The organism is Pseudoalteromonas sp. SG43-7, from assembly GCF_014164295.1.
In the GTDB taxonomy this organism is placed as follows: domain Bacteria; phylum Pseudomonadota; class Gammaproteobacteria; order Enterobacterales; family Alteromonadaceae; genus Pseudoalteromonas; species Pseudoalteromonas rhizosphaerae.
The window spans coordinates 57,672-173,014 of the sequence record NZ_JACJEY010000002.1 but is presented as its reverse complement, the minus strand read 5'-3'; the positions used below and the strand labels follow the sequence as shown (position 1 = coordinate 173,014).

At 40.9% G+C, this 115,343-nt stretch carries 91 protein-coding genes and 2 pseudogenes (2 of these 93 cut by a window edge); 47 read left to right on the top strand and 46 right to left on the bottom strand.

Translation table 11 applies throughout. From position 1 onward, the window contains the following. From H5200_RS01570 to H5200_RS01560, 3 genes are all read left to right on the top strand, one after another. A protein-coding gene (locus tag H5200_RS01570; protein WP_182717637.1) for a sugar MFS transporter crosses the window boundary here: on the top strand, positions 1 to 337 show its end. Its footprint begins 914 nt before the window's first position; 337 of the gene's 1,251 nt are visible here — the last part of the coding sequence; its start codon lies off the left edge, out of view; the stop codon is at positions 335 to 337. Then, a complete protein-coding gene (locus H5200_RS01565) occupies positions 334 to 1,830 on the top strand; it encodes a trehalase family glycosidase (protein WP_182717636.1) in 1,497 nt (498 codons plus the stop codon). The genes H5200_RS01570 and H5200_RS01565 overlap by 4 nt, the downstream gene beginning before the upstream one ends. Before the next feature lie 193 nt (positions 1,831 to 2,023). After that, positions 2,024 to 2,716 (top strand): response regulator transcription factor, encoded by a 693-nt coding sequence (locus H5200_RS01560; protein WP_182717650.1) that lies wholly within the window; start codon positions 2,024 to 2,026, stop codon positions 2,714 to 2,716. 310 nt (positions 2,717 to 3,026) lie between these two features. Here H5200_RS01560 and H5200_RS01555 read toward each other — a convergent pair whose 3' ends face one another. From H5200_RS01555 to H5200_RS01535, 5 genes are all read right to left on the bottom strand, one after another. After that, on the bottom strand, positions 3,027 to 3,404 hold the full coding sequence (locus H5200_RS01555) for a DoxX-like family protein (RefSeq protein WP_182717635.1): 378 nt from the start codon (positions 3,402 to 3,404) through the stop codon (positions 3,027 to 3,029). A 97-nt stretch (positions 3,405 to 3,501) separates the two neighbouring features. Then, complete coding sequence (locus tag H5200_RS01550) at positions 3,502 to 4,275, bottom strand: CsgG/HfaB family protein (protein ID WP_145234530.1); 774 nt, start codon at positions 4,273 to 4,275, stop codon at positions 3,502 to 3,504. Further along, on the bottom strand, positions 4,276 to 4,716 hold the full coding sequence (locus H5200_RS01545) for a curli assembly protein CsgF (protein ID WP_149981821.1): 441 nt from the start codon (positions 4,714 to 4,716) through the stop codon (positions 4,276 to 4,278). Continuing rightward, on the bottom strand, positions 4,706 to 5,107 hold the full coding sequence (locus tag H5200_RS01540) for a curli production assembly/transport protein CsgE (protein ID WP_145234525.1): 402 nt from the start codon (positions 5,105 to 5,107) through the stop codon (positions 4,706 to 4,708). Before H5200_RS01540 ends, H5200_RS01545 begins: the two co-directional genes overlap by 11 nt. Before the next feature lie 33 nt (positions 5,108 to 5,140). Continuing rightward, positions 5,141 to 6,655, bottom strand: coding sequence for a curlin (locus tag H5200_RS01535; RefSeq protein ID WP_182760785.1), 1,515 nt, complete (start codon positions 6,653 to 6,655; stop codon positions 5,141 to 5,143). 591 nt (positions 6,656 to 7,246) lie between these two features. Here H5200_RS01535 and H5200_RS01530 point away from each other — a divergent pair. Both H5200_RS01530 and H5200_RS01525 read left to right on the top strand, forming a co-directional pair. Beyond that, entirely contained in the window at positions 7,247 to 9,748 is a 2,502-nt protein-coding gene (locus H5200_RS01530) for a S8 family serine peptidase (RefSeq protein ID WP_182760784.1), read from the top strand. A 244-nt stretch (positions 9,749 to 9,992) separates the two neighbouring features. After that, positions 9,993 to 11,456, top strand: a complete 1,464-nt coding sequence (locus H5200_RS01525; RefSeq protein ID WP_149981813.1) for a carbon starvation protein A — start codon at positions 9,993 to 9,995, stop codon at positions 11,454 to 11,456. Positions 11,457 to 11,537: 81 nt separating this feature from the next. On the opposite strand, the gene H5200_RS01520 is transcribed toward H5200_RS01525, so the two are convergent. Continuing rightward, positions 11,538 to 12,056, bottom strand: coding sequence for a TetR/AcrR family transcriptional regulator (locus tag H5200_RS01520; RefSeq protein WP_182717632.1), 519 nt, complete (start codon positions 12,054 to 12,056; stop codon positions 11,538 to 11,540). A gap of 180 nt (positions 12,057 to 12,236) precedes the next feature. On the opposite strand from H5200_RS01520, the gene H5200_RS01515 reads away from it, so the two are divergent. The 3 genes and pseudogenes from H5200_RS01515 (at position 12,237) to H5200_RS01505 (ending at position 14,083) form a co-directional block, all read left to right on the top strand. Next, positions 12,237 to 12,857, top strand: a complete 621-nt coding sequence (locus tag H5200_RS01515) for a glutathione S-transferase family protein (RefSeq protein ID WP_182760783.1) — start codon at positions 12,237 to 12,239, stop codon at positions 12,855 to 12,857. A 27-nt stretch (positions 12,858 to 12,884) separates the two neighbouring features. After that, a pseudogene (locus H5200_RS01510) lies at positions 12,885 to 13,578 on the top strand (cupin domain-containing protein). 124 nt (positions 13,579 to 13,702) lie between these two features. Beyond that, positions 13,703 to 14,083, top strand: a complete 381-nt coding sequence (locus H5200_RS01505) for an STAS/SEC14 domain-containing protein (protein ID WP_182739483.1) — start codon at positions 13,703 to 13,705, stop codon at positions 14,081 to 14,083. A gap of 91 nt (positions 14,084 to 14,174) precedes the next feature. Here the strand turns inward: H5200_RS01505 and H5200_RS01500 are convergent, their stop codons facing one another. The 3 genes from H5200_RS01500 to H5200_RS01490 all read right to left on the bottom strand — a co-directional run bounded on the left by H5200_RS01500 (position 14,175) and on the right by H5200_RS01490 (position 19,042). Then, complete coding sequence (locus H5200_RS01500) at positions 14,175 to 15,122, bottom strand: carbohydrate kinase (protein ID WP_182717628.1); 948 nt, start codon at positions 15,120 to 15,122, stop codon at positions 14,175 to 14,177. A 129-nt stretch (positions 15,123 to 15,251) separates the two neighbouring features. Continuing rightward, positions 15,252 to 17,645, bottom strand: a complete 2,394-nt coding sequence (locus H5200_RS01495) for a TonB-dependent receptor domain-containing protein (RefSeq protein WP_145234506.1) — start codon at positions 17,643 to 17,645, stop codon at positions 15,252 to 15,254. 167 nt (positions 17,646 to 17,812) lie between these two features. Then, positions 17,813 to 19,042 (bottom strand): sugar MFS transporter, encoded by a 1,230-nt coding sequence (locus H5200_RS01490; RefSeq protein WP_149981806.1) that lies wholly within the window; start codon positions 19,040 to 19,042, stop codon positions 17,813 to 17,815. Positions 19,043 to 19,219: 177 nt separating this feature from the next. Here H5200_RS01490 and gtfA point away from each other — a divergent pair, with 177 nt between their 5' ends. Then, positions 19,220 to 20,692 carry a sucrose phosphorylase gene (gene gtfA, locus H5200_RS01485; protein WP_182760782.1) on the top strand — a complete coding sequence of 491 codons (1,473 nt, stop codon included), beginning with the start codon at positions 19,220 to 19,222 and terminating at the stop codon, positions 20,690 to 20,692. A 24-nt stretch (positions 20,693 to 20,716) separates the two neighbouring features. On the opposite strand, the gene H5200_RS01480 is transcribed toward gtfA, so the two are convergent. Then, the gene (locus H5200_RS01480) at positions 20,717 to 21,748 is read right to left on the bottom strand and encodes a LacI family DNA-binding transcriptional regulator (RefSeq protein ID WP_149981804.1); all 1,032 of its coding nucleotides are present in this window, start codon (positions 21,746 to 21,748) and stop codon (positions 20,717 to 20,719) included. A 422-nt stretch (positions 21,749 to 22,170) separates the two neighbouring features. Between H5200_RS01480 and H5200_RS01475 the strand changes: the two genes are divergently transcribed. After that, positions 22,171 to 24,945 carry a collagenase gene (locus H5200_RS01475; protein WP_182717625.1) on the top strand — a complete coding sequence of 925 codons (2,775 nt, stop codon included), beginning with the start codon at positions 22,171 to 22,173 and terminating at the stop codon, positions 24,943 to 24,945. An 88-nt stretch (positions 24,946 to 25,033) separates the two neighbouring features. Here H5200_RS01475 and H5200_RS01470 read toward each other — a convergent pair whose 3' ends face one another. From H5200_RS01470 to H5200_RS01450, 5 genes are all read right to left on the bottom strand, one after another. Continuing rightward, entirely contained in the window at positions 25,034 to 26,050 is a 1,017-nt protein-coding gene (locus H5200_RS01470) for an ABC transporter ATP-binding protein (RefSeq protein ID WP_182760781.1), read from the bottom strand. Positions 26,051 to 26,064: 14 nt separating this feature from the next. Continuing rightward, positions 26,065 to 27,564 carry an iron ABC transporter permease gene (locus tag H5200_RS01465; protein WP_149981801.1) on the bottom strand — a complete coding sequence of 500 codons (1,500 nt, stop codon included), beginning with the start codon at positions 27,562 to 27,564 and terminating at the stop codon, positions 26,065 to 26,067. Then, positions 27,564 to 28,604 (bottom strand): extracellular solute-binding protein, encoded by a 1,041-nt coding sequence (locus tag H5200_RS01460; RefSeq protein ID WP_145234493.1) that lies wholly within the window; start codon positions 28,602 to 28,604, stop codon positions 27,564 to 27,566. The genes H5200_RS01465 and H5200_RS01460 overlap by 1 nt, the downstream gene beginning before the upstream one ends. Beyond that, positions 28,605 to 29,417 carry a hypothetical protein gene (locus H5200_RS01455; protein WP_182717622.1) on the bottom strand — a complete coding sequence of 271 codons (813 nt, stop codon included), beginning with the start codon at positions 29,415 to 29,417 and terminating at the stop codon, positions 28,605 to 28,607. A gap of 207 nt (positions 29,418 to 29,624) precedes the next feature. Then, entirely contained in the window at positions 29,625 to 32,126 is a 2,502-nt protein-coding gene (locus H5200_RS01450) for a hypothetical protein (protein WP_182717621.1), read from the bottom strand. Positions 32,127 to 32,194: 68 nt separating this feature from the next. On the opposite strand from H5200_RS01450, the gene H5200_RS01445 reads away from it, so the two are divergent. The 5 genes from H5200_RS01445 to ppiC all read left to right on the top strand — a co-directional run bounded on the left by H5200_RS01445 (position 32,195) and on the right by ppiC (position 38,068). Then, on the top strand, positions 32,195 to 33,964 hold the full coding sequence (locus tag H5200_RS01445; RefSeq protein WP_182760780.1) for an MFS transporter: 1,770 nt from the start codon (positions 32,195 to 32,197) through the stop codon (positions 33,962 to 33,964). Further along, positions 33,954 to 36,326: an alpha-glucosidase gene (ygjK, locus tag H5200_RS01440; protein WP_182717619.1), complete on the top strand. Its 2,373-nt coding sequence runs from the start codon at positions 33,954 to 33,956 to the stop codon at positions 36,324 to 36,326. The genes H5200_RS01445 and ygjK overlap by 11 nt, the downstream gene beginning before the upstream one ends. 43 nt (positions 36,327 to 36,369) lie before the next feature. Beyond that, entirely contained in the window at positions 36,370 to 36,795 is a 426-nt protein-coding gene (locus tag H5200_RS01435; protein ID WP_145234484.1) for a thiol-disulfide oxidoreductase DCC family protein, read from the top strand. A 20-nt stretch (positions 36,796 to 36,815) separates the two neighbouring features. Continuing rightward, the gene (locus H5200_RS01430; RefSeq protein ID WP_182717618.1) at positions 36,816 to 37,727 is read left to right on the top strand and encodes a hypothetical protein; all 912 of its coding nucleotides are present in this window, start codon (positions 36,816 to 36,818) and stop codon (positions 37,725 to 37,727) included. 62 nt (positions 37,728 to 37,789) lie between these two features. Continuing rightward, positions 37,790 to 38,068, top strand: coding sequence for a peptidylprolyl isomerase PpiC (ppiC, locus tag H5200_RS01425; RefSeq protein ID WP_145234480.1), 279 nt, complete (start codon positions 37,790 to 37,792; stop codon positions 38,066 to 38,068). An 89-nt stretch (positions 38,069 to 38,157) separates the two neighbouring features. Here the strand turns inward: ppiC and H5200_RS01420 are convergent, their stop codons facing one another. The 4 genes from H5200_RS01420 to H5200_RS01405 all read right to left on the bottom strand — a co-directional run bounded on the left by H5200_RS01420 (position 38,158) and on the right by H5200_RS01405 (position 43,089). Then, positions 38,158 to 39,570, bottom strand: a complete 1,413-nt coding sequence (locus H5200_RS01420) for a YfcC family protein (RefSeq protein WP_145234478.1) — start codon at positions 39,568 to 39,570, stop codon at positions 38,158 to 38,160. 191 nt (positions 39,571 to 39,761) lie between these two features. Next, positions 39,762 to 40,409, bottom strand: a complete 648-nt coding sequence (locus tag H5200_RS01415) for a DsbA family oxidoreductase (protein WP_138554903.1) — start codon at positions 40,407 to 40,409, stop codon at positions 39,762 to 39,764. Positions 40,410 to 40,553: 144 nt separating this feature from the next. After that, on the bottom strand, positions 40,554 to 41,774 hold the full coding sequence (locus H5200_RS01410) for a Xaa-Pro peptidase family protein (RefSeq protein ID WP_182717617.1): 1,221 nt from the start codon (positions 41,772 to 41,774) through the stop codon (positions 40,554 to 40,556). Between the two features lie 25 nt (positions 41,775 to 41,799). Continuing rightward, positions 41,800 to 43,089 (bottom strand): FAD-binding oxidoreductase, encoded by a 1,290-nt coding sequence (locus H5200_RS01405; protein ID WP_145234472.1) that lies wholly within the window; start codon positions 43,087 to 43,089, stop codon positions 41,800 to 41,802. A gap of 269 nt (positions 43,090 to 43,358) precedes the next feature. Between H5200_RS01405 and H5200_RS01400 the strand changes: the two genes are divergently transcribed. The 6 genes from H5200_RS01400 (at position 43,359) to H5200_RS01375 (ending at position 48,271) form a co-directional block, all read left to right on the top strand. After that, positions 43,359 to 43,541, top strand: coding sequence for a hypothetical protein (locus tag H5200_RS01400; protein ID WP_145234469.1), 183 nt, complete (start codon positions 43,359 to 43,361; stop codon positions 43,539 to 43,541). Next, complete coding sequence (locus H5200_RS01395; RefSeq protein ID WP_182739491.1) at positions 43,541 to 44,542, top strand: 4-hydroxyproline epimerase; 1,002 nt, start codon at positions 43,541 to 43,543, stop codon at positions 44,540 to 44,542. The genes H5200_RS01400 and H5200_RS01395 overlap by 1 nt, the downstream gene beginning before the upstream one ends. 13 nt (positions 44,543 to 44,555) lie before the next feature. Beyond that, on the top strand, positions 44,556 to 46,052 hold the full coding sequence (locus tag H5200_RS01390; RefSeq protein WP_182717615.1) for an aldehyde dehydrogenase (NADP(+)): 1,497 nt from the start codon (positions 44,556 to 44,558) through the stop codon (positions 46,050 to 46,052). A 135-nt stretch (positions 46,053 to 46,187) separates the two neighbouring features. Further along, positions 46,188 to 46,856 carry a GntR family transcriptional regulator gene (locus H5200_RS01385; protein WP_145234461.1) on the top strand — a complete coding sequence of 223 codons (669 nt, stop codon included), beginning with the start codon at positions 46,188 to 46,190 and terminating at the stop codon, positions 46,854 to 46,856. A 124-nt stretch (positions 46,857 to 46,980) separates the two neighbouring features. Continuing rightward, entirely contained in the window at positions 46,981 to 47,772 is a 792-nt protein-coding gene (locus tag H5200_RS01380) for a Cthe_2314 family HEPN domain-containing protein (protein ID WP_182760779.1), read from the top strand. Between the two features lie 277 nt (positions 47,773 to 48,049). After that, the gene (locus tag H5200_RS01375; protein WP_182717613.1) at positions 48,050 to 48,271 is read left to right on the top strand and encodes a hypothetical protein; all 222 of its coding nucleotides are present in this window, start codon (positions 48,050 to 48,052) and stop codon (positions 48,269 to 48,271) included. Positions 48,272 to 48,736: 465 nt separating this feature from the next. On the opposite strand, the gene H5200_RS01370 is transcribed toward H5200_RS01375, so the two are convergent. Then, the gene (locus H5200_RS01370) at positions 48,737 to 49,705 is read right to left on the bottom strand and encodes a dihydrodipicolinate synthase family protein (RefSeq protein ID WP_145234584.1); all 969 of its coding nucleotides are present in this window, start codon (positions 49,703 to 49,705) and stop codon (positions 48,737 to 48,739) included. Positions 49,706 to 50,035: 330 nt separating this feature from the next. Between H5200_RS01370 and H5200_RS01365 the strand changes: the two genes are divergently transcribed. The 5 genes from H5200_RS01365 to H5200_RS01345 all read left to right on the top strand — a co-directional run bounded on the left by H5200_RS01365 (position 50,036) and on the right by H5200_RS01345 (position 56,781). After that, positions 50,036 to 53,029 carry a TonB-dependent receptor domain-containing protein gene (locus H5200_RS01365; RefSeq protein WP_145234451.1) on the top strand — a complete coding sequence of 998 codons (2,994 nt, stop codon included), beginning with the start codon at positions 50,036 to 50,038 and terminating at the stop codon, positions 53,027 to 53,029. 205 nt (positions 53,030 to 53,234) lie between these two features. Then, positions 53,235 to 54,284: a proline racemase family protein gene (locus H5200_RS01360; RefSeq protein ID WP_145234449.1), complete on the top strand. Its 1,050-nt coding sequence runs from the start codon at positions 53,235 to 53,237 to the stop codon at positions 54,282 to 54,284. Further along, on the top strand, positions 54,281 to 55,366 hold the full coding sequence (locus tag H5200_RS01355) for a Xaa-Pro peptidase family protein (RefSeq protein ID WP_182760778.1): 1,086 nt from the start codon (positions 54,281 to 54,283) through the stop codon (positions 55,364 to 55,366). Before H5200_RS01360 ends, H5200_RS01355 begins: the two co-directional genes overlap by 4 nt. Position 55,367: 1 nt before the next feature. Continuing rightward, positions 55,368 to 56,312 carry an ornithine cyclodeaminase family protein gene (locus H5200_RS01350; RefSeq protein ID WP_182717610.1) on the top strand — a complete coding sequence of 315 codons (945 nt, stop codon included), beginning with the start codon at positions 55,368 to 55,370 and terminating at the stop codon, positions 56,310 to 56,312. 70 nt (positions 56,313 to 56,382) lie between these two features. Next, positions 56,383 to 56,781, top strand: a complete 399-nt coding sequence (locus tag H5200_RS01345; protein ID WP_145234441.1) for a hypothetical protein — start codon at positions 56,383 to 56,385, stop codon at positions 56,779 to 56,781. 90 nt (positions 56,782 to 56,871) lie between these two features. Here the strand turns inward: H5200_RS01345 and ycaC are convergent. Beyond that, a pseudogene (gene ycaC / locus H5200_RS01340) lies at positions 56,872 to 57,381 on the bottom strand (isochorismate family cysteine hydrolase YcaC); the annotation flags it as partial. Positions 57,382 to 57,578: 197 nt separating this feature from the next. Then, positions 57,579 to 58,553 carry a transposase gene (locus tag H5200_RS01335; protein ID WP_182760777.1) on the bottom strand — a complete coding sequence of 325 codons (975 nt, stop codon included), beginning with the start codon at positions 58,551 to 58,553 and terminating at the stop codon, positions 57,579 to 57,581. A gap of 230 nt (positions 58,554 to 58,783) precedes the next feature. Between H5200_RS01335 and H5200_RS01330 the strand changes: the two genes are divergently transcribed. Continuing rightward, the gene (locus tag H5200_RS01330; protein WP_182739494.1) at positions 58,784 to 59,593 is read left to right on the top strand and encodes a peptidase S8; all 810 of its coding nucleotides are present in this window, start codon (positions 58,784 to 58,786) and stop codon (positions 59,591 to 59,593) included. A 186-nt stretch (positions 59,594 to 59,779) separates the two neighbouring features. On the opposite strand, the gene H5200_RS01325 is transcribed toward H5200_RS01330, so the two are convergent. The 3 genes from H5200_RS01325 to H5200_RS01315 are packed head-to-tail and all read right to left on the bottom strand — an operon-like array spanning position 59,780 to position 61,503. Beyond that, positions 59,780 to 60,394 (bottom strand): flavin reductase family protein, encoded by a 615-nt coding sequence (locus H5200_RS01325; protein WP_145234432.1) that lies wholly within the window; start codon positions 60,392 to 60,394, stop codon positions 59,780 to 59,782. Between the two features lie 9 nt (positions 60,395 to 60,403). Continuing rightward, positions 60,404 to 61,138 carry an SDR family NAD(P)-dependent oxidoreductase gene (locus H5200_RS01320; protein ID WP_182760776.1) on the bottom strand — a complete coding sequence of 245 codons (735 nt, stop codon included), beginning with the start codon at positions 61,136 to 61,138 and terminating at the stop codon, positions 60,404 to 60,406. Further along, complete coding sequence (locus tag H5200_RS01315; protein ID WP_182717607.1) at positions 61,138 to 61,503, bottom strand: thiol-disulfide oxidoreductase DCC family protein; 366 nt, start codon at positions 61,501 to 61,503, stop codon at positions 61,138 to 61,140. Before H5200_RS01315 ends, H5200_RS01320 begins: the two co-directional genes overlap by 1 nt. Positions 61,504 to 61,723: 220 nt before the next feature. Between H5200_RS01315 and ppc the strand changes: the two genes are divergently transcribed. The 3 genes from ppc to cdd all read left to right on the top strand — a co-directional run bounded on the left by ppc (position 61,724) and on the right by cdd (position 66,127). Then, complete coding sequence (gene ppc, locus H5200_RS01310; RefSeq protein WP_182717606.1) at positions 61,724 to 64,369, top strand: phosphoenolpyruvate carboxylase; 2,646 nt, start codon at positions 61,724 to 61,726, stop codon at positions 64,367 to 64,369. A 399-nt stretch (positions 64,370 to 64,768) separates the two neighbouring features. After that, positions 64,769 to 65,146, top strand: coding sequence for a hypothetical protein (locus H5200_RS01305; RefSeq protein WP_145234423.1), 378 nt, complete (start codon positions 64,769 to 64,771; stop codon positions 65,144 to 65,146). A gap of 48 nt (positions 65,147 to 65,194) precedes the next feature. Next, positions 65,195 to 66,127, top strand: coding sequence for a cytidine deaminase (gene cdd / locus H5200_RS01300; RefSeq protein WP_145234421.1), 933 nt, complete (start codon positions 65,195 to 65,197; stop codon positions 66,125 to 66,127). On the opposite strand, the gene udp is transcribed toward cdd, so the two are convergent. Beyond that, positions 66,108 to 66,863 (bottom strand): uridine phosphorylase, encoded by a 756-nt coding sequence (udp, locus tag H5200_RS01295; RefSeq protein ID WP_149979966.1) that lies wholly within the window; start codon positions 66,861 to 66,863, stop codon positions 66,108 to 66,110. The genes cdd and udp overlap by 20 nt on opposite strands. Before the next feature lie 429 nt (positions 66,864 to 67,292). On the opposite strand from udp, the gene H5200_RS01290 reads away from it, so the two are divergent. The 3 genes from H5200_RS01290 (at position 67,293) to H5200_RS01280 (ending at position 70,652) form a co-directional block, all read left to right on the top strand. After that, a complete protein-coding gene (locus H5200_RS01290) occupies positions 67,293 to 68,405 on the top strand; it encodes an arginase family protein (RefSeq protein ID WP_182760775.1) in 1,113 nt (370 codons plus the stop codon). A 34-nt stretch (positions 68,406 to 68,439) separates the two neighbouring features. After that, positions 68,440 to 69,222, top strand: coding sequence for an ABC transporter substrate-binding protein (locus H5200_RS01285; protein WP_259399157.1), 783 nt, complete (start codon positions 68,440 to 68,442; stop codon positions 69,220 to 69,222). Positions 69,223 to 69,353: 131 nt separating this feature from the next. Beyond that, complete coding sequence (locus tag H5200_RS01280; protein WP_182717602.1) at positions 69,354 to 70,652, top strand: hemolysin family protein; 1,299 nt, start codon at positions 69,354 to 69,356, stop codon at positions 70,650 to 70,652. Positions 70,653 to 70,679: 27 nt separating this feature from the next. Here H5200_RS01280 and iadA read toward each other — a convergent pair whose 3' ends face one another. From iadA to H5200_RS01265, 3 genes are all read right to left on the bottom strand, one after another. Next, the gene (iadA, locus tag H5200_RS01275; protein WP_182717601.1) at positions 70,680 to 71,846 is read right to left on the bottom strand and encodes a beta-aspartyl-peptidase; all 1,167 of its coding nucleotides are present in this window, start codon (positions 71,844 to 71,846) and stop codon (positions 70,680 to 70,682) included. Between the two features lie 12 nt (positions 71,847 to 71,858). Continuing rightward, positions 71,859 to 73,265 (bottom strand): putative basic amino acid antiporter YfcC, encoded by a 1,407-nt coding sequence (yfcC, locus tag H5200_RS01270; RefSeq protein ID WP_182760774.1) that lies wholly within the window; start codon positions 73,263 to 73,265, stop codon positions 71,859 to 71,861. A gap of 163 nt (positions 73,266 to 73,428) precedes the next feature. After that, positions 73,429 to 76,359 carry a TonB-dependent receptor domain-containing protein gene (locus H5200_RS01265; protein WP_182760773.1) on the bottom strand — a complete coding sequence of 977 codons (2,931 nt, stop codon included), beginning with the start codon at positions 76,357 to 76,359 and terminating at the stop codon, positions 73,429 to 73,431. A gap of 339 nt (positions 76,360 to 76,698) precedes the next feature. On the opposite strand from H5200_RS01265, the gene H5200_RS01260 reads away from it, so the two are divergent. From H5200_RS01260 to H5200_RS01240, 5 genes are all read left to right on the top strand, one after another. Beyond that, complete coding sequence (locus H5200_RS01260; protein WP_182760772.1) at positions 76,699 to 78,399, top strand: cyanophycinase; 1,701 nt, start codon at positions 76,699 to 76,701, stop codon at positions 78,397 to 78,399. Positions 78,400 to 78,807: 408 nt separating this feature from the next. Beyond that, positions 78,808 to 79,965: an efflux RND transporter periplasmic adaptor subunit gene (locus H5200_RS01255; RefSeq protein ID WP_182739500.1), complete on the top strand. Its 1,158-nt coding sequence runs from the start codon at positions 78,808 to 78,810 to the stop codon at positions 79,963 to 79,965. Between the two features lie 12 nt (positions 79,966 to 79,977). After that, positions 79,978 to 83,109, top strand: a complete 3,132-nt coding sequence (locus H5200_RS01250; protein WP_182739501.1) for an efflux RND transporter permease subunit — start codon at positions 79,978 to 79,980, stop codon at positions 83,107 to 83,109. Beyond that, a complete protein-coding gene (locus H5200_RS01245) occupies positions 83,109 to 84,518 on the top strand; it encodes an efflux transporter outer membrane subunit (protein ID WP_182739502.1) in 1,410 nt (469 codons plus the stop codon). Before H5200_RS01250 ends, H5200_RS01245 begins: the two co-directional genes overlap by 1 nt. A 137-nt stretch (positions 84,519 to 84,655) precedes the next feature. Further along, positions 84,656 to 85,270 carry a TetR/AcrR family transcriptional regulator gene (locus H5200_RS01240; RefSeq protein WP_182739503.1) on the top strand — a complete coding sequence of 205 codons (615 nt, stop codon included), beginning with the start codon at positions 84,656 to 84,658 and terminating at the stop codon, positions 85,268 to 85,270. Positions 85,271 to 85,362: 92 nt separating this feature from the next. On the opposite strand, the gene H5200_RS01235 is transcribed toward H5200_RS01240, so the two are convergent. From H5200_RS01235 to H5200_RS01205, 7 genes are all read right to left on the bottom strand, one after another. Further along, positions 85,363 to 85,950, bottom strand: coding sequence for a GNAT family N-acetyltransferase (locus tag H5200_RS01235; protein WP_182739504.1), 588 nt, complete (start codon positions 85,948 to 85,950; stop codon positions 85,363 to 85,365). 140 nt (positions 85,951 to 86,090) lie between these two features. Then, complete coding sequence (locus tag H5200_RS01230) at positions 86,091 to 87,209, bottom strand: HupE/UreJ family protein (protein WP_182739505.1); 1,119 nt, start codon at positions 87,207 to 87,209, stop codon at positions 86,091 to 86,093. Then, entirely contained in the window at positions 87,206 to 88,213 is a 1,008-nt protein-coding gene (locus tag H5200_RS01225) for a hypothetical protein (RefSeq protein WP_182739506.1), read from the bottom strand. Before H5200_RS01225 ends, H5200_RS01230 begins: the two co-directional genes overlap by 4 nt. 51 nt (positions 88,214 to 88,264) lie before the next feature. Then, on the bottom strand, positions 88,265 to 88,780 hold the full coding sequence (locus H5200_RS01220) for an Ig-like domain-containing protein (protein ID WP_149979975.1): 516 nt from the start codon (positions 88,778 to 88,780) through the stop codon (positions 88,265 to 88,267). A gap of 11 nt (positions 88,781 to 88,791) precedes the next feature. Continuing rightward, positions 88,792 to 90,384, bottom strand: a complete 1,593-nt coding sequence (locus H5200_RS01215) for a DUF4331 domain-containing protein (protein WP_149979976.1) — start codon at positions 90,382 to 90,384, stop codon at positions 88,792 to 88,794. Between the two features lie 174 nt (positions 90,385 to 90,558). Then, positions 90,559 to 91,248: an anti-sigma factor domain-containing protein gene (locus H5200_RS01210; RefSeq protein ID WP_149979977.1), complete on the bottom strand. Its 690-nt coding sequence runs from the start codon at positions 91,246 to 91,248 to the stop codon at positions 90,559 to 90,561. Then, a complete protein-coding gene (locus tag H5200_RS01205) occupies positions 91,245 to 91,784 on the bottom strand; it encodes a sigma-70 family RNA polymerase sigma factor (protein ID WP_149980373.1) in 540 nt (179 codons plus the stop codon). Before H5200_RS01205 ends, H5200_RS01210 begins: the two co-directional genes overlap by 4 nt. A gap of 363 nt (positions 91,785 to 92,147) precedes the next feature. Here H5200_RS01205 and H5200_RS01200 point away from each other — a divergent pair, with 363 nt between their 5' ends. Both H5200_RS01200 and H5200_RS01195 read left to right on the top strand, forming a co-directional pair. Beyond that, a complete protein-coding gene (locus H5200_RS01200) occupies positions 92,148 to 93,149 on the top strand; it encodes a branched-chain amino acid aminotransferase (protein ID WP_182717589.1) in 1,002 nt (333 codons plus the stop codon). A 275-nt stretch (positions 93,150 to 93,424) separates the two neighbouring features. Continuing rightward, a complete protein-coding gene (locus H5200_RS01195; RefSeq protein WP_182760771.1) occupies positions 93,425 to 95,050 on the top strand; it encodes a diacylglycerol kinase family protein in 1,626 nt (541 codons plus the stop codon). A 42-nt stretch (positions 95,051 to 95,092) separates the two neighbouring features. On the opposite strand, the gene H5200_RS01190 is transcribed toward H5200_RS01195, so the two are convergent. Continuing rightward, positions 95,093 to 95,359: a VF530 family DNA-binding protein gene (locus H5200_RS01190; protein WP_145234376.1), complete on the bottom strand. Its 267-nt coding sequence runs from the start codon at positions 95,357 to 95,359 to the stop codon at positions 95,093 to 95,095. A gap of 65 nt (positions 95,360 to 95,424) precedes the next feature. Further along, entirely contained in the window at positions 95,425 to 95,727 is a 303-nt protein-coding gene (locus tag H5200_RS01185; protein ID WP_182717587.1) for a DUF1496 domain-containing protein, read from the bottom strand. Between the two features lie 181 nt (positions 95,728 to 95,908). Here H5200_RS01185 and H5200_RS01180 point away from each other — a divergent pair, with 181 nt between their 5' ends. Further along, positions 95,909 to 96,142 (top strand): TIGR02647 family protein, encoded by a 234-nt coding sequence (locus H5200_RS01180; protein ID WP_145234371.1) that lies wholly within the window; start codon positions 95,909 to 95,911, stop codon positions 96,140 to 96,142. 6 nt (positions 96,143 to 96,148) lie between these two features. Here H5200_RS01180 and maiA read toward each other — a convergent pair whose 3' ends face one another. Together maiA and hmgA are read right to left on the bottom strand one after the other, a co-directional pair. After that, positions 96,149 to 96,778, bottom strand: coding sequence for a maleylacetoacetate isomerase (gene maiA, locus H5200_RS01175; protein WP_182739507.1), 630 nt, complete (start codon positions 96,776 to 96,778; stop codon positions 96,149 to 96,151). Positions 96,779 to 96,785: 7 nt separating this feature from the next. Further along, positions 96,786 to 98,087, bottom strand: a complete 1,302-nt coding sequence (gene hmgA / locus H5200_RS01170) for a homogentisate 1,2-dioxygenase (protein WP_182760770.1) — start codon at positions 98,085 to 98,087, stop codon at positions 96,786 to 96,788. A gap of 129 nt (positions 98,088 to 98,216) precedes the next feature. On the opposite strand from hmgA, the gene H5200_RS01165 reads away from it, so the two are divergent. Next, positions 98,217 to 98,648: a MarR family winged helix-turn-helix transcriptional regulator gene (locus H5200_RS01165; RefSeq protein ID WP_182760769.1), complete on the top strand. Its 432-nt coding sequence runs from the start codon at positions 98,217 to 98,219 to the stop codon at positions 98,646 to 98,648. A gap of 63 nt (positions 98,649 to 98,711) precedes the next feature. On the opposite strand, the gene H5200_RS01160 is transcribed toward H5200_RS01165, so the two are convergent. From H5200_RS01160 to H5200_RS01150, 3 genes are all read right to left on the bottom strand, one after another. Beyond that, complete coding sequence (locus H5200_RS01160) at positions 98,712 to 101,900, bottom strand: TonB-dependent receptor (RefSeq protein ID WP_182760768.1); 3,189 nt, start codon at positions 101,898 to 101,900, stop codon at positions 98,712 to 98,714. A gap of 275 nt (positions 101,901 to 102,175) precedes the next feature. Beyond that, entirely contained in the window at positions 102,176 to 105,352 is a 3,177-nt protein-coding gene (locus tag H5200_RS01155) for a TonB-dependent receptor (protein WP_182717582.1), read from the bottom strand. A 31-nt stretch (positions 105,353 to 105,383) separates the two neighbouring features. Continuing rightward, positions 105,384 to 106,247 (bottom strand): S1/P1 nuclease, encoded by an 864-nt coding sequence (locus H5200_RS01150; protein WP_182717581.1) that lies wholly within the window; start codon positions 106,245 to 106,247, stop codon positions 105,384 to 105,386. 221 nt (positions 106,248 to 106,468) lie between these two features. Between H5200_RS01150 and H5200_RS01145 the strand changes: the two genes are divergently transcribed. Beyond that, a complete protein-coding gene (locus H5200_RS01145; protein WP_182717580.1) occupies positions 106,469 to 107,365 on the top strand; it encodes a PhnD/SsuA/transferrin family substrate-binding protein in 897 nt (298 codons plus the stop codon). Then, the gene (locus H5200_RS01140; protein WP_182757559.1) at positions 107,358 to 108,305 is read left to right on the top strand and encodes a hypothetical protein; all 948 of its coding nucleotides are present in this window, start codon (positions 107,358 to 107,360) and stop codon (positions 108,303 to 108,305) included. The genes H5200_RS01145 and H5200_RS01140 overlap by 8 nt, the downstream gene beginning before the upstream one ends. A gap of 78 nt (positions 108,306 to 108,383) precedes the next feature. Here H5200_RS01140 and ushA read toward each other — a convergent pair whose 3' ends face one another. Continuing rightward, a complete protein-coding gene (gene ushA / locus H5200_RS01135) occupies positions 108,384 to 110,018 on the bottom strand; it encodes a bifunctional UDP-sugar hydrolase/5'-nucleotidase UshA (protein ID WP_182760767.1) in 1,635 nt (544 codons plus the stop codon). Positions 110,019 to 110,095: 77 nt separating this feature from the next. Next, positions 110,096 to 110,293, bottom strand: a complete 198-nt coding sequence (locus H5200_RS01130) for a hypothetical protein (protein ID WP_145234351.1) — start codon at positions 110,291 to 110,293, stop codon at positions 110,096 to 110,098. 263 nt (positions 110,294 to 110,556) lie between these two features. Here H5200_RS01130 and H5200_RS01125 point away from each other — a divergent pair, with 263 nt between their 5' ends. Continuing rightward, positions 110,557 to 111,300, top strand: a complete 744-nt coding sequence (locus tag H5200_RS01125; protein ID WP_182760766.1) for a peptidylprolyl isomerase — start codon at positions 110,557 to 110,559, stop codon at positions 111,298 to 111,300. A gap of 50 nt (positions 111,301 to 111,350) precedes the next feature. Here the strand turns inward: H5200_RS01125 and H5200_RS01120 are convergent, their stop codons facing one another. Continuing rightward, a complete protein-coding gene (locus tag H5200_RS01120; RefSeq protein ID WP_145234347.1) occupies positions 111,351 to 111,770 on the bottom strand; it encodes an MAPEG family protein in 420 nt (139 codons plus the stop codon). 154 nt (positions 111,771 to 111,924) lie between these two features. Here H5200_RS01120 and H5200_RS01115 point away from each other — a divergent pair, with 154 nt between their 5' ends. Further along, positions 111,925 to 114,804 carry an insulinase family protein gene (locus tag H5200_RS01115; protein WP_182760765.1) on the top strand — a complete coding sequence of 960 codons (2,880 nt, stop codon included), beginning with the start codon at positions 111,925 to 111,927 and terminating at the stop codon, positions 114,802 to 114,804. A 148-nt stretch (positions 114,805 to 114,952) separates the two neighbouring features. Beyond that, positions 114,953 to 115,343 carry the 5' portion of a DUF1287 domain-containing protein gene (locus H5200_RS01110; protein ID WP_182760764.1) on the top strand. Its footprint extends 200 nt past the window's final position, so the window shows 391 of its 591 coding nt (coding positions 1-391); the start codon lies at positions 114,953 to 114,955; its stop codon lies off the right edge, out of view.

The following is a 115,343-nucleotide window of genomic DNA, read 5'->3' as shown; positions in this document are numbered from 1 at the left end:
CAGCCAAGTAACGAGTGTATTTGATGTGCCTTTTGCAGCATACATGCTGCCGCTCATTGGCTTTTTTATGGCTCCTCTTTACCCATTACTTAACTCTGTGATGCTCAGTGCGTTAGCCGCTCACCAGCAGGCAGCTATGACCGGACTTATCGTGGTTTTTTCAGCATTAGGCGGCACCACTGGTTCAGTAATTACCGGCTTCATCTTTGATAAATTTAGTGGCCAACATGCCTTTTATCTTACCTTGATCCCAATTAGCTTGTTGTTGATCAGTGTAACTTTATTTAAAAAAATGACAGTAAACTTAGGCGCAGTGCCAGAAAAAGGAACGATATGAACTTTGTAAATAGCCAATTATTTTTAGATGTGCAACTGGCGGCTATATTTAGTGACAGTAAAACTTTTGCTGATGCGATTGCTAATGATAGTTGGCAGTTAGCATGCGACCTTTACTTACGCGTTAAACCACTTACTACACCACAGTTAACAGAATTTGTAGCACAGCATTTTACGTTTGAATCAACACAGCTCCCAACTCAGCAAAGCAGCAGCGATAGTGTGCAAAGCTATATTGCTAATTTATGGCCGTATTTGCATCGCAATGCAGACACAGCTAAAGCCAGCTCTTTATTACCACTTAAACACAGCTACATAGTACCGGGTGGGCGCTTTCAAGAAATATATTATTGGGATAGTTATTTTACTGCGTTAGGTTTGCAAGATATTGGCGATATAGACAGTATCGAAGCCATGCTTGCTAATTTTATTGATCTGCAAAATCGTAATGGTTGTATTCCCAATGGCAACCGCAGTTACTATAGTTCTCGCTCGCAGCCTCCTATTCTAGCGCTGATGGTTGATTTAATTTGGCAAGCAAAATACTGTAAAAATAGTGACTTTGCATGGTTAACTGATTGCGTTGTTGCCCTTGAGCAAGAATATACATTTTGGATGCAGGGGGCAGAGCTACTGAGTGAGCAAATATCAAGCCATAAGCGTGTAGTAAAAATGGCAAATGGTGCATTACTTAACCGTTATTGGGATGATCAAGCAACACCACGGCCAGAATCACTGCGTGAAGATTTGCATGATGCCTCATTACTTCCTGAACAGCAAAGAGCTAATTACTATAGAAATATTAGAGCTGCGTGCGAGTCTGGTTGGGATTTTAGTAGTCGCTGGCTGGGTAATAATAAGCTTACCAGTATTCAAACCACAGATATCATTCCTGTGGACCTTAATAGTTTACTTTATTACCTTGAAAAACAGCTGGGTCATTATTTTGCGGTATTAAACAATACAAATAAGCAACAGTATTTTGAGCAACAAGCAGCTCAAAGACGTGCGGCAATTAATCAGTATTTATTCAGTACTGATATGGGGTTTTTTGTTGATTTTAATTATCAAAGCCAGCAACAATCTACAGTGCTGTCGCTTGCCGCCACCGTCCCATTATTTGTCAATTGTGCCAGCGAAGAGCAGGCGGTGTTGGTTAAAAATAAGCTTATGAGTGACTTTTTAAAACCAGGCGGATTAGTAACAACCCTCAATGAGACTTCCCAGCAATGGGATAGCCCTAATGGTTGGGCACCACTGCAGTGGTTTGCTGTACACGGATTTCACCAGTATGGCTTTGTTGCAGATGCAAACATCATAATGAGCAATTGGTTACAGATGATAGAAAACAGTTTTAAAACCGACCACTGTCTACTCGAAAAATACAATGTTTATGAGCCTGAAAATAGAGCTGGAGGTGGCGAGTACAAAGTGCAGCAAGGCTTTGGTTGGACCAATGGAGTTACTTCTCGATTTTATCATTTAATAAAGTAACAAGTTAGTAACAAAGGGTTGATTTAAATAGATTTTATAATTAAAAGGGTTGACTTTTAAACTGCTTGGTAGTCAAGTATCTAGACGTCTAGAATTTTTATTCTCTTTATAAATCAATAGATTTGAGTGAAATAGGTTGAACATTGGAGTTGTTTTAGGTATTGTGAACGAAATGTTTCAAGGACGAGATGCAATGATTCAACCAACCTCCGTATTTATCAAAACCGTATTTAAAATGCCAGTTCGTTCACAGTGTTATCCATACTTAATTAAAACGCTAGATGCATTTTTTAGTAAAGTAAAAATGGACGACAGTCTCCCCCATAATGACAACCGTAATGAGTTTGATCTTTTCTTAATTGATAGCAGCGGCTGCAATTGGCAAAATTTAATACCAGCAGACTTATTAGCCTTAGCCAAAGTGAAACCTGTAATTGTGTTTAATGCGCATTCTGACGCTATTTGTGAAAAAAACTTATTACTTAATAACTTTAAGGGAGTTTTTTATAACAATGATCTTCCTGAAGACGTATTTACCGGATTAATGCGGATCATTAATGATGAACTCTGGTTCAGTCGCAAGATTATTTCTTCTACATTTAATGAAGTGCTCGCCATGGTAAGTCGTTTTGAGCCACATTCTAACTACGATGCTGATAGTGAACATGAAGCACTAGCAAATCTAACCAAACGTGAAAAGTCAGTGATCCATTTACTCGCACAAGGGGCGAATAATCATAGTATCGCAGAGCGGTTAAATATCAGTGATCACACCGTAAAAACACACCTTTATAGCGCATTTAAAAAAACCAATTCACGAAATCGTATTGAGTTATCTAATTGGGCACAGCGCTATATGGCGGTACGGTTGCCGTTGCATGACTAACAGATCAACCATTATATACGCCCAATTATAATCAGTAGGCTGGACCATTAGTAACTGCATATTTTGTGATATTGTTTCAGGTAAAGCACCTTATCATCCTGTTTGGGAAGATGATGAGCCTTGGCACTTTTGACTCTGCGCTAGAGGGAGTGGGGCGAACAGGTATGTTTTTGAAATTTATCATCTCACGATTGTGAAAGAGCCGACGACAGTGAGTTTGCAGCTTTAGCCAAACAGATCTCAGAGCACGTATAACCTTTGTTTTATATAGCACTCAATCGGTAATTACCATTGAGATTATTTTCCCAACTTAGTTATTGGGCTGAGCTTTTAGGCTATTTAATAGTACTAAGCTTAGGCCAATAATTGGCAAGTTTGTAGTCACGGGGTTAAATGCTTCAACTAAAAGTTGTGGTTGTAGCGCAGCAACAAAGAATAGTAACCCAACTAATGCAATGATATTTAAAACAATGATTATTTTAGATTGATAATATATAAATAGCAGTATAGCGAAGGCGACCTCGCCCACCCCCGCCGATTTAGTGACTAAATAAGACATCGATTCTGAAAAGCCAAGGCTTGCAGTTATTAGTTTTTCAAGCGGGGCAATATGCACAAGTTTTGGAAATATGCCGTGGTATAACCAGCTAAAACTAATGATATATCGGGCAATTTGGACTGATGACATACAGCTTCCTTTTCAAGCAAGATTAATTTTAGAGATTAGCATGTGGCCTTAGTAAATGAATTAACTATTTACCAAAGCAATCATGTTAAGTGTTTAATTAACTACGCTTTGTTGCCCATATGCCTTTATCTATGCCTTTGATGACTAGATCACTGAGGGCTTTTTCAATTGCTTGGGTTACGCAAATGCTCATCGGTTCGTTATCACTAAAACCCGCTTCGGCTTCGGCTAAACGTTTATAACTAACATAACGGAAAAACCCTGCGCGCATTTCTTGGCTGAGCACTTTTTTGCTGGTGGCTACGGACAATAATACTTGCCCAGTACGCACGTCTACGGCACGTAAGTAAATCGAGATTGCATCTTCGCGGTAGAGTTCTGACGCGCCGATGCCAAAATATTCCATGCCAAAACCACCGGTTTTTACATTGGTGTCGTAGCTAATTATACCGCCTTCTAAAATGATTTTAGCGGTGGTCAGTGGTGGTAATTCAACAGCATTTGGCTGTTCGGCTTGGGCGGCACGAATAATTTTTCTTTCAGTCAGAATATTTTGCAAACCTTCACGTTCAACCGGAATAAACCAATCAGATTCGTGCAGCGCTTGTATTAAGATGGAATTAGCCCCTTGAGTGACGGCGGTTGAAAATGAACTAACATTGCCTTGCGGTTTATATTGCCCCGTTTGATCACGAAAAGAATATACCGATACGGCGATACTGCCAGCAGGTGTTGGTAACTGTTGAAGTGCTTTAAAGGTTTCAGTGGGGGTTAAACTTGCGGCCAACTGTTGCGAAGGTGGGATCAAATTGCCCATGCTACTGCATGCGGATAATGCCAGGGTAAGTACTGCAATAAATAGCGCTTTCATTTAGCTAAACCTCGGTACTTCAATGACCACGACACTGTTGTCAGTGGTGTTGGTTATTCGCACTGTAATTGAATCTACGGTACTGGTGATCACTTGAATTTCGTAATCACCACTTAAAAAAATTGAATCTTGGTTAAAAATACTTTCATCTATATCTTCACCAAAGGCAATATCAGTGATCTCTCTTACCATGCGGTTTAAGTAGGTACGTTCTAGAGAATCTTGAAATTTCTCAGCGTAGCTTTGTTCAATTATTGGTGCTTTATGTTTATTTTGCGCTTGCGCTTTATTTAATAGCATACTGGCATTGAGTGGACTACCTCCGAAACTTGGATTAATGGGGGTATACACAAGCTCTGTTGCAGATACAGATAAGGGGAGTAATATCATTATAATTGTTGTTATATATTTTCTTGAGTAGGGGGCCATTTTACCATCCATTTTTTGCCATATCGGGCGAAGCTTTATGTAAATTAGAGCGCGCCATCGCATCCATAACACTGTATAAAGCGTGTTCTACACGCTCATCAATAGGCTCCAAGCGACGCCCTAAATAGGTTACATATACAATTTGATTATTCATTACTAAGGTCAGTTTTGTGCCAGCCCGAGGAAGTACGGTCTCTTTTATTTCTATATTAAAACCAGCGGTTGAGGGTAGGTCGCGCCAAAGGTTTGAAAATTCAAAATAAAACTGGTGACCAAAGCGACTAATGCTGCGATCGAGCACTAGGCCATCTATTTCTAATTCGTCAGCGCCTTGAGATAAGTGGCTAAAGGTAGTTAAAAAAAGCAGGCTTAGCGCGGTAATAAGCGTTCTAACTAATGTCATGTTTAATATGGGGGGACGTGCCCCCCAATATCCTTATTCTTGGCTCACAGTTGCTGTGTTGTAATCGCCCACTTGGGTGATCACGACTGAAGTGTTAGAAGCGGTAATAGCACCTTCAACTAAGTTGCCATTGCCTACTTGTGTGACTGTGAAGTTGATGTTGTCACCACCAACGATAAATGCACCCGTATCGATACCTGCTACCATATTCATATCGCCTTGCTGCGAAATATCAATAGAATGGTTGCTGCCTTCCATAACTAAATCAATCGCATTCAGATCGCCACTTTGGCTAAAATCAACGCTATTGTTATTACTATTTAGCACACTTGCAAAGGTTAATGTTGCTTCATTTGTGCTGCCTAATTGACTGATATTAATGTTATTATCGTTTGAAGTAAGCGATGTGTCAGGGTACGAAGATTGAATTAAAGCGGTATTCATGTCACCGGCTTGAGCTAAATCAACGTCGTTGCCTTGACCATTAAAATTAGCGATGTGAGCGCTGTTTTCGTTACCAATTTGAACGCTTGAGAATTCATTGTCAGCGCCAATTGTGCCCAAGTAGGTCTCGTTCATTGAGCCATTTTGCATAACAGTGAGTTCATTGTTATCACCTAATACATCAGCCCCAACTTGATTATTATCTTGTTGTTGATCAACCGAAACTTGATTGTCATTACCGGCAAATAACTCAGATGTGAAGGTATTGGTATTACCTTCTTGGTCGATTGATAGGGTGTTTTCGTTTCCTTCAACACTTGCAAAAGTCGCAGTATTTGAATCACCCGCTTGTTCGATTTCTAAGCTGTTTTCATCGCCGCGAACAGAAGTAACCGTAACGCCGTTGAAATTACCTTCTTGTGCTATTACTACTTCATTCGTATTACCAACGAGTTCAGTAAGTGTAAAAGCGTTAAACAAGCCGTTTTGAGTAACTTCAATGGTGTTTTCGTCACCACTAATAGTTGCCAGCGTTGCTTCATTTAAAAGGCCTGCTTGAGATGCGCTAATTTTGTTGCTATTACCTTGCAAATCCAAATTATAAAACCAATGGCCGCCATCTTGCTGAGTAACTGCAATGTCGTTAGCATCACCTTGAACTACGTTAATCGCTTCGTTATTAATACCAAAAAAGCCCGTGCCAAACTGCGCAACATTGACTGAGTTATCATCGCCTGTTATGTCTGATAGAGCGCCATTAACTTCACCATCTTGGCTGTGACTTAGGGTGTTGTTATCGCCTATTACGTACGTTAAAGACAAGTTTTGAATTTGTTTTTGATCAACATTAATGCTGTTGTTATCGCCTAAACTTGTTACGTTTGCTTCAAGGCCATCACCTTGTTGCGTGACCATTACATCGTTACCCATACCTTGCAATGATGTTTGTTCAATAGTGAGGACATTGCCTACCGCAGTAGTTGACACTTGACTTGCTAATACAGAGGTTGATTGGTTTTTATCGTCGATATTTGCGTGTGCAACAAAGCTTGAACTTAATGCAACTGCGATTGCACATGTCAATAAAGATTTATTTAACTTCATGATTTTTCCTTAACTTATAATTATTAGAGCAGTCATTAATGGGTTGTGGATACCTTAATGTTCTGCATAGTTTGTTCGGCATGCCTTGCCGATTTAAGTTTTGTGATATCAAGAGCAAAAAGCTCACTCATACAAAAGTGAGTGAAGAATTATATTGATATGCAGTGTTGTGTTTTATGCAATTAATGCTTTTTTACTTACGCACTGCTACCAATTGACGGTTAACTTTATTGTGTAAACGTAATATTCGAAATCATCTCTTTTTATGATTTTTAATCTACTTTCTTTTCAATTGCTTACTTGTTTTCCACCGTAATCAGCTTGGAATGTTGAATAATCTGGTAATAAAAGATGAGGCGAGTAAGGCATCTACTGAGCGCTAATTACTCATAAAAACGATTGTGTTGTTAATAAATTGACCGTTAAAAACAGTGTTAAAGACTGGTTTTTTAGTAATTTATTGAATTTTTCTTGTCTGGTTTAGGTTTTCTCTGTCATTTATGGTGCTTGCCAGTGATATTTCAAAAGTAGTGAAGTTAGCGAAACTTAGTAACAAAGCTAAGTTAATATTTCTAACTATGGATACAAAATATGAAAACTAAATTATCTATTTTAAGCTTGGCTATTTTGCCATGTTTAGCTGCAGCACAAGTAACAACCATTGCTGCAGAGCCTTCAGCACGAGCTTCTCAAGACTCATTGCTTGTTATGTATAAAAAAGGCACTTCTGTGGCAATGCGAAGTCAAGCCCGCAGTTTAGTAAAAGCTAAAGTAAGTGATTTAAATAAAGATGGTGTTGATGATAACTATTCGTCGATTTTATCTGGTCGTCTAGCTAAGTTTGAAGTAATTGGCATGAGCACCAAGCAAGCAATTAAATTACTGCAAACACATGCAGCGGTTGAATATGTTGAGCCAGATTATCGCGTGAGCATTGCTACGGCTCCTAATGACCCTGATTTTTCAAAGTTGTGGGGATTACACAATGAAGGCCAATCTGGTGGAACGGCCGATGCGGATATAGATGCACTCGAAGCATGGTCAATTACAACAGGTGGTAAAGATGTCGTTGTGGGCGTTATCGATACTGGTGTAGATCACAGTCATAGTGATTTAACGGCAAATATGTGGATAAATCCGAATGAAATCGCAGGCGATGGCATCGATAATGATGGTAATGGCTACATTGATGACGTGCATGGTATTAATGCCATTACAAATGTTGGCGACCCAATGGATGACCAAGGTCACGGTACGCATGTCTCAGGGACAATCGGCGCTGCAGGTAATAACAATAATGGTGTTGTGGGTGTTAATCATGAAGCGGCGATTGTTGGTTGTAAGTTCTTAGATGCATCAGGCAGTGGCTCTACATCCGACGCTATTAAGTGTATTGACTATATGGTGAGTCTGAAAAATGCGGGTGTAAATGTTCGCGTACTAAATAATAGTTGGGGCGGTGGTGGCTTTAGCCAAGCGCTTGCTGATGCGATAACCGCCAGCGAACAAGCTGACATTTTATTTGTTGCCGCTGCAGGTAATGACGCCGTTGATAATGATCAAAATCCACATTATCCATCCAATTATGAGCATGAAAGCGTGTTGTCAGTGGCCAGCACTGATCGTAACGATAATATGTCAGACTTTTCACAGTGGGGGTTAACCAGTGTTGATTTAGGTGCTCCAGGGAGTGCTATTTTATCAACTGTACCGGGCAATGGTTATGCAACTTACTCTGGTACATCAATGGCCACACCGCATGTTGCGGGTGTCGCTGCTTTGGTACTATCACTCAATCCTGACTTATCAACAAGTGAGCTTAAACAGCTGCTTATGGATAGTGGCGATGATAATGCACAACTGGCAGGGAAGACCGTATCGGGCAAACGCTTAAACGCTAATCAAGCTCTTGAGCAGGCAGACCCTACACCAAGCTTTAAACTATCTGTTACACCAACAGCTCAGCAGATCACTGCCGGTGAAACGGCAACATATACATTTGAAATTGGCTCAATTGCCCAGTGGCAAGGGGTTGTAGATCTTGAATTAATTGGCGATTTAGCTGGTGCTAGTTTATCAGCAAACACTGCAACGCCTGGTGATGTGGTGATACTTAGTGTGCCAACTCAAGAGTCAACACAATGGGGGCGCTATGACTTTAGCGTAAATGCATCTTCTGGCGAGTTGGCTAAGCAGAAGTCAGTAAGCTTATTAGTTGATCCTGTTGGCTTAAATGATTTTACCTATACGAATGATACCGCAGTAGCAATCCCCGATAACAATGTTGACGGTGTTGATTCTGTGATCACCGTAAATGATCCACTGACTGTTTTTGCAACTCAAGCGAGTATTGATATTTCACATACTTACATTGGTGATTTAATCGTTACGTTAACTTCGCCTAGCGGAACAAGCTCTACATTACATAGTCAATCAGGCGGTAGCGCAGATGATATAGTTCAAAGCTACTCTTTAGCTGATTTTAATGGTGAAGTGGCAACGGGTGATTGGGTATTACATATTGAAGATACCTATGCAGCAGATACAGGTACGCTGAATAATTGGTCACTTACATTTAGTGCCATTGGTGAAGTCAGCCCGCAGCCACCAGAGGCCGGTTTTGAGTTTGATGCACAAGGTCTTTCTGTGAGCTTTACAGACAGCAGCCGTGATGCAAATGATGATATCACGCAGTGGAGCTGGGACTTTGGTGATGGTGCAACGTCAACCGATGCAAGCCCCGCTCATACCTATGCACAAGCAGGTAATTATGACGTTAGTCTTACGGTTACTGATAGCGAAGGCAATACTGATACAACAACGCAAACCGTGGTTGTGAGTGATGTTGAGATAGAGTTGAGTTTGGTACGTGCCAATAAAACACGCCTTAATACTATGCGTGTTGATCTTAGCTGGGAACAAGTGGGTGCTCAGTCACTTAATGTATATCGTAATGGTGAGTTTGTAGGAACAACGACTGATAACGGCCGTCACCGTGACTTCTTACGTAATGCAACTTTGCCAGCCTATGATTACCAAGTTTGTGTTACAGCAGATGTATGTTCAAATATCGTAACAGTGACATTTGAATAAGTGCACTTAACATTTAAATAATTCCCCGTGAAGTCCCAAGCCTTGCTGTTCCCCTGCAAGGCTTTTTTATTGCCTACTATATTGTTCCTGATAGTTAAACTCGGCACTTCAAACATCTAATAATATTATCAGATAGTCGTATTGTGGATTTTAACAGGCTCTGCTAACGTTCAACGATTACCCATAGTTTGAAATTCGGGGCGACTGACAACGCGCTCTATAATACAAAAAGAGAAACGTGCTTATGATCATCTTTTTTATCTGCCTGACTATTTTAATATTAGGTTACAAGTTCTACAGTCCCTTTGTAGAAAAACAAGCTGGTATGGACGCCACCATTGATACACCACAAAAACGCTTTAGCGAAGGTGTTGACTATGTTGCAATTCATCCTGTTCGTGCGTTTTTAATTCAGTTTTTAAATATTGCAGGGGTAGGCCCAATATTTGGCCCTATTCTAGGTGCTCTATATGGACCAATTGCTTTGGTCTGGATCGTACTCGGTAATGTATTAGGTGGAGCTGTACACGACTTTTACTCAGGTGTTATGAGTATCAAAGAGGATGGCAAAAGCTTACCAGAAATTGCAGGTAAATATTATAACGTTGTATTTAAAGGCTTTATGTTAATATTTACGGCGATGTTACTGTTTTTTGTCGGCGTGGTATTCATAATGAGCCCCGCTGGATTATTAAGTAACTTAGACGTATTTAAAGATACTATATTTGCCAATAATACCTTTTGGGTTTTGGCAATTTTGGCCTATTATTTTTTAGCTACTTTACTGCCAATTGATAAAATCATTACTAAATTTTACCCTGTTTTTGGTTTATTAATGATTGTGATGACAGTTGCAATTGCTGTATCACTGTTAATTAATGCGCCGCATTTACCAGTAGCAGGTGATTTTTTAGCGTATTTTGAAGCTGATCATGCCCACGACTTTTTAACTCCAAATCCAGATGGATTACCTACTTGGCCATTATTGTTTATTACCATAACCTGTGGTGCGATTAGTGGTTTTCACTCTACGCAAGCACCAATTATTGCACGTTGCTTAACTAACGAAAAATACGTTCGTCCAGTTTATTATGGCGCAATGATGTGTGAAGGTATTGTTGGTTGTGTATGGGCACTGGCTGGTATTGCTGCGTTCCCAGAAGGCTATGCAGGTTTAAAAGCAATGCTTGATTTAGGCGGCCCAGGTTTAGTGGTTAATCATATAGCAAACAGTTATTTAGGTGTGTTTGGTGGAATTATGGCGATTATTGCAGTAGCAGTATTCCCAATTACCTCAGGTGATACGGCGTTTCGTTCACTGCGCTTAACCGTGGTTGATGCGTTTAATATTCCGCAAAGTTTGCGTAATCGTTTATTGCTTGCGGTGCCAATTTTAGCAATCGCATACTTTATGACAAAACTCGATTTCTCTGTTATTTGGCGCTACTTCGCATTTTCAAACATGCTGCTTTCTACGAGTGTGTTATGGCTTGCGACTAAGTACTTATTTGACCGTGGAACATTCCATTGGATTGCGAGTATTCCTGCAGTAATAGCTACAGCCGTTACGTTATCGTACATCATGACCGCTGCAATTGGCCTTAACTTATCAAGTGATATGGGCAAACCAATTGGTGTTGTGGTTGCTGTGGTAGGATTTATTGCACTAGCTATAGTACATTCAAAACATAAAGTGCGTGTAAATTAATACACTGCAGTGTATTAATGACGTAACAAGCGAGCTGTAAAGCTCGCTTTTTTTTATAGTTCTAAAGTGACGTAATGCCTGTTAGAAAATGGCTTGTTCAAAGTAACTAATATCGTCAAGGGTGTTACTGATCATCATCGCGCCCTCTAATAAACTCACTGTTTTAATCGCGGCACGTTCAGGATTAAGCTCTCCATTTATTTTATGTGCTTGAGTTAACCAGGCTAAGTTTTTAATGAAAAAGCGTTTTACTTCATCGCGCACTTTATCAGGAAGACTGTCACTTTGTGCGCCAAGTAAGCCACATAAACACATCTTTTTATCTATAACTAACGCGTTTGTAAATAATTGCGTGTAAATATCAATAGGGTTTTTACCGTTTGCTTTGTGTGCCTCCGGTTCGCCAAGCACAGCGATAAAGGCATCCGTATATTGATGCGCGAGTTCAGCACCTAAATCAGCTTTGGTTGGAAAATGATAATGCACACTCGCACTTTTAATACCAATTTCATTCGCCAACTCTCTAAAGCTAAAATTGCTATAGCCACCAAGTCTAACCTTATTTTCTGCTGCTTTTAACAGGGCTGCTTTTTTTGTCATTTTAAAACTTCCTTCATATCGCTGCAAAAAATTATCAACCAGTAGGTAGTTATTTTCAAGCTCTTTTATTTTTAGTTTGCAAAGATCGAGATCTTAATATAAGTTACCTATCAGTAGGTAGGTTGGCTTGATCTTACCAATATTAGTTCAAACTGTGGTTAAAAATATAAAGAGATAATTATGAAAATTTATGACGTAGAAAACTTTCCTAATCCATTACGTGTACGTATTGCTCTTGCTGAAAAAAATGCGACTGACAAAGTTGAATTTGTTGCTGTTGATTTATTAAATGGTGAGCATCGTACTGAAGCCTTTTTAGCTAAAAACCCCTTAGCAGGCGTGCCTGTTTTAGAGCTAGATGACGGGACATATATAGCGGAATGCACCGCGATTACTGAATATATTGATACCACTTTTGCTGGCCCTTCATTAACGGGTATTGAGGCAAAAGAACGCGCGGTGATTAATATGATGCAAAAGCGTGCGGAGTCAATGGTCCTTGATGCGGTAGCCAGTTACTTTCATCATGCAACGGATGGTTTAGGCCCAGCACTTGAAACCTATCAAAATGTTGCTTGGGGAGCAAAGCAAGGTGAAAAAGCGCACCAAGGTTTTGTTTATTTTAATACAGTGTTAGCCAATTCTGCTTATGTTGCCGGTGAGCAATTTACTGTTGCAGATATTACTTTGTACGCCGGTCTGGTGTTTGCAGGCTTTGCACAAATTGTTATTCCAAGTGAGCTATCACATTTAATTGCATGGCAACAAAAGGTCTCTCAACGTCCAAGCATTGCCGCTTAGTTATCAATTTATAATGTGGAGCTACTTATGAAAATTGCAGCAGACTTTAGCGAACGTGTTGTTGTGCATAGCGAATCGTTAGAATGGATAGCCTCACCGATGGCGGGTGTTGATAGGGCGTCCACTTGATAGAGTGGGCGATGAGGTTGCACGCGCAACCAGCATTGTAGGTTATGCGCCAAATAGCCATTTTTCTGCCCATACACATACCGGCGGTGAAGAATTTATTGTGCTTGAAGGTGTTTTTCAAGATGAACATGGTGATTTCCCCAAGGGTTCTTATATTCGTAATCCGCCCGAATCAAAGCATACTCCAGGCTCCGAAAGCGGCTGCGTTATATTTGTAAAATTATGGCAGTTTCAGCCAGAGGACAGAGAGCATGTACGTTTACAAACTAATACCATGCAAGGTGTTCCTCACGCTGAGTTTAGTGATGTAAATGTAGCTCCTCTTTATAAAGACGCCTTTGAAGAGGTGAGTTTAATGCATTTTAAAGCGAACGCCGAGATAGCGATAAATGCACCCGGTGGGGCTGAGCTTTTAGTACTTGAAGGTTCACTTGAAGAGCAGGGCGATACACTTGTAAAAAACAGTTGGTTAAGAGTTCCCATAAACAGCATGGTTAATGCTAAAGCAGGCAGTGAAGGCGCAAAAGTTTGGCTTAAAACAGGTCATTTAACGGATGCAGATAAGCAAATTCATCGCTTGGAAAACCCTTAAAGCTTATATAAAAAGTGAGCAAATGCTCACTTTTTACTTTTCCAGCTGTATTTTGATTTGCTTCATAATTTATTAATCTAACTTAACGTATTCTCAAACCTTAACGTATAAATGAGACTAAGTTATGACACATTTAAACCATGGTTTATCTATTGATATTGAAGGCGCAGGCCGTGAGTTTTTCTTAACCTTAAAAGCGGTTGGCAAGCTTACTCACGAAGATTATAAAACCATCCCCCCGATGATTGATTCAGCCTTATCGCAAGTAAAACAGCCAATAATAAATGTACTCATTGATAGTATCGAGTTTCAGGGCGGTGGCTTTAGAGCCGCATGGGATGATTTAAAGTTAGGTATAAAACACAATAAAGAGCTGAAAAAAGTTGCTATTTATGGCAATAAAAAATGGCAGTCCAATATTGCTAAAATAGGAAACCGCGTTGTATCAGGTGAAATGGCCTATTTTGAAAATGCGACAGCTGCAATTGAGTGGCTAGAAGAGTAGGGTATTTATAAAATACTGTAAATACCAAGCGCTGTTATTGTTTCATGCCAGTCAATACTAATTAACTGGCATTAACATGGGCTTTAATCTTTTAAACTACATCAACTAACATTGGTAATGCGGGAAATGCTCCCTTGGCTAAACAGGCTTTTGAACCACAGCGAAGGCCGAAATTTAAAGCGCGTTTTACTATTTGCTGATTGTTGAGTTTATCCGTGAGCAATATATTTTCATCATTATGATTTAAATAATACAAAACCCCGGCAATAAACGCATCGCCCGCACTGGTGGTATCAACCGCCGTAATAATTGGTGCAGCTTCAGTAAATGCAAATGCGTTATGGTAAACGGTTGCAGGCGCGGGACCATCGGTTAAAAACACTAAGCTAACATCCGTATCTAGAATCGATTGCAAGTAATCATCAGGTGTTTGCTGTGTTTGCTCAGCTAAAAAATTTAGCTCATCCCGCGATAGCTTAACTATATCGCAATAGGCGTAACACGCGTGTACATTTTGCTCAATGTCATTGCTATTTTGCCACAAGCTATAGCGTAAATTCACATCAAAGCTGACTAGCTTATGGTTCTTTTTAGCCAGCTTTAAAGCATTGATCGTGGTGCGCGCAATGGCTAAATTAGTTAACGTGTTGGAACAAAAGTGTAGGGTACTCAATTCATCCCATTTGATATGGTTTAAATGCTCACTCGTTAACAGTAAATCGGCGGTATTGTGGCGATAAAAATTAAAGCTGCGTTCACCGGTTTCATCCAAACTGACAATAACCACGGCCGTTTGAGAGTCTTTAATTGTAAATAAGTACTCTGTACTTACCTTATATTGCGCAAGCGATTTACTTAATTGTTTAGCAAAATAGTCATCGCCCATACCGCCACAAAAAGCCGCTTTGCCGCCCAGTTTGGCATAACCTACCGCTACATTGGCAGGAGCGCCGCCAGCAATGGGCAAATAAGCACTGTTTTGAGAATCTTGCGGCAGCATATCAATAAGCAGCTCGCCAAGGCTAAGTAATTTGGTCATATTGTAAATCCTAAAAAACCTAGCAAGGGCTAGGTCAAAAGTAGTGGGAGAGTCTTTCAAGGTAAATAGATGTTAGGAGATCAAGCGCTGAAAATACATTATTCAGCGCTTAAAAATACTAAAGCTCGGTTAATTAAATAGGTATTTAAGTGTTAGTGACGTTGTACGGCCGTTAATAGTGCGGGCACGAATAATATTATTATCTGGGATAGAACCTTCTTCGGCTTCAGTAATACCGACTGTATCAAATAGGTTATTTACATTAAGCGCGATGCTAAGGTTTTCAGATAAATCGTAGCTTACAAAGCCATTTACTTGGGTGTAACCATCAAATTTAAGGTCGTTGTTGTCTTGAGCGTATGCATCGGTAGTACCAATAAAGCTTACACCAGCTGCACCTTTCTCGTAGCTATAACGCGCCATTAGTGAGTAAATTAAATCTGCTTGGCGTCGAGGCGTATTACCTTCTACTTCCGGTGTTAGTGCATCTTTAACGATTTCAGCATCGGTCCAGGTTAAGTTACCGCGAAAATCCCACGCATCGATGAAGTAAGTTGATTCAATCTCAATCCCTTTGGCTTCGTATTCACGGTCGAAAAAGGTTTGTGATGTAGCTTCAAAATTTTGCTCTTCAGTTTCTGCATAAAAAGCAGTTGCAAATACAGAGAAGGAATCAAAACGTTTTTTAACCCCAAACTCATATTGATTAACTTCATCTACAGCATCTTCTTTCGCAACAGAGCCATCTGCACGTACTTTACCAAATAAAAGTCGGTCAGCATTCGCTCGTCCGCCTTTACTGATACGAGCAAATGTTGCCAGACTTGGGTCAATTTGATAGTTAGCACCAATTGAATAAGATGTGTAGTTCCAGTCGTAGTTAACTGGGCTGGCATTAGTAATATCAATGCCTGCAACATTTTGTTCAGGAACGGATATTTCACCATCACGATTCATATCAACTGTAGAGGTTACTGCACCTGCGTAATTACCGCGAGCTTCGCCACTATCGTAACGGGCACTTGCATCAATACTTACATCGCCAAGTTTTGTAGAAAATGCAACGTACGGGGCGCGAGTGTCGTATTCTGTGTCGTAATCACGCTGACAACAGTTACCCCAAAAAGGTGTTCCGTATGCGTATAAACCATTTTCAGAAAACTCAGTACCATCGGCAGCTGTGACATTTAATAAGGCCGCGTTATCGCCCTTAAGCTCCATTAGATAAGAGTTCCATAACCACGACATGGCAATGTTTTGCGTTGATGCGTAGTAACCAAACGTAATGCTGGTGTCGTCATCGAGCGATTTAGTCAATTTAAAGTCGTTCACAATAGAGTCAAAGTCGTTCATTGTGACGTCAAACGTATGAATACGCATTGCTAAATTGTCTTTAAATGCAGCCCCAGTATTTGCATTGCTGAGTGTTGCACCTGCGCCGCCAATACTTTCTGCAATCGACGTTGCACTGCCTACTTCAGCAGGAATAAGTGAATTAAAGTTACCGCTTACAGATGATTTACGAAAACGGTTTTCGATACGCCAATCATTATCTAAGTCAAATACTGCTTCAAAGCCAATTGAGTCAACGTTAGGGTTCATACCGTCGCGAATATCGCCACTGCTAATTTGGTTTTCGCCGTTTAGACGCACTGTTTTTGTAAATAATGCCGAGTGTGGTGTATCCGATTGTGCGTCAAACCCAGGGATAGAATCGCCATTTGCATACATTGGCATCGGTAAGTAACCTACGCTTTTATCATCTAAATGCTTGTAATAAATTCGAACATAGCCGTTTTCAAAATCTTTGGTTAGGTTGGCTTTAATTTGCCCGCCTTTATTTGATGTGTAACCTGTTTCGCGTGGACCTTCACCTTGGCGAACAAAGCCACCGACATGAAAACGTACACTATCGCTTAGGTAAGTACCGTATTCAAAGTCTGTACGAACGCTATCGTAATCGAGGCCCAGAGTAGTTGATACGCTGCCTGATTCGTTTTCACCATTTTTAGAAATAAAGTTAATAATGCCACCAGGTGCATTACTTGCAGCCGTCGATGCTGAGCCGCCACGAATTGATTCGATTGTTTGTACGGTATTATCTAAGCGCATAAAAATATCAGCGTTACCAAAAGCGATATCACCGTATTGCAGTACAGGTAAACCGTCTTCTTGTAATTGTAAAAATTTCGCACCGCCAGATGCCACAGGTAAACCACGCACAGCAATGTTTGCGTTACCTTCACCACCGGTCGATTCTGCGCGAATACCCGGAATGATTCTAAACGCCTCAGCGGTTGAGCGAGGTGTAGACACTTCAACCTGTTCAAGCGACAAGCTACTGACTGATACGCTTGATGCCATAATCGTTGTACGACGTGGTACACCAGTTACAACGATTGTTTCAAGACCTTTGTTAGCTTGTACTTGAGAATTTTGATCTTGTTGTTGCGCATGTACGCCTTGGCTTACGGCAAGTGCTAATGCACTGATTAAATATAAAGGTGTGTTGTGTGTTGTCATGGTTACGCCTCGTTGTGTTGAACCCAATTGGATTTGTATTTTTACTTAATCGATTAAGTAAAAATAACAAATATTTTACAAGAAGCAAATTATTTTGTGCTTAATTTGCTCTTTTTTTATTCATTCATTGATTTATAAAGTATTTTTTATTGTCTTAGAATATAGGTTTACTCAGTTACAGGGTTATCTTGCTGTAAAGCCGTTGCTGATGGATCTTTAAAATAATTAAACAGCATAGCTAAAAATAAAATGACAGCAAAGCCCGTAGCTAAATAAAAACCGTAACGCACATGGCCAAAGTAATCGCTGATCATACCCATGAACAAGGGTGCTAAAGCCGCCGAAAGTGCGGTAAAAAATAATATCACGCCCGCCACAGCACCGTGCTGTTGCACTGCAAAGCAGGATATACCTTTAGAGTTTAAAGTCGGATAAACCATCGACATAAATAACCCCGAAAGCGGCAATAAACCCACAGCCCAATCAACGCCACCGAATAATGTACCGACATAACACAGCGCAATGCCTAAGCTTAAATAGGCCATAACACCTTGCCAGCTATAGCGGTTTAGTAACCATACGGCAATAAATCGCCCTGCGGCACGCAGTACAAAAAATATTGTCAATGCATAGGTTGCAAGTAGTGGCCAAGAGCCAGTGTAATCTTTTAACAGCGTAGGCATCCATACATAAATAGCAACCTCCGTGGCCACATAAAGGGCAATTGCCAGAGAAAAACCTAGCGCATACGGATTTTTGATCATTTTCATGGTGGTGGCAAGCGAAGTGGGCTTTGCTGTGGTTTTTACAACGGCTGGGTAGTCTGCACGCCACGCTAGTAAAGCGAGAATTAAACACATTACACCTGCAATAATGTACAGGTAAGTCCAGCTTACATTTTGCACCAGTAAGACGCCTACTAGAGCTGGCCCTACAATGGCGCCTATGCCAAAAAAGCCTTCTACCTTATTCATCGTTTTAGTGTGATCTTCGTTACTATGTGAAATATCACCAAGTAACGCAAGCGCACCCGTTTTAAATAAACCAATGGCTAAGCCTATGCAGCAAAGTAGCAATAAAAAGAAGGTAAAGCTGGTGCTAAACGCAAACAAGAAACAGCTCGCCGAAAATATTAAAAGGCCTAGCATGATGGTTGTTTTACGCCCTAAACTGTCTGCTAAAAAACCTAAAAACAATCCACTAAAAGCAATTAGCGCCATAGGTGCATAATGGAACGCGCTTGCTTGGGTCATGCTTAAACCAAACTCTTTAATAAGTTCAGGTATGATCATGCCCACCGCATCAGAAGTCATGGCAAACATAAAAAACATCATATATGTAAGCCAGCGTATTTGTTGCAACGGATCGCTGCTTACGTGTGTGTGTGATTTTGTCATGTACTTTTTTCCTCGTTAAATGCTCAGTTAACACTCAGTAAGTCAGTTAGTTACTTATTGTAGTATTACGTAAGCCACGATTTTTGTATGTAAAATTATTAAAAATTACTTGTAAATTCTCACTCGCTAGTTAAAGATATATCTTAATCGATTAAGTTTCAACATGGTAATCACACAATGATGAAGAATAAAGTTCAATTGATCACATACGCTGATCGGATCACTGGTCAAGATATCAACGCATTGACCACACTTTTAAATGGCCCATTACACGGCGTATTTGGAGGTGTGCACCTATTGCCCTTCTATAATCCAATTGATGGTAGTGATGCAGGCTTTGACCCTATTGATCATAGTGCCGTGGATGAACGGATCGGTACTTGGCAAGACATTCAAGTGTTAGGCGCAGACTATGATCTGATGGCCGATTTGATTGTAAACCACGTATCGGCGCAATCTTTTCAGTTTCAGGACGTACTGGCAAAAGGCAAAGCATCTTCGTTTTGGGATTTATTTTTAACTAAAGAAGATGTCTTTCCAAATGGCATGAGCGACGCCGAGCAAAAAGCGATTTATCGCCCGCGCCCTGGCAGTTGTTTTACTCCAATGCCATGTGGCGATGGTCAAACGTATGATTTTTGGACCACGTTTACCGATAATCAAATCGACATTAATGTTAAAGTTGCTGCGGGCATTGCGTATTTAAATAATGTATTAACGAAGTTCTCTGCTAATAACGTTAATATTATTCGTTTAGATGCGGCGGGTTACGCGATTAAGCAAGCCGGCACAAACTGCTTTATGCTAGATGAAACGTTTGATTATTTAGATAAGTTATCGGCGCAAGCTAATGCATTGGGTATGGAAACAATTGCTGAAATCCACAGCCATTATCAAACTCAAGTTGACGTCGCAAAGCGGGTCAATATGGTTTATGACTTCGCATTACCACCATTGATTTTGCACAGCTTATTTACCAATAACAGTGATGCACTTGTAAAGTGGTTAAATATTTCACCACGTAATTGCTTAACAGTACTCGATACCCATGATGGCATTGGTATTATTGATGCGGGTCCAATGGGTGATAAGCCAGGATTATTAAATGCAGCGCAAATTGATAATCTAGTTGAAACTATTCATGCAAATAGCAATAACCAAAGCCGCCAAGCAACTGGGGCTGCTGCCAGTAATGTCGACTTGTACCAAGTAAATTGCACTTATTACAATGCGTTAGGCGCAAATGATTTTGACTATTTAGTTGCGCGCGCGATTCAATTTTTTGCACCCGGCGTACCACAAGTTTACTACGGTGGCTTATTCGCAGCTGAAAATGATATGGCGTTACTAGCAAAATCAAATGTAGGTCGTGATATTAATCGTCCATATTTAGATGCTGATATCATTGCGCAGTCTCTTGCAAAGCCTGTTGTACAGGGATTACTAAAATTAATTGAGATACGTAATACTCACAGTGCCTTTACAGGTGAGTTTAGTGTTGAAGGTGATGACAATAGTTGTGCTTTAAAGTGGCTATTAAACGACAGTGAAATTGTCCTAAAAGTTAATTTTGCACGTCGCGAAGCGTTAATAATTGAACGCACTGGGAATGAGCAAATACTCACCTCACTAAATGATTTGTTAAACTAAGTTAACCTTACAATCAGTCACTTATCAGCCACTATGACCTAACTGTAATTGGTAGTTGATAAGTGCTTTTTGCTCTTTTTTGCTAATAAATAAATTAGCTGCTAATGCTCCTTTTTCTTCACTATTTTGATGAATAGTTGTTAATGTTGGCATAGAGCGCTGCGCTTCATCAATGCCATCAAATCCAACAATTCGCAATTCTTGGGGTATTTTTATACCTATTTTAACTGCTTCGCGAATTGCCGCGAGGGCAATAAGATCACTCATACAAAGTAATACATTGGGTCTAGGTATGCAGTTGAGCGCTTCTTTTGCTGCGATGCTTGCATAACGTTCGCTACTTTCTGGAATATTCCAAGTTCTATCGTCACCTAAGGTAATGTTAACTTCGCTTAATGCTTTTTGATAACCTCGTAATCTTTGATGTGCAATTGATTGACCGGCTTCGCATTCATGGTGCTCATATACACGACACAATACATTTTCATCTAATAACCGCAGTCCCAATATAGCGACCTGATCAGCACTGCTTTTTAATACGTGTTTGGCCACTTCATAACTAGCTTGTTCGTTATCTATGTTTACTGAGGCATTACGATCAATATCAAAATCAACGGTAACCACATGTTTGGGTACAATTTTTAATTGATCTACAAGTGATTGATTGCGCGGACGGCCATAACAAATAAAGCCATCAACAAAATCTAATACGCTGTTAAGGTTTTGACTATTTCCCGAAAATAATAATAAGTTAATATTGTTTTTTTCAAGGATAGAAGCCACACCACGCATAAAACTACTGGCCACAGGATCCGACACCATATACTCAATACTGTCAGGTAATACCAGCGCAACAATATTAAATTTACCACGGCGTAATGACTGCGCTGCTTTATTGGGGCCAAAATAGCCAAGCTCTTTACACGCCAATAAAATAGACTCGCGACGACTTTTTGATAGTTGATCTGGACGATTAAATGCATTTGAAACGGTGGCGTTAGAAACGCCTAATTCTTTGGCGATGCTTTTTAATGTCCAATGTTTTTTTTGGGTCATACGACTTCTCATGATAGTGAACGCGATTCACTAATAAATTACCATATTTCACGCTAAATCAAAGTGTTAATTATATTGTAGCGTGTATAGCAAGTTACGTAATTAGGTATTAGGAACAAGAATGAACTAGAAAGTGGTTGTTATTAATAATAAAGTACTGGCTTTTTTATATCTGCTAGCTTACTAACTCACACGTTATTGTTTGGGTGATTTTTCACAAAGTCGCCTTATCATTTATATCTTTACATATGTACCCTTTTTGATGGTAAAGTGCTGGTGTTTTCTATTTTGCTACAACTAATGAATTAAGTTTTTTTAGTTTTAGGCAAAGTATATTGTATGTAATGGCGATTATATGTTGCAAATTGCGTCCTCGATAACCCGTTCTGGATTGAAATAATAAAATTTATCAAAGGTAAATTATGAAAATGAATAGATTGATTTTGGCGTTACCGTTACTAGGGGCAAGCTCTATGGCGCTTGCTAATACGACCCATCAGCGCGTATTCAAGCCACAAGCTGCGATTGTTGAACGTGTGCATCATCATGGCGTTGAACACGGCCATAATGAAAAAGCACCAATAGCACAGCTGCAATCACAACCCCAAAAATTTAGTATGTTAATGATGCGTAGCCAAGCGGCCACAGTCAGCTGCGATTTAAATGCACTGGCTAATGCTAGTTCAACGAGCATTATTACTGAGCTTAAAAATCAAGGTAGTGGCTGTGTTAATGAACTATTTAGTGCATCAGCATCAACTCAGAGCCTAGTATTTAGTTCTGATAATATGTATGCGGTTGCTAATCATGCAAAGTCACTCTCACAGACTTATGCTGGCGGTGGTGACATTGAACTCGAGGCATTGTTCCTATATTTACGAGCTGGTTTTTATGCGGAATTTTACAACGACAACGTGAGCTTTAGCTCTTGGGTTACGCCTGCCGTAATTGATGCGATAGATGCTTTTGTAAACAACAGCCATTTTTATGACGATAATGACGGCCACGGTAAAACGCTTTCTGAAGTGATCATTACGATGGACAGCGCTGAACAGCAACATCGTTACTTGTATGTGGTGAAACAGTGGCTAACGCGTTTTAACGAAAGCTATGCTGCAAAATGGAATATACGCAGTGCGGTGAATGGTATTTTTACTTTGCTTTATCGCGGCCAGTGGAATGATGCATTTGTTACAGCTGTAGCTAGCGATACTGATTTAGTTACTAAGCTGAATGCATTTACCCAAAAGCAGTGGATGATTGACTCTGACGCACAATATTTAATTGTTAATGCAGCCAGTGAGCTTGCGCGCCTTAAGCAATATTCCGACACTGCTATTCAAGCTACTGTTGATACTGGCTTAAAAGCGGTTTTTAGTACTTATAACAGCTTTGGCTATGGTGATGCAGTATGGCTTGCGGCGGCAGATTCTGTCAGTTATTACGCTGATTGTAATGACTATGGTATTTGTGGCTTTGTTGATGAACTTACTCAGCAAGCGCTTTCGCAAAATTATAGCTGTAGTAGCACTATTAAAATTCGCTCACAAAATATGACTGCAGCACAACATACAGCTGCATGTGCTGCAATGGGCGCAGAAGAAGGTTTATTTCACACTAAACTTGCCACCAATAACGCCCCAGTTGCCGATGATAACAATAGTTTTTTACAAGTAAATATATTTGATAGCAGCGATGATTATAGTAAATACGCAGGTGCGATTTTTGGCATTAACACCAATAATGGCGGCATGTATTTAGAAGGTGACCCCGCAGTTGTGGGTAATCAAGCAAATTTTATTGCTTATGAGGCGAGCTACGCCAATGCTGAGCATTACGTGTGGAATCTAGAGCATGAATATGTGCATTACTTAGATGGTCGTTTTGACTTATATGGAAACTTTAATTCACCAACTGAAGATATTGTGTGGTGGTCAGAAGGCGTTGCAGAATATGTTGCTAATCTTGATAATAATGACGCCGCTAAAAATACCATCAGTGATGGTTCGCGTTATACCTTAGCGCAAGTATTTGCCACTAACTATGACGGTTTTGATCAAGACCGTATTTATCGCTGGGGTTACTTAGCTGTGCGCTTTATGTTCGAACGCCATTACAGTGAAATTAATGCCATGCTTGCAGATACACGCATTGGTAATTGGAGTGCTTATAAAGCGAAAACTGTGCAGTGGGCAAATAATTATGAAAACGAGTTTGTACAATGGTGTGATGACTTAGTTGCAGGTACAACCACTAATACGCCACCAATCGCATACATCAATGGACCTTATGCCGGTATGCAAAACAATGAGATCAATTTTACGAGCAATGGCAGTATTGACAGTGACGGCTCAATTGTTAGTTATCAGTGGAGCTTTGGTGATGGCAGTAGTTCTAATCAAGCAAACCCGGTGCATACTTATACAACATCAGGACAATATAGCGTATCGTTAACGGTTGTTGATAACCAAGGTGCCAGCCAAACCGCATCAACATTGGCTAGTATTGAAGAGGATAGCAGCGTTGGTAACGGCGAGTTGATAAACGCTCAACCAATGACTATTGCTGGCGAGCAAGATGAGCTGTTGTATTTCAGCTTTGATGTACCGCAAGGTGCCAGCGACTTAGTGTTTAGCTTAAGTGGTGGCACGGGCGATGCTGATTTATATGTGAGTTATGCTGCTACACCAACAATGGATAGTTATGATTGTCGTCCTTATGTCGGTGGTAATAGTGAACAATGTGTAATAAATCCTGCGCAAGCAGGTGTTTATCAAGTAATGATTCGTGGCTATAACATGTTTGATAATGTGAAATTAACCGCTTCATACACAGGAGTAAGTAGTAGTGTACCTGATGCATGTGCTACCCAAGGTAGTCGTAGCAATGGCCGTTTAAATGACGGTGAAGTGATTTGTTTGGGTAACAGCGATCCTATGTGGTTTAGTATTGCTGACGTACAAAGTCAAAGTGGTGTGGCGATAACTACCGCTAATGGCAGTGGCGACATCAGCCTAAGTTATTCAAACAGCAGCTGGCCAAATGGCAGTAATGAACAGGCTCAGTCCAGTAATAGCGGCAATAGCGAATGTATTTATATTAGTGATCAAAGCCAATATTGGGGTTATTTAAAGGTGTCGGGCAATAGTACTGGTGCAAGTCTAGTGGTTGATTTTAATAGCCAAGGGTGTCGTTAAAATTATCATATTAAAAAAGTAAAGCACCTACAGCAAAGCCCATCTATATGGGCTTTTTTAGTGTTGTAACTTAAGCGTTAAAGTGAGTTTAGATTGCTCGTTTATACACCGCGAGTGGATGCGAAGTACTTAACGATACGTGCACGCTATCGCCAGGGTATACAACGACTTCGTGGCTTACGCGGCTAGTAACCACTGTTTTACAGGCAAGCTCTACTGCACATAAACGACTCCCTCCTTCAAAGCGTACCCATACGACCACACCGTTGTTGCCGATCTCACCTTGTACTAGCATTACATCGTCGGGGCGAAGTAGGACATCCACCTCACCTTGTTGGCAATCTACGCCCTGAGCGGGCACATTGCCGATGGCTGTAGTTGCTTGATTATTCTCAAAAAAACCGTTAATGAAACTTGCTTCACCTAAAAAACGTGCAACAAAGCGATTGTTGGGCACACTAAAACAACGCTCAGGAGTATCAAGTTGCTGGATTTTTCCGGCCTTGAGCACACCCACACGATCGCCTATTGATAAAGCTTCTTCTTGATCATGAGTCACCCAAATTGCAGGCACGCCAGCTTTTTTCAGGGCATTTCGGATATCCCAGCGCAGCATATCTTTTAGTGCCGCATCAAGGTTTGAAAGCGGCTCATCAAGTAACACAAAGTCAGGTTGGTGGGCAAGGGTACGTGCTAGTGCAACTCGTTGTTTTTGACCGCCTGAAAGGGTGGCTGGCTTTTTATGACGAAAGTCATCAAGACCCAGTAGGGCTATCCAATGATCAGCAACGGCGGTATCTTTTAAACGAAAGCCAATGTTTTGCTCAACGGTTAAATGAGGGAATAACGCAAAGTCTTGAAATACCATACCTACGCTGCGTTTCTCAGGTGGCACAGTCAATTTAGGGGTAGCCTGCCATTTACCTAAGTTAATTTCACCTTCGCTAATAGGAATTAGTCCGGCGAGCGCTTGTAAAATTGTGCTTTTACCACAGCCCGTAGGGCCTACTAGCATGAGAATTTCACTTTCACCAAGCAACAAATTTAGGTCGCTTACTACACGGTTACTGCCATAATCTATAGACAACTGGCTTACAGATAGCATTTGTATTTAAATCCTCAATGTTCGAGTTGGTTACGTTTTTCGCCAGACATCATAATAGCTAAACCGCACGCAGAAATCAGTACTAACAATAACCCAGGAATAGCAGCACGACCAAAATAGCCCGCCTCATAAACACGCCATAAATAAGTCGATAGTGTTTCAAAGCCAGTTGGGCCAAGTAATAAGGTTGCTTCTAATTCACGCATGGATTCTAAAAATACTAAAGCGGCACCGGCTATGATCCCACGCATTGTTAGTGGTAAAGTTATGCGGGTAAATGCTTCGCGCGGACTGGCGCCTAAGACCCGCGCAGATTTAACTAAACTTGGATCAAGGTGCTCAGTGCTAGTGCGCACAGAGCCTACCGCTAAGGGTAAAAAACGCAGCATATAGGCAATGATCAACAGCCCTAATGTTTGATATAAAAACGGCAATTGCAAACCACCGTAAACTAGCGCGGTGCCCATTACAATACCTGGAATACCAAAACCAAAGTAAGTAACACGCTCCATGATACGACCCGCTTTACCGCTAAGTGCAGCATGGGCAACAGGGATAGCTACAATCACCGCAACCACTGCAGCAATGGCTGAGGCATACGCTGAATTCCACGCGATGCTAAAATCAAATGAGCTAAAGCCATCACGTGCTAACCACAGCGAAAATATCGCCAGAGGTAAGCCAATGGCTAATAATAAAATAGGCGCAAAAGTGGCAAACATAGCCGCTAGTTGCAACTTACTAGGAAACAAAATTAATGGCCGGCCATGGCGTTCGCTAGCCGTTTTAATTTGTGACTCAATCAACAGTAAAAAGCCCACAATCACCAACAACTGTAACGATAACATTGCTGCACGACTTAACTCAAACGCATTGTACTCGACATAAATAACCCGGGTAAAGGTATCAAGGCGCATCATTGCAGGTGTGCCAAAGTCAGACAAAGTATACAGTGCAACCAATAACGAACCTGCGGCAATGCCATTTACTACACGGGGTAAAATGACTTTAAATACACTTTCGGTCATCGACATACCTAAGGTGCGGGCCGCATTAACCATGCTTGCATCAAGACTAAGTAAAGATGAGCGGGTAGTCATCATTACAAATGGAAATGTGTAAAGAGTCATGACAATAGCTGCGCCGCTGAGTCCATCCATCGATGGCAGTTCAATACCAAGTAGATTATGTATCTCTCCGCCGGAGCCAAAAGCCGCATAAAGCGTAAATGCACCAATGTAACTGGGAATGGCTAGAGGCGCGGCAAAAAACACCAACCATACTTTTTTAAACGGTAAGCGCACATAAGCGCTGATAAATGCTAACGGTACTCCGATTAAAATAGAACCAATGACCGTTAATACCATCAAGGACAAAGTATTGCCGAGAATACTTAAATTATGATTATCAAACAAAGAGCTGGCATCAGTGGCCAGCGTTATTAAAATAAAGATAGGAGATAAAACAATAAGCGCTGCAAGCAGCGCCATTGGGTAAGAAGCTGGTAGTCGCATTACAGTACGCCGCTATTTCGCATCAAAGCTATGGTTGGCCGAAGATCAGCTAACTGTGTTAAGTCCACTTTGGGTGGTGAAATATTGGCTAAAGATGGTAACCCTTCAGGTAGAGGGACACCATTTACCAGCGGAATTTCATAGGCTTCACGAGCCAAGTAACCTTGCACTTCGATGCTTAATAAATAGCGCATAAAGTGAGTGGCAAGAGGGTCGTCGTTCAATGCCAAAATACCTGATGCATTGACTAAACAGCCAGCATCTTGTTGGGTAAATGCTAAATCAAGTTTGGCATCTGGTTTGCCTGATTTTAAACGTAAGGTGTAATAGTGATTAGCAAAACCAATATCCACTTCACCACGTTCAACGGCCATTACTACACCCAACTCACCGGCATAGGTTTTAGCACGCTTCTTAATCTTTTTCAGCCATTTCGCTGTTTTATCGTCACCTTCGAGAATACGCATTGCCGTTACAAATGATTGAAACGATGCATACGCAGGTGCCCAGCCAATGCTTAAGTCACTATCAGCAATGTCCATAATACTGGTTGGAATTTGCTCTTTGGTCAAACGCGAAGTGTTATAGGGTATGGTGCGCACACGACCGGTGACAGGGGCCCAATCTTTATAGCGAAACTGTGGTTGCAACTGCGCTGATAAATCACTCGGAATAGGTTGTGCAAGGCCGGCATCTGAAACCAAGCCAATAGCGCCAGAATCAACAGCCCAAAACAAATCGGCTCTACGCACCCCTGCTTTTGCTTCAGCAACAATGGTATTGGCTAAAGCTGCTGTAGGACCACGACGAATGCCTAGTTTAAAGTTGGGGTTTCTGTCTTGAATTGCTTGTAGCACATTTTCATACAAACCACCTTCACCACGACCTAGGTATAAGGTCAGCTCACCTTCAAGTTTAGGTAAGTCATCAACAGAAACTGGGTTTGCTATGTTGGCAGCTAGTGCGCGAGAAAGAGGCAATGGTAATGCACCGATTGCCCCAAACGCAGCTAGGCCTTGTATAAAGGTCCTACGCTTCACTTAAAATACATCCTTACGTGCTTTTTCGGCTTTTTCGAGTAATACCTTGGCGCGGTCTAATTTAGTGTGCATGCTACTTACCACATCGCGTACTTCATCAACACTTTTGTTATCTGAAATTGCTTTTGGCAGTGTCACGTTAAAATCTTTTTCTAATATTTCAACAAGTTTGGCATCTTGTTCGATAAGTGTGCCTTCAACACCTTCAAATAGGTGAAGGTAAGTATCGTGCACAATGCTGGTTGCTTCATCACTTAAACGCTCTGCATATTTGGCAATGACACGATCAAGTTTATGTTTAATTTCATCGATTGTAGCACTTTGAGTCATGCTTGTGGTTGCAGTTGCTTTAACGTTTGCAAGCAAACCTTTTTGTTGAAATTGCGCCGCTAGTTTAACTGCGCCAAGACCTTGCCACAAGGCAGCATTCATCGCTTGTTGTTCTTTACGAGCTTCAGTCGCCGGCTTGTTATTATCAATGGCCATTTTTACGCCATAAATACCTTGCCAGATTGACGCATATACCGGCACAAAATTTGTTTCAATCGCGCTGTGAAACTTCACTGATTCCCAATACTCGATTAGGTCATCGCTTTTTACTGCTTTTACGCCTTTGCTTTCATAGTCGCTTACCATGGTATCGACTTTGCCGATCATCCATTCAACTTCTTCTGAGTAATCTTTGATATTTGCTTGTAAGTGATTTACATGTTCGCCAATAGGGCCATTAGCAAATGCAGGTTGCGCAACAAATGCTGATACTAAAAGAAGGCTCACACCTAAGGTTGTTGCTGATTTAAATAATGCTTTCATGAAAGTGGATCCTAAAAGATGATTGTAAATGATAGGCATTATCATATATGTAACCATGACTAAAATCAAGGATACTAATTTTACGGACTAAATTCTATTTTGTCTTTATTTATAAAGCATTTGGCGATATTAGGGACGTGCCAACGGGTCGTTGAGTTGTGGCTAAAGCAAAGCAGCTAAGAGGTTATTTCTTAGCTGCTAACTAAATTATAAGTTTATCCGTTTGATAAGTCGGATCTCCTCCCCATCGACATCTAATAACGCAGTGACGGTGATCAACATCGGTTCGCTACTCGCTGTGAATTTAAATTGATAGTTTTGTACTGCATAAGGCGCAATCTCCACAGGGTGTTTTTGTGTCATTACACTTTCAAGCTGTATAAAGGGCGTAGCTGTCAGTGTTATTTGCCCCGTTGTCGCACCTGAATAAGGGCCTGATAGGGTCGCGGTAAATAGCCAATCACCCGCGTTATTTTTAGTCTGAGTGAGTGTCATCCCAACTCCGTTGAAAGGGACATTAGCAGCACTAATTTCACGGGTTTTATTTAATCCTTGCCAATTAAGATCTTGTTCGACAACAATTGTTTGAGCTTGTGTTGACGCTGGTAAGTGAATGTTGTGGATACCGGGTTTTAAGAGCTGACGGAGATGGTGCTTGTTAAGCACCTTACCTGCAGTTGCAAAGCTAACTTGGGCGGCCAATTGCAGCTCAAAATCGGTAGGGTTTTCGACGCGTAAAAAGGCTTTGTTGTGGTGATAGTAAACACCAGAATTAATACCACTGAGTGCGCTAAAACCACTATTACCTAATAGGGTTTTATAGCGGTTAAATATAACTGCAAGTTCAGCATTTATGGCTGTATGGTTGCTCGGCTGAGGTAATTTTGCCATTAACTTACTCAGCTCGACATCGCAATTAACCAGTTTGCGCTGATGTTGTTGGCAGGTTCTAAACACTCGATTTAATAATTTATAACCTGTAAATAGCCACGGATCAGTAAGCTGTGTTTGGTTTTGTGCTGCTAAATTTAAATATTTAGCATCGCCAGCTGGCGTTGCAAATAAGTAAGGTGTGATCTGGTGATTGTTATTTTTACTTAATAAGCTGATTTTTTGTGTATCGAGTGCGGCTGTTATTTTAGTCGATAAAGCAAGGGTAAATGTTTGCCCAATGATATTCGTCCCGTTATCCGCTTTTAAGCCCACCGTTAGTTGGCTGCTCTCTAATGTAAGGTTTAAACCAAGTGTTGCGTGTTGAGCTAAAGCGGCTTTTAACTCAGGACTAAGTGCGATTTGCACAGGCTGAAAATCCTTGAAATTACGTGCGGTTATTATTAACCGCTCAGCATCTTCTATTAATAGTTTTAGTAATTGGTCGTCATTCGCTTGCTCATTACCAATAAACGTAGTGCGGTATTGTTGGTTTTGCTCGCTGCGCTTGCCTTGCATGGCAATGCCTATTTCACCGCGCTGTAATTGTGCCGGTTCAAATTCAATTAAAGCAGCCACTTGGTGCTTATTTGTCAGATCGATTAACGCATTTACTTGTGGTGCGGGAAAGTCCATCACTGGGTGCGATACATCAGTAGTGAGAGCGGGGTTTATATCCAATCGAGATAAGGTATTTGAATCTGTATTTCGTAGCCAATAAGCATTACCATTTTGCTCCCACGGGCCTGATACAATATGAAAACTGGGTTTTATATTTTGCACAAAGTCAGCAAAGCCTTGCTCTATTGCCTGCCAATCTTTAAAAGTGTGTTTAAGGAGTGAATTGGCTGTGCTGAGCGTGGCGTCACTGTGTGGGTTGGCAAGCCTAAGTTGCTGCACAAAATATGCAAAATATTGTGCGCGTTCTGGAGAGCTTAAAAGGTAATGAATGATAAAAAAATTAAGGCCGCGTTTAAGTGCAGGATCATCGTTTATTTGCTCAAGAGTGGGTTTATCAGCACTGTAATATTGCTTTAAACCGGTCTCAATATAATTCATAGGGGCACGATCAAACACCATCACAGTCAGTTGTTTTTGCTTGGCATCGTAAACATGGTGAGCGACCGAGTCGGCTAAGCCTTCGGTGATCCAATTAGGCGCCCAGGTTGAATGACCGTTTAAAGCCATGTGAAAAGCATGCATGGTTTCGTGAATGACAATATAGCGTTGGTGATGCTCACGATGGCTTGGGAAGTTATATCCTGCGCGGTTATAAAACATAGTTTCGCCGCCTGCGGTTTTATGTACGCCTCTTAAAAAACCGTCATCAAGCATGGCCTCGCGCACTCTATCGCGGCTGCTACCATACACTACAGCGATACGCTGGCGTTCAATATTAGGTGGCTCCATACCGAATAGTGCAACATAGTGTGGATAAGCCATTTCTAAAAGCGCTAAATACAGCGTTACTTTTTCTTTTGGTAAATCACTCTTCAGTGCAAAGTGTTTACTTACCCACCAATCATATCCTCGGCTATTACCAATTTTGCCATCGCTATATGTATAGGGGATGGTTTTCCCTAAGAATGCAATGTCCATTTTGTGTAACGTACTGGTGTAACCTTGTACTGATAGGTCTACTTGCATCTGTTGTGGATCAGTTTCCATAGCACTTGACGTTGTTGTTTGTGGTTGTACGGTCTGCGCAGTATCGGCTTGCGGCTCTTTTTGACACGCGGCAAGTAACAGTAATAACAAAGTGAGTGAGAGTTTTTTCATAATTATAGTTGTTTTATGTGTATATTGTATGCAATATAAAATACTGTGTTTAATTGTGAAAGTAAACTATGAATAATAATCAAATACCAATAACAACCAACTCAGCAGCAAAGCAGAGTAAGCAAACCCCAGCTAATAAAGGCTTTGGTGTGGCATTTTATATTGCAAACACCATGGAAATTTTTGAGCGCTTAGCTTGGTATGGCTTTTTTGCGGTTTCATCTGTCTATATGACTACCCCAGTTGAACAAGGTGGGGTGGGCTTTAATGATGCACAGCGTGGTGCTGTGCAAGGTATTATTCCTTTCTTTTTATATTTATTACCGGTGTTAACAGGCGCGCTGGCTGATCGGTATGGTTATAAAAGGCTGTTTATAATTTCCTTTATAATTATGGCGCCAGGTTACTACTTTTTAGGCCAAGTAACTGACTTTAATTCGTTCTTTATGATTTTAATGTTGGTGGCATTTGGTGCGGCGTGTTTTAAACCTGTGGTGGTTGGTACTATAAGTCGCAGCACGAATGATACTAACCGTGGCCTAGGGTTTGGTATTTTTTACACTATGGTTAATTTGGGCGGCTTTATTGGCCCATTAGTCGCCGGTTATATGCGTGCGATCAGCTGGGATGCGGTATTTGTAATGTCGGCCGTGTGGATTTTGCTTAACTTTATTCCGCTGCTATTTTATCGCGAAACAACCCCATCTTCGCAAGCAAATACCAGCCTTAAGCAGGTATTACAACAAGCTCAACAAGTATTAGGCAACAGCCGCTTTGCACTGTTGTTATTTACTTGTGTGATTATTCTAATGACCGCAGGCATGAGTTGGCTCAGTTATACGCAAGCTTTTGTATTAATTGCTCTATGGTTAGGGACAAACTGGTTGTGGGATAAAAGTGTCAGTACTAAGCAAAGCCATAACTGGCACTTACAGCCGGTGCGGGTAAGTAACCGTAATTTTGCCTTGTACTTAGCCATATTGACAGGGTTTTGGACTGTGTATAATCAGCTATTTTACACTTTACCGTTGTTTATACGCGATTATACAAACACTCAAGACTTAGTTGTTTTACTCAGTTACTTTGGTCAATCAACAGTGGATTTTTTTGCGTTTGTTGATAGTGGAGCATTGAGTGAAAAAATTCAGCTTCTATCAGTCAATTATGCATCTTCATCACCTTTAGCGAGCACTGAGCTTGAAGCAATACGCCTTGAATTAGTGCATTTAAAAGTAAACGTGCCAGTGAGCGAAATAGCGCTTTTTATTGAGCAAATAGCGACTAGCGACTTTACCCTGCAACAAAGTAAACAACTTGCCCAGCAATGGCTGGTTTACCGACAAGTTAATCCCGAGTACCTGATTAATTTAGACTTTGCGGCCATAGTATTATTACAAATAATCGTTAGTGTAAAATGCCAAAGATTTAAGGTGATATCGGTTTTGATCAGTGGTTTGATTGTTACTGCGGGTGCTTTTTTAGTGTTATTGCTAATGAGCGCGGGTTTATTAATGACGCAACTGGGCGGAGCGGTCATGATCACGGTTATTTTATTGATTGCCTTGGGTGAAATGCTCACCTCGCCAAAAAGCCAAGAATATGTTGCCAGTATTGCCCCTAAAGATAGCGCTGCAATGTTTATGGGTTATTATTTTGTATCTATGGCACTGGGTTTTTTATTTGCTGGTTTTTTATCAGGTTGGAGCTATGGTTACTTAGTGAAAGAGCTGCAACGTCCGGCACTCATGTGGCTATTATTTGCAATGATCGCGCTTTTCACTGGCTTTGGTTTTTACCTTCTAGCGCGAAATAATAAGGATACCCACAGTGAAACTTAAACAGCGACTTATTTTAATAGCTGCCATGCTGATGTTGAGCTTACAAGCCACAGCAAATGACCCAGTGAGCGGTGAAAATAGTCATTATAAAAATTTAATTGATCGCACGGGAAGTCCATATTATATGCAAGACTTTGCTAGAGGCGAGCATCAACGCTTTAGTCCATTATTTGACTTAGGTGCATGGCATGGTCATTTACTGCCAAGCGATGACAATATCGGAAGCTTTACCGGGCCTGCAATTATTAGCGAAGAATACCTTAATTTTATCGCCCCTTATTTAGAAAAGCTCAGCGTCTATAAAGACCAAAGTCATAAAGTTAAACTCGCCATGAATAGTTACAGCTTGCCGGGTGCTTTAGTGCAAGAATTAACGGGTGATGGCGTAAGTATTCGCATGGAGTTACGTTTTGTAAGTAATCGTACTTCGTTAGTTAAAACACAGATCACAACCAAAAAACCACTCATTTTGCGCTGGGAAGGGCGGTTAGTGAGTAAGTTAACAGCTCAAGACGGTATCGCAAAAGATGCGCGTTCACCTTTTGAAGTATACCCGCAACTGTTACCTCAATGGCAAGTGAGTGATAATACTATCACGCTAAAGTTTGGCAAAGTGCGTGCACATGGCCAGTTACTAACTTCTGGCAGCTCGCAGTTACAATTGCATAAAACGCTATCAGTCAACACCACTCATGAAGCATTAAGCTATGCAAGTGACACAACAATTGATAGCGATACCACGTTTTACACAACTTATTCGTACTTATTAAATAGCCAAGAAGCGGCAAACGAGCAGGCTATTATAAAAGATGTTTTAAACCAGCCCGAGCTGTATTTAGCCCGCAGTGCCACGCGTTGGCAAGGGTATATTAATAGTGCGCTGCGCCCGTTAGCCAGTGCCGATGAAAGGCATAAAAAGTTAGCCGTCAAAAGTATTGAAACCTTGATTGGTAATTGGCGTTCTAAAGCCGGTGCTGTTGGCTTTGATACCGTAAGTCCTGCCGTGACGGGACGCTGGTTTTCCGGTAATCAGACTTGGCCGTGGGATAGTTATAAGCACGCTTTTGCCCTGGCGACTTTTCACCCAGTACTCGCAAAGCAAAATCTCAATGCGGTATTTGAGCACCAAATAACAGCAAATGATGCTGTAAGACCGTGGGATGTAGGGTTTATTCCTGATTTAGTGGCTTATAATTTAAGCCCTGAACGGGGTGGTGATGGGACTAACTGGAACGAACGTAATACTAAACCCAGTTTAGCCGCTTGGGCTGTGTGGCAAGTTTATGAGTACACAAATGATAAGCAGTGGCTTGCGGAAATATTCCCAAAGTTGGTCAGCTATAGAAACTGGTGGCTAACTAATCGAGATCACAATGGCAATGGTGTGCCAGAGTATGGCGCAACAGTTGATAAGGCCCATACAACGGATGACGGTAAATTACGCTTTGAGGTGCAAACAGCAACGGGTTGGGCTGCGCAAAGTGGTCTTGAAAATTATAAGGATCAGCTTATCGCCCATCCACAAAAACAGATAAAGATCCCTGCGCAAACAGCGGCATCGTGGGAGTCGGGCCGAGATGATGCAGCGGTGTTTGGTTTCATTAGCAGTGAACAACTCGCGAAGTATATAAAAAATGGCGGTAAAGCCACTGATTGGCACGTAGGTTTTGCCGAAAATTTTGATAAAGCGGGGCGTTTGATTGGCTACTCATTACTGCAAGAATCAGTCGATCAGGCATCATACATGGCAGCGGATAATCGCTATTTAAGTAAAATTGCTAAAGAGCTGAATTATCCTCGCCAAGCGAGTTATTTTTTAAAACAAGCAGCCAAACTAAGAGCGTATATAAATCGATGTATGTTCGATAGAACAACTGGCTATTATTATGACATTGAAATAGCACCACAACCGTTAGCAAGTGGCTGTGCAGGCAAGCCGTTAGTTAAGCGCGGTAAAGGCCCTGAAGGCTGGTCGCCGCTATTTAATCAAGTAGCCACGGTTGAACAAGCGCAGCAAGTGGTTGATGTAATGCTTGATGAAAAAGAGTTCAATACCTACGTACCACTTGGCAGCGCGGCTTTGAGCAACCCTGCTTTTGGTGCAGATATCTATTGGCGAGGTCGAGTATGGCTTGATCAGCTGTATTTTGGTTTGGTGGGTATGAGTCATTACGGTTATTGTGAAAAGGCGCAGCAACTCAGTGAGCAACTACTTACTCATGCTGATGGCTTATTGGCCAGTGCTCCTATTCGCGAAAATTACAATCCTTTGACGGGCGAACAACAAGGCGCGCCTAATTTCTCGTGGAGTGCCGCGCATTTATTGTTGATAATGCAAAAACAAGGACGTTGGTGTGAGTAGGGCTAAATAAATATTGATATAAACGTTCAATTAAAGGCTAAGTATGTGTGAAATAAATGCTCAACAGCTTATGCAAAACAATAAAATAATACTCTTTGACGGGCAGTGTAAGCTTTGTAATGCATGGTGTAATTTTATTATTAAGCACGATAAAAAGCTGTGTTTTAAATTATGCAGTGTGCAGTCTTTAAAAGGCCAAGCAATCCTCACGCACTTTGGTTACCCAACAGCTAATTTTAAAACCATGATCTATGTTGAAAATAATCAGTGTGTTACCAAAAGTGATGGTGTGATTAATGTTGTTTCACAGTTGGGTTGGCCATGGCCCTTAGCTAACATATTACGAATAATACCGAAACGGATACGCAACTGGGGGTATGATGCCATTGCACTTAACCGGTATCGCTTATTTGGAAAATATAATTATTGCGTGATCCCAAGTCATGAGTATGATCACCACTACTTATAATTTCTTTACAAGGCGGACTGTTGGCAGGTTATTTGGTTAAACTTAATATACTGTTTTTAGTGTTTAGTGCTGGACTATATGCTCAAAATGACACCCATGATGACTCTGCAATCGTGGTAGATGTTCGCGACAGAATTAATCTGCGGATGCAAAATACCGCCCAGTGGTTAGACGATTTACTCGGTGAAGAGGTTAACCCAAACAAAGCCCATGCGAGAGGTTTTTTGCGGTTAGGCTGGCTTCCCCGCAGTGCTGATCTAGCTGAAACAGAAGTACGCTTTAAAGTATCATTAAGCTTACCTAGCTGGGAAAACCGCTTAAATCTAATAATAGATAATGACGCTGACGAATTTAGCCGGTTGCCTTTTGAAACCGACTCCCCAGCTAATCAAAACAATGGTACTGAAGACATAAATGCTGCGCTGCAATTTTTAGTTGAGCGTACCGCTAACTTAGAGGTTGATAATCGTGTTGGCATATCACGTAGCCAACTTTATGGACGCAGTGCACTTCGTTGGAATAAAACATTTAATCAAACGCAGTACTTTGCATCTGCCGGCTTAGAGTATTACTTCTCTGATGGCTTTGGTTACTTTATTAAGCTCTCCAGTGATACTAAGATCAATGAGTTTTATTCGCTGAATGTCTCTGCTAATTACCGTGAAATTGATGACGAAATAGATAGCGAAATGCGCTCAGGTGTTTATTTAAGTTATATACCCGATGCGCAGCGAGCCGCAGTGTTTGGTGCCAATGTACAGAATAGTTTTGATGACTTTACTATCTATACAGTATCGTACCGTTACCGGCAGCAAGTAAAATACAGTTGGCTGTTTTATGAATTAGAGCCGTTTATAGAATACCGAGAAGAACTCAATTATCGCGACGAAGTAGGATTCGCGATTCGTTTAATTGGCTATTATGGCCAGTGATAATGACTAGTTTTTATCTATTATGATAAAATCCCCTCAGTTTAATTTTGTAGAGATAGATCATGGCTAGCACCGCACACGCATTACACATTTTAGTTAAGCATAAAGAACTTGCCGAAGACATAATTCAGCAGTTAAAAAAAGGCGCTAAGTTCCATGTGCTCGCTAAAAAACATTCCTCTTGCCCATCGGGTAAAAAAGGGGGTGATTTAGGCGAATTTAAACGTGGCCAAATGGTTCCGCAATTTGATAAAGTGGCTTTTGGCGCAGAAATATTAGAACCACATTTAGTAAAAACTAAATTTGGTTGGCATGTGATAAAAGTGCTTTATAGAACGTAAGAGTAAAGTTAGCTAGAAAAACGAGTGACTTCGATTTAACGAAAAAACCACCTACAAAGGTGGTTTTTTCGTTTAAGTATCCAGTAACTTTAGCTGCCAACGGCACTTGGTTGTACATCCAAACCATAACCAAACATCACTGCAAGTACGAGCACAATCGATGCTGCTAACATCAATTTAAGTAATAGTGGTAAACAAAAACGGAACCAATGCCCATAAGGGACACCCGCCATGCCTAAAATTCCCATTAATACCGCATTGGTAGGGATAATCATATTTGAAAAGCCATCACCAAATTGATACGCAAGCACTGCAACTTGGCGTGGCACGCCGACTAAATCGCCCAGTGGTGCCATAAGTGGCATAGTGACATACGCTTGCCCAGAACCTGACGGAATAAAGGTATTAAGCACTGTTTGAATTACTAACATGCCAATGGCTGATATTTCAGCACTCACATAAGATAATGGCAGTGACATGCCATGCACTAAGCTATGCAATATTTGCCCATCTTCAAGGATTAAAGCAATACCACGGGCAACACCAATTAAAATAGCGGTGGTGACGAGATCTGAAACACCTTCAATAAAGCGGTTTGCAGCATCATCGGCAGATAAACGGCCCAGAATAGCGATCAACACACCCCACGCGATAAACACGCCGCCTAATTCGTATAAGTACCAGCCTTTGGTTGCAATACCCCATACAGCAACACCTAGCGTGACAATAAAGCTACCTAAAATTAATTTATGACGCAGTGCAAGTTCAGGGTAATGCGGTGTTGCTTGATCATTGAGAGGGCAAGGCACATCAAGCATCATGGATTTACTTGGATCGGCGGCCACCTTTTTAGTGTACTGCCACACATGATGAAAACCAATTAGTACAAAGGGCACAAATATCGCTAAGCGCAACCATAAACCAGAATAAACAGGAATTTCAGCAATCTGCTGGGCAATTAACACTGTGAATGGGTTAAACGCAGACACGCCATAACCAATCCCGTAACCGGCTACAATCATCCCTACTGCTGTCATTGCATCAAGGCGCATAGCTTTACAAAGAGCGACTAATATTAATACAAATGGAATATATTCACCCGCTGTACCAATACTGCTTGATGCTAAGGCAAAACAAAAAACCACCATAAATATAAGTCGTTGCGGCTTTTTACCATGGCGCTCAAGTAAACGGCCAATCAACGCATCAACCGTGCCGGTAGCACGGGCAATGGCCAGTACACCGCCAACAATCAAGACAAAAAAGATCACATCTTGCGCCGCAGCAAAGGCGCGCGGAATCGCCGTTAATAAATCCCAAGGGGTAAGATAGTGACGTTCAGCGACCGTATGATAGGTGCCCGCAAGGACCATTTCCCGACCAGACTCGGTGAGTGTTGTGTCAAAAAAACCTTGTGGTACTAACCAGGTAGCAACTAACGCAGTGACCATCATACCTAGCAGTAAAATCAAAGTATGCGGTACTTTGAAAGAATTACTCATACGTTCTCCATTTTTATAATTGGCGCAGCAGATATGCCTCGCTGTTTTTTGTTAAGGATAACACGAGTTATAAAATCACAATAAAAATAGCAACGTCAGTCTGTAAAGGAATGTAACGGGGGGCACTAAGTTAAAGAAGAAAGTTAGTTAAAAAGCGACGCAACAGGTAAATTGCGTCGCTTGTCATTTTATTACGCTTCTTGCTCGGCGATTTGTTTAAATGCTTGCACAAATGCGTCGCTTGGCTGGCCGCCAGTGAGGGCGTATTGATCGTTAATGATAAAGGTTGGCACTGAGGAAATGCCCATTTGCTGTAGCGCATTTTGCTCGCTGCGTACTTCTTGGAAATACTCGCCTGAGTCTAAAATTTCTTTTGCGCGGGCTCTATCAAGACCAACACTTTGTACTACATCAAGTAGGTTGTCTTGCTCATTAAGGAAAATTAAATCGGTAAAGTGGGCTTTAAATAAAGCGAGTTTTAGCTCGGTTTGTTTGCCTTCAGTGGCAGCCCAAGTGAGTAAGCGATGTAAGTCAAAGCTATTGATCATGATGCGTTTACCGTCAAAATTAAAGGTAAAGCCTGCTTTTTCACCCATCTCTAAAATACGTTTGCGGTTTTCGTCGCCTTGCTCCTCGCTCAGGCCATATTTTTGTTGTAAATGCTCATTTAAATCTTGCCCTTCAATTGGCATATCTGGGTTTAACTCAAATGGCTTCCAGCTGATCTCAGCTGAAAATTCGTCACTTAATTGCGCTAATGCTGTTTCAAGGTTTTTATAACCAATAATGCACCAAGGACACATTACGTCTGAAACGATGTCGATTTTTAGCTTTTTCATGAGTGAGCCTATTTTTTACAGTGTGTACGGGTCTATATGCAGGCGCGAAGGGGTTAATTCAAGAGGGGGGATTTTCAATTTACAGAAATAAGTGCTTAAACTGCACGGTAAGCGTTTACCGTGCAGTCGTTATGATGGACTAGCTTAGTCAGCTAAACCAAAAGGGTCTTCGATGCTATGGGCAGGCTCAGTAAACCATTTTGGCCCTTTATCAGTCATATAGAAATGATCTTCTAAGCGAACGCCAAATTCATCAGGTATAACTAGCATAGGCTCATTACTAAAGCACATACCTGTTGCAAGTGGGGTTTTGTTGCCGCCGACTAAATAAGGCCATTCGTGAATATCTAAGCCAATACCGTGGCCTGTGCGGTGGGGGCAACCTGGCGTTTGATATTCAGGACCTAGCTCTTGCGCGGCTAAGTAACTACGCGCGGCGGCATCGACTGCTTCACAAGGCGCACCAATTTTTGCAGCGTTGAAGGCGGCGATTTGCGCGGCTTTTTCGTAATCCCAAAACTGGCGTTGGCGCTCTGTGGCCTCACCAAACACATAGGTGCGGGTAATATCTGATAAATAATCATGTACTTTACAGCCAGTATCAATCAGTACCATATCGCCTTTTTTAAGAATTTGCGGGTCTTTCACGCCATGTGGGAACGAGGTTGCAACGCCAAATAATACGATGCAAAAATAGTTACCTGGAGCACCTACTTTTTGGTGTGCTTGCTTGATAAACGCTTCAACTTCGCTCGTGCTGATTCCTTCGTGTAACATACTTGCAGTTGCTTGGTGAACCGCTAACGTCATATCCATAGCGCGTTGCATCAGTGCCAGCTCGTTGGCTGATTTATGCATTCGACAATGAGCGGTCACAGGTTGTGCATTGACTAGGTTTAAGCCAGTTTGTGCTTTGTTTATACCATCAAAAATAAAGAACTGTGCGCTTTCGTCAATGCCAACAGTGCCATTAGCCGCAATGCCCATTTCTGCGAGTATTTCAACAAATAAAGCATAAGGGTTTTGGTGCTCTTGCCAACCACGAATAGGGCCATCGATGACTTTAAAACCGTTTAGTGAGCCAATTTCAAAATACGGGGCAATGTATTGTACGTCGCCTTTAGCCGGTAATATTGCGCCTACCATACGCTCACTGGCATACCAACGCATACCGGTAAAGTAGGTTAAGTTAGTGCCTGCATTTAAGTAAATTGCATCAATACAATTGGCTTGCATGTAGGCTTGTGCTTTGGCAATACGCGCTAAATGCTCATCAGCCTGAATAGGCATTAAATCGCCCGTCATATCGCTTAGACCGGCGAGTGCTTGCTCTTTAGTTTGCGTACCAATTCCGAATGTTGTCATGGTGCTCTCCTTTATTTATATGCGGCTATTGTGCGTGTGGCTGTGCTTTACTGCAAGCGGGTTGCGTTGAAAAGCGACTCACACAATAAGGGTGTATATCTATTTGCGGCGGGTGGTTTAAACACAGTGCGGTTATTAGCTCTGCGGTTACGGCGCCTTGGGTTAATCCTAAGTGCTGGTGGCCAAAAGCAAAGTACAGGTTATCGTGGTTCGGGGCGCTACCAATAACGGGCAATGAATCCGGTAGCGATGGCCTACAGCCCATCCAGGTACTGTTAGCATGTAATGAAAAGGCTGATCTATTCAGTAATGCTTTAGCGTTGGGTAATAATGCTAATGCGCGTTTGTTATTCATTTTTCGTTTGGTGCCGGCAAATTCTACCGTGCCAGCAATGCGTAGGCCTTGGCTCATGGGAGTCATAATAAAGTGACGCTCGGCAGAGGCCACAGGGCGTGAAAGCCCGTAATTACTGGCTAGCATGCAATGGTAACCACGTTCAGTATCAAGCGGCACTTTGTAGCCTAAAGGTTTCAATAGTGTGTTACTCCATGCGCCTGCGGCGATGACTACTTTATTCGCTGTGACAATTTGATTTTGGCAACTGAGTGTATAACCTTGCTTTGCAGGCTGTATCGAGGTGATTTTTTGTTGGCAAAATTGGCCGCCCAACGCGCTAAATTGTTCTGCTAAGTTGAGGCAAAATAAATGCGGATCAACACTGTGAGCCACCTCTTTAAATAATAAAGCGTAGGTAATGGTTTTAGCTAAATTGGGCTCTAGTAGACGCACGTGTTCGCCATCAAGTAACTCCACCTCAATACCCTGATCAAGGTAGCTGCGCAGCATAGCGTTAATTTTACTAAGAGGGGTGGTCTCAAAAGTCAGTAAGCTGCCCTTTTTAGTTAGTAAGTGGCCTAAATTATACTCACTGAGTAAGCGCTCATAAGCGGGGATCGCTAGTTGGTTTAACGCCTTAAGTGCTTGTGTGTTAGTGCGATAAGTCTTGCTTGGCATGTTTTTAACAAATTGCCAAAACCAAGGTAGGGCTTTAAAGCCATAACGCCAATCAATCCGTAGCGGCCCTAATGGATTGAATAACATACCGGGTAGCTTCTTTAATAGTGAAGGGTGCGCAAGCGGAAACACTTGCTCAGTCGCAAAGTGTCCAGCATTGCCTTTAGAGCAGCCTTGCGCTAAACCATTTTCATCATACAAGGTGACTGCAAAACCTGCTCGTTGTAGTTGTAATGCGCTACAAATGCCAATAATACCAGCTCCTATAACGGCGACTTGCTGTTTATTTTTATCCGCCAAAATAATTTACCTCTTCTATAAAAGTAATACCAAACACTTGATTTGTAGGCGCGTATACATTGCATCTCACTTTAAACAGTGATTTATGAAAAAAATCCCGCTGTATTAAATCAGTAAATAAGCATTGTTTTTCAGTTTCTTAAGTAGTTATTCCCAATCCCAAAAGAGCCTCAGAAGATAAACCTTTTAACAAACTTTAAGGTGGGATATTGATTATTGTATACAATATACCTATGATATCAAGCCTAAACATCAATCAGGTAATTAAAATGACAGTAACTTGGCAAGGAGTCTGTGCAGCAGTAATGGCTCAGTTTAGTGCAGACGACTCCATTAACTTTGCAACAACAGCAAACATGAGCGATGAACTGATCAACAAAGCTGTTCACGGCATGATTGCACTGGCTATAGCAAGCCCTACTAACCTAACAAAATTAAAGTGGGCTAAGTGATGCGTAAAGGAAGTTTTTTTTGTATTGACGGCCATACTTGCGGCAACCCAGTTAGGCTTATAACCAGTGGTCACCCGCAATTGAGCGGGCAGAGCATGAGTGAGAAGCGCCAAGATTTTTTGCAAAATCACGATTGGATCCGCCAAGCACTGATGTTTGAACCTCGCGGTCACGACATGATGTCGGGCGGATTTTTATATCCACCGACCACGGAAGACGGCGATGCCGCTATTTTATTTGTTGAAACATCTGGGTGTTTGCCTATGTGCGGCCACGGCACAATGGGTATCGTTACGTTTGCTTTAGAGCATGGTTTGTTACAGGCAAAAGTGCCGGGAACTCTGCTGCTAGACACACCTGCTGGGCGTGTCCAGATCAACTATGAAATGAGTGATGGCAAAGTACAGTGGGTAAAAATTTATAATGTACCTGCGTATTTAGCACATAAGTCGATAGTTATTGAAGTGCCTGAATTGGGCGAGCTGATAGTAGATATCGCCTATGGCGGCAACTTCTACATTATTGTTGAACCGCAAGGTAATTATAAAGGCATTGAACATTTAACGGCTGGGCAAATTTTGCAATATAGCCCGCTAGTGCGTGATGCAATAAACGCCAAAATTAAATGTGTTCATCCGCTTGACTCAACCGTTCAAGGCGCAAGCCATGTTTTATGGACAGGCACCCCAAAAAATGCCAATTCAGACGCCGCAAATGCAGTTTTTTATGGTGATAAAGCCATTGATCGCTCGCCATGTGGAACAGGCACCAGCGCCCGTATGGCACAGCTATTTGCCAAAGGGCAGTTGGCTCAAGGGCAAAATTTTATTCACGAAAGTTATATTGGCAGCCAGTTTATTGGTTGCATTGAACACGTAACAGAGATCGCAGGCATAACAGCTATCTTACCAAGTATTCAAGGTTGGTCTAGGGTGACGGGCACAAGTGCTATCACCGTAGATGACGATGACCCATACGCATTTGGGTTTCAAGTAATTTAATGAGGAGCAAAGCATGACATTAACAGGACAAAGTTTAGTAGCAGGGCAATGGCTCGGTCACTCTGGAAATGGTGAATTTAACGCATTTTCCCCCGCCCGCAATGAACCACTCGCAACGCGCTTTTTTAACCTCAGCGCCACTGAGTTAGACAGTGCAATAGAAGCCGCACAATCGGCGTTTTATGAATATCGTAAAACCAGTTTTGCACAACGAGCAGATTTTTTAGAATGTATTGCTGATCATATTTTAGCGCTTGGTGATGAGTTACTTGAGCAAACACAGCAAGAAACCAACTTACCGCTGGCACGTTTGCAAGGTGAGCGTATGCGCACCGTAAATCAGCTTAAAGCCTTTGCTAATGCATTACGTGACAACCCTGAATCGCCACTGGGTTTAAAAATAGTGGATGAAGCAGATGCCACCAGAGCACCGTTACCAAAGCCGCACACTGAACTTAACTATTTACCGCTGGGGCCGGTGGCTGTATTTGGTGCATCTAATTTCCCTTACGCCTTTTCAACACTGGGCGGCGATACCGCCGCAGCCCTTGCAGCAGGCTGCCCAGTAATTGTAAAAAACCACACCGCGCACCCAGGAACGGGTGAGTTGATGGCACGTGTGGCGCTTGCAGCCATTAAAGAATGTGCAATGCCGTTAGGCGTGTTTGCAATGGTACAAAGTAAAGCCTACGACATATCGCATCAATTAGTGGCTGCGCCGGCAATAAAAGCGGTGGGGTTTACAGGCTCATTTAATGTGGCCAGCAAGCTGCAAGCAACAATTGCCAAGCGTGAAGAGCCGATACCATTTTATGGTGAGCTTGGCAGTATTAACCCACAAGTTATTTTACTCAATAAAGCCATTGAACATAGCAAAGAGATGGCACAATCACTTTGCCAGTCAATGCTGATGGGGAACGGGCAGTTTTGCACTAGCCCAGGGCTTTGGTTAGTACCAACCGGGTGTGACGAACTCGAAGCACATATAACAGCGTGTATTAATGATGCCCCATCAGACACTTTACTCACCCCTGGGATTGTTAAAACCTTTAAACACCAAATAGCAGAGCGAACTCAGCTTGATAAGCTTAGCGTGCTGGGTAAAGGCAAGCTGGAGCATGAATTTCATGCTAATGCACATGTATTTGCTTGTAATGCTGATGACTATTTAGCAATCTCAGCTTTGCAAGAAGAAGTGTTTGGCCCTGCTGCGTTAGTGGTGCGCTACGACAGTGAACAGCAGCTCATGACATTGATAAACCAATTACAAGGGCAGTTAACCGCCAGTATTCATGGCACTGAAGCTGATTTAAACAACGCCGATAGCCTTATCGAAGCGCTGCAATATAAAGTAGGTCGTTTGATAAAAAATCAGCTGCCAACAGGTGTTGAAGTGTGCGCTTCAATGAACCACGGTGGGCCGTTCCCAAGTTCAACCGATGTACGCAGTACCTCTGTGGGCGCAAATGCAATGTTACGTTTTATGCGACCAATTTGTTATCAAGCATAGGATTTATTGGGCGGGATATGCAAATTGTATATTCCCGCTTTCCCCCTTGTTTATATAGGGTACAGACAGATTCTCACTTGGCATATGAGTGAACTTGAGTATAATGTATGCTAAATGCAATGTAAGAGGATCACCATGGCTATCGAGCACAAAACCCGCACCCAGCTTGTTGCAGAAGCAATTCGCGCAAAAATTCTCTCTGGTGAAATTAAAGCAGGCGAGCCCTTACGTCAAGCTGCACTGGCAACAGAGATGAACGTAAGTCGTATTCCTGTACGTGAGGCACTTCTTCAGCTTGAAGCCGAAGGGCTTGTTAACTTTGAAGCGCACAAAGGAGCTACGGCAACAGAGCTTTCAGCATCACAAATTGATGAGATTTTTGATTTAAGAGCCTTACTTGAAGCAGAGCTATTAAGCCATTCAATAGACGGTTTAACAGATCAAGATTTAATCGACGCTGAGCTTATTTTAACTGAGCTTGAAAGCGCTATGGATGCGGGCGACACCCACCTTGCCACAGGCGATTTAAATAGTCGATTTCATGGTAAATTATATTCGCGCGCGCAACGGCCACAAACCCGTGAGCTGGTAGATATGTATAGTAAAAATTCAGAGCGCTACGTGCGCATGCATATTTTACTGGCTGGTGGTTTAACCACCGCACCCGAAGAGCACCGCACATTGTTAAATCACTGTCGCGCAAAAGACACTAAAAAAGCCTGTGACTTTTTGAAAAAGCATATCTTGGGCGCCAAAAACGACATTAAAAAGCTATTATTAAAAATCGAAGACGAAAAAAGGTAACCTTAATAAGTTGTTATTATAAATTTTAATGTGTGTTTACGCAGTTCAGGGTAATCACTCAAGAGTGTTTATCGGTATTCTTGGTAAAAGGCTGTTAGCTATCTGTCAGAAATTGCGAGTATCTATGAATAATGAATATCATTGGTGGGATCTGGAAGACTCTAGCTTCAAGGGTGTTTTATACGACTCGATAAATTGTTATTTCTTGCATGACTTGCCTTACAAAAACTGGGAAGAGTTTTCTGAAGCTGACCCACATATGGCTTATGCACAATTAACCTATGTCCGATTTAACATGCTTGAACAACAATTCATTGATTTGCGGGTTATCCCTAAAATGCTTGGGGTTGAAACTGTTCCAGTTAAATCCAGCGTTCAAGACATAAATAGATACGACTGGCTTAAATCTATCGTTGATTTGACTTTATTCCGTTTTTCCAGCTTGAGAGATATAGCCTTTCATTTTGTGAATGAAGTTTTGGAGCTAGGACTTTCTGATTTTCAGTTAAATATTAAGCAACTCAAAAAAGCTCTCAAAACAGAGTACCCTGAAATTCTAGAGGACTTAAAAACTCTTGATAAAACCGGTGAAGAATTGCGGACTGATCGTAATGACCGAGCACACAAGGGATTCAGTGAACTCTATACTGGCGATGATAAAATGTTCAAAAATATGTCGTGGATGGAAGGCAAAGTTATCGACAACACTGATTATGATTTGGTCGGTATTTATGAAAACTCCCGTGACAAAATTTGTGATCTAGTAGTTCAAGAAGTGCAGGTGGCATTAAGAGCTACAATCAATTTAGTTGATAATTGCTATGACCACTATCGTGATACACACCTTAGGTTATCATGCGGTTCTGCAATGGGAGTGTCGCAGCATTTCCCACTGCATTGTGAAAAAGATAGCTAACAAGCAATTTAAGAGTGATTCCCCACGCTTGGCAGTTTCAGTTTAGGGCTAGTTCAGTGTTTACGGTGTTCAATTTGAGCGTCGTGGTAGCGTGGCCCACACCTTAATTGGGGGTTGAGGCTGTAGAATTACTCTTTTTTTAAGAAAGACAGCCAGTTTTATGGGTTCCAAATGCATTACCTAATGCTTTAAAAACGCTTAGAGTTAATTACAGGAGCTCGTCTTTTAATTGAATTTGGCTGTTGGAGTTATACTACAGCCTCGTTAGGTGATTTACATGGATGGTTGGCAGTATCACGATATTGGTTTTGAATCCCAAACTAAAAAAATCAATGGTATTAATATTTGGAAGTATCCTTGGAACGACATGGACGAACCATCATTTGAAGTGCCTCATCCTCAATATCCAGATCAACGTCATAAAATCACACCTTACTTTATTAAAACTAAAGGTAAAACTCTTACATTTGCTGCGGGTGAAGTTAGTAATTGCGTTTGATGTATTTATGTTGCAGGATCAATTGCCTAATACATATGAGCCTTAACTCTGTCAATAGGCAATAGTGTTCTTTTTGACCGTTTTATAAATTGAAGGTCAATCAAAAATCAACTCTAATTCAATAAGCAAATTCGTTTACTTCGTATGCCGATGTGGCTGTTAAGCAAGTAGCTTACGGCAAACACATCTAGGGTGCGTTACGCAGTAATCTCTTATTGCGATCTTATCGCAGCCAGGTTTTTCCCATATCCTTTTGGACTTTCTGGGGCACTACGACTAAATAGATTTAGAAGGTAGAACGAAGCAGGATGCCAGAGCCGAGACATTCATCGGTTAACCTAATCATGGCAAGTAGCCTAGGCCTGTTTTGAATAAAATAAGATGTAACAATCTCAAAAATAGCCAATCTGTAAAGATAAAAACTCCGTAACAGCGGAGTTTTTGCTATTTGAATATTTTAAAACATCAGTCTAGTAAATCGAGGACCTCAAGTCGTTCTTTTGCTAGGGCATACCGTGTGTGCACGTCATCAATTTGCTGTTGGGTTAACTTCTTGCCAAAGGTGCGAAGCCCACCTGTTAGATCATTATGATGAATGCCAAAAGCAAACTTAAGGTATTCTAAAAGTAACGGCTGTGCATCAAGATAGGATATAGAGTTCATCGCTTGAGAGATTTTGTTTGCCTCGGCCCATTCTCCGTTATTTACATACTCTTGCATTGTAATACTCGCTTTTGGGAATATGCAGCCCACACCTGTAATGCCGCCACATGCGCCTGCGAGTCCTGCATGTACAGTAACGGTGTCAACACCGGCCAATACTTTTAAATTTTTGTTCTCTAACATCATTGTTTCAATAACTGACACATCGATAGTTGATATTTTAAGCGCAGTTACCTCTGGTAGAGCTGCAAGCCTTGTAAGCAGATCAGTTGAAAGCGCATGGTAGCCCGCTGCGTCAGGGTTGTTATAGGGCATTATTGTTATGCCGGCCTCTTTTGCCGCTGAGGCGCTAAGCGCGTAGTAAGCATACATCTGTTCATCACAAGGTGTTTCTTTGGTTTTTGGTGGCATTACCATAACGGTATCTACGCCGACCGTTGCGAGTTCTTTTACTATTTTGGCTAGTTCTTCTTTGGTTTCTGCCGCTGCGCCACTGATTAAAGGAACGTTGTGTTCTTTAGCAACACTTGAAAGGGCTTTTAGTAAAGAAAGGCGTTGCTCAGCACTTAGGTAGCTGTTTTCACCCAGCGTACCAGAGCCAACAAGTCCACCCATACGAGTACCCCCCTTTCCTTGCACTTTTAAAATATCTGCAGCGTATTTTTTTGTTGTATCAAGGTCTATTTCCAGGGCTCCGGACTCTGACTCTTTTAGCCATGTAAATACGGCCGGCATAACTGTATATCGCCAATCTTTACTGTTCGTTTGCATCATATTTCCTCTTATAAATACATATTGTATACATTATACATTTAGATTGTATCAGCTAAATTGCTTTCGGCAAGGCCGGAATAAAAATAAACTAAACCCTGTATTAATTACTTTGCTCACTTCTGTTACTTTTTAGGTGTTCAGTGTGAGTTTGCAAGCAATTGATTATAAATATTGTTTTTGAATAAGTTTGACATGAACCATCTTGTTTTTTAATTTTACGTAAATTAAATGTATATTACATATTGTATACAATATGTAATGGGTGTATATTTTTTACGTCAAGGTTAGCCTGGCAACAAAAAATCAACAGGATCAAAGGAACATTTCATGTTTACGAATAATAAAAAGCAAACTCGGGGAGTGGGTGTTAAAACCCTACTGGCAACAGCTGTTACAGCTGCATTAATAATGACACCAGCTGCGCAGGCCGTAGATGGTAGTAGTATTGTAAAAGGTCATATTGTTGCACACTCTGGTAATGATTTGATTGGCGCAACAATTACACTTAAACACAAGAGTAAAGGGCTTGTTTACACTATTACGAGTAATGCTGAAGGCGATTACTTATTACGTAATGTACCGGTGGGTATGTACGATGTAACGATTGTAAAAGATGGCTATCAAACACTAATTGAAGAAGATGTAGCAGTGACCATTGGTCAATCAATCATTCTCGATGTACAACTTTATAAAGCTGGTACTGATATAGAGCGTATCGCGGTAACAGGTTCGGCAATTCGTCGTGTAGATATGGCTTCCTCTACCTCCGGTTTAACGTTTAGTGATGCTGAGCTTAAAGCAATGCCGGTTAATACAGGCTTTGAGAGCATTGCTTTACTTGCGCCAGGTACCGCTGCACCTGGTGGCTCTAATTTTAAAGGCGCATCAAGTTTTGGTGGTTCATCGGCTGCTGAAAATGGCTACTATTTTAATGGCTTAAATGTAACGAGTATTCGTACTGGTTTAGGTTCCATTCGCCTTCCTTGGGAAGCTATATCCCAAACTCAAGTTAAAACCGGTGGTGTAAGCCCTGAATTTGGTGGTGCATTAGGCGGCATTGTAAACGCTGTGTCTAAATCGGGCGATAACGACTTTAAATTCGGTGCAGAGGTGCGCTGGGATCCTGATGGCCTTCGTAGTCAACATGATTCAATATTTCAAGATAGTGGGACAATAAACACTAATACACAGCAAAGCAGTTACGACTTTAAAGAAGTACAGCTATGGGCAAGTGGTGCAATTATTGAAGATACCCTGTTCTTTTATGGTTTATTTGCACCACGCAGAGAAGAGTCTAATAGCGCAGGGCAAACCACTTTTTCTGATTTTGAGCGTGATGAAGACCGTTGGTTCACCAAAGTGGATTGGTTTATTAATGAAGATCACTCTATTGGTTTCTCTGCAATGAACAATAAACGTACTTGGACTGATAAAACGTTTGCGTATAGTTGGCAAGATAATGTGGTAGGTGATCAACAAGGTGTCGATGCACCAGGCGAAGATGGCGGCAATGTATACAGTATTAACTACAATGGCTACCTCACAGATACTTTTTCAGTGTCAGCCGTTGTTGGTCGTGTTACTGAAAATGTTGAGAACGTTGTAGCATCACCTAATCCCGGCGTGTGGGATGAACGTGACGGTTTTGTAACTCTAAGCCAGCATACAAATTCCGGTATAACGGAAGAAGAGTATATTCGTGACCAAGCCAGAATTGATTTTAACTGGGACTTGGATATGCATTCAATTCAATTTGGTATTGATTACACCAATGTGAAGGTTGATTATTTTGAAGGCCAAAATGGTATTGGGGATGCACAAGGCTGGTGGACTATAAAAACTGCTGGTGAAAATGATATATCAAGTGCTGCGCTGGGGAGTGACTTTATCGAAAGGCGGGTTCGTAGCCGTGAGGTCGATTCAGATACAACTTCACTGGCGTTTTATATTAATGACTCATGGCAAGCAACTGATAATTTAGTCCTTAATATGGGTTTGCGTTATAGCCAGTTTGAAAATACGGTGACAGATGGCCGAGCATTTGTTGATATTGATAATCAAATAGCGCCACGCTTACAGGCTATTTATGATGTATCGGGTGACGGTAGCGCTAAAATATTTGCCACTTACGGGCGCTATTTTCAGCCAGTATCTGCGAACATGAATATCACTCAAGGCTCTGCATCAATTGAATGGTTTGAGTATTTTGAATTAGATCAATTAGAAGGCAATGGCTCGCCTACTTTATTAGCTGACGGCTCACCTAGCAGAGGTGATATGTTACGAGATAGACGCTGGCGCCAGCGTGGTATTACTGAACCTGGGTTAATTGCCTCGTCTTCTTTAAAACCAATGTACAGCGATGAGTTCACAATAGGGTATCAACAAGAAGTTTTTGATTCTATGTCTGCCGGCGTACGTGCTATTTACCGCGACCTTGGGCGCAGTGTTGAAGACACGGATGTAGGCCCTATACTTGCCAAGAAACTTGCCGAAATGGGGATCACCGATAACGTAGGGCAGGGTTCATATTATGTGCTTAATAATCCTGGTGAAGCGATTCAAATGTCGTATGACTTTGATGGTGATGGAGAAATAGATAACGTTAATTTAAGTGCTGATGAGCTTGCACTTGCCGAAGCACAACGCAAATATTTGGCCCTTGAGTTTACCTTAGATGGCAATGTAACCGATGACTTGCGTATCAATACTTCATATACATGGTCACATAGCTACGGTAATACGGAAGGTTTAGTTAAAACGGATAACGACCAAGCAGATCCTGGTTGGACGACCTCTTACGACTATGGCGATTTGATGGATCATGGCTATGGTAATTTACCAAATGACCACCGCCACGCAATCAAATTTAGTGGCGCGTATAATATTACCGATTCACTGACTGTAGGTTTAGTTGCGCGAACTACATCGGGTCGTCCAAAGAGCTACTTCTCAGTTCACCCTGAAGGTGTTGATAGCTGCGAGCAAGGAAGCCCGTGGGATGCATGTGTGAGTAAATACTATGACCAAGCATCGCACTATGATGAAAATGGTAACCCGGCACCACGCGGAAGCAAAGGTAACTTACCGTGGTTAACTAATGTGGATATGTCACTGACTTATTATACTGACTTTTTTGGCTCTGACATGACCTTAAAAGGCACGGTATATAACTTATTCGATGGAGATAGCGCGGTATCGATAAACGAGGAGCGAGCTCAATATGGCGATAATGGCTTAGAGCTCAACCCAGATTATGGTTTAGTAACTGGCCGCCAAGGTGCTCGATATGTATCGTTAACCGCACGTATAGAATTTTAAGTTCCCTGGTAAGTGGCTGTAAAATGTCGTTTTAGTAAATAGTATCTAACAAGCGAAAACTAAAACTGACAAAATGTTTAAGCACATTCTCATTAAGAGTAACACAGCCTTGATGCTGAGTAGGTAACTGCTCAGCATTTTTTATTAAAGTTATTGCACTAAAAAATATTGAGATATATTGTATACAAAAGTGAAGGAGTTAATTATGACCCAGACTTTATTTTCCCATTGGCAGCAGCCTAATAATGATTGGTTACAAATACATACTTTAGAGATGCACACTGGTGGTGAACCATTGCGTATTATAGTTGATGGCTTTGAGCAACTTACAGGTGATACGATGCTTGAAAAGCGTGCCGATTGTTTAGCGCGTTTTGATTATTTACGAAAAGCATTGATGTTTGAACCTCGTGGTCATGCCGATATGTATGGCGCAGTGATCACTTGTGCTGTGCGCTCAGATAGCCATTTTGGCGTACTTTTTTTACATAATGAAGGTTATAGCACCATGTGCGGGCATGCGATTATTGCACTGGCTACCGCTGCAAAAGATTGCGCACTTGTTGACTTTAAAGATGGCTATAATGAACTAAGAATAGACACTCCAGCTGGGCTTATAAAAGCGTATGTTGAACTTAACAATAATCAGTTACAGCAAGTATATTTTGATAATGTCGCCAGTTTTGTTGATAAATTAGACGTTAAAATAAGCTTGCCGATGTGTGGTTCGGTTAGCTGTGATATAGCGTTTGGCGGTGCATACTACGCATTTGTTGATGCAGATACTCTTAATTTAAGCTTAGCACCTGACAATCATGGACATATAATTAGCCTTGGGAAAGCCATTAAACAGCAAGTGACTAATCAATATCAGCCAACGCACCCAACCGATCAGGCACTGGGTTTTTTATATGGGGTTATTTTTTACTCCAATAGCCAGTTATCACAAATTAACCACTTTAGCCGTCATGTGTGTGTATTTGCCGAAGGTGAACTTGATCGAAGCCCTACAGGCACGGGCGTAAGCGCTCGTGCTGCATTAGCTTTTGCCAAAGGCGAATTAGCGGTAGGACAAAGTGTAAATATTGAGAGCATTTTAGGCTCAGCATTTAATGTAATGGTTAAGCAAACATGTGAGGTTAAAGCACGGTCTGCGATTATTCCTCGTGTTACGGGTACAGCCTTTGTGACGGGTAAACATACCTTTTTAATTGATCCAACAGATCCCCTAAAACAAGGATTTATTTTTCGATGAATAATCATTTTTTAGTACGCCAACAATTACTAAAACAACGTATGGCAGAGCAAAACTTAACGGCGTTATTAGTGTTAGGGCATGAGAATATTCGCTACTTGAGCGGGTTTAGTGGTAATGCCGCGTATGCAATTGTGACGCAAGCTAGCTGCATACTTATTACTGATTATCGTTACTTTGAGCGCGCACAATCTGAGTGCCAAGGGTTTGAAGTGATCAGCCGCGACCGTGATAGCGAAAGTTTAGGCTGTTGTATTAACCGTTTTTTACCTGCTAACAGCCATTTAGGTTTTGATGCGGCATTTATTAATGTGGCATTGTGGCAGCAAATTGCTAGTGATTTGAGTGGTCACACATTAATGCCAATTCAAGGAGTAATTGAACGTCAGCGCATGATCAAAAATGACTGGGAAGTAGCACAAATAAAAGCTGCGGCTGCGATTGCGGATGAAGCACTTGCACACACTATTCCATATTTTAAAGTAGGTGTAAGCGAACGTGATTTAGCCTTAGAGCTAGAGTTTAGAATGCAAAAATTAGGCTCTGAAGGAATGTCGTTTGCAACGATTTTAATGTTCGCAGAGCGTACCTCGCTGCCCCATGGTAGCCCCAGTGATAGAACACTTAAAGAAGGCGACTTTATTACTCTAGACTTTGGCGCTGTTGTTAATGGCTATCGCTCAGACATGACGCGTAGTTATGTATTAGGTAAAGCGTCAAACAAACAAGTTCAAATTTACAATGCAGTAGCGACGGCGCAACAAGCTGCTATTAATTTAATTAAGCCTGGCGTTGATTGCATTGATTTACAAAATGCATCACAACAAGTATTGGATAGCTCTGGTTTTGGAAAATGGGCAGGACAAGGGCTTGGCCACGGTTTAGGGCTATTTTTACACGAGCAGCCGTTTATCAATAGCAACGTTAAGCACGTATTAGAAGTGGGCAATGTGATCACCATAGAGCCAGGTATTTATATCTCTGAATATGGCGGGGTGCGTTTAGAGGAGGACATCTTGATCACCAACACGGGTTATGAAATTTTAACTCACGCACCTAAACCATTCGAACTGGAGTTATAAAATGCAAGTTATTGATAAAAAACACATTGATAACGCCCTTGATTTTGACTCGTTAATCACTGCTATGCAGCAAGGTTTTGCCCTCGATTTTACTATGCCAAAGCGTAACGTCTATGAGTTAGATAGCAACAGCGGTAGCCGGGATGCGTTTGCTGTGTTACCTGCATGGAATGAACAAGTGATTGGCGTAAAAGCATTTACTTATTTTCCTAATAATGGCGAGGCGGGCTTTGATTCTTTGTATTCTAAAATAATGTTGTTTTCGCGCGAGCACGGCGAACCGTTGGCACTGGTAGATGGCACGAGTATTACTTTATGGCGTACGGCAAGCGTATCGGCGCTTGCGAGTCGTTATTTATCCCGAGAGAACAGTAATCATTTAGTATTTTTTGGCAGTGGTAACTTAGCCGAGTATATGGTGCGTGCGCATTTGGCTGTTCGTAATTTTAAACGAGTAACGCTGGTGGCGCGTAATCATTTAAAAGTAGTCGCCCTGCAAAGTTGTTTAGAGCAGTTATATCCTGATGTTGAGTTTGTCATTGGGCAAAGTACGCAAGAAGTAATTTACAGTGCTGACGTGATCAGCTGCGCGACCGGCTCTCAAGTGCCATTATTTGATGGCAACTGGTTAAAATCAGGCACGCATGTTGACCTAATCGGTAATCATCAGAGTGACCATCGCGAATGCGACACCGCCACAATTACTCGTAGCCGCGTTTATGTTGATAGTAAAACCAATGTATTAGGAGAAGCAGGTGAATTATTAATACCAATAAGTGAAGGTGTATTTTGCGAGCAAAGCGTATGTGCTGAATTAGCTGATTTAGCGAAGGTAAATACCGTAGCCCGTTTTAACGAAACGGATATAACGGTATTTAAATCAGTTGGTACAGCACTGAGTGACTTGATTGCTGCAAATCAAGTTTATCAATCTCTACAGAACTAATAGATAATTTGTGGTGAGTTTTTAATGTGTGTGCTGTGTGTCTGTTTTAGTTTTATAAGGTAAGTGAAAGATGAATACTGTGCTATTGATATTGGGTGTGTGTTTTATTTTTGCAGGGTTACTGCCTCTTTTTAGGTGGTTAAAGTGTAAAATAAGCAAACATCACTGGCGCGTGTGTGTGATTGATAACATCACTAATGCGGTTAATACTCGTATTGGTGCTCATGAACTATTGCCGTCACAGTCAATGTTAGTTAGCTTTAGATTTAACAATCATTTGTATAGCGTATTGGTCAGTCACGACAACACCCTGCTCACACGATTCAAACAAGGCGAGCCTTGCAGTGTATTGGTTGATAAAAATAACCCGCAAAAGGTTTATAACAACTCACAACTATGGCAAAGCTATGCATTAGTTTGGTTGGTTAGCGGTCTAAGTTTGTGCGTGGGGAGCTATTTTTTAACGTGAGGTAAACGAGCATGCTTGGTATGCAACTCACTTATATTGTTTAGTTTTTAGTTATAAAAAAAGGGGGCCAGCCCCTTGTTAAATAGTATGTTATTTAGGTTGGAAGGTTGAGTAACTATTTATTAGGTTGCGATAATCTGGAATGTGGTTTGAGAATAGAGTCCCCAGTCCTTCCACATCATTGCGCCAGTCTCTATGTAATTCGCAAGCTGCGCCAAACCAGGTCATAAGTTGTGCGCCAGCAGCTGACATGCGATCCCAAGCTGCATCACGAGTCATTACATTAAAGGTGCCTGAAGCATCAGTGATCACGAATACATCAAAACCCTCTGCTAAAGCGGATAAAGCTGGGAATGCAACGCATACTTCAGTTACTACTCCAGCAATAATGATTTGTTTTTTTCCTGTAGCTTTAATAGCGGCAACAAACTCTTCATTATCCCATGCGTTAATTTGTCCAGGCCGAGCAATGTAGGGCGAATCTGGAAACATTTCTTTTAACTCAGGTACTAGCGGGCCGTTGGGGCCCTCTTCAAAGCTGGTGGTTAAGATTGTTGGCATCGCAAAGTATTTTGCACAGTCTGCCAATGCGAGTAAGTTAAAAGACATCCACTACTTTTAAAAATTAAAATGACACCTAACTTCAATACAGTTACAAGAGTTTTTATGTGTCTAATGATATTAAAAAACTCTTCTCAGAATAGTAAATGTTCATTTTTGGGCGAGTATAGCAAATAACTGGCAGCATAAGCTTCAGCCTTGAGCTGATAAAAAGTAAAAAGTTGTTTTATATGGTATTACGCTAATAGTTTTTCGCAATTTTTGAGGTTACTTCGTCGTTTAAAGTGTTGGTGTTCACAATACCGGTCAATTGCATCTGGTTTACCAACTGCACCATGAAAGACTTTAGTAAACCTACTGGTGATTTTTAGCCAGTTTTCAGGGCATATGTTTAGTTGCTCTAGTAGCGGTGGCAAAGAATGATCTATATAACCTGTTTTATCTGTTTTTATGCAGCGCCCTGTTTTATCAACAAGGTTTAGGTAAGAGTTCAGTTCAAAAGGCAAACCATTTACAGTGTGTTTTGTTGTTAAACCTGCAAAGCGAAATAAGGACCTAGGTTGTTTGGCATTTTGTGCTGCTGCAATACGTTTTTTAATACTTGTATAATTTGAGTTTTCAGGTGATGAAGCGGTTCCAGCACGGATTGGGTTTAGATCGACATAGGCCATACAAGCCACTAGTGCTGACTCATCAAGTAAAGCTTGAGATTTAAAGCGTCCCTCCCAAAATCTACCTTTACAATTATCTTCTTTATTAGCTTTGCGAGCAATGTACTCATTAAGTGATCGCATAAACCAGCTAATGTCCATTAGCCTTGAACGATATTCTCCAATGCTAGACTTTACTAATTGCAGTTCGACAGAAGAGAGTACCTCATTTTTCACAAAGCGTTGAGTTAATAAAGTACCTTTAAATGCTTTGTGCCAGCGTAAAGCAATGGCTTTATCATTTAGGCGGTTAGCTTTATTATTATCTACATGAAGGATGATATGTGTATGATTACTCATCACAGCATAGGCGCATACATCAATACAAAATATTGAAGCGAGCATTATAATTTTATCTTCAACCCATTTTCTGCGGTGCTCATACGATTGGCCCGTATGCTTGTCTATGCCACATAAATAAGCTTTTCTTACGCAACGAGATATACAGTGATAGTAGCGAGTATCACTTAGGCTAATTTGTCTTTTTCGAGCGATTGCCATAAAACCTCCAATGTTGTGTTTCTATAAAAATACTAGTCACTTTATATAGGACTGCAACTTTATGATGGGTTTGAATTGGAATCAGTTGTTGAATTTAGATTTAAGTGGGTGTCATGTAAGTTTTTTATCATTATGCGACTTGTAATGAGGTGTAATGTTTTATTTCATGTCGACGTTTACGCTTATAGGGCTGTTAATCCTAGCAGCATAAACGTCACAGGAACTCGACAATGATTACTTCAAAACTTTTATTTGTGGTTTTACTTGGTACGGCATCGATTGCGCATGCTGGTACGCAGTACACAACACAACCTGCAAGCAATATTACGACAACAACGGCGCAGTTAAATGGTTATTCGGCATCTACTATTGGCTTAAGTGGTGAAATAATTGATTATGGTGAAACCACAAACTATGGCTTTAGTGTTTTAGTCACACCCGCAGGAGTTAATGGCCCTGTGAGTGCGCAAGTAGCTAATTTAGAGTGTGGAACGCAGTATCATTTTCGGTTTCATGGTGATCCAAAACCGCCCAGATCAACACTGCAAGGTGAAGATCTCACTTTTACCACGCTACCATGTAACCCCACTATATTAAACAATATCTCCCTAGAAACAGGTGGCCAATATTACCTTGTGGCTGAGAATAATGGGGGGGATACAGTGAATGCAAATCGTCTTGCAATTGGTCCATGGGAGCAATTTAATTTAATTGATATTAATGGCGGTGATTTGCTAAGTGGTGATGAAATACATATCCAAACAACATCTGGATACTATTTTGTGGCAGAGCAAGGTGGTGGGGCTGCACTTAATGCAAACCGAACTGCGGCATCCATATGGGAAACGTTCACTATAGAATTACCAAATAACCCTGGTGCATTAATTCAAAATGGTGACAACATCGCGCTTAAATCGATTAATGGTTATTACGTACAAGCGGTCAATAATGGTGGTTTTGGAACCAATGTTCTGCCTACAGTTATAGGTTGTAATGCAATGTATCCTTGCTCATTAGAAATGTTTAAAATAATATTTTAAGTGTGGGTCGCAATTACCAAAACAGTCTATTGTAAGGTAGTTGCGACTTTCAATATAATACGTTGCACTTGCTGCTGAGGTTTACTCCATAGCGCAGTGTTAACAACCATATCAAAGTATGATATTTAATTATTCAAAGTATATATGACACTCTTAACAATCATTTTCAAAGCTCAGCTGCTCTATTTAACGAGGTTTTTTAGCATAGGGTAGACGCGTTATAGCGTGTGTTTTGTGATAACTATCTAAGCCGCTAATGGTGACGGTGTTGATTGACTCTAAATCGATAAAACCATCCTCTAAAATTGCTGAGTCTTCAACATGTAAGTCTATAATCTCACCGATTACTAACTCAGTGCCATTTACGGCAAGGTGTTGATGTTCAACAAATTTAACTGCATACTTTAAACGGCTTTGAGCAACAAACGGAGCCGAAAAATTAGCCAGATACTCGGTTGTAAGGCCTGTAGCATCAAATTCAGATTCATTTTTATCGTAACGGGCAGAAGTCTGGTGAGCTTGTTCCACAATCTCGCTATTCACTTGGTTAATAGTGTAAACACCGGTTGCTAAAATATTCTCGAAAGTATGACGAGGTACACTATGTGGGCGCATAATCATACCTACAAGCGGTGGATGCGCGCCAAGGTGAATAACCGAACTTACAATTGCTAAGTTGGTGTTGCCTGCACTATCTTGAGTACCAATTAAGTTGGCACTTTTAAAACCAGATAGTGAGTTTATTAAATGCGTACGGTAGTGTTTATCTAACTGACTAATGGCGTCTGTTGTAAAGTGCATGGTTTATCCTTACCAGTGTATGTGCTCACCTTGCCAATCAATGTAGGCGGGTTGACCTACCTCAGTGAGCTGTTCAGGTTGTTGTAAAAGAGTATAAAGTTGTGATGCTACAAACTCAGGTGTAAAGAGCTTACCTGCGGGTACATTTTTTTGAAACGGCTTAGATAAATTAGTATCTGTTGTGCCCGGATGAAAAAGAATTAAACGGGTTTGTTTTGCGCGTCGTTGCAGTTCAATAGCTGCTGTTTTGAATAACATATTAAGTGCTGCTTTTGAGGCGCGGTAGCTGTACCAGCCGCCTAAGTTATTGTCTGTAATACTACCTACTCGCGCACTTAAGGCCGTTATGGTACAAGGTATTTTGTGGCTAAGTAGCGGCGCTATTGCTTGCAGGCACAAAATAGGAGTCAATGTATTGGTGTTGAGTAAGGTATTGAAATAATGCTCATCGATATCGTCGAGTTTTTTTTCAGGCATAGATTGCGCATAATGTAGCTGGCCGTTAAAAATAACTACCTGAGTTGGGTTTATTGCGCGCTCTTTAAGTAAGTTTGTTAATTCACTTAAGCGTGCTTTGGAATAGTCACAAACAAACTGCTCAACAGCAATACCGACAGCGGATGTGTCAATACAGCTGCGACTTACACAAAAAACCATAGCCTGTGGATCGTGTTTGGCAATTTCTTTTAGATACGCATTTGCAATTTCACTACTTGCACCGAAAATAATATAAGCGTTAGTCATTATTTTATCCCACAACTTGATTTACAGAAAATGCGTGTGATCTGTCTGCGGTATTTAGCAAACAGGCGATAACCTAGATCGGCAATAAAGCGTATTATGGGCAATTGTAGCAGCTTTAGCCATGAATGACGGCCAACAGTTTGCCATGCTTCAAATGTGACATCTAATCCGTAAATCATTTCACCGTTATCACGCTGGCCATGCAAAAACGCCATGGCATCGTGGCGTTTTATGTTTTTAAAGCGCTGCTCAAAATCATCTTTATTTATATCTTCGAGTATTATTTTGTTGTGTGTGTCAGCACGCTTAAGTGAATCCATTTCTTTAACACAAAGCGGGCAATTACCATCGTAAAAAATAATCATAGTTACTCAAAATTCATCGATTCATTATGTCTTGTTACGAAATAGAATAAGCCTTGGATCTGTTAAATTATCCATTTGGATGATATTAATAGAGTCTTACAAATATAAAGGTAAGCAAAGTGTCGATTTTTTACCGCATTTTACACTCCACACTTAAAAATTGAACACGGCTTATTATTAGTACCTTTATGGTATAAACATCAACAATGGAGTATCAGGAATGAGTGAACAATATGCCGCCTTGCGTGGGAACGTTAATTTATTGGGGCAATTATTAGGCCAAACAATCAAAGACGCCCAAGGACAAGCGATTTTAGATAAAGTAGAAGAAATTCGAGCTTTAGCTAAGTCATCCCGCACAGGAAACGAGCAAGACCGCCATACCTTAATTAATGTTCTGCATGCTTTAACCGATGAAGAGTTACTGCCAGTGGCACGTGCTTTTAATCACTTTTTGAATCTAGCCAATGTTGCAGAGCAGTTTCATACTATTTCTCGTTTTAATGACGTGGGTTTTTGTCAGCTAAGCCCGTTAACACAAACTTTAAAAGCATTAGCTAGCCACGCACAGCAGGGTAAAATAAATCCCAATGAAATCGCAGAAAGTTTAGCTAAACTGCATATCAATTTAGTTTTAACTGCACACCCAACTGAAGTAACTCGCCGTACAATTATTAACAAACACGTTGAATTAAGTGATTGTTTAGCAGCTCTTGAGCGTACCGATAACCTGCCTTATGAGCGTGAAAATATATTAAACCGTATCGCACAGTTGATCAGCCAAGCATGGCATACAGACGACATCCGTCGTTCACGTCCAACCCCAATTGATGAAGCAAAATGGGGTTTTGCAGTTATCGAAAATAGCCTTTGGCACGCCGTTCCGCGTTTTTTACGAGACTTTAATAAAGAAGTAAAAGAGCACCTTGATTTAGAGTTACCAAACGATTACAGCCCCGTTGAATTTACCTCATGGATGGGGGGCGATCGCGATGGCAATCCATTTGTAACAGCATTAGTGACGCAGCAAGTGCTGGATCATGGGCGCTGGATGGCACTGGATTTATACAGTCGCGATATCGACACTTTAAGCACTGAGCTTTCTATGTCACAAGCCAGTGATGAGCTAGTCGAGCTCGCTGGACAAGATTTTGAACCGTATCGTGCGGTATTAAAAGTACTCAAAGCGCAAGTGAGTGAAACCGTTGCTCATCTTGGCGCTAAAATTATGAATAAGCGCACCGATGCACAAGACATCGTCACTGACATTGAGCAGTTAAAGCAGCCGCTTGAGGCATGCTACCGTTCTTTGCTTAAGAGTAACATTGCGGTGGTAGCCAATGGCTTATTATTAGATGTGTTACGTCGTATTAATAGCTTTGGTATTCGTTTAGCTAAACTAGATGTGCGCCAAGACTCATCACGCCACAGTCAGGTATTTTCAGAGCTCACTCGTTATTTAGGTTTAGGTGATTACGACCAATGGCAAGAAGAAGATAAGCAGGCATTTTTATTAGCCGAGCTTAACTCTCGTCGCCCGCTTATTCCTAAACATTGGCAACCAAGCGCTGATGTAAAAGAAGTCCTCGACACCTTTGATGTAATCGCCAAGCAAGATGCGTCGACGTTTGGTTTATATATTATTTCAATGGCACGCACAGCCTCTGATGTATTAGCAGTACAACTGCTATTAAAAGAAAGTGGTTGTAGTTTTAAACTGCCTGTTGCGCCATTATTTGAAACCTTAGATGACTTAAATGCAGGCAGCGATGTTATTACTCAATTGCTAGATAATAACTGGTATCGAGGCCAAGCTGAGGGCATACAGAATGTTATGATAGGTTACTCAGATTCAGCCAAAGATGCTGGGATGATGGCTGCCGGGTGGGCGCAATACGAGGCAATGGATAAGCTTGTACAATTGGCAGAGCAACGTGGTATTGAGCTGATATTATTCCATGGCCGTGGTGGTACTGTTGGCCGTGGTGGCGCACCTGCTGCGCAAGCCTTGCGTTCACAGCCACCAGGTTCACTCAAAGGTGGCCTGCGTGTTACCGAACAAGGGGAGATGATCCGCTTTAAATTTGGCCTACCTAATGTGGCGCTGGAAAGTCTAAACATCTATGCCGGTGCTGTGCTTGAAAGTAATTTGTTACCACCACCAGAGCCAAAAGATGAATGGCGTGATGTAATGGCGTTGATCAGTGAAAAGTCATGTGAGCATTACCGTAATGTAGTGCGTTTTGATGAAGACTTTGTGCCGTACTTTAGAATGGCAACACCAGAGCAGGAACTATCAAAATTACCGCTTGGTTCGCGTCCAGCAAAGCGTAATCCCAATGGTGGTGTTGAAAGCCTGCGAGCTATTCCGTGGATTTTTGCTTGGAGTCAAAATCGCTTAATGCTACCAGCATGGCTTGGGGCACTAACTGGTTTACAAGCTGCACTTGAAAAACACGGCATAGACACCCTTAATGAGATGAGTCAACGCTGGCCGTTTTTCAGAGCCCGTCTAGAAATGCTTGAAATGGTATTCAGTAAAGCGGACTGTTGGTTAAGTGCGCATTACGACGACGCTTTAGTTGAAGAGCAATACAAACCACTAGGTGAAAAACTGCGTAAAGAGCTCAAGCAGGCTATTTCACTGGTACAATCGTTAAGTCCACAGCAAAGTTTGCTTGCCGATCAACCTTGGATAAAAGAGTCTATTGGTTTGCGCAACCCGTATACGGATCCATTGAATGTGCTTCAAGTTGAGTTGTTAAAACGTTCGCGCGAAGCGGCAGAAGGCAGCTCTGGTGACATTGATAACGCGTTAATGATTACTATGACTGGGATTGCTGCAGGTATGCGTAATACCGGTTGATTATCCAATAATTAAGTGTGGACTTCTTTGCTGTGTTTAGCAGCGAGAGGTCCATTAATTAGTTAATTGAGCACTAACAGTGCGCTGTGCTGGTAAGGTTCGGCGCATATATTACCAAGTAAGTTATATTTATCCGCATTAAACATCTTATTTAATCTTAGTTCAGCTTAGATGTATTGAATACAGTTACTTCCTATCGTTAAGCTGTTTCAGGTTATAACTTAGTTACAACAAGGTATTTTTTGGTATCATTTTAGCAAAAAAAACCATCCTTTATTCTGTATTAACGCTCTGGTCAGACCTGATTTGCTACTAGATATTGACTGTCTGTTTTTTTTATCTAGAATGTCGGTTGTTTTGTCATTTTATGGCAATTGTACTAATAATCGAGTAGTAATTATGTCAAATGTGTCTACTTGCATCACGTATGATGCATCTACGTCATTAATAATGATGACGCTTAGAGGGACGGCAAGTGCACAGGATGTGATGAACTTTTATCAAATTGCGCAGCAGTATGTATCTATTTACGGCAGTAATAAATTACTCGTTGATGTGTCTGAATTAACGCATAAATTTCCGGCAAGTGAACTGCTGACTATTATGCCAGCAGTATCTCAGTGGTTAGCTAGTTGCTTTATTGCTCGCGTCGTTAGTTTTGATGGTTTTATGCACGATTTGTTTTTGCAAAAAGCACAGCGCTTTGATATAAAAGCAGAAAATTTTGATTGTTTTAACAGCGCGAAAAATTGGTTAGTAAATCAACCTAGCATTTAAGCGTTGAACCTTCTAAACTAGTTAGCCATTAAATCATAAAACTAGTCTATGTCTTCATTAACGCCTACAGTAAGTACTCAAACTAGCTGCGTTTTTAGCTTCAGTGAAAAACAACAGCAGCAGTTATATCTTCACGTAAAACAGCACAAGGGTATTTTAAATACCGCTGATATCACAGCTTTGTGCGCGCAATATAAGCAACCTGTCGAGGTTATACTGCGTGCCTGTTTACCTATTGCTGCAAAATTTGCAGTTGTGCCTATTTCACATTTTTTTGTTGGGGCAATTGTAGTTGGCTACGATAAACACGGTGAGCAACATTTTTATTTTGGGGCGAATGTTGAATTTGCACAACAAGCATTAAGCTTAGTGGTTCATGCTGAGCAATCGGCAATTAATAACGCTTGGCTCAATGGCGCGAAAAAAATAGCTAAAATTGCTATCAGTGATGCGCCATGTGGTTATTGTCGTCAATTTATGAATGAGTTGGCTGATGCGCAGAGCTTTGATATTTTATTACCGCAGCAGCAATTCAAGCTGGCTGATTTACTCCCTCACTCATTTGGTCCGCAAGATTTAGGTAATTCTTATAGCTTGTTTAACCCCGCTCCACAACAGCATGAATTTGTTGTAACTGATGAACTGGATAAAACGTTGTTAAGTTATGCGTTGGCTGCATATGTACCTTACTCTGAAAATTACAGCGCAGTGAAAATTAGTACTTTCGAAAATGGTAATTTTTATGGTTGTTATGCGGAAAATGCCGCGTATAGCCCGAGCTTATCACCACTGCAAAGTGCGGTGAGTCAATTGCATTTAGCCGGTTTGGCAATGACTAAAGATGTTGTCAAAGGGATTGAGTTACTACAAACGCAGGGTAAGGGAAATCAGTTAAGTGTCAGTCAAGCAGTACTGGCAAGTTACACTGATTTGCCAGTACTACAAAGTATTAGTTTAAATATTAAGCCAACAGCAGTTTAGCGGCTTCGAGTACCACGGCGACTGATTTTTTCTCAATCTCGCCGTGATCTACATTGGGGATTTCTTGGCGAGTACGATTAACCAACACACCAGCTACACAGGCGGCTTTTAGCCCCAGTGCTGCACACATTGTAAATAAGGTTGCTGATTCCATTTCATAGTTCATCACGCCCAGCTTTTGCCATTCTTCACAGCTACCTTGAAATGCTTTTGGTACATAACCCGAGTAAGTGTCGTAACGTTCTTGACCTGGGTAAAAAGTATCGCTTGATGCAGTAATACCAATATGAAAATCAATGCCTAAATTACCGCACGCATTTACCATCGCTTGAGTGGCGAAAAAGTCAGACACCGCAGGGTAGTTCAATGGCGCAAAATGTTGGCTCGCACCATCTAAACGCACAGATGCTTGGCTGATTAAAATATCACCTTCATTAATATGAGGTTGAATAGCGCCAGTTGTGCCAATTCGTAAGAATGTTTCAACTCCCAATTGCGCCAGCTCTTCTACTGCAATGGAGGTTGAAGGACCACCAATACCGGTTGAGCAAATAACCACAGAGTTACCGTTAAGTTGACCTAAGTAAGCATGAAATTCTCGGGTTTGGACGAGGCAAGTTGGGTTTTCGAGAAAAGTTGAAATACGTGCTGCACGATCTGGATCGCCCGGTACAATTGCAAGTTTTGCACCGTGTAGATCGTCGCGGGTGAGTCCTAAGTGAAATACCTTTTCCATAGCGGGGCCTTATTTATAACTTTTGTTCTAACGTCAGTTAATAACGCTAATTTATAAAGAGTTGTTGTCAATTTAGCATAATTACTACAATGCATTGCCTTGTACAGGACGGATGTCCGTTATCAAATTTATTCATTCTCTTTGAATATTCAAGCAACTGACTTTAATTTGTGTCATCGCCGGTAGTTGACTTGTATTCATAGACACTATATCAATCCTACTAGGCACTCTATTTTAGTTTATACGTTGTTGGATAAATAAGTATAACCAATTGTTATTAAAGAGGTTTATATAGTTATTTAAAATGTAGCTAAAGCGGCGAGAGTAATAAAATTGCGAGTGAAAATCGGCGCGTTAATCTTTTATTAATTTTATTTTCAACAACGCTCTTTTGCATAACTACGCAAAAGCACACAGTAAGGAATTGCAATGAGCACACAATGGCACACATTTAAAAGTAAAGTTGAGCACTGTTTATGTCCGCCGGGCGATGGCGTTTTTACGGTTAATACTGCAAAAGAACGTAAAGCGGCGCTGCGTATGAAACTGTATGGGCAAGAAGATAATATCGATACGCTATGGCGTGCATCACTCGATACACTTAGTCAAAGTGAGCATAAAGCGGTGACTTTAGGTATTAGCTCTGACTGTGGTGGTGGCATTTTACGCGGCGCCAACTGGGGGCCATTGTTTTTACGCTCAACATTGATTGATCAGCAGCCTCAGGCAAAGTCGTTTGATTTAGGTGATGTAAGGGTTATCCCACATTTACTGCATGATAAATATTTAAACGACGCGACTATCAGTAATTGCCAACAGGCATTATATGGTAATCCAAGCAGTGAGTATTATGTCAGCCCGTTGTCTATCACTGAAGATGTATGCGATAGCTTTTATGCAACGTTTACTGATAAAGGCATTTTTGGTATTGGTGGTGATCATTCAATTAGTTACCCGTTAACTAAAGCGTATTTGAAGGCAAAGCGTGCGCAAGGTAAACGCACTGCGATTATTCACTTTGATGCGCATACCGATTTACTCGTTGAACGTTTAGGTATCGATTTATGTTTTGGCTCGTGGTGCACTCATATTTTGGAGTTTTTACCTGCACCGCATCATCTGATCCAATTTGGTATTCGTTCAAGCGGTAAGCCAAAAGAGCACTGGGAATCTACCTTTGGCGTTAAACAACATTGGGCCCATGAGATCATCGAACGAGGCGCGCCGGCAATTGCCGCAGAAGTCATTGCTCAGCTTAAAGCTGACAATGTTGATGAACTCTACGTCAGCTTTGATATTGACGCCCTCGATGAAGAGTTTGCATCAGCAACAGGCACACCCGAAGGGAACGGTTTAACGCCGCAGCATGCTTTGGATATCTTGGTTGCTTTGGCTGATGAATTTCCGATCACTGGCGCTGATATGATGGAAATTGCCCCATTTACTGACAGTTCACTGATTGGTCAATCGAGTTCAGATACAACGCTTAGAGAAGGTGCAAAAATTTCAGCATTTTTAATTAATGCCATGAACCGCGCATAGTCAATAACAGTTCATTTAAGCAGCCTGCTACGGCATGCTGCTTTTTAAATTCACAAATCAGCTATTTGCCGTTATATTTAATTTACATCAACAGATGCTTAAAGTAATAATCGGTGGGGCAAGAGTGGCTAAGTGGTGTTATTTTTTATTTATAATCTTAAGTAATCAAAGTCTCGCTAAATTAAATGTGGTGACGGAATATTTTCCGCCTGCTCAATATCTTGATGAAAACGAACAACTTGTTGGCTATATCGCTGATAAAGTTCAAATGGTGTTAGCTTCTTCAACACTCGATTATACAATTTCAGTGCATAGTTGGAGTACTGCATTTAATATGGTACTGCGCGATCCGCAAACGTGCATTTTTTCTATGGCGCGCTCAACTTCTCGTGAAAAGCAATTTATTTGGATTGCAGAATTAGCACAGTTGAACACTTATCTTTATGCTTTGAATTCGAAAAGCATCGTTATAGATTCCCTAGAGCAAGCAAAGCAATACCGAATTGCGGTATTAAAAGATAATTACAGCCATCACTTTTTATTATCACAGGGCTTTGAAGAAGGTGTAAATCTAATGCTGATGAATAGTTTTGATAATATTTTTAAAATAGTTCAAAGCCGTCAAAGCACTATCGATATCGTCGTATTACCTGAACAACGCGTTAAATTTGAACAGTCTAAAAGGCAGGTTACTGACAAGTTAACACCAATTTTAAGACTCAAGATCACGCAACCAGCACTGTATTTTGCTTGTAACAAAGCGCTAGATAAGCCAACTCAAACCAAACTCAGCAACGCATTCAACGCGTATCAGTAAGCTTTTATTGTTGGTAATGCACTGATATTTAATTACTTTTAATATTAATTAAATTTAAATTGCCCAACCTTTAAAAGGGGTTATAATCCAGCTGCTTTTGCTTATAAAAGCGCTTATTTTTGGAGTTATAAATGGGTGACTTAATCGGGATTGGTTTATTAATCTTGATCAGTGCGTTATTTGCTATGTCGGAAATCGCCATCGCAGCATCACGTAAAATTAAATTAAGAGTCATGGCTGACGAAGGCAATGCTAAAGCGGCTGCAGTGTTAAAGCTGCAAGAGCAACCCGGTGCTTTTTTTGCCATGATCCAAATTGCCCTTAATGCAATTGCTATTTTAGGCGGTATAGTGGGCGAACAAGCGCTTTCACCTTATGTTGAAAGTGTGCTTGTGTTATTTTATCAAGGACCGTTACTGGCGCAAATTAGCTTTTTACTGTCGTTTTTGACAATTACTTCATTGTTTATTTTATTTGCTGATTTATTACCAAAACGCTTAGCTATGATCCTACCAGAGGCAGTTGCGGTTCGCGTAGTCACGATTATGCGTTGGGTAACGTATGCATTAACACCGTTAGTATTGTTTTTTAATGGTGTAACTAACATTGTTTTACGCTTATTCAATGTGCCGGCAGAGCGTGAAGACATTGTAACCACCGAAGACATAGTCGCAATGATGGATGCAGGCGCAGAATATGGCAGCTTACAACAACAAGAATATGATTTAATTGGTAATGTATTTGATTTAGAAGCGCGCTTTTTATCGAGTGTAATGTCACCTAGAGATCAAATAGTCTACTTTGATATTAACGAAGCCAGCGATAGTATTTCGGGCAAAATCATTGATCATCCACATAATCATTTTTTGGTATGCAATGGCAATTTAGATAAATTAATTGGCTCAGTTGAATCAAAAGATATTCTTCGCCAAGTGCTCAAAGGCGATGCAGCGAATATTAACGACGAAATGCTCGAAAAAGAGATTTTTTATCTACCAGAAACACTGAGTTTGTCAGAGGCATTAAATGCCTTTAAAGGCGCAGCAAAACCCTTCGCAGTGGTGGTAAATGAATACGCACTTGTCGTGGGAATTGTGACAGTTAAAGATCTTATGAAAGGCTTTATGGGAGATTTGATCACCCATAATGGTGATGAATTAATTATCGCACGTGATGCAAATTCATGGTTAGTTGATGGTTTAACCCCAGCCGTTGAGCTGGCAAAAGTGCTCGGTGTGGATGAATTTCCAGAGCAAATGCATTATGAAACTGTTGCCGGATTTTTAATTTATACCATGAAGCGAATTCCTAAACGTGCAGAATATATTCAATTCGCAGGTTTTAAATTTGAAGTGGTGGATGTTGAAGGGATCCGAGTTGAGCAATTATTGGTGTCTAAAATACTACCGGTAGAACCAGTCTTACAATAAAACGTGAGGCGCTATGCGCCTCATTATTTATTCAAAAGCGCCTTTTATTATTGCAAACCCTTGCTCAACCATATGAATGCCATTACTCCATACATGTTGTGGCGCTAAAGTGTTGCTATCAAGTAAAACTAAGTCGGCGTCTGAGCCTTTGCTAATAGTGCCTTTTTTAATCCCCAGTACATTAGCGGGATTAGTGGTTATGGCCATTAATGCGTGCTCTATACTCACCTCATATTGATGTACAGCTTGTTGAAAAGCACCTAACAGAGAGGCTTCTTTACCAATTTCAAGCCCGAGCAAATTAAATTGCTCGTCAAATATTGGCAGGCTGGCATGGCCATCTGAACTCATAGTCAATTGTGTTGGCTTAACATTGTGTGTTAAACAGTAAGCTAACGCTTGCGCGGCAGCATATTCGCCATGAGCAAGATCATACTCAGTTGTGCTGGTGGTAAAATCAATTGTACCGCCGGCTTCACAAAATAAAATCCCAGCGTCAAGCAGCGCTTTATTTCTATTCATGTGTGTTGGATAAAACTGACTCAATGAAATATCAGTATTTTTATCAACCTCATGCAGAATCGCTAAGTGACTATTAACGGGGCCGACATGAATGCTCACGGTGCCTTTTTTTGCGCTTAGCATGCCGGCGACTTTTGCTTCTGCTGCCAACTCTGCGAGTTGTTGAACGGTGGGTTGGCTGCTACGGTGATCTGAAATTGCCACTTCGCCTACGCCAATAAACTCGTCAATATACATTAGGTCATTTGTAATACTACCCGTCAGTGTTTTAGCGGGTAAGTGATAAGAGCCAGTATGGCAAAATACATTAAGACCAAGCTCTTTTAAGCCTTTCGCTTTAGCAACTAAGTTGGTTAGTGTGCGACTGCTTGAGTCAGTGCCCAGCGCTGCAATAACGGTTGTAATACCTGCTAAGGTGGCATCAGTTAAGTTCATTTCTGGCGTTCGACTAGTAAAACCTGCTTCGCCGCCACCGCCTGTAATATGGACCAAAGAGTCAACAAAGCCTGGTACTAGAATGTTTCCTCGGCCATCGATAATCTTTACTTCGGTATTACTTTCTAGTTTGATCTCGGTTCGAAAATCAATCACTTTAGAACCAGCGATGAGTACATCCATCTGCCCTTGAGGGCTTGGAGTATAAAGGTTTGCACCTCGAATTAATGTCAACATAGTGAAGTCTTTTTATTGATAATTGATAAAATAAGCAAGAAATATAAAGCCGCTTGCTAAAGTAAATAATGCTAAAGTGAAACGCCAAATAAAGGCTGCCCATTCGCTCCAATCAAGCTTTACAATACCTAAGCAACCGATCAAGCTGGCTGAGGTTGGAATGAATATATTCGTTAAGCCATCGCCAAACTGAAAAGCTAATACCACAATTTGTCGTGAGACATTGAGTAAATCGCCTAATGGAGACATCAGTGGCATAGTGATAGCGGCTTGGCCGGACCCTGAAGAAACAAAAAAGTTAAACACACTTTGAAATAATAACATTCCCCATGCCGCAACAAAGTCTGGTACCGCAGCGATACTACTAGCACTATGATAAAGTAATGTATTTAAGGTTGACGGTGCATTTAAATCACTGCCGCCAAGTAATAATACCACCCCTTTGGCAAGAGCGACTAACATGGCTGCGGGCAACAATTCTTGTGCGCCATGTTTAAATGCATCAGCACTTTGGTTAGCTGTTTGTTTATTAAAAATACTGGCGATAAAAGCACTGAGCACACCAATACAAAAAAACTGTGCTGCGAGCTCTGGAATATAGTATTGGCGCGCCATCACACCCCATACAACCCAAGTAATACCCGCTATAAATGTAATCAAAATAAGTTTATCGGCGGTATCTAATTTTATCTCAGTAGGGGAATTGCTTTGCGCGGTGTTGATGGTTCTGATCGAGTTGGCATAACGTACAGTAAAAAATAAACCAAATAGTGTAAACACAACCCATGCGATCATTCTAAAGCCAGCCCCAGAAAAAACCGGTATTTCGGCAATAGATTGTGCAATTGCAATACTAAAAGGATTCATCCAAGACGTTGCAAAGCCAATTTGTGTGGCAACATACGTAGTTAAAACCGTTACTTTGGCATCATAGCCGAGCTGTTTCATGATCGGTAGCAACACAATACAAAAAGCAATGGCTTCTTCACCCATACCAAATACTGCGCCACCTAAGGAAAATAACACAAATAATAATGGTAGAAACAGCCATTCAATTCGTTGTGTTTTATTGATAAGCGCCATAATACCGTTATTAATTGCGCCCGTTTTCATAATGATACCGAATGCACCACCAGTAATTAATATAAACGCCATAACACCGATAGTTGCGCCGTACTTGTCACCCGAGACTAAACCTTCAAACAACACATTTGCCAGACCAATTTCACCGCCTTCAGCAAACAGCGGTGTTTGCTCGCTAACAGCCACTGTTTGGTATTGAGAAAGTTCAACATTGTGGCTATCTTTTTGGGAGTTAAACATCCCAGGAGTAATAAACAAGGTTGCCAAGTAGGCAATTAATGCAACTGATAACAAGATGATACTTGCATCAGGCATAGTAAATTGTTTGTTTTTCATAATTTCACTTTTCGCAAAGAAATAGGTTGCTTAGACTAAGCCGCACACCTGCTTATTTTAACACGAAGTTTATTTGAATAAGTGACCTTACTCTACAAAGCAAAGCCACTTAGTACAATTTGGATGGTGTTACGCACAGCGACTAGCACGGCGCGTATAATTTTTAGAAACGATAGCTGACACTAAATGTATAACGCGCGCCATAAGCATTATGGTTTATAGAATCAAAACCACGACTTGAGCCGTATAGCTGTGGCGGCTCTTTGTCAAAAATATTATCAATGCGCGCTCTTAAGGTAAGGGCTTTATTTACGTAGTAACCTGCAGATAAATCCCATACGAGCCAATCGTCAACTTGATGATTACCTTGTGAGTCAAGTTTACCTAAACTTTCCAGTTCATCAATTTCACGGCCTCTAAGTCCTTCAATGTCATCATCATAGCTGCTGGTGTAATTTGCGCCAAGGTTTAGGTAGTAGCTTTGAGCTTCCCAATCGATTGACATACGACCGATGTTTTCAGGGTAGCGATACGTGCCAACTAACTTTTCAATGGCATCAGAGCCTGGTTTATTGCGCTCAAATTCAAGATAGTGCGTGCCATCAAATGCAAAAGTTAAATCGCCACCTGAAAGCCTAAAACGGTGATCAAACTTAATATCAATCCCTGCTAATGTTTGTGTGCCGGTATTTTCAAGTGGGATAACATGGTCACGAAATAATGGTAAAAATAGCTCATCATCACGTGGGTTAAACTCGGTAATATAGTTATCTAAAATTTCATTTAGGTTGGCACCATCTTGCTCGATACTTAAACCACTATTGTCACTGATATCACATAGCTCATTATCGTAAGAAATACCTTGTTGACCTTCTGGGACAATACCGCAATGGCGCAGTGATGCATCAGTAATGGCACGATCTAGCACCGCAGTCATATTAGTATCAATCACTTCTTCGTGATCAAACTGCCAGTAATCAACGGTTAGGTTAGTATCAGCGCTTGGGCTCCAAGCAAAACCAACACTAATAGCTTCTGATTCTTCAGCTTTAAGATTTTTATTTCCAAGCTCGAGTGAGTTAACACTTACCTCTGTTCCTTGGCCCATACAATAAAGATCAGATACTGCTTGGTTAGCACCGCAATCGAAGGTTGATTGAGTGGTTCTTAATTTAACACCAGCTTGCGTAAGAGAAGGGGCACGGAATGACGTAGACCATGAGCCACGTAACACTAACGAGTCGTTAGGACGATAGCTTAAGCCTATTTTTGGATTAAAGGTGCCGCCAAAATCGTCATAATGATCGTAACGTCCTGCCGCCTGTAGCTCAACTTGATCGGTCAATGATACACTTATTTCTGCGAACGCCGCGTATTGAGTGCGATCAGCCTCTGATAAGCTCGAGCCAAAACCAAATACATCCACTAAGTAGCCGTTTTCAGGGCGTGCTTGCGAGTCAAGTGATGGAATGTCAGTTAATTCTTCACGGCGAGCTTCAACTCCAAATGATGCATAAGCGGGTAAATCATTAAAGGTGAATAGCTCACCGTTAAAGTTTACATCCCAGCCGTATACGGTGCTTTCGCCACTGCGTGTTGGACGTGCCTGTGCCGTTGCTAAAACCGCATCGTTGGCGGCATCGCCTTGCACAAATGGATTATAAAATGGCAGTAAATCGCCTGATACACAGTTAAGGTTTGCGCCGTCGTAGTTTGCTAATGTACCGTCTGAGCATAGTTCACCAGTAATGGCGGCATGAAATTGATAGCGATTGTAAATACCATCAATGGCTTCTTGCTCAGAGCTTGAGCGAGAAAAGGTTACGCCTGACTCCCAGCTCCAGTCACCAACATCACCTGCAAGGCTACTCACTAAGCGGAAGTTTTTAGTTTCTACTTCGACAGTACGTGGGGCATTAAAACGCGCATCAAAGCCAAAGCCGTAAACTTCGCGGCCAGCTTGCGTATCAAATTCAAATGGGTCAATAAACACTTGATCCATCAAATCATTACTGCCATCTGCATTATCATAAATGAACAGCGCATCTTCTAAAATGAAAGGACCATCTTCATCATTTATTTGATTAATCGGTGAGGGTGACGAGTACGCTTTTGCCTTTGTTTGGCTATAGAAAAAGTCAGTATGCCAATCAAGACCGCCTAAGCTGCTATTGAACATAAAGCCAGTCGATAGACTCTCAAATGGCGTATCCAGATAATCGTCTTGATTTGGGTAATAGGCACAAATGTCTTCACCAAATTCAGTTGTAACTAATTCAGTCTGGCAATTTGGCGCTGGCAATTCATTCCCATCACGCGAGCTGTAATAATAAATATTTGGCGCGTTTTCAAGTTTTGGTAAGTACGAATAACTATTCACCAGTGGTGATGATGCAGTGAAATCTCGATCGGTTGCTTTAAATGCGTTACGGTCAAAAATATCGGCAAAAACCGTTAAGTTACTCTCACCAATTTTTGTACCGTATACTAGGTTAAGCTGTTTTTTACCTTCGTCATGGCTGTTAAAGCTATTTGCGTAGGATGCGTTTACTTCAGCGCCTTCAAAGTCATCTTTTAAAATATAGTTAATTACACCTGCTACGGCATCTGCACCGTAAACCGCTGATGCACCGGTTGCAAGAATATCAATGCGCTCGATAGCTGCAAGTGGAATTGAGTTCACATCGACAAAGTTTTCCGTGCCAGCGGCAAATGAACTGGGCGCAACACGACGACCATTAATCAGTGTTAATGTGGCTGATGGGCCCATGCCACGTAGGCTTGCTGCAGATTGTCCCGCAGGTGTTGAAGTGGACGTGCCACCGCTTTCTGAAGTGGAAAAAGTGCCGCTACCACCTTTGAACACGGATAAATCCTTTAGTAATTCGTGAATCGTGTTGGCGCCAGAGCGTTTGATGGCATCTTGGTCTAATACCGTTAGTGGAATCGTTCCTTCAAGATCGACGCCTTTTAAACGTGATCCGGTGACTTCTACTCGTTCAATGTTTTCAGCTTTAGTGTTTTCTTGCGCATACAAAAAAGTTGGGCAAAGCACTGCGCTTATTGCCGTTGCAATAGTTAATTGACGAAACATATTGGTTTACCTTTGTCTTTATTTTAAGCACAGGTGTACTGCACAGTGCTTATTTTTTGATTATTTAGACAGGGCCGTGATCGATAGACACAGTTAGCCCCTCACAGAGAATGTGAGGTAGTGGCTACTCGTCAAACCACTCCGAAAGGTAGTGAGGAGAGTAGAAATATGTACACAGCGATGTTGCGTTTTTAAACATAATTCCAATCCAAAAGGTTTTTGACAAAGCTAGTATTTGGGTGCTAGCTTACTCGCGATTTAAAAGTTCCTTATTTTTATAGCAAGCATAAAGTTTTACTGCAAGCTATTTTTTATCATTTTTTACATGAGTATAACATTATGGAAAACTTTTGGGAACATCTTGCAAAGAGCCCTAAATATGGTTTTTTTGCTGCTTTTACACTGGTAATGGCTGCTTTTTCGGCGAATATATCTGCAAATCAAACTGAGCAAACCTTGCTGTTAATTGGTGGTGCATTAACGACTTGTTCAAGTTTTAGTCCTGAAAATTGCATTGAAAAAACATCATTAATAGGAAAAAAAGCGAATCAATTTCAATTGACGGGCAAAGCACTACAAGAAATAAAAAGCCAATGGCCTGATGATAGTACTAATAATCGCAATGAAACCTTGCGGGTTTTATCAAAAATTGCCAAGCAACAGCCTAATCTTATCGATAAAGGGTCGTTGCTATGGGCTTGGCGGGATTTAGATAGCCGCTCGCTCAATAATTTAACTGATCGAGAATATAACTTTGTCACTGATATGCTGGAAGTGGCGGTTGTTGATGCTAAAGGCCAGCGCATAAAAGAAACGGTGCAAAGTAAACAAAATAATGAGCCGGCTGCTAATGATATAGTTAATTTTATTTCTGCAACAGCTAAAGTAAATAGTAAACAGCCGAGCTTATTAGCTATCACAGCATCGAGTCGCGACCCTTATGAATCGGCTGACTTTTACGAAGGCTTACTGGATTTTGATCGTATTAAAAGTTCATGGCTGGCATTAACTCCGGCATTAGCGCAAGCAATCACAACTGGGCAATGTGAAAAGCTAGCGCAATTTCGCCAGCAAAACATGCAGGTGTTTAATCGCCACAAAATCTATCCTGACCGTATTCAAGCTGAGCAACAACTATGCGACGCGGGTGTTGATAATTTAGTTGCAAAAATCGAATCAGCAACAGGTATTATGCTCAATGGTGGCGATCAAAGTTTAACTCGAAAAGTGTTATTTGATGATACGGGCAAGCCGTATCCATGGACCGATGCTATACGTTCACGTCCGCTATTGGTAGGTACAAGTGCAGGCACAGCCATTCAAAGTGGCGGCAGTAACCAGTTTGGTAGTGTTGCTATGATCACTAATGGCACTAGTTTAGCTGCATTACGTGATGGTGCGCACGCAGTTTCTGCACCGAGTGAACGTTGTGAAGATGATTGTAATCAAGGGCTAAGCGCAGATACATTAACCTATCAAACTAATGGTGGGCTGGGCAGCTTTAGTGCAGGTATAGTTGACACCCATTTTAGTGAGCGAAATCGCACTGTGCGTTTAGCGACATTGCTTGCAAAAACAGGGCAACAGTATGGCTTTGGTGTTGATGAAACGACAGCTTTAGTGTTCATAAAATCACAACAGAGTACGATTGTGACAGTGCTAGGTAAGCATGGGGTTGTGCATTTAAATAAGGGCAAAGATAAATACAGTTTTGATTATTCATTTTGGCCAGCTGGTGCGATTATTGATGTAACACCTCAAGGCTACCAATTAAACCAACGTACTATAGACAGTGCTTTGCCTGCAATTAAAATACCGCCTTTGCCAATGCAGCGTTTTAATAACATACTCACTGATGCTAAATTGCGCTCGCTTACTCAAGCAATGTGTTTAGCTAATGAGCAGTCAGCGGTAGGTCAGCAAGATGAGTTTATAGTGACTTTAAATGCCAGCAAAAATACCCAGTATCAGAGAATAAGTCCAAGCAGTTATGGCTGTGCAATTGAACGACTTAGCGTTAATATTACGACGATTCAATGATGCTTTGATGAAGAGCTACTGTTACTCACAGTAGCTTTTCTTTAAATGACTAAGTAATGTGTTAAATTGTCAACAACACCAATTTGGATATATTGCTACCCATTTACCCTCAAATCTTACAACCGATGATTGAACATCTGCTTGCTGTGTCGCTTTTAGTTCCAGACGTTCAAAATGACTACTTTTAATGTTTACTGCATCTGCATTGTTATGCTCATTAAAGATAAAATTAACTCTTTTTGTACCTGCAATTAGCAATCGAGTTGTTCTGTTTTTTAGCTCACCGTCAAGTCTTTTTACATCACTTTACATGCTCTTAGATCTTTTAAAAATAATTCTCAATTAACATTGGAAAATGTAATAATTTAATTTAGAATGATCGTTCATTCTAAATTAAGGGTAGTTAACATGCAGCGTTCTCGCGTCGTTCTTTTTACTGTCACCGCTTTGGCAAGTGCAGTTGCTTTATCCGGTTGCGATCAAACTCAGCAGGCGAATGCGCCTGCTTCGCAGCCAGCTCCTGTTGGCGTAATTACATTAAAAAGCCAACCATTAACACTTACTAAGGAGCTTCCTGGACGAGTAACTGCGTCTCAAGTGGCGGAGATTCGTCCTCAGGTAAGCGGTATTATTCAATCACGTTTATTCACTCAAGGTGCTGAAGTTAAAAAAGGTCAGGCTTTATATCAAATCGACCCAGCTACATTTGAAGCGCAAGTGGCAACCAGTAAAGCCGCTATTAGTAAGGCACAAGCAAGCATTGCTAATGCAAAGGCTAAATCAGATCGTTATTCTGAGTTACTAGCAATAAAAGCGGTCAGCCAACAAGATTTTGATGAAGCCGACGCAAGCTATAAAGGCGCCCAGGCTGATTTATTAACGGCTCAAGCGCAGCTTAAAACCGCACAGATCAATTTTAACTATAGTAAGGTTTCATCACCTATTAGTGGTCAAATTGGCAAATCGAACGTGACCGTAGGTGCTTTGGTAAGTGCTAATCAAGCAACCGTGTTAGCAACCGTCACTCAGCTTGACCCAATTTATATTGACCTTACACAGTCAAGTAGTGAGTTGACTCGCTTGAAAAAAGCGATTGCCAATGGTGAGCTTGACAAAGATCTTACTGCGCAATCAAAGGTTGAACTCACTATGGAAGATGGCTCAGTGTATCCGCACACTGGCACTTTGCAGTTTTCTGAAGTGGCTGTTGATCCAAGCACTGGCTCAGTGACTTTACGAGCAGAATTTCCAAATCCAGAAAAGCTATTATTACCAGGTATGTACGTCAGAGCTGTGGTTGTTGAAGGTGTTAAGTCTGATGCTATTTTAGTACCACAACGTGGTGTGAGTCGTAATAGCAAAGGTGAGCCTACAGCGATGGTGGTGAGTAAAGACAATACTGTTGAAGCGCGAGTATTAAAAACTGACCGCACAGTAGGTGCTAACTGGTTAGTGACAAGTGGCTTGAACGACGGCGATCAACTGATTGTTGAAGGTTTACAAAAAATAGCACCGGGCGCACCTGTTAATGCAGTGCCTGCCGACTCAGCTGCTAAAACTCAATAACGGAGCATTTTAATGTCACGATTTTTTATCGACCGGCCTATCTTTGCATGGGTACTGGCCATTATTGTTATGTTGGCGGGTATACTTGCAATTAAAGCGCTACCTATTGCTCAGTATCCGTCTATTGCGCCTCCGGCAATTAGTGTTCAAGCTAATTATCCAGGTGCTTCTGCACGTACGTTAGAAGATACTGTTACGCAGGTTATTGAACAAAAGATGAAAGGATTAGATGGCTTGTTGTATATGTCATCAACCTCGGAATCAAATGGCTCGGCAACTTTAACACTAACGTTTGATGCTGATACCGACCCAGATATTGCACAAGTTCAAGTGCAAAATAAACTTGCCTTGGCAACCCCGTTATTGCCACAAGAAGTGCAACGCCAAGGTGTATCAGTAGCTAAATCTGCACGTAACTTTTTAATGGTTGTTGGTTTTGTTTCTGAAGATGGCAGCATGAATAATATCGACATTGGTGATTATGTTGCATCCAATGTGCAAGATATCGTGTCGCGCGTTGATGGCGTAGGTGAAGTGCAGTTATTTGGCTCACAGTATGCGATGCGTATCTGGTTAGACCCTAGTATGCTGCAAAAATATAAACTGACTCCTGCAGATATTAGTGCGTCTATTAGTGCTCAAAATGCGCAAGTATCGGCAGGTCAACTTGGTGCTTTACCTGCGATTTCAGGGCAGCAGCTTAATGCCACTGTGACTGCGCAAAGTCGCTTACAAACACCAGAACAATTTCGCAATATTTTTGTCAAAAACAATGAGGATGGTTCTGTAGTTCGCTTAGGCGATGTCGCAAAAGTCGAACTTGGCGGTGAAAGCTACGGTGTTGTGGCGCGCTTTAATGGTAAACCAGCGTCAGGTTTAGGTATTAAACTTGCCAGTGGTGCAAACGCTCTTGATACTGCTGCGGGTGTTAAAACTGCATTGGCTGAACTAGAGCCATTTTTCCCTGAAGGGTTAGCCTCTGTTATTCCTTATGACACCACTCCGTTTGTATCATTATCAATTGAAAAAGTAGTGAGTACATTAATCGAAGCCGTGGTGTTAGTGTTTTTAGTTATGTACTTGTTTTTACAAAACTTTAGAGCAACTCTAATTCCTACCATTGCAGTGCCTGTGGTTTTATTGGGTACATTTGCTGTGCTGCAAGTACTCGGTTATTCAATTAATACCTTGACCATGTTTGCTATGGTACTGGCCATTGGCTTGTTAGTTGATGATGCCATCGTGGTGGTTGAAAACGTTGAGCGGGTGATGACCGAAGAAAAACTTTCACCGCTTGAAGCTACGCGAAAATCAATGGATGAAATCAAAGGTGCACTGGTTGGTATTGCAATGGTGTTATCGGCCGTATTTATCCCAATGGCGTTCTTTGCAGGCTCTACAGGGGTTATTTATCGTCAGTTCTCCGTAACCTTAGTAACTGCTATGAGTTTATCTGTTTTAGTGGCACTTATTTTAACACCAGCACTGTGTGCAACCATGTTAAAACCGAGCCACGTACATAATAACTCATCATTTATTGGTCGCTTTTTTATGGGCTTTAACCGTGGCTTTGAAAAGACCAATACCGGCGCACAAAACTTTGTAAGCCGTATGATCAAGCAAAGTAAGCGCTATTTATTGTGTTACGGCTTAATTGTTGGCGGTATGATCTATATTTTCTCACAACTTCCTTCAGCATTTTTACCTGATGAAGACCAAGGTATTTTGTTCAATCAAGTAAGTTTACCAGCAGGAGCAACCACTGAGCAGACATTAAAAGTCGTTGAGAAAATGGAAAAACATTTCCTAGAAGATCAGTCTGAAGCTGTTCGTTCTGTGTTTAGTGTAACTGGCTTTAGCTTCGCAGGCTCTGGGCAAAATGCAGCGCTTGGCTTTGTTGGTTTAAAACACTGGGATGAGCGTCAACGCGATGATTTATCGGTTGGTGCAGTTGCAGGTAAAGCTATGGGTTATTTTTCTACGATAAAAGAAGCCTTTGTTTTTGCTTTCCCACCACCTGCGGTTGTTGAGCTTGGTACTGCCAATGGCTTTACCTTGTTTTTACAAGATAGGGTTGGGCTTGGTCACGACAAATTACTCGAAGCGCGAAATATGCTACTAGGCATGGCTTCACAAAGTCCTGTATTAGCGGGCGTTCGTCCTAATGGTCAAGAAGATAAACCAGAGCTTGAACTGGATATTGATTTAGCAAAAGCGCAAGCACTTGGGCTGACCCAAGCAGATATCAATAGTACTTTGTCTACCGCGTGGGGTAGTAGCTATGTGAATGACTTTATCGACCGTGGTCGAGTAAAAAAAGTGTTTTTACAAGGTACGCCAGAGTCTCGTATGGTGCCGGAAGATTTAGATAAATGGTATGTACGTAATAGCAATGGCGATATGGTGCCATTTAGCGCGTTTGCTCAGTCTTACTGGGCGTATGGTTCGCCGCGTCTTGAACGCTATAACGGTTTTTCAGCGATGGAAATTCAAGGTGCAGCAGCGCCAGGTTACAGTACTGGTCAAGCTATGGATGAAATGGAGAAGTTGGTTAGCCAGCTACCAACTGGGTTTGCCTTTGAATGGACTGGTATTTCGTATGAAGAGCGTTTAAGTGGCGGACAAGCGCCATTATTATATGCGTTGTCGTTATTGGTGGTGTTTTTATGTCTAGCTGCATTATATGAAAGTTGGTCTGTGCCGGCAGCGGTAATGATGATTGTCCCTTTAGGCGTATTTGGCGCTGCAATGGCTGCCTTTATAGGTAATTTATCGAATGATATTTACTTACAAGTAGGCTTGTTGACTACCATAGGGCTGGCATCTAAAAATGCTATTTTGATTGTTGAATTCGCGATCCATAAAATGGATGAGGGCATGGGACTCGTGGATGCTGCAATTAACTCTGTTAAGCTACGACTACGACCAATTTTAATGACTTCTATGGCATTTATTTGTGGCGTTCTACCTTTAGCTATAGCATCAAGTGCTGGTTCTGGTGCACAAAATGCTCTAGGTATCTCAGTCATAGGTGGCACGCTCGCATCGTCAATATTGGCTGTGATATTTGTACCGTTATTCTTTGTATTAGTGCGCAGAGTTTTTCCAGGTAAACACAAAGCTGTGACACAGGAGCAACCATAATGACATTCAAAACGTTAAGCCTAGCGAGTCTAAGCGTATTCGTGCTCAGTGCTTGTCAAATGGCTCCACCGCTTGAGGATATCGTGTTGCCGGTGCCTGATAGCTACGCAATACAGAGCGAACAAGGTAATACGGCTGATTTAAGATGGCAGCAGTTTTTTGCGAATGAAAAGTTGCAACACTTGATTGAACAAACATTAGCTCATAATAAAGACCTTAAACTTGCCGCACTTAATGTGCAGCAAGTTCGTGCGCTTTATCAAATCGAAGACTCTGCCTTATATCCGTCAATCGATTTTGCTGCGTCGGGCACGCGTCAGCGCTTACCGGGAGACTTAACGTCAACCGGTAATGCACAAATTAGCGATAGCTATCAAGCTACCGTGGGGATGACCGCGTATGAGCTCGATATATGGGGCAAAATTCGTAATCAATCTGATCAAGCACTGCAAACTTTGTACGCGTCAGAGCAAACTCAAACGAGTGTAAAAATTAGCTTAATTTCTGAGTTGGTAAGTGCGTGGCTAAATTACGCTGCTGATAAAGAGCAGTTAGCGCTTGCTACGCAAACCCTAAAAAGTCAGCAGGCATCACTGGCGTTAACCGAAAAAACCTATGCACTTGGCGCGGCATCAAAGTTAACGTTGGCACAAATTGAGAGCACTGTAGCCACCGCAAAAGTTGATATTGCTAACTATCAGCGCTTGTTAAAGCGTGATAAAAATGCCCTTGATTTATTAGTCGGTCAGCCGGTTTCAGCGCAGTTGTTACCTGTTGAGAGTTTAGATGAAGTACTAAATTTCCCGACCGTGCCTGTAGGCTTACCATCCGAGTTACTTGAGCAACGTCCTGATATTAAAGCAGCAGAGTTTCAGTTATTAGCTGCTAACGCTAATATCGGTGTTGCGAAGGCGGCATTTTTTCCGAGCATTAGCTTAACGGCTAATGCAGGGAGTGCGTCGAGTGATCTAGATAATTTGTTTTCAAGTGGCACTGGCACTTGGAGCTTTATGCCATCGATCACGATACCGATATTTAATATGGGTCGTAATCAAGCAAACTTAGATGTTGCGCAAACTCAACAACAGATTGCGCTAACTACCTATGAACAAACGATTCAACAGGCATTTAAAGAAGTCTCTGATGCGCTTGCCGATAGGGAAGGCTATATGCAGCAGCTAAGTGCGCTTGAAGATCTGTATAACAGTAATCAAGTGTCGTTTACACTCTCTGAAGCTCGCTTTGAAAAAGGCGCCGATAGCTATTTACAAGTGCTGGATGCACAACGTAATTGGTACAGTGCAGGGCAACAACTCATTAGCGGTAAAAAAGCCTATATTACGAGCCAAATTAGTTTGTATAAAGCGGTTGGAGGCGGTTGGCAACGATCGGCTCAACAGAGTGAATAGCCGCTAGGCTGCACCACTATATAGTTTATCACTAGTTTATTAAGTTCTTTGTGGCAACTGACAAAGTTGATGTAAAAGGGCATATAAGCTAGTGATAATTATTAGGTTAAAGAAAAGCAGCGCTTTTCGGAGTTACTATGAAAGAAAAATCTAAAAGACAAACCGACCCTGCACTTGTGCAAGCACGCCGTGAGCAAGTGCTTAGTGCTGCGGCCGATTGTTTTAGACGAAAAGGCTATCATGGCGCAGGAATGGCCGAGATCTCAAAGACCGCAGGGATGAGCGCAGGACATATTTACAATTACTTTGCCAGTAAAGAAGCGATCATTGAATCGATTATAGAACAGGATATGGAAAAACTGTTCTCTATTTTTCAGGAGTATGAAGATCAACCTGGTGACTTAGTAACGATTCTACTCGATGGTTTAGACCACGCAGTGGATCATCATACTGATGTAAACCAAGGAGCACTCGATTTAGAGATGTTCGCTGAAGCTGCGCGCAACGATAAAGTGGCAGAGCAGTTGCGAAAGTCTGATTGTTACGCCAGAGAGAAAATGCGAAATCTTTTATTGAGTGAACGCAGTTTGATAAAAGACCTTAGTGCAACTGAACTTGAAAGCCGTATCGAAGTGATGTTTGCAATGATAAATGGGATCACCATACGTAAAACGCTTAATCCACATGTTGATAAAGCCACGCTATTATTAGCGCTTCGCCCGGCAATGCGGGTGTTGCTTGTACCGTTCTAATTAGAGCCGAGCCCTTAACCGCAAAGAGGTGTCGTTTAATCTTCTTTGCTGAGTTAATTTTTGGCTTAAAGCGTAATACCTTAAATTATAAGTTAAGTATATTTTAGTTTGTTCAGTAAATGATTCTTCACGGCTGGCCACTCTGATGCAATAATTGAATAAACAACAGTATCGCGAATCGATCCATCACTTGTTATTTGATGGCTGCGTAAAATACCATCTTGTTTAGCGCCTAGCCTTGCAATTGCCTTTCGCGACTTTTGATTAAAAAAGTGTGTTCTAAACTCAACTGCAATGGCATTGTGAGTATCAAATAAATACTGCAACATCAAAAGTTTACATTCAGTATTTACAGGACTTCTTCGTACAGCCTTGGCATACCATGTGTAGCCTAGTAATGCGCGCTGATGCTGTGCGTCTACGTTATAGAATCGAGTTGTGCCAACTATTTTATGGCTACTATTACACCTTACGGCGAAGGCGCTATTGCCGTTTTTGGCTTCAATAATTGCCCGCTCAACATAACTGTGCATTTGTTCTGGCGAAGGAACATTGGCATACCATAATTTCCAAGACTCTCCATCAAGCACCGCATGTTTTAATTCATCTATATGATGTAAGCTTAACACCTCAAGCGTTATAAAGTGCCCAACCAATGGCATTGGTTTTAACCACTGCATATATTTCCCTTACTCCTAAAACCATTGTTTAATATCTCAACGTTTTGTACATAGAGATGATCCTTTAAGGATTCAATGATAGCAACTTACACAGTGAATTTTACAATTAATTTGTTGATTTCAGCTATAAATCAATACCCTCAAATCCGTTCTATTGACCACTGCACCGCGATGATCGCGATGGCGAGTGAGCCTGCAGGCATCACCCATTTTTGATACCAGTGATAGTTTCTTGCCCAAATAAGGACTGGTAATGTAACTGCTAATATAGCCAGTTGGCCTATCTCTACACCTAAATTAAATGCTAGCACGCTGAGTAATTGATAGTCACTGGATAGCCCTAATTCACCTAATACACTCGCAAAGCCCATGCCATGTAATAAACCAAAGGCGAATGTGACCCAGCCTAAACGCACAACTAATGGCCAAATATTGTTAAGAGCTGCAAACAACACAGATATAGCGATCCCCAGTTCTACCCAGCGACTGTTAGGTGTAACTAATTGTATTGCAGTGGCGGTCAGAGTGATTGAATGCGCCAAAGTAAATGCGGTAACTATCCATGCGGTGTGTTTGAAGATCGTGACTTTTGATTCTACACCTTGCCATTTTGCTGATTTTTTTACTAATACACAGGTAAGCAACAATGCAATTAAAAATAAGATATGGTCAAGTCCGAGCCAAATATGCAGCACTCCTTGGTAAACATATTGATTAAAAGTGGTGAGGTAACTGCTTTTAGTAAAATCAAAAGTTTGAAGGGTATTATTTTTACTCATCACACGAGTTTGATCATTGATAGTGACAATTGCTTTATGATTGGCATCAGTATCGAAAAATGCCTGATAATGAAATGCTATGGCGCTGTGGTTGGTGTCCAGAGCTGGGCAGGATAATTGCAATTGAACAACTACATAGGGTTGATTAAAATGAGTATCAAGCTGCAACGGAGCGTCGCTGGTAAGCGTACATGCTTGCTTGTCCGCTGATGTTACTGTCAGTGAGGTCAGGACAAAATCACTTATGGCGCTATGTTTTGCATTGATCTCATGCCATGCGATAGCCCCATCTTGATTTAAATCAAACGCCACCTGTTGCTCTAAATCGGCAACGTTGATTTGCCAACTACCCGTAAAATGGCTGTCATCGGTTGCGTTTAAATTAATATAGCTGGTACTTAATTGGTGTGCTTGAGCTGTTCCTTGTAACATGAAAAATAAACACAGGTTACAAAAAAACGCAGTTACAAATGCGTTCATAAAGAGGCTCCTTGCGCACGTGTAAGTAATTGCTGATCGGCATCAAGCTTAGCTTGTTGCCAATTTATTTTTGCCCAGTATAGGGCTTTTTCTGGCTGTTTATTGATGTCTAAATAATAGTGAGCTAAATCACTGGCATGAAAACGGTCTTGACGTAATTCACGCAGCGCCACTCTTTGCGCCATTAAATTTTGCCATTGTTTCAGCGAGGTATCGTTGTAGTGTTGCTCTGCAATTGCCAAGCGCAGCAACAAGGCATCTTCTAAATTTTGTTGATCATTTACCAGTGCAGGCAAAGTGTTTAGGACTTTTTGATAATTCCCTTGCGCTAAATAAATATCTGCCCATAACACTACAAGGCTGACGGGGGCTGTTTTTAATGGCAATGACTGGATATGAGCGAGCGCTTCATCGGGTTTATTGAGTCTCAGTGCCATTTCAGCCAATACATGGCGGGTATCATCGCTTTGTTTATTACTTGTAATACTGTTCGCTAAACTTTGATAACTTTGTGCTAATTGACCGTCTTGGCTTAGTACATCAAATGTACAGGTATTAATTACATCCATTGCTGTTAGACCCAAGAGTTTTAAGCATTGTTGTTTAGCGGCTTTAAAGTCACCTTGAACCATTAGCATATTGGCGCGTAATAGATGGGTGTTAACATGGTTAGGATCGCGTTTTAGTACTGCATCGGTGATTGCTAAGGCTGCTGAAAATTGATGTTCACGTTGTAAAACGCGTGCATACATGTAGCCAATTTGTGGTGTGGGAGATTGCGCATAGCGCTGCTGTAACTGGTTTTTTAATAAGCCTTGGCGAAGCTCAGTTTGACCTACTTGTTGGCTATTTATCAGTAACGTCATTAATTCGTCTTGATTAAGGTGTGCGGTATTTATTGCGCGGGCTTTTGCGATGATCTCGTCATCTGCTGGCGTATAAGGTTCAGCCCCTGCATTAACTGAGATCAATAAACAAAGGTAAGTAAAAGCACGGGTGATCATAGCATTCTCCTTAAAAAGGCCATCCATGGCCTGCAAGTATTATTGTGTGATTTAGTTGTTACCTAACAAATCGTCAAATGTGGCATTTTCATCCGCATTTGTGAATGTACGGCCGTTCACACTCAGTGGCTTATCGGTAGCCGCTTGGTTAAATGCTGCACGGCCTAGTAGTGCAAAATCGACTTCAAGTGCTTCAATAGTGATATCAACCATCGCAGTAACTTGGCTGTTTACCCCATCACTGACTGCAAAGGTAAAGCTATCAGAGCCAGTAGTTTCAAGGTTCGGCGTATAGGTGTAACTACCATCACTATTAACCACTACCATGCCTAGCATTGGCTCAGTAACCAGACTGAAGGTAAGAGTATCTCCTTCAGGATCAGAACCTTGTAGCATGTCTTCAATTACAACTTCGGTTTGTGTGGTTACCATATCAGCTGTTGCTGTAGGTGCTTTATTTACCATCGGTGGTATCTCGACGGTGTTATGGTCGTCATCATTGCTACAGCCGCTGAGTGTAAGCGCAGCAAGCAATAACCCAAGATGTGATAATTTAAAATGTTGCATGAGTGTTCTCCTTATTTAGACCCTGCAAGTGGAGTTGCTAGATATGGAAAGCTTGCATCCATCATCGTAGCGTTCACTGGTGCACCATCGGTAAATGGTACGTTACCTACACTGGCATCATCAGATGTACACAGGCCTAAATCAGTATTTGTGCCATTTACTGGAATTGGGTAGCATAAGCGACCCATTACCACACGTAGCGCAATATCAACTACATCATCACCAGGACGACGGCCATTTGGGAAACCGGCTAAATCATCACCAGCAACACCAAATGCTGATTGATCTGCCTGTGCTTTAGCTGCAATTGCTGTGTTTAAACGTAACATTTCAGCACCTGTAACAGTGGCTAATTGATTAACGCCCGGGAAACCAGTTAGAAATGCAGTTACTAAGTCATTACGTGGAAAATTCGTTGGTGCAAGGGTCGCTAGATTTGCCCCTAAGGTGGTATTAACCGCATCTTTAAACAGAATATTTAAAAGCTCTGGTAAAGAAGGGTGGGTAACATAATCAATAAATTGAGCATCGTCTTTAGGCTGTGAACTTGAGAAGGTATCTTTGTCTTTTAAACCAATTACCAACTCATTAACAAGTGGATTACCTAAACGAGATACTTGAGTAAGCGCACCACCGTTTACTGCATTGTTAGCAAATTTAGCATTCGGGTTTAGAATACGCGCCTGCGGTAAGCTTGCTGTAGTCCATGTACCAATAGTGCCGTTGCCATTACCAACTACACAGCTTTTAGGTACTTCGATAGCAATTGCGGTCACATTTTTATCTGCTAAGTCATCATTATCTGCCGATTGTGTAATGCCTCCAGGGAAGCCCGCGCCATCACCTGCGCCCGGCGCACTGTCGCCTTCTACCGGCACATAGTTCACTAAGTCAAAGGTTTTGCCTAGGTTCACTACGAATGGGTCTTTACGTTGGCCAACAAATACTTTTGCCATACCGTCACAGCCTGGGATCGCTACTTGATATACAAATTGCGCTGCGTAGCTTTTATAACCATCCATTGATGAAAACGTTTTATCGCCAATATAATCAAGTGGCTTGTGGAATTCATTACTGCTGGTCATGGTATTAGTTAGCATGGTTTTGCTACCTGTACGCTGATCACCAGCGATCATCGTCATAGTGTATGATTCGCTAAAGTTAACTGCGGCATTATTGCCAGCTGCAACACCACCAACATTTTTGAGTGGTACAGCAACAGTACGTTGGTTGCCTTCAGGGCCAACGGTTAATGCAACACCTTGATTGTCATTAGGCAGCATACTTTTGAAGTTAAAGGCGAAGCTAATATCTTCAATCGCATCGCCATCGTTATCAATATGGATGCTGTAGGTTGCATCAGGATCCATGGCAAAATAGTTAGGTCCGCCATAGCCATCTTGCAATGGAATATAGTTTGCAATCAGGGTGACATAATCACCACGGCCTTGTTCATAACTGTTAAATGCATAAAAATCTGTTGAATCTAAAGTCGGGAAGCGACTGATATTTGGAGCTTCACGGTGACTTGACGCCTCTGATGGGACGCTTACTAAGGTACTACATACTACAACTGCTAATATTGAGGGAGTTAAAGCTTTCATGACTTTGTCCTTTAGTTTTAGATAGTGGTCACTACTAATACGCAAAGCAATTACCATTGGATGCAATAAAAAGTAAAAAATATTAATGGAATGTATATTTAAAATTACCTCGTTGAATTTAATGGAATAAAAAACCAGCTTTTGCTGGCTTTTTATTGCGTGTTGTTGGTTTACTTACAGTAAAATTAACTCTGTTGTGTACAGTACTTCGGTGGGGGAGCCTGTTGGTGAGCCTCCAATAGGTTCTAAACTTATGGCAAGTAATGCGATATCTTGCGCGTTGAAACGTGAGTCTTTTAATAGCGATTTAACGCCATCTTTTGGTAAAAGACCCAACGAAATAGGAGCATCTTGACCTTTTAATATCATCCACAGTTCATAATCCTTATCAGTTCTGGCGGTCAATTTGTCGCTGGCTTTTATTGATAAACCTTGTTCGTTGATATCGATAAACCATAATGGTTTTTCGCTGGCATCTTTAAACAGCGCAATTTGCTGAGTGTTTTGCCCGACAGGCGTTTGTGGCTGCCAAATAATCAAAGCTAATACGATACTTGCTGCGGTAGCAATTAACGACCACGCTTGCCAAATACTTGTTTTAGGTTGAATAACATTGTTTGGTACCACTGCTTGCTGTGGGTCAATACGCTGTGAAATTGCTTCCCAAACGTGGCTATCTGGCGGCACAGATTTGATTGAGCTGGCTAAATTATTTAAATGTTGCTCCCACATCCAGGTTGCTTCTCGAACACGATTTGATGAGAGCATTAAACGTTGAAAGCGTTTACGAGCAGAGCCTTTTAAGGTCCCTAACACGTATTCAGCCGCCAACATATCGATGAGTTTTTGATTGTCATAATTCATAACGTTAAGCACCTTTGCAACTGTTGCAGGCCGCGTCTGATCCAGCTTTTTACTGTGCCAAGCGGAGTATCAATATGATCAACTAACTCACTGTGAGTCAAGCCTTTGTAGTAGGCTAAGTGGATCGCTTGTTTTTGCTGTTCATCTAGTTGCTCTATACAATCAACGAGTTTACTTTTATCTTCGTAATCAATAGCTAAAGGTGAGTCAGTTAAATCATCTGAGATTGCAGAGTCGTCATCTAAGGATTGCTCTTTACGCACTTTGTGATAGCGCAAAGAGTCTAAGCTACGATAACGAACAATGCTGATCATCCAGCTGATCACTGTGCCTTTGGTTACTTGATAATCAGATGCATTGTGCCAAATTTTCACAAATGCATCTTGCAGCGCTTCTTCGGCATGAGCACGATTGCTTAACATTTTTAAGCTGATCGCAAACAGCTTTGCGCTTGTGGCATTATACAATTTAGCAAATGCCTGTTTATTGCCCTGCGCGGTTGCACTTAGTAGAGGTAATAATTCGTCGGTTTCCATAGAGTTCCTATTATTATTGTCAGTTAGTAAACGTATGATGATGTAAAATGGATGCAAAAAACCAACTAAATGATGGGTGCTTATCATTATTTTCATGCTTTTCCACCAGTTAGCCTAGCAGTAAAATACGGCTTATCAAGTTGCGGCGATCAGTTTTATATCTGAGACTGCAGTCCTACATTCATCGTTTAGAGAGCTGGAAATGACGCCGCAAAGCAGAATAATAGGACCTACCAAAGTTAAATACTGACGAAATTGCAAAAAATCCTGTTACTTCCAATAAATGCCTTGTTTTAGTTATGGTTAAACAGTGCATGAATGTCATACAATGGGGTAAAAGTAGACCACATAAGAGAGATTAAAATGGCCGCATTCGGTACCGTATTTATGCCGCAGATGATTCAAGCACGTTTTACTGATAACGCTTGGAGCGAAAGCTCTGTTGTTCCGTCAGATAAAATTGAACTTCATGCTGGTGCACATGTTCTTCACTATTCAAGTACATGTTTTGAGGGGTTAAAAGCATTTCGCCATGAAGACGGCTCAGTCTATATTTTCCGCATGGACGCTAACATTGCCCGCATGAAACAAAGCTCGCATTTATTAAGCTTACCTGAAGTTGATGGAGCCAAGCTTGAAAAAATGATCATTGATATTGTCCGCCAGTATGCTGATGAAACGCCGTTACCACCGGGCTCTATGTATATTCGTCCAACTCATATCGGTACTGAAGCTGCCATTGGTAAAGCGGCTGTGCCGTCATTAAGTTCATTATTGTATGTGCTATTATCACCTGTGGGTGATTACTTTGCTGGTGGCGCGACTGCGTTGCGAGTATTACTAGAAGAAGATGGTATGCGCTGTGCCCCGCACATGGGTATGATCAAAAGTGGTGGTAACTACGCTAGTGCATTAGCACCCATTACGGCAGCACGCTTGCAACATCAAGCCGACCAAATTCTATTCTGCCCAGGCGGTGATGTACAAGAAACTGGTGCCGCAAACTTTATTTTAATTGATGGTAATGAAATTATTACTAAAGCGCTAGACAGCACCTTTTTACATGGCGTGACGCGCAGCAGTATTTTAACCATCGCTAAAGATTTAGGTATGACAGTATCCGAGCGCAATTTTACAGTCACTGAATTACTTGAGCGTGCTGCAAAACCGGGTACTGAAGCTGCTTTATCTGGCACTGCTGCGGTATTAACCCCAGTGGGTACTTTTATTCATAATGATAAAGAATACAAAGTGGGCAGTGGTGAAGCAGGGCCAACGACAATGCGTTTGCGCCAAGCCTTGAACGATATTCAATGGGGTAAAGCACCAGACACCCATGGCTGGTTAACCAAAATCGACGTGTAAAGTTAAACGATATGTTTTTACAAAAAAGCCTAGGTTATTTATAACCTAGGCTTTTTTATGGTCTAAGTTATTTAATAATCTATACTTTCAACTGTGTAAGTTAGCTGCACAGGTGTGTAAAAATAACGTATGTATACACAGCAAGTATCACGAAACTAATCAGCTGATATCTTAATACTATGAAATATATATGAATATTTATTTCCATTTGATTTTTTTAGTGGCGCATAGATTGCATTTCTATTTGGGTATAACTAACGACAAAAGGAGCGTTTATGTGGGCCGCAATAAGTTACTTATTATTGGCAATTGTATTTATCATTATGGGGTGGCAGGTTAGTCCTAGCTATTTTTCGCTGCTATTCTATTGGACGGCTTTATCTTTATTACTGGTAAGCGGTGCCTATTTTTTTAATATTGCAAAAATTTTTCGTAAACGAGAAAACGGTGTTATCCCGTTTTACATTCGTTGGGCTTTCATACCTTTTTTATTGGGGGCACAAGTTTATAACGCGTGGAGCCGAAAGCACGATAAAGTACCGCCATTACAACAAATTAACGAACACTTATTTTTAGCCTGTCGCTTATTCCCTTCAGATATAGATACTTTAAAAGATAACGGTATTACCGCGATTTTAGATGTAACCTGTGAATTTGATGGACTTGAATGGTCATCAACACAAGAAAACATAAACTATTTAAATATCCCAGTGCTTGATCATCGAGTCCCAACACGTTCGCAGCTTAATCAAGCGATTAACTGGATTGCCCATCATATTAAAGATAATCGTCGTGTGGTGGTGCATTGTGCGTTGGGTCGTGGTCGTTCAGTGTTTGTGATGGCGGCTTATTTACTCAGTCAAAATAAGGAGGCTGATGTACATCAAGTGCTTGCGCAAATAAAAGAAACACGCGAAACCGCTAATTTAAATAAACACCAACTGCGTCAACTAGTTAAACGCCATAAAAAGGGTGAGTTATTAATCAAAAATAAAGCGGTATTAATTGCTAATCCAGTTTCCGGCACTAAGTTATGGCAGCAAAAAGAGCATTTAATTGTTGCGCGTTTATCTGCTTATTATAACTTAAAAGTGATGATCACATCAGTCGAGCAAAATGGGATTGTGTTGGCCAAACAAGCGATAGCTGATAAACCAGATATGATCATCGCCTGCGGCGGCGATGGCACAGTGGCAGAAGTGGCAAGTGTTTTGCTAAACACAGACTGTAAATTAGGTATTATCCCATTTGGCACGGCCAATGCTCTAGCACATGTGTTAATGGGAATTAAGTCAAAGTTGATCCCTGTGGAAGTAGCATGTGATTTGATTATTGAAGGGCAAACCAAGCAAATGGATACAGCATATTGCAATGGTGAGTTGATGTTGTTGTTAGCAGGGATTGGCTTTGAACAACACATGATTGAAAAAGCCGATCGGGATACTAAAAATGAGCTTGGTCAGTTCGCATATTTACAGGGCTTCTGGCAAGCTTTGGGTGAACAAAAAGCCCAAGATTTCACCGTACAGCTAGATGATAACGAGCCGCAGCAAATACATACCAATAGTTTAATTGTCGCTAATGCTGCACCTTTTACTACTTTACTAGCGCAAGGTGGGGGACAGCCAGATCATTACGATGGCTTGCTCGATGTTAATTGGCTCACTCCAAACCAAGACGCATCAGCCAATGTATTAAGTATTGCTGAGCTGGTATTTAGCAGTATTACCCAAGCACATTTTGCGATTAATTCACATCATACCAATGCGCGCCGCGTTGCAATATCGGCGACTCAGGAAATAAAATATGTACTTGATGGTGAAGTTAAAAGTGCTGATAAATTGATCATTGAAATTACTCCGCAATCACTGGCGGTGATCTGTGCAGAGCAGGTCGAGTAACTGAACTTGTTGCGCGTTATAAGCTATAACGCGCAATGGCTGTTACTTCTTTTTAATACTAGGCCACACAAAACCGCTGTTTTGCGGTTGTGCATCGACACAGTTATCGAGGTATAACTGCTCGACCTTGGTACGCGCCCAAGGTGTTTTACGTAAAAATTTAAGGCTCGATTTTACACTTGGGTCAGATTTAAAACAGCGAATATCAACATGCTCACCCATTGCTTTCCAGCCAAGTGTTTGCTCGAGTTTTACTACTATTTGTTCGAGTGTAATGCCATGTAACGGGTTGTTTGCTTGCTGATTCATAAGTCACTATTGCTTGATAAAAGTCGCTGCTATTGTAACGTAACTGTGCGTTGATACCAATTCTATTAATTAACGCGAATTGTTTTAGGGGCGGTTGGGTAAATAATTTCATTTTGCTCGTTGAGCATTAACCAATTTAACGCGCTATTATTGTGATGAGGGTTTTTTGCTGCACAGATCACCCGCACATTAGCCATTAAAATAATCGCACCTTCACTGTAGCGTTGATCTTCAAACCAACAGAGTTGCTGCTCGCTAACTTTATTTTTTGCGTCAAGAAACAAGGCTGGTTTTTGATTATTACTGAAACTATTAGCCGAGTAAATTACACTGATAAAACAGATGCCTATAATCGTTATAATTCGCATATTTAGCCTTTGCATTAAAAAAAAACTACACTAAGCTTATACCTAAGTTACCCCAAAATACTAGTTTCAGTTGCAATTAAATGCGTTTAAACCAGCCCACTTAGGGTTTTAGGGTGACTTGGCCATAAAATGTGTTAGGGTAAAATCCACAAAAATAATTTTCTAAAGACAAGGTGAACACATGCAATTTAAACAAACGATGATTGACGAATTTACACTGTTAGCAAAATTTCCATTAACCAGTAAAATGCAAGGTATTAAGTTACATAGTGATGCTGATGAAAGCTTATTAAGCGCGGCACAACGATTGTTTGATAAAGGTATTATAGATAGCCCAGATGGCGGTTACTTAACCGATCTGGGCTTAGATCTGATAGAGCACGTAACCGTGCTGCACAGTGCGTTGGGTAATTAAAAAATATCAGGCTGCATCCGGTTGGTTTTGTGGTGCAGCATCAATAAATGCATCAAGCTTGTTACAACGTTCATAAATGGCTGCTATTTTCGGATACGCAGTCATATCGACGTTAAAACGATAAGCATTAAATACTTGCGGCACTAAACACACATCAGCAAGGCTAGGTTTATCACCCACACAATATTCATTTGTATGATCAAGTAGCTGTTCAATTTTTTCAAAACCAACCTCTACCCAATGACGATACCAGGTATTTTTGATTGCATCGTCAGCACCAAGTTCACCACTTAAATATTTCAGTACCCGTAGGTTATCAATAGGATGAATATCGCAGGCAATGGCATAACATAAATTACGGATCTGGGCTTTTTGCCAGGCATCACCAAATAATAGTGGTGTGTCGGGGTGTGTTTCTTCAAGGTATTCTAAAATTGCCATCGATTGTGCGAGTACACCGTCATTGGTTTCCAGCGCAGGTAATAACCCTTGCGGGTTTTTATCTAGGTATTCAGGTGCTTGTTGCTCAGATTTTAGTAAGTTAACAGTTACTAACTCATGCTTAATATTTTTTAAATTAAGCGCAATACGAACGCGATATGCGGCAGATGAACGAAAATATGTATAAAGTTTCATGGTTCAATTATCCTTGTGGGCCACTGTAGTGTTTTTTAATAGTTCGCCAGCAATCAGTGTAGTTAGGTTGGCGCTCTTTGCCTTCTAATGCGTATTTTGTTGGTGAAATAACGTAACGTGATTCAAACATAAACGCGAGGGTATTTTCGTAGCGTTGCGGTTCAAGCTCTGCGTTAGAGGCCTTTTCAAATACATCAGCTTCTGGGCCATGCGGTGACATACAATTATGTAAACTCATGCCTCCTGGTACAAAGCCGTGCTCTTTGGCGTCGTACACGCCTTCAATTAAGCCCATAAATTCACTCATAATATTGCGGTGATAATAGGGTGGGCGAAAAGTGTTTTCTGCCACCATCCAGCGTGGAGGAAAAATTGCAAAATCAATATTAGCAACACCTTCTGTGCCTGACGGGGATGTCAGTACTGTGAAGATAGACGGATCAGGATGATCAAAGCTCACTGTATTCATTACATTAAAACGTGCTAAATCATATTTATAGGGAGCGCTGTTGCCCGTCCAGGCTACAACATCTAAAGGGGAGTGGCCTATATCACAGCGGAACATATTACCGTTGAACTTAGCAACCAACTCAAACTCACCTTCTTTATCTTCAAAGGCAGCAACAGGGTATTGAAAATCACGGTCGTTAGCGTAGCCGTTGGCTCCCACTGGGCCACGCTCAGCTAACACATAAGCATGACCATAATTTTCACAGATATAACCACGAGCAGTATCACAGAGCAAAACGACTTGGAATTTAATGCCACGCGGGATCACTGCGATTTCACCCGCTTTAACCGTTAAATTACCACATTCTGTTTTCAGCAGTAACTGACCTTGCTGAGGCACAAATAACATTTCGCCGTCGGCATTATAAAAATAACGATCAGTCATTGATTTATTCGCTACATAAACATGGATGCCAATTCCTGTTTGGCCATTGGCGCTGCCGTTTGCAGCCATAGTGATCAAACCATCAATGAAATCGGTTGGCGTAGTTGGAATATCAATTGGATCCCAACGAAGCATAGTAGGTGGAGTCGGGACTTCGGTAATTGGAGCGGTGCGAATTAAACCGTTATCAATTGCGCTGTAATCACCTTGGACAACCGATGGGCGGATACGGTACATCCAAGTACGGCGGTTATCAGCACGCGGCGCAGTAAATGCTGTGGTACTAAATTGTTCAGCGTATAAATCGTATTTTACTTTTTGCGGGCTAAACTGCCCAATAGGCAATGCGCCAGGCAGAGCTTCGGTTTCAAACTCATTGCCAAATCCTGTCATATATTTTAATTCGCTGGTCATCACTCGACTCCTTTATGTTTTACTGTAAGATACTCTCAAGTGAGACTAAATTCAAACATCATGCTTTTTGCCACTGTACATATTTATGGACACTTAAACATGATTGTAAATTAACAGGACATAGCCGCCATGGCTCTCGATTTAGAGACATTTTTACCTTATCGTCTGGCTAACTTAGCCAGTAAAATGAGTGAACAGTTTGCACCCGTGTATCAACAGCAAAGTGATTTAAGCATTCCTCAGTGGCGTATTTTGTTTAATTTAGCCCAGTTTGGACAAAGCAACGCAAAAGCATTGTGTGAGCAAGCAGCAATGGATAAATCCACTGTATCACGGGCAATTAAGGCATTGATAGATAAGCACTATGTAGAGAGTTTAATCGATCCGGCAGATAAACGCGCCAGCTTGTTAGCGTTGAGTGAGCAAGGGTTGGGCTTGTATCAGCAGTTAGCCCCAGCTGCTTTAGCGTGGGAGAAGAATCTGTTGGATGTTTTAACTCAAGCCGAGTATCAAACCTTGCTTAGTTGTTTAGATAAGTTAACTAGTAAATTAGATGAATAAAACAAAAAGCCCATCAAAAGATGGGCTTTAAAATTAATTTAATTTGTAAGTTACCTTAGCAAATTAGAACGTGTAACGAACACCTACACGCATTTCCCATAAAGAGGCATTGCGTTGTATTGACTGCTCTGCACTGCGTGCACTGAAGTTTGAGTAAACGTATTGACCTTGGTCATTGACGTTCACTTCAACCATTTTATTACCAACGAAAGAACCTTTCTTCAATACACCCCAATCATCGTTCAACATATTAGTTAAGTTATCGATAACGAAGAATGCTTCACCTTTATGACCGTCCATAAAGCCTGGGATTTCTTGAGTAAGTTTGAAGTTAAATTTAACAAACCAATCAGAGTTTTGCGCATTTCGAGAAGAAATTTCACCACGTTTCAAACCTTCAGAAGCGATAAAGTCGTTAAACTCGTTAATTTCATCAGCGCTCATGTTGTAAACAACATTAGGATCGTTTTCTAGTGGTACATATAGCAATTGACGTGCGCCATTAGAGTTTCTATCGCCAAACTGGATATCACCTGCATTTGTGTTTCTATTGCTCTTATAAGTAAAGCTATATGGTAAACCTTTATAAGCTTCACCAAATAGGTTAAAGCGGGTGTTATAACCATTGAAGAACTCATGATTATAAGCAAGGTTTAATGTAAAGCGATGTGGAATTTCGTAATCTGATGTAGCTACTCCAGGATTTCCTGGGTTAGTTGTTGCTAAGTTACCGTAGTTTGAGCTAGCAACAGAGCTGGTCATTGGATTTACGTCGTTAGCATCAGTATAAGCATAAGAGAATTGTACTGAGATACCGCTATCGAATGACTTACTTACTGCTGCGGATATGATCGACGAATCACCACTGTCACCATTTACATTAGTTAGTAATAGTTCGCCACTACGATATTTACCAGGGTTTAATGGATCTTCCTTTCTTTCATAGATAGGGCGTCCATCGAAAGTAGTATCACCAGAATCTTGTAAAGCAATATCTACAAGCGTAGCAGCATCACGTTTTTTGGTATACAAATAATCCAAAGCAAACACGTAATCGTTTTCAGTTGTGTAAGTTGCTCCTAAAGAGTACTTCCACTCAGATGGGATTTCAAAGTTAGGATCAACTGCGTTTGCAGTTGCATCACCAGAACCAATTTCAGTGTTTGCAACTTTATCAAACATATCTTGTGGAACTTCATAACCTGGAGTGCCACTATTTACATTTGGCGTATCAAATAAGTCAACTAGAGTAACTTCGTCATCACCAGAGCCAACTTTATAAGAGTTACTGATATCGCTAATGTAAGTACCAATATTGGTAATACCATCATTAGAGTATGAGTTAGATAGCCATACATTTGGGTTACCGCCTGAGAACAAGCCAACCCCCGCACGCACTTCTAATGCATCAGTTGCATACCATTCAAAGCCAACACGCGGTTGAATTAAATCAATACCATCAAAAGTTGACTGGTTGCTATAGCCATAGCGATTAGTAAAGTTCTGATTAAGTGTTGGTTTATCATCACTTGAATAGCTGTCGTAACGAAGACCAAATGTTAGAGAAGCATCGATATCTGAGAAGCTGTATTCATCTTGGACATAAAATGTATTTTGTGAATAAGCAAAGTTAGCTGCGGCATCATCAGGGTTATTCGTGCTTGCAGAGTTATTATAATAAACTGCATTAGCTATACCATTTCTATACGCATCAATTGATGCAAAACGCCACTCACCTTCAGTGTGTTGTACGAATTGGTTAAATACTTCTAGCTTTTCATACTCAAAACCAGCTGTAATTGTATGTTGGTTAAGGTAGTAAGTACCGGCAAACTTAGCTGTAGTAGTATCGTAGTTTAAGTCATTTGATTGACGAGAATCATCTGGGCCTACGTATACAGTTGCATTATCAGTGCTGATTTGGAACTCACCGAAACTACTTGCTGCATCTAAAGATTCAACTCGTGCGTCTAGTTCTGATTTACCTAAACGGATTTCTGAAGAGAAGTTATCATTCCAGTCAGAGTATAAAGAAGCAACGATTGATGTAAACTCGGCGCCTTGCTCATAAAAATGGCTATCAAAAGCGAGTTCATCACCATCAGCATCTGATTGTGACAATGTAAATCCATCGTTATAGTTATAGATAAGGTTTGCACGGTGATTGTCGTTAATGTTCCAATCTAGTTTTACTAAGATTTTTTCATCTTCAACTGGTGAACTAGATGGTGTAGCGCCTGCATCATAGCCATATACATCTTTAGTAATTTGTTTAATTTGCTCAATTTCATCAGAAGAAACTAACGATGAGTAATTAAATTGTTGTACACCTTCAAGTTTTTCATAAGAGGTAAACAAGAATAGTTTATCGTTAATTAATGGTAAGCCAACATTAAAGCCGTAACGCTTTTCGCTGAAATCGCCATTATCAACTTTATCACCTTCAATTTTGTCGCCTTTCATCGAATCGTTAGTGTAATCGTAGAAAACTCCACCATGGATTTCGTTACCACCAGACTTGGTAACGGCATTAATGTTACATGATGTGAAGCCACCGTACTGAACGTCAAATGGCGCTAACTCTACCGCAACTTGCTCGATTGAATCGAAAGAGAAAGGTGCACGAACAGTTGGGTAACCATTTGAGCTAAGACCGAAGTTATCGTTCATACGAACGCCGTCAAGCGTTAAGCTGTTAAAGCGTGGGTTACCACCACCACAGTTGATTGTGCCACGGCTGTCATCGATAGCAACACGTGGGTCGATTCGAATAATATCTCTTAGATCACGGTTAATTGCAGGTTGGTTTTCAAGGTCCGTAAGAGTAAATGTTGAAGCCGGACCTGTACCACCTGACATTGTGCTAATAGCACGGCCAGTGACTACAATTTGTTCTATACTCGATTGTGGTTCAAGCGTTACGTTTACTGGGTAATCAGCACCTACTTGCAAGTTGATGTTATTAAATGATTGGTCAGCAAATACATCTGAATCAACAACAACACTGTAAGGACCGCCAACACGAAGACCTTTCGCGGTGAAGTAACCAGCATCGTTTGTTTCAGTTTCTTTTGTTGAACCTGATGGAACGTGAACGATAGTAATTTTTGTGCCTGCAGCAGGGTTACCATTAGGTCCCTTGATCTGACCTTTAATTGCAGAGGTCGTTTCATTTGCAAACGCTGCGCCACTTACGCCAACACAAGCTGCGATAGCAAGTGAAAGTGCTGTTTTGCGTAGTTGAATTTTCATTATTAATTTCCCGTGTAAGGTGTAATATTTTTTAGTTTTGGTATTAATTTACTCGGATTTTCCAAGCAGCTAAATTGTACCCTATTATTTCATTACAAATAAGTTACATTGCACATAAATTTGTAATAAAAGTAGTTTAGAACAAAATTGCGGTTTTTCGAGCAATTTAGTACCCATGGGTCAATTTACTCATTAAATATGACAAAAGTATGAAACCCAGTGCTTTATGCATAAAAAAACCCGCTAAAAGCGGGTTTTACATAGAGTTTTAAAAATTAGAACTTGTAGCTGATACCAATCTTAGCTTGCCATGTTGATGAGCTCGTTATTTGGCTATAGTTTCTTACATCAGCTCCACCAAAGCTATTATCAATAATATAGCGTCCTTGGTCATCAAGACCACCAAAATCATAAATAGATTGGTCTGAATAGCCCAAGCTTTTTTCTATACCCCAATCGCTATTAAGTAGGTTAGCGAAATTATCAATCATAAGGTATAGCTCGCCACTATGGCCGTTAGCAAAGCCAGGGATTTCTTGTTTAATGCTGATGTCCATGGTGGTAACCCAAGGCTGCGTTCCAGTATTTTTACCGATAATGCCGCCACGTTGAGAGATACCTGCGCGATCTAAACGCTCTGCTAATTGTGCCCAATTCATTTCAGAATCAGCCCAATTGACATTCGCATCATCAGCACCCGTTGGAATATAGGCCAAATAAGCACTGCTACTAAATAAAGAACTTGTGTCACCTAAGTGAGCATCTTTATGCATATTCATTGTATAACTAAATGGACGACCAGAATGGCGTTCAAAATACATATTAAATTTAGTCGCATAACCGGCAATAAATTCAGCATTGTAGCCTAAGTTAATTTTGAAACTATGCTCAACTTCATAAAAGCCACGTGCTGCCACATCTTGATTACGATTAGCAGTAATATTGTGCTTATAGTTACCTTCGGCTTGCGACGCTGATCCAACAGAAGACTCAGTAACATCTTGATGAGCATAACTTGCAGAAACAAATAAACCGTTATCCCATTCTTTAGCAATACCAGTAGAGATAATGATAGAGCGACCATCGTCGGTTGAATTAGTCATTGCAATATCAACATTATCTTTCAATGCACCACTGTAGATGGTTTCATTAATTACACGCTCGCCGTCAGCCGCTAAACCGATAGGACGGATAGAGGTATTATGCCATACAGCTTCATTTTCTTTTTTGTGGTAAGCAATTTCGGCCTGCCATTTAAAGCCATTACCTAATAGTTCAGAATCAAATTCATATTCAAAGCCAACTTGAGCGCGAATACTTGAAGGTAACTTGAAATCAGGATCAATGTAAGCAGTACTTCCTGCGCCTTGCTCTAACGAATTTTTAATAACATCAGGGACCTGAGTGATATCTGCTGGGTTATTTTGGTAGTAGTCGTTTATTACACTATTTGGTGCAGAAACGAGGGTAATACCATCTTTTTGAAATGAGTTGTTATACCAGACATTTGGAATACCGCCTTGGAAACGACCAATTCCACCGTTAATAGTTAATGCTTCAGTTGCATAATATTTAAAGCCAACGCGAGGTAGAATAATATCTAAACCATCAAGGTTCTCTTGATTACTAAAACCATAGGTGCTTAGAAAGCTTTCATTAAGAGTCGGTTTATCATCAGATGATAAGCGCTCATAGCGAAGGCCAGCTGTCACTTCTAAGTCATCATTTAAGTAAAAGGTATCTTCAATATATAAAGCTAATTGACTACGTGTTACATCATAGGCGGTATCTGCTGAATTATTAGTGTACGCATTTTGATAAGAGAAGTCATAAGCACCTACTTCGCGGTTAGCAAAATTTTCTAGACTAGTGAATTTCCATGTACCTAATGAGTTTTCAGCAAACAAGTTATATAAACGAAGTGACTCATATTGAGCACCAAAGTTAATTTCATGCTCGTCCATTAGATAAGTTGCATCAAGTGTCAGTGTTAAGTTTTCAGTTTCAGATTTGTTCGCATGGCGATATCTATCAGTACCAAAATTAAAGTTAGGGCCCTTTCTGCCATTTTCTTCTACGGTAATGCTACCTAAGTTTGAGCGAGTAATACTGTCAGAGGTCACATCTTTATAGGCAATACCAATCTCTGTTGAAAAGTCTTCAGTCCAATCAGAATAAAGTTTAGTGGCAAAATTATTAAACTTAGTAACATATGCATATGTATTTGATTTTAAGACTACTCTATTTCCACCTTTACTCTCATTTTTCTCAGCTTGATCGTCTTGCCATTGATATGTGAAATCTAGGCGATGCTCATCACTGGCATTCCAGCTAAGTTTAACTAATAAATTTTTGTTGGTGTCTTCAGGCGCGCCTGCTAATGAATCGGTTAAACCATATTCGTCATTTAAAATAGCAATAAAACGATTGTAGCTGTCTTCTGTTATTTTAAATTCATTTGCAGCACCAGAATCCTTAAAGCCATAATCTAAATCCTGCTCACTTGACCACTGTGCGTAGTTTACAAAGTAAAATAGTTCATCTTTAATAACTGCGCCACCGACATTAAAACCAAAACGTTGTTCAGTTTGAATCGGTTTTACTTTATTCGTTGAATAAGTTTTATAACCGGCTTTATCAGTATCTTCTTCTTTAATTGTTTGAACATCGCCGGCCATATCCGGTGTAGATGTTTCATAGAAACCTGAAAATTTGAATTCATTAGTACCAGACTTCGTTACGGCGTTTATTGTACCGCCGCCAAAGTTACCTTTAGAAGCTGAAAAAGGCGATACGTCAACTGAAACTTGCTCTATTGCGTCAAGTGAAACAGGAGGTTGAGACGTCGGGTAGCCACCAAAATTTAAACCAAAGTCATCGTTTTGACCGATACCATCAACAGTTAGACCGTTAGTACGAGGGTTGCTCCCCGCAAAAGTTAACTCGCCATTACCATTGATACTTGCTAAAGGATTTAGACGGGCAATATCTTTAATGTCACGGTTAAAGCTTGGCATGTTATTGATTGTATCTTCGCCAAAGGTACTGCTTGAACCACCAGATTGCTGAATAATTTTATAGCCTGATACTTCAATTTTTTCGATGTTAGCTGCTTGAAGCTGAGAATTAAGACGATATGTATCGCCCAGTTCTAAATATATATTTTCAAGCATGGTATCGGTAAATTGGTCTGAATCAATAAACACAGTGTAAGGGCCGCCAACACGTAAACCATTGGCAATAAAGGTACCGCTTTCATTGGTTGTTAATTCGCTTACAGTGCCAGTTGGTTGGTGAATAACTTTAATTTTCACATTTGCAGCTGCAGTGCCAGAAGGTGTAGTAATTTTACCACGCATAGCGGATGAGGTATCTGCTGCCATTACGCTTGTAGAAACACCTAAGGCTAGGATCACAGCCCCAGTTAATTTCGAAAGGCGAAGCTTATTCATTTTGTTGATTCCCGTGGAAAGTTAAGGTTTATTACTTGTTTGTGTTAGCTGACATCTTAAGTGCCTTTGCTAACGGTTTTGCTGAACTATCAAATAACGTATTTAATAATCCTGCTAATCGAATACCGGCTTGTTGTAAGCGAGTTTTAATAATCGGTGTGTTTTCGTAAATGTAGCTAAAGCCAATCTCGTCATTATTTAGCTTGTATAGTTTGTCAGCTAAATTGTGTGACTCTGTTACCCATTGCTCTGGTGAACTGGCTAGGTACTCAGCAATTATTTCTGCATTATTAGTATCAATAAACTGCGCGAATTCAGTGAATGATAGGTTCTCATTTTCGATTAATTTAGTGTCCCACAATGAGTGCAGGTTGGTTGGCTGGCCAAAAAAGGTAACGTTAACACGGTTACCACCTCTGTCTTCTGCACGTCCGGCATGAAACGGCTGATGGCTATCGCCAACTAAATGAACAAGAAAGCGTAAGCTAAAACGTTTGGCATCTATTGAGCTGTTTTTGTTTTTTAGTGTATCGATGGCAAAATACATCCCTTCAAGAATGTTGCTTACATTATCTTTATTTAAATTTTCATCGTGGTTGTGAGTAAATGTAGTTGAGTTGCTTGGCGCGTTGATGTAATGCCAACGAGAAGATTTTTTTTGCCAAAAAGGACTCGGATCAGAGCGCATTTCATCAGCCCAAGTAGCAATTTGCGCTAGGCTTTGCCCTTCTAAAAGTTCTTTAAGCTCTGCTTTAGTTGCGTCTGTTATGTGATTTTCGGCAATTTTACCGACAATTCTGTGGCCATTTTGTCCCCAAGCCAATACATTTTGTGATGATAAAAGTACTGCGCCGACTAAAAGATAACTAAATCCATGTGTAATTTTGCGTAACATTTGTGTTTTCCTCAATGATCTTATTTGACAAGAGCGGCCTCTTCTATGGCGCGAATTGTCCTGATTTTGAGATAAATAGGAAGGACTCAAAGAAATTCATAATTTCCCATTGATAGTTCTTTAAATTCATAAGCTTAACTGTTTTGGGTAAAATTACTTGTTGTAATAAGTAATTTAAATTGGTCAAATAGGAGGATGAATCGTTTTGGATTGTTGAACTTTTGAAAATTAAACAGCTGCTTTTGCAACACAGCTTCTTTGTTACTGTTTTGTTACTGTTTTTTTTGTTGGTTTGGCTCAGTGGCCAGCTGAGTGTGGTTACATCAACGGGGACCTTGAAGCCTTTAATTGAAACATCTAGTCGCTGTCAGACGAGGGCAACAGAAAACCAATTGCAATTAATTGTCTATGCCTCGTCGCAAAAGGTTGCTCGTTCTTTAACACAAAACCTGTGTGACGATCCCGTTGTAGCAAAACAATATGGCGAAGTGATCGCTTTATGGGGTTACCGTACTGCCGATAGCATTGAGTTCATTGGTAAAGGTATTGCTGATTTAATTTTAGCAAAAAACAACATTATGTCAGCCTTCAAAGCTGAATCGACCTATAACTACCAGCCTGTGGTTGGCTTTCCAAGTTATACTGCGTTTTTTATTTCAGCTAAAGAAAAGCCAAAAATTAACAAGCAATACTTTTTGGGGAAACGGATTGGCTTACTTGATTATCCTACAAGCCGATCGGGGCATATACTACCTAAACAAAAGTTTAAAGATTTAGGGATCAACCTTGAAAATTTAAAAATTACTTACGCCAGTTCACATAATGAGCTTAGGGAGTTATTAGCCAATGGACAGGTTGATTTAATAGCCTCTTTTTGGAAGGAAGCAGATCAGGCGCATTTTTCTAAAAATTATATAACTCCAATCAGCGATAATGTAATAGGCACACGTTGGTACTTTAAAATGCAGCATGAGAACACTGATTTGCTGTGCGCTATCCAATCTCAATTAATCCAATTATCTAAGCAGCAAGTGTCGACTTATTTTAATCATGTTGAACCATACTGGCATTGTTCAGCGGGTAAAGCTGAATTCTTAGGAGAGCAACGTGATGAATAATAAGCGCTTGTTTGGCGTGACACTGCTTATTTTTAGTGCGGCGCTATTGACGTTTAAACTCTCTAGTTATCTGCAGCAGGCGCAACATAACGATTTAATAATGGCTGATATTGAAAACCGAATTGCACTAGATTTACCTCGGTTAGACTTATCAAATCGTTTTTTGAAACACTCGGGTAATCATGATGCTATTGTTGGTTATCTACAACGTTTGAATATGCAATTGATACAACAGCCAATTCAAGTTAATACCATCAATGATGTCTCACTGGCATTAACAAATAATGGCCGCGAAAGTCGGATAGAGTATCTTGAAACAAGTGATCAAAAAGTTGCGATTACATTTTTAATTGAGACGCGTTGGTGGCATACAAGCGATATTTATACCTTTATTGTATTGTTATTATTGGCTTTTTTATTTTCTAAGTGGGCTGAACTTATTAACCGAACATCGCTGAAACACTTAGCATTAAAAGAACAAGTAGAGCAACTTCCACTGATTAATGTGCAAGTGAAACTAGTGATTGATTTGCAAGCCAAAGTTTTGGCTATTAATGATAACGCTGAGATAAAAGCTGGCTTAGCTAACAAACCACTGTGTTTTTACTTGGCTTTAATCGAGTTTTGCGTTGAGAATCCGGACGTGACACTTAATCAAAACAAAGATGTGCCGGATGAGTTAATTGAACTTGCTAATAAGTATTTTTACCGATTAACACAACTTGGCCATACTATTCGTAAACGGCCTAATTTTACTAACAGTCTAGAAAAAACCTTGAGTGAAATTAGGGCTGCATTGGATGAGGTACTTATTGAACACTCACAGCTGAAGGAAATATATTACCCTCCTAAGGCACATGGTGAAGGCTCTCGGTCACGGTTACATAGTTATGGTTTATCGAATATCAAAGCAGATGATATAGAGGTGATAGGCAAATAACCTTAACCTGGTTAGTGAGTTAGTTCAGAATAAAAACCTCACACTGCTAATACTTAAACTGTGTGAGGTAAGCTCTGATTATTTAGGAGCAAATTCAATGGCTTTGACTGGACTATTTTCAATAAAGAAGCGTTTTAATGCCTGTGCATCTGTTTCGTCAGTGCTGACAAATCCTTTATGATTTATCAGTATCGGGTAGCCGTCACCGCCAGATGCATTGTAGCTATTAATGCTCATGCGATAGGTTTTGTTTTTATCCAAAGCTTTGCCGTTGATCATCACTTTAGTCAGCGCATTATCGTTACGCTCGAAGCTTAATTTGTGGTATTGCAAATAAGCACCAGAATCCGGTGGGAAACTAGTTACAGTCTCAAGGTAATCCCAAAGCTCTTGGCCTTGCCAATCAATATACGCGATGCGATTTTTAAAAGGGTGTACTTTTAAAATATCTTTATAACTAACTGCACCTGCAGCAATACTATCACGTACGCCACCGCCACTGATGATACCAAAATCGGCGCCAACAACATTCATTTGTGCTTGCACAATAACGCGCGATAAGTTGGTTTGTTGATAACGAACTTTATTGCGATCGCCCTCAAGCTTTGCATCAACATAACCAATTTCACCTTCAATTTGTTTTGCACCTTTGGCTTGGTAATCAGCTAAAAATGTTTTTAAGGCAGCGTCTGGTTTGATGTATTCGTTGGCAAGCTCAGGCTTAATTGAACCATCAGCTTGCGTTTTATCAACGTATAAGTTAACTGGCAATAATTTATAATCTAATAAGGTTAATACGCCGTTTTCTTGTTTAAACTCGGCTTTGCCGACATATTTACCCCATTCATGAGCTTGCATTATCCACGTACCATTTTGTTGGTCTGGTTTACATGTCATACCGGGTTTAAAGTTATCGTCATTTTTATTTTCGCTTGCCATGCACACAGGTTCTTGTGAGTGACCGCCGATGATCATATCAAGGGTATGAGCTGGTAAAGAGCGGGCAAGAGTAACATCGCCAGGTGCATTTATACCATAATTCGCATCAACATAATGACCCATATGAGTTACTGCAATCGTGATATCCGGTTGATACTGTGCTTTGATTTTCTCGGCTAAAGCTTGGGTTACTGCAACGGGCTCTTGAAATTCAAGGCCGCCGATATACTGCGGGTTGCCGATTTTAGCGGTATCTGTGGTTGTCAAACCAATAACGGCTATTTTCAGCCCTTGCTTGTTAAAAATCTTATAGGATTCGAAGGCATTTTTACCGGTTTTTTTATCAATTATATTAGCCGAAAGAAGCGGGAAATTTGCCCACTGCTGCTGTTGTTTTAAAACACTCAGTGGATTATCAAATTCATGATTACCAATCGCCATCGCATCGTAACCAATTAATGACATTCCTTTAAAATCAGGCTCTGCAAATTGCAGGTCTGATTCTGGAATGCCTGTATTTATATCACCACCAGATAGAAGTAGCACTGCGTGACCTTGTTGCTGCGCATTAGCACGTAACTGGTCTATTAAGGTTTTACGTGCAGCCATACCGTATTCACCTTTTTCGTTATGCCAAAAACGGCCATGATTATCATTGGTATGTAAAATGGTGAGATAGTGAATATCTGCTGTGTCAGCTTGTTGAACGGAGGTTTGATGATTACTACATGCAGTAATGCTTAGTAATAGGAAAAATGAAAGTAATATGCGCATAATATGACCCGTGTTGTCAGTGTTGTGCTATTTATTAAGCGCATAGTTTAAACTAGTTTTATTGCAAAATAACGTAATTATTCTATTTTAATGTCATCTTGGAAATTTAACTTTCCAGTTGCCGCTAATTGACGTCGCTGTAACTCTTGTTCTGCTAATGCTGATTTTTCATGGTTATTACCCACCATCCAGTTTAAAAAGCTTGCCGGTAACTTAGTGTACGCCTCTCCTTGGTGTAAACCAAAATCACAGATGTGTTGCTCTTCATACGACATAGTTGTTAATCCTGTTGTGTGTGTTTTATTGTTATAAATAATACTAACAAAATAAACTCGGCTATTAAGACGATTTCGTTTTAAACAAAATTTATTTATAACGTGAGTGAATAACAACACATTGTAACCACATGTAATTTAAATGTAATCAATTCGGTTTGATTTGTTTAAAGGTACGTTTTGCTATCGTAATCTCCACAAGAGTTCTTTACTATTTGCATTAAATTCACATAACCACAACATTCTTCAGGATAAATATAATAATGAAAAAACTATTACTATGCGGTTTGTTAACCGCAACCTCATTTGCAAGCCATGCAACTGTAGTTGAAATGCAAACTTCACAAGGTGCTATTAAGGTTGATTTGTTTGATCAACAGACCCCCAAAACGGTCGAGAACTTTTTAAGTTATATACAAAGTGATGCGTACAATCAAACCGTGATCCACCGTTCAATCAAGGATTTTATTATTCAAGGTGGAGGCTTTACTTTTACCGATGATTTTAAAGCGATCACAACGTCACCAGCTGTTGTGAATGAGCCAGAATTATCGAATGTAAAAGGCACGATTGCCATGGCTAAATTAAGCAATAATGCGAATAGTGCCACAAGTCAATGGTTTTTTAATCTCAAAGATAATAGCGCAAACTTAGATAAGCAAAATGGCGGTTTTACCGTATTTGGTCAGATTACAGCAGATAGTTATGCAGTGCTTGATAAGATCTCTGCTTTAGTGCATTGCGGTGAAATACCGGTAGTTAATCTCACTAAAGACCAATGTGCAAGTGCAGATACTACGCTGACTATTGCTAATTTAGTGTCGATCAATAGTGTTGTGGTACTGGATAATGATCCAAATTCGTCAGTAAATTTATCTCCAAAAGAAAATACGCTAATTGACGATCCAACTCCAACTCAGCCTGATGATGGGGATAGCTCAAGTGGTAGTATGAGCTGGTTACTACCATTATTATTGCTTGGCTTTAAACGCCGCCGCGCAGCTTAAAGGTATATACTTGCTATCGGGTTATGTGTCCCGATAGCAAACGTAACGCTTTAGAGTGCAAATACCCGCATTACTAATAACACCCACATAGTTAAAACCAGTAAACAGCCAAGCAAAAAGCTATAATAGCGAGGTTTTACGCTATTGCTGCCTAAATGAATAATACTGTGAATGACGCGAGAAATCACAAAACCCCAGGCTAAAGTAATAAATACATAACCCGCTGCATTGAGCTGTAAAGCAGCTAAACAGGCTACAAAAAATAGCACTGGTATTTCAAACTGATTAATAAAGTTTCTACCGGCAATATGTACATCATCACCCGCATTATTTAATTGCATAGTGGCAAAATCTTGCATAGTAATCGTTTTGTTACGCGCCGCACTAAAACGGCGGCGGCCCATGACTACCATTACCGTAAGAGTGAGTAGTACCTGAGAAAACATCGCGAGTAATACATATTTTTCCATTAAGAGTCTCATTTGATAAATAACCTAGCTTTAAGCCTAGCAGTTTGTCTTTATAATTCACAATGTGTTACAAAGTATTTAGAAAAATGATTGCAAGCATTTTGAATTTTACCGATCATTCAAACAACAAATAAGTATGGATCACATTCTCAATATGAAAAAAATAATTACTTTAAGCGCTATTGCTTTAGCAGTATTAAGTGGCTGCGGCACTACCACCACAGCGGTACAGCAGCAAACGTCATTACTTTCAGATACGCTGGTAATAAGTCCCAACGATACTCGTCAATATAAAACCCTTAAACTTGCGAATGAGATTGAAGTAATTTTAGTGTCGGATCCAACTGCTGAAAAATCAGCCGCTTCATTGAGTGTGGGTGTTGGTTTATTACATGATCCAATCAGCCAGCAGGGAATGGCGCATTATTTAGAGCACATGCTATTTTTAGGCACAGATCGTTACCCAGATACCAAGGGTTACTCTGATTTTATGACTAAAAACGGCGGCGCCCACAATGCTTATACATGGTTAGATATTACTAATTACATGTTTGAAGTAAATAACGATGCTTACGATGAAGCATTGGATCGTTTTGCTGACTTTTTTAAATCCCCTAAGCTTTACCCAGAATACACCGATAAAGAAAAAAACGCAGTAAACGCCGAATGGTCAATGCGTCGCGAGATGGATTTTTTTGGTCAGTTTAAGCTTGCCCGACAAATGATGGGCGATCATCCAGCTAATCGTTTTTTAATCGGTAATCTTGAAACATTAGGTGATAAAGACGGTAGCTCTCTACATAAAGAAACCGTTGATTTTTATAATAAATACTACTCTTCTAACATTATGAAAGTAGCAATGATTTCAAATCTACCACTTGCGGAAATGGAAGCGAAAGCACAAAAATACTTCGCTGATATTGAAGATAAAAAGATCGACAAACCAACTGTTACCACAAAGCTAGATTTTGATAACGTAGGTGGAAAACGCGTTCACTACGCGCCAAATGAAGACGTAAAAGAGTTACAACTTGATTTTACTATTACCGATAACAGCAATGAGTTTGCCGTTAAACCTAACCGTTTTGTAGCATACTTATTAAGCAATGAAATGCAAGGTAGCCCGGCGCAAATTTTGCGTGATAAAGGCTGGGTTTCACAACTTTCAGCCGGGGCAGCGCCAACCCAATATGGTAATTACGGTGCGCTGACGGTTAATGTGCAATTAACAGACGAAGGCATGAAAAACCGTGAAACGATCGTTGCAACAATAATGCAATATATTGATTTGATCAAAAAAGAAGGTGTAGATAGTAAATACTTTAATGAAATTCGCACTTCACTTAATAATGAATTTCAATTTTTAGAAAAAGGCGATGAATTTGGCTATGTCAGTAATTTAACTGGTAGCATGCAAGATTATCCACTAAACCACGTTATTAATGCGCCTTTCTATTATGCTAAGTTTGATGCAGCTGCGATCAACAACGTACTTGCGCAACTCAATGCTGATACTCTGCGTATTTGGTATACCTCACAGCAAGAAGAAACCGATTCACAATTGCATTTTTACGATGGTAAATACCGCATTGAAGATATCAGTGATGCTGAAATTGCCAGCTGGAGTAAGCCTAGTCAGTTTGCCTTAGCATTACCTACGGTAAATCGTTTATTACCTGAGAGTTTTGCGATTAAAACAGCACAATTTGCAGAGCAAAAACACCCTAAGCTGGTATATGATAAAAATGGCGTAAAAGTATGGCGTCAAGCGAGTCAAAACTTTGCCGAGCAACCGAAAGGTTTGGTCGAAGTTTACTTAAATACCCCAGATGCTCTGACGGATATCAAAGCTAAAGTACTTTATTCAGTATGGTCTGACTTATTTAACTTACAACAAAGCAAGCTAAGTACCGAAGCTGCCGTGGCAGGTATGAGTGTTGGCCTTGAAGCAAGTAACGGACTTGTCCTTTCAATGAGTGGTTTTACCGATAAACAAAATGTTTTACTCGCGCAAGCACTGACAAATATTGATGTGCAAGTAACTGAGCAAGGTTTTGCTCAAGCGCTTGATCGTTACCAACGTGATTTATTAAACGCCCAAAAACAATTCCCTTATTATCAAGCATTTGGTGAGTACTCTAAATTAATACGAACAGGCAGCTTTGACACCGATGCACTGATCAATACGGCAAAAGCATTAACCATTGCAGATTTTGAGCAGCTTAAACAGCATACCTTTGCTAATAACGAAATGCGGGTGTTCACTTATGGTAACTATAACCAATCAGATGTTGAAGCGATAGCTAAAGAGTTAACGGCAGTTTTACCAGCGGCGCATAAAAGCACTGAATTTGCGCGCAGTAAAGCGTGGTTACCGCAACCAGGCGAAACGATTGTATTGCAAAAAGATATTGATGTGGCTGATGTAGCTATCATTGATATGACTGTACACCCGATTGCAGGCTATAAGCAAAAAGCGCAAGCGCAAGTCTTACAAGGTCACTTTAGCACCGTCGCGTTTGACAAGTTACGTACTGAAGAGCAATTAGCGTATGCGGTTGGTGGTTTAGCAAGGCCGATTGAAGATTACTCAGCGATTGGCTTGTTTATTCAAACCCCGGTAAAAGATGTAAAAACCATGCAAGCGCGTTTTGAAGAGTTCAAAATGCAATATGCAGTAGAGCTTGATAACATGAGCGAAGAAACGTTTGCTCAACTTAAAAACGCCGTATTAGTGTCGCTTAAACAGCAGCCTAAAAATCTTAGCGATGAAATGGGCCCACTTATTGGCGATTGGTATCGTGAAAACTTTGATTTTGATTCAAAGGATAAGTTAATCGCTGAAGTTGAAAAAGTCACGCTTGCAGATATTAAAGACTACTACCAGCAAACTATGTTAAACCCACAAGCTGCGCGTTTAAACGTACAGCTTCGTGGTAGCAAATTTGCCGACAAACCGTTTGCAGATTTACCAAAACAAACATTGGTAACAGACTTACAAGCGCACTTTAATGGCATTAAATTGCAAAAGTAATTTAGCTAATTGAAGCGTTGAAAAAGATTAAAGCCCAAGCGATTTGCTTGGGCTTTTTTTTATGAATCATTATCTTTTAAATAATTTACAAAATGTACATACAGTGTAACTATATAAAAAAGGAACAGCTCAAACCGCTAGGATTTTGATGAATAAGATAGTGTCCATATTGCTACTGCTAAGCCCTTTTTATAGCTTAGCCAACTCATTTGCTGATGATTTTGTAAACGCTGCAAATGATAGAACAACACAAAGCGTGCGCTATGACGGCGCTTATCACCGTATTGCCTATCCAAATGGCGATGTACCTGCCAATATTGGCGTATGCACAGATGTGATTATTCGCAGCTACCGAGCATTGGGTATCGATTTACAAAAGTTAGTTCATGAAGATATGCGCGATAATTTTTCAGTCTATCCATCAACAAGAATATGGGGGCTTACTAAACCCGATAGTAATATAGATCATCGTCGCGTGCCTAATTTACAGGCTTTTTTTAAACGCCACGGTACAGTACTGCCCATAACTAATAATGCTC

Coding starts and splice junctions, on each gene's coding strand:
- H5200_RS01120 (WP_145234347.1), bottom strand. CDS start 111,770: ATGGAAAAATATGTATTACTCGCGATGTTTTCTCAGGTACTACTCACT.
- H5200_RS01360 (WP_145234449.1), top strand. CDS start 53,235: ATGACCCAGACTTTATTTTCCCATTGGCAGCAGCCTAATAATGATTGG.
- H5200_RS01400 (WP_145234469.1), top strand. CDS start 43,359: ATGACAGTAACTTGGCAAGGAGTCTGTGCAGCAGTAATGGCTCAGTTT.
- H5200_RS01285 (WP_259399157.1), top strand. CDS start 68,440: ATGCTGCTTTTTAAATTCACAAATCAGCTATTTGCCGTTATATTTAAT.
- H5200_RS01495 (WP_145234506.1), bottom strand. CDS start 17,645: ATGACAACACACAACACACCTTTATATTTAATCAGTGCATTAGCACTT.
- H5200_RS01465 (WP_149981801.1), bottom strand. CDS start 27,564: ATGCGACTACCAGCTTCTTACCCAATGGCGCTGCTTGCAGCGCTTATT.
- H5200_RS01150 (WP_182717581.1), bottom strand. CDS start 106,247: ATGTTACGCAAAATTACACATGGATTTAGTTATCTTTTAGTCGGCGCA.
- H5200_RS01330 (WP_182739494.1), top strand. CDS start 58,784: ATGATTACTTCAAAACTTTTATTTGTGGTTTTACTTGGTACGGCATCG.
- H5200_RS01550 (WP_145234530.1), bottom strand. CDS start 4,275: ATGAAAGCGCTATTTATTGCAGTACTTACCCTGGCATTATCCGCATGC.
- H5200_RS01250 (WP_182739501.1), top strand. CDS start 79,978: ATGTCACGATTTTTTATCGACCGGCCTATCTTTGCATGGGTACTGGCC.
- H5200_RS01505 (WP_182739483.1), top strand. CDS start 13,703: ATGACACATTTAAACCATGGTTTATCTATTGATATTGAAGGCGCAGGC.
- H5200_RS01185 (WP_182717587.1), bottom strand. CDS start 95,727: ATGCGAATTATAACGATTATAGGCATCTGTTTTATCAGTGTAATTTAC.
- H5200_RS01325 (WP_145234432.1), bottom strand. CDS start 60,394: ATGCACTTTACAACAGACGCCATTAGTCAGTTAGATAAACACTACCGT.
- H5200_RS01515 (WP_182760783.1), top strand. CDS start 12,237: ATGAAAATTTATGACGTAGAAAACTTTCCTAATCCATTACGTGTACGT.
- H5200_RS01500 (WP_182717628.1), bottom strand. CDS start 15,122: ATGACCAAATTACTTAGCCTTGGCGAGCTGCTTATTGATATGCTGCCG.
- H5200_RS01355 (WP_182760778.1), top strand. CDS start 54,281: ATGAATAATCATTTTTTAGTACGCCAACAATTACTAAAACAACGTATG.
- H5200_RS01220 (WP_149979975.1), bottom strand. CDS start 88,780: ATGCAACATTTTAAATTATCACATCTTGGGTTATTGCTTGCTGCGCTT.
- H5200_RS01320 (WP_182760776.1), bottom strand. CDS start 61,138: ATGACTAACGCTTATATTATTTTCGGTGCAAGTAGTGAAATTGCAAAT.
- H5200_RS01210 (WP_149979977.1), bottom strand. CDS start 91,248: ATGAATTATGACAATCAAAAACTCATCGATATGTTGGCGGCTGAATAC.
- H5200_RS01375 (WP_182717613.1), top strand. CDS start 48,050: ATGGATGGTTGGCAGTATCACGATATTGGTTTTGAATCCCAAACTAAA.
- H5200_RS01380 (WP_182760779.1), top strand. CDS start 46,981: ATGAATAATGAATATCATTGGTGGGATCTGGAAGACTCTAGCTTCAAG.
- H5200_RS01125 (WP_182760766.1), top strand. CDS start 110,557: ATGAAAAAACTATTACTATGCGGTTTGTTAACCGCAACCTCATTTGCA.
- maiA (WP_182739507.1), bottom strand. CDS start 96,778: ATGAAACTTTATACATATTTTCGTTCATCTGCCGCATATCGCGTTCGT.
- H5200_RS01470 (WP_182760781.1), bottom strand. CDS start 26,050: ATGCTATCTGTAAGCCAGTTGTCTATAGATTATGGCAGTAACCGTGTA.
- H5200_RS01415 (WP_138554903.1), bottom strand. CDS start 40,409: ATGAAAAAGCTAAAAATCGACATCGTTTCAGACGTAATGTGTCCTTGG.
- H5200_RS01130 (WP_145234351.1), bottom strand. CDS start 110,293: ATGTCGTATGAAGAGCAACACATCTGTGATTTTGGTTTACACCAAGGA.
- H5200_RS01315 (WP_182717607.1), bottom strand. CDS start 61,503: ATGATTATTTTTTACGATGGTAATTGCCCGCTTTGTGTTAAAGAAATG.
- ushA (WP_182760767.1), bottom strand. CDS start 110,018: ATGCGCATATTACTTTCATTTTTCCTATTACTAAGCATTACTGCATGT.
- H5200_RS01420 (WP_145234478.1), bottom strand. CDS start 39,570: ATGAGTAATTCTTTCAAAGTACCGCATACTTTGATTTTACTGCTAGGT.
- H5200_RS01190 (WP_145234376.1), bottom strand. CDS start 95,359: ATGAATCAGCAAGCAAACAACCCGTTACATGGCATTACACTCGAACAA.
- H5200_RS01385 (WP_145234461.1), top strand. CDS start 46,188: ATGGCTATCGAGCACAAAACCCGCACCCAGCTTGTTGCAGAAGCAATT.
- H5200_RS01115 (WP_182760765.1), top strand. CDS start 111,925: ATGAAAAAAATAATTACTTTAAGCGCTATTGCTTTAGCAGTATTAAGT.
- H5200_RS01370 (WP_145234584.1), bottom strand. CDS start 49,705: ATGCAAACGAACAGTAAAGATTGGCGATATACAGTTATGCCGGCCGTA.
- gtfA (WP_182760782.1), top strand. CDS start 19,220: ATGATGAAGAATAAAGTTCAATTGATCACATACGCTGATCGGATCACT.
- yfcC (WP_182760774.1), bottom strand. CDS start 73,265: ATGAAAAACAAACAATTTACTATGCCTGATGCAAGTATCATCTTGTTA.
- H5200_RS01255 (WP_182739500.1), top strand. CDS start 78,808: ATGCAGCGTTCTCGCGTCGTTCTTTTTACTGTCACCGCTTTGGCAAGT.
- H5200_RS01555 (WP_182717635.1), bottom strand. CDS start 3,404: ATGTCATCAGTCCAAATTGCCCGATATATCATTAGTTTTAGCTGGTTA.
- H5200_RS01280 (WP_182717602.1), top strand. CDS start 69,354: ATGGGTGACTTAATCGGGATTGGTTTATTAATCTTGATCAGTGCGTTA.
- H5200_RS01525 (WP_149981813.1), top strand. CDS start 9,993: ATGATCATCTTTTTTATCTGCCTGACTATTTTAATATTAGGTTACAAG.
- H5200_RS01475 (WP_182717625.1), top strand. CDS start 22,171: ATGAAAATGAATAGATTGATTTTGGCGTTACCGTTACTAGGGGCAAGC.
- H5200_RS01305 (WP_145234423.1), top strand. CDS start 64,769: ATGTCAAATGTGTCTACTTGCATCACGTATGATGCATCTACGTCATTA.
- H5200_RS01560 (WP_182717650.1), top strand. CDS start 2,024: ATGATTCAACCAACCTCCGTATTTATCAAAACCGTATTTAAAATGCCA.
- H5200_RS01435 (WP_145234484.1), top strand. CDS start 36,370: ATGTGTGAAATAAATGCTCAACAGCTTATGCAAAACAATAAAATAATA.
- H5200_RS01240 (WP_182739503.1), top strand. CDS start 84,656: ATGAAAGAAAAATCTAAAAGACAAACCGACCCTGCACTTGTGCAAGCA.
- ppiC (WP_145234480.1), top strand. CDS start 37,790: ATGGCTAGCACCGCACACGCATTACACATTTTAGTTAAGCATAAAGAA.
- H5200_RS01450 (WP_182717621.1), bottom strand. CDS start 32,126: ATGAAAAAACTCTCACTCACTTTGTTATTACTGTTACTTGCCGCGTGT.
- H5200_RS01230 (WP_182739505.1), bottom strand. CDS start 87,209: ATGAACGCATTTGTAACTGCGTTTTTTTGTAACCTGTGTTTATTTTTC.
- cdd (WP_145234421.1), top strand. CDS start 65,195: ATGTCTTCATTAACGCCTACAGTAAGTACTCAAACTAGCTGCGTTTTT.
- H5200_RS01200 (WP_182717589.1), top strand. CDS start 92,148: ATGGCCGCATTCGGTACCGTATTTATGCCGCAGATGATTCAAGCACGT.
- H5200_RS01365 (WP_145234451.1), top strand. CDS start 50,036: ATGTTTACGAATAATAAAAAGCAAACTCGGGGAGTGGGTGTTAAAACC.
- H5200_RS01195 (WP_182760771.1), top strand. CDS start 93,425: ATGTGGGCCGCAATAAGTTACTTATTATTGGCAATTGTATTTATCATT.
- H5200_RS01395 (WP_182739491.1), top strand. CDS start 43,541: ATGCGTAAAGGAAGTTTTTTTTGTATTGACGGCCATACTTGCGGCAAC.
- H5200_RS01565 (WP_182717636.1), top strand. CDS start 334: ATGAACTTTGTAAATAGCCAATTATTTTTAGATGTGCAACTGGCGGCT.
- H5200_RS01215 (WP_149979976.1), bottom strand. CDS start 90,384: ATGAAAGCTTTAACTCCCTCAATATTAGCAGTTGTAGTATGTAGTACC.
- H5200_RS01530 (WP_182760784.1), top strand. CDS start 7,247: ATGAAAACTAAATTATCTATTTTAAGCTTGGCTATTTTGCCATGTTTA.
- H5200_RS01350 (WP_182717610.1), top strand. CDS start 55,368: ATGCAAGTTATTGATAAAAAACACATTGATAACGCCCTTGATTTTGAC.
- H5200_RS01545 (WP_149981821.1), bottom strand. CDS start 4,716: ATGGATGGTAAAATGGCCCCCTACTCAAGAAAATATATAACAACAATT.
- H5200_RS01480 (WP_149981804.1), bottom strand. CDS start 21,748: ATGACCCAAAAAAAACATTGGACATTAAAAAGCATCGCCAAAGAATTA.
- H5200_RS01390 (WP_182717615.1), top strand. CDS start 44,556: ATGACATTAACAGGACAAAGTTTAGTAGCAGGGCAATGGCTCGGTCAC.
- H5200_RS01520 (WP_182717632.1), bottom strand. CDS start 12,056: ATGACAAAAAAAGCAGCCCTGTTAAAAGCAGCAGAAAATAAGGTTAGA.
- H5200_RS01260 (WP_182760772.1), top strand. CDS start 76,699: ATGGAAAACTTTTGGGAACATCTTGCAAAGAGCCCTAAATATGGTTTT.
- H5200_RS01205 (WP_149980373.1), bottom strand. CDS start 91,784: ATGGAAACCGACGAATTATTACCTCTACTAAGTGCAACCGCGCAGGGC.
- H5200_RS01490 (WP_149981806.1), bottom strand. CDS start 19,042: ATGACAAAATCACACACACACGTAAGCAGCGATCCGTTGCAACAAATA.
- H5200_RS01265 (WP_182760773.1), bottom strand. CDS start 76,359: ATGTTTCGTCAATTAACTATTGCAACGGCAATAAGCGCAGTGCTTTGC.
- H5200_RS01225 (WP_182739506.1), bottom strand. CDS start 88,213: ATGATCACCCGTGCTTTTACTTACCTTTGTTTATTGATCTCAGTTAAT.
- H5200_RS01410 (WP_182717617.1), bottom strand. CDS start 41,774: ATGACAACATTCGGAATTGGTACGCAAACTAAAGAGCAAGCACTCGCC.
- hmgA (WP_182760770.1), bottom strand. CDS start 98,087: ATGACCAGCGAATTAAAATATATGACAGGATTTGGCAATGAGTTTGAA.
- H5200_RS01165 (WP_182760769.1), top strand. CDS start 98,217: ATGGCTCTCGATTTAGAGACATTTTTACCTTATCGTCTGGCTAACTTA.
- H5200_RS01290 (WP_182760775.1), top strand. CDS start 67,293: ATGAGCACACAATGGCACACATTTAAAAGTAAAGTTGAGCACTGTTTA.
- H5200_RS01535 (WP_182760785.1), bottom strand. CDS start 6,655: ATGAAGTTAAATAAATCTTTATTGACATGTGCAATCGCAGTTGCATTA.
- H5200_RS01345 (WP_145234441.1), top strand. CDS start 56,383: ATGAATACTGTGCTATTGATATTGGGTGTGTGTTTTATTTTTGCAGGG.
- H5200_RS01540 (WP_145234525.1), bottom strand. CDS start 5,107: ATGACATTAGTTAGAACGCTTATTACCGCGCTAAGCCTGCTTTTTTTA.
- H5200_RS01455 (WP_182717622.1), bottom strand. CDS start 29,417: ATGAAAGCATTATTTAAATCAGCAACAACCTTAGGTGTGAGCCTTCTT.
- H5200_RS01180 (WP_145234371.1), top strand. CDS start 95,909: ATGCAATTTAAACAAACGATGATTGACGAATTTACACTGTTAGCAAAA.
- H5200_RS01335 (WP_182760777.1), bottom strand. CDS start 58,553: ATGGCAATCGCTCGAAAAAGACAAATTAGCCTAAGTGATACTCGCTAC.
- H5200_RS01235 (WP_182739504.1), bottom strand. CDS start 85,950: ATGCAGTGGTTAAAACCAATGCCATTGGTTGGGCACTTTATAACGCTT.
- udp (WP_149979966.1), bottom strand. CDS start 66,863: ATGGAAAAGGTATTTCACTTAGGACTCACCCGCGACGATCTACACGGT.
- H5200_RS01140 (WP_182757559.1), top strand. CDS start 107,358: ATGAATAATAAGCGCTTGTTTGGCGTGACACTGCTTATTTTTAGTGCG.
- H5200_RS01155 (WP_182717582.1), bottom strand. CDS start 105,352: ATGAATAAGCTTCGCCTTTCGAAATTAACTGGGGCTGTGATCCTAGCC.
- H5200_RS01245 (WP_182739502.1), top strand. CDS start 83,109: ATGACATTCAAAACGTTAAGCCTAGCGAGTCTAAGCGTATTCGTGCTC.
- H5200_RS01160 (WP_182760768.1), bottom strand. CDS start 101,900: ATGAAAATTCAACTACGCAAAACAGCACTTTCACTTGCTATCGCAGCT.
- iadA (WP_182717601.1), bottom strand. CDS start 71,846: ATGTTGACATTAATTCGAGGTGCAAACCTTTATACTCCAAGCCCTCAA.
- ppc (WP_182717606.1), top strand. CDS start 61,724: ATGAGTGAACAATATGCCGCCTTGCGTGGGAACGTTAATTTATTGGGG.
- H5200_RS01445 (WP_182760780.1), top strand. CDS start 32,195: ATGAATAATAATCAAATACCAATAACAACCAACTCAGCAGCAAAGCAG.